General features: G+C 69.9%; 87 protein-coding genes and 2 pseudogenes (2 of these 89 cut by a window edge). 49 read left to right on the forward strand and 40 right to left on the reverse strand.

All coding sequences use genetic code 11. From position 1 onward, the window contains the following. The 3 genes in view from ABZ855_RS23835 to ABZ855_RS23845 are tightly spaced (each overlapping or abutting the next) and all read left to right on the forward strand, a layout consistent with a single transcriptional unit that may run on beyond the window. On the forward strand, positions 1 to 1,885 hold the final stretch of the coding sequence (locus tag ABZ855_RS23835) for a type I polyketide synthase (RefSeq protein ID WP_360809890.1). It extends 3,734 nt beyond the left edge of the window; 1,885 of the gene's 5,619 nt are visible here — the last part of the coding sequence; the start codon falls outside the window, past its left edge; its stop codon occupies positions 1,883 to 1,885. Beyond that, complete coding sequence (locus tag ABZ855_RS23840) at positions 1,882 to 3,414, forward strand: FAD-dependent monooxygenase (protein WP_360809892.1); 1,533 nt, start codon at positions 1,882 to 1,884, stop codon at positions 3,412 to 3,414. Before ABZ855_RS23835 ends, ABZ855_RS23840 begins: the two co-directional genes overlap by 4 nt. Beyond that, positions 3,408 to 4,958, forward strand: a complete 1,551-nt coding sequence (locus tag ABZ855_RS23845) for an acyl-CoA carboxylase subunit beta (protein WP_360809894.1) — start codon at positions 3,408 to 3,410, stop codon at positions 4,956 to 4,958. The genes ABZ855_RS23840 and ABZ855_RS23845 overlap by 7 nt, the downstream gene beginning before the upstream one ends. A 37-nt stretch (positions 4,959 to 4,995) precedes the next feature. Here the strand turns inward: ABZ855_RS23845 and ABZ855_RS23850 are convergent, their stop codons facing one another. Together ABZ855_RS23850 and ABZ855_RS23855 are read right to left on the reverse strand one after the other, a co-directional pair. Beyond that, positions 4,996 to 5,397 (reverse strand): DUF427 domain-containing protein, encoded by a 402-nt coding sequence (locus ABZ855_RS23850; protein WP_360809896.1) that lies wholly within the window; start codon positions 5,395 to 5,397, stop codon positions 4,996 to 4,998. A gap of 16 nt (positions 5,398 to 5,413) precedes the next feature. After that, positions 5,414 to 6,286 (reverse strand): aldo/keto reductase, encoded by an 873-nt coding sequence (locus ABZ855_RS23855; RefSeq protein WP_360809898.1) that lies wholly within the window; start codon positions 6,284 to 6,286, stop codon positions 5,414 to 5,416. 155 nt (positions 6,287 to 6,441) lie between these two features. Here ABZ855_RS23855 and ABZ855_RS23860 point away from each other — a divergent pair, with 155 nt between their 5' ends. Continuing rightward, the gene (locus ABZ855_RS23860) at positions 6,442 to 7,179 is read left to right on the forward strand and encodes a TetR/AcrR family transcriptional regulator (RefSeq protein ID WP_360809900.1); all 738 of its coding nucleotides are present in this window, start codon (positions 6,442 to 6,444) and stop codon (positions 7,177 to 7,179) included. Between the two features lie 61 nt (positions 7,180 to 7,240). Here the strand turns inward: ABZ855_RS23860 and ABZ855_RS23865 are convergent, their stop codons facing one another. Both ABZ855_RS23865 and ABZ855_RS23870 read right to left on the reverse strand, forming a co-directional pair. Then, complete coding sequence (locus tag ABZ855_RS23865; RefSeq protein WP_360809902.1) at positions 7,241 to 8,944, reverse strand: acyl-CoA dehydrogenase family protein; 1,704 nt, start codon at positions 8,942 to 8,944, stop codon at positions 7,241 to 7,243. Next, positions 8,941 to 10,227 (reverse strand): cytochrome P450, encoded by a 1,287-nt coding sequence (locus tag ABZ855_RS23870; protein WP_360809904.1) that lies wholly within the window; start codon positions 10,225 to 10,227, stop codon positions 8,941 to 8,943. The genes ABZ855_RS23865 and ABZ855_RS23870 overlap by 4 nt, the downstream gene beginning before the upstream one ends. A 242-nt stretch (positions 10,228 to 10,469) precedes the next feature. Here ABZ855_RS23870 and ABZ855_RS23875 point away from each other — a divergent pair, with 242 nt between their 5' ends. From ABZ855_RS23875 to ABZ855_RS23885, 3 genes are all read left to right on the forward strand, one after another. Then, positions 10,470 to 11,744 carry a cytochrome P450 gene (locus ABZ855_RS23875; protein WP_360809906.1) on the forward strand — a complete coding sequence of 425 codons (1,275 nt, stop codon included), beginning with the start codon at positions 10,470 to 10,472 and terminating at the stop codon, positions 11,742 to 11,744. Positions 11,745 to 12,017: 273 nt separating this feature from the next. After that, complete coding sequence (locus tag ABZ855_RS23880) at positions 12,018 to 13,445, forward strand: MFS transporter (protein ID WP_360809908.1); 1,428 nt, start codon at positions 12,018 to 12,020, stop codon at positions 13,443 to 13,445. A gap of 283 nt (positions 13,446 to 13,728) precedes the next feature. After that, positions 13,729 to 14,505 (forward strand): alpha/beta fold hydrolase, encoded by a 777-nt coding sequence (locus ABZ855_RS23885; protein ID WP_360810122.1) that lies wholly within the window; start codon positions 13,729 to 13,731, stop codon positions 14,503 to 14,505. 108 nt (positions 14,506 to 14,613) lie between these two features. Here the strand turns inward: ABZ855_RS23885 and ABZ855_RS23890 are convergent, their stop codons facing one another. After that, positions 14,614 to 17,460 (reverse strand): AAA family ATPase, encoded by a 2,847-nt coding sequence (locus tag ABZ855_RS23890; protein ID WP_360809910.1) that lies wholly within the window; start codon positions 17,458 to 17,460, stop codon positions 14,614 to 14,616. Positions 17,461 to 17,866: 406 nt separating this feature from the next. On the opposite strand from ABZ855_RS23890, the gene ABZ855_RS23895 reads away from it, so the two are divergent. Beyond that, positions 17,867 to 17,989, forward strand: coding sequence for a hypothetical protein (locus ABZ855_RS23895; protein ID WP_360809912.1), 123 nt, complete (start codon positions 17,867 to 17,869; stop codon positions 17,987 to 17,989). A gap of 89 nt (positions 17,990 to 18,078) precedes the next feature. On the opposite strand, the gene ABZ855_RS23900 is transcribed toward ABZ855_RS23895, so the two are convergent. Next, positions 18,079 to 19,683 carry a tannase/feruloyl esterase family alpha/beta hydrolase gene (locus ABZ855_RS23900; RefSeq protein WP_360809914.1) on the reverse strand — a complete coding sequence of 535 codons (1,605 nt, stop codon included), beginning with the start codon at positions 19,681 to 19,683 and terminating at the stop codon, positions 18,079 to 18,081. A 196-nt stretch (positions 19,684 to 19,879) separates the two neighbouring features. Here ABZ855_RS23900 and ABZ855_RS23905 point away from each other — a divergent pair, with 196 nt between their 5' ends. Further along, on the forward strand, positions 19,880 to 20,527 hold the full coding sequence (locus ABZ855_RS23905) for a hypothetical protein (RefSeq protein WP_360809916.1): 648 nt from the start codon (positions 19,880 to 19,882) through the stop codon (positions 20,525 to 20,527). A gap of 88 nt (positions 20,528 to 20,615) precedes the next feature. Here ABZ855_RS23905 and ABZ855_RS23910 read toward each other — a convergent pair whose 3' ends face one another. After that, positions 20,616 to 28,601, reverse strand: a complete 7,986-nt coding sequence (locus ABZ855_RS23910) for a ricin-type beta-trefoil lectin domain protein (protein WP_360809918.1) — start codon at positions 28,599 to 28,601, stop codon at positions 20,616 to 20,618. Between the two features lie 562 nt (positions 28,602 to 29,163). Here ABZ855_RS23910 and ABZ855_RS23915 point away from each other — a divergent pair. The 3 genes from ABZ855_RS23915 to ABZ855_RS23925 all read left to right on the forward strand — a co-directional run bounded on the left by ABZ855_RS23915 (position 29,164) and on the right by ABZ855_RS23925 (position 34,207). Continuing rightward, positions 29,164 to 32,349 carry a DNRLRE domain-containing protein gene (locus tag ABZ855_RS23915; RefSeq protein ID WP_360809920.1) on the forward strand — a complete coding sequence of 1,062 codons (3,186 nt, stop codon included), beginning with the start codon at positions 29,164 to 29,166 and terminating at the stop codon, positions 32,347 to 32,349. Positions 32,350 to 32,483: 134 nt separating this feature from the next. After that, the gene (locus ABZ855_RS23920) at positions 32,484 to 33,665 is read left to right on the forward strand and encodes an XRE family transcriptional regulator (RefSeq protein ID WP_360809922.1); all 1,182 of its coding nucleotides are present in this window, start codon (positions 32,484 to 32,486) and stop codon (positions 33,663 to 33,665) included. Further along, positions 33,662 to 34,207 (forward strand): hypothetical protein, encoded by a 546-nt coding sequence (locus tag ABZ855_RS23925; RefSeq protein ID WP_360809924.1) that lies wholly within the window; start codon positions 33,662 to 33,664, stop codon positions 34,205 to 34,207. The genes ABZ855_RS23920 and ABZ855_RS23925 overlap by 4 nt, the downstream gene beginning before the upstream one ends. Before the next feature lie 45 nt (positions 34,208 to 34,252). Here ABZ855_RS23925 and ABZ855_RS23930 read toward each other — a convergent pair. Continuing rightward, a pseudogene (locus ABZ855_RS23930) lies at positions 34,253 to 34,782 on the reverse strand (CYTH domain-containing protein); the annotation flags it as partial. Positions 34,783 to 34,974: 192 nt separating this feature from the next. Here ABZ855_RS23930 and ABZ855_RS23935 point away from each other — a divergent pair. From ABZ855_RS23935 to ABZ855_RS23945, 3 genes are all read left to right on the forward strand, one after another. After that, positions 34,975 to 37,545 carry a DUF262 domain-containing protein gene (locus ABZ855_RS23935; RefSeq protein ID WP_360809926.1) on the forward strand — a complete coding sequence of 857 codons (2,571 nt, stop codon included), beginning with the start codon at positions 34,975 to 34,977 and terminating at the stop codon, positions 37,543 to 37,545. Between the two features lie 468 nt (positions 37,546 to 38,013). Beyond that, a complete protein-coding gene (locus ABZ855_RS23940; protein WP_360809928.1) occupies positions 38,014 to 38,748 on the forward strand; it encodes a dienelactone hydrolase family protein in 735 nt (244 codons plus the stop codon). An 81-nt stretch (positions 38,749 to 38,829) separates the two neighbouring features. Further along, positions 38,830 to 39,651, forward strand: coding sequence for a hypothetical protein (locus ABZ855_RS23945; protein WP_360809930.1), 822 nt, complete (start codon positions 38,830 to 38,832; stop codon positions 39,649 to 39,651). Positions 39,652 to 39,746: 95 nt separating this feature from the next. Here the strand turns inward: ABZ855_RS23945 and ABZ855_RS23950 are convergent, their stop codons facing one another. Beyond that, entirely contained in the window at positions 39,747 to 41,639 is a 1,893-nt protein-coding gene (locus ABZ855_RS23950) for a DUF2075 domain-containing protein (protein ID WP_360809932.1), read from the reverse strand. Between the two features lie 189 nt (positions 41,640 to 41,828). Here ABZ855_RS23950 and ABZ855_RS23955 point away from each other — a divergent pair, with 189 nt between their 5' ends. Beyond that, positions 41,829 to 42,755 carry a DUF6183 family protein gene (locus ABZ855_RS23955; protein ID WP_360809934.1) on the forward strand — a complete coding sequence of 309 codons (927 nt, stop codon included), beginning with the start codon at positions 41,829 to 41,831 and terminating at the stop codon, positions 42,753 to 42,755. Positions 42,756 to 42,790: 35 nt separating this feature from the next. Continuing rightward, positions 42,791 to 43,009: pseudogene (locus tag ABZ855_RS23960) on the forward strand (DUF5713 family protein); the annotation flags it as partial. A gap of 27 nt (positions 43,010 to 43,036) precedes the next feature. Here ABZ855_RS23960 and ABZ855_RS23965 read toward each other — a convergent pair. Together ABZ855_RS23965 and ABZ855_RS23970 are read right to left on the reverse strand one after the other, a co-directional pair. Next, positions 43,037 to 44,002: a threonine/serine dehydratase gene (locus ABZ855_RS23965; protein WP_360809936.1), complete on the reverse strand. Its 966-nt coding sequence runs from the start codon at positions 44,000 to 44,002 to the stop codon at positions 43,037 to 43,039. 49 nt (positions 44,003 to 44,051) lie between these two features. Beyond that, the gene (locus tag ABZ855_RS23970) at positions 44,052 to 47,012 is read right to left on the reverse strand and encodes an AAA family ATPase (protein ID WP_360809938.1); all 2,961 of its coding nucleotides are present in this window, start codon (positions 47,010 to 47,012) and stop codon (positions 44,052 to 44,054) included. A 339-nt stretch (positions 47,013 to 47,351) separates the two neighbouring features. Between ABZ855_RS23970 and ABZ855_RS23975 the strand changes: the two genes are divergently transcribed. Continuing rightward, positions 47,352 to 47,966: a response regulator transcription factor gene (locus tag ABZ855_RS23975; RefSeq protein WP_319205579.1), complete on the forward strand. Its 615-nt coding sequence runs from the start codon at positions 47,352 to 47,354 to the stop codon at positions 47,964 to 47,966. Here ABZ855_RS23975 and ABZ855_RS23980 read toward each other — a convergent pair. Then, positions 47,957 to 48,295: a MazG-like family protein gene (locus ABZ855_RS23980; protein WP_360809940.1), complete on the reverse strand. Its 339-nt coding sequence runs from the start codon at positions 48,293 to 48,295 to the stop codon at positions 47,957 to 47,959. The two genes, ABZ855_RS23975 and ABZ855_RS23980, sit on opposite strands and share 10 nt — an antisense overlap. A gap of 58 nt (positions 48,296 to 48,353) precedes the next feature. Further along, positions 48,354 to 48,905, reverse strand: coding sequence for a DoxX family protein (locus ABZ855_RS23985; protein ID WP_360809942.1), 552 nt, complete (start codon positions 48,903 to 48,905; stop codon positions 48,354 to 48,356). A gap of 100 nt (positions 48,906 to 49,005) precedes the next feature. On the opposite strand from ABZ855_RS23985, the gene ABZ855_RS23990 reads away from it, so the two are divergent. Next, entirely contained in the window at positions 49,006 to 49,329 is a 324-nt protein-coding gene (locus ABZ855_RS23990; RefSeq protein WP_360809944.1) for a nuclear transport factor 2 family protein, read from the forward strand. Positions 49,330 to 49,388: 59 nt separating this feature from the next. Beyond that, the gene (locus ABZ855_RS23995; RefSeq protein ID WP_360809946.1) at positions 49,389 to 50,408 is read left to right on the forward strand and encodes an aldo/keto reductase; all 1,020 of its coding nucleotides are present in this window, start codon (positions 49,389 to 49,391) and stop codon (positions 50,406 to 50,408) included. Between the two features lie 324 nt (positions 50,409 to 50,732). Here ABZ855_RS23995 and ABZ855_RS24000 read toward each other — a convergent pair whose 3' ends face one another. Next, positions 50,733 to 51,563 carry an SDR family oxidoreductase gene (locus ABZ855_RS24000; protein WP_360809948.1) on the reverse strand — a complete coding sequence of 277 codons (831 nt, stop codon included), beginning with the start codon at positions 51,561 to 51,563 and terminating at the stop codon, positions 50,733 to 50,735. Next, positions 51,560 to 52,564, reverse strand: a complete 1,005-nt coding sequence (locus tag ABZ855_RS24005) for a Gfo/Idh/MocA family oxidoreductase (RefSeq protein ID WP_360809950.1) — start codon at positions 52,562 to 52,564, stop codon at positions 51,560 to 51,562. The genes ABZ855_RS24000 and ABZ855_RS24005 overlap by 4 nt, the downstream gene beginning before the upstream one ends. Positions 52,565 to 52,684: 120 nt before the next feature. Here ABZ855_RS24005 and ABZ855_RS24010 point away from each other — a divergent pair, with 120 nt between their 5' ends. Together ABZ855_RS24010 and ABZ855_RS24015 are read left to right on the forward strand one after the other, a co-directional pair. Continuing rightward, positions 52,685 to 54,019, forward strand: a complete 1,335-nt coding sequence (locus ABZ855_RS24010; RefSeq protein WP_360809952.1) for a multidrug effflux MFS transporter — start codon at positions 52,685 to 52,687, stop codon at positions 54,017 to 54,019. Continuing rightward, on the forward strand, positions 53,971 to 55,155 hold the full coding sequence (locus tag ABZ855_RS24015) for a serine hydrolase domain-containing protein (RefSeq protein WP_360809954.1): 1,185 nt from the start codon (positions 53,971 to 53,973) through the stop codon (positions 55,153 to 55,155). The genes ABZ855_RS24010 and ABZ855_RS24015 overlap by 49 nt, the downstream gene beginning before the upstream one ends. A 6-nt stretch (positions 55,156 to 55,161) precedes the next feature. On the opposite strand, the gene ABZ855_RS24020 is transcribed toward ABZ855_RS24015, so the two are convergent. Next, positions 55,162 to 55,911: a class I SAM-dependent methyltransferase gene (locus tag ABZ855_RS24020; RefSeq protein ID WP_360809956.1), complete on the reverse strand. Its 750-nt coding sequence runs from the start codon at positions 55,909 to 55,911 to the stop codon at positions 55,162 to 55,164. Positions 55,912 to 55,987: 76 nt separating this feature from the next. Beyond that, positions 55,988 to 56,752 carry a helix-turn-helix domain-containing protein gene (locus ABZ855_RS24025; protein WP_360809958.1) on the reverse strand — a complete coding sequence of 255 codons (765 nt, stop codon included), beginning with the start codon at positions 56,750 to 56,752 and terminating at the stop codon, positions 55,988 to 55,990. An 86-nt stretch (positions 56,753 to 56,838) separates the two neighbouring features. On the opposite strand from ABZ855_RS24025, the gene ABZ855_RS24030 reads away from it, so the two are divergent. The 4 genes from ABZ855_RS24030 (at position 56,839) to ABZ855_RS24045 (ending at position 59,942) form a co-directional block, all read left to right on the forward strand. After that, on the forward strand, positions 56,839 to 57,816 hold the full coding sequence (locus ABZ855_RS24030) for an LLM class flavin-dependent oxidoreductase (RefSeq protein WP_360809960.1): 978 nt from the start codon (positions 56,839 to 56,841) through the stop codon (positions 57,814 to 57,816). Positions 57,817 to 57,862: 46 nt separating this feature from the next. After that, positions 57,863 to 58,429: a Uma2 family endonuclease gene (locus ABZ855_RS24035; protein WP_360809961.1), complete on the forward strand. Its 567-nt coding sequence runs from the start codon at positions 57,863 to 57,865 to the stop codon at positions 58,427 to 58,429. Positions 58,430 to 58,462: 33 nt separating this feature from the next. Next, a complete protein-coding gene (locus ABZ855_RS24040) occupies positions 58,463 to 59,470 on the forward strand; it encodes a small ribosomal subunit Rsm22 family protein (protein WP_360809963.1) in 1,008 nt (335 codons plus the stop codon). Between the two features lie 64 nt (positions 59,471 to 59,534). Next, a complete protein-coding gene (locus tag ABZ855_RS24045) occupies positions 59,535 to 59,942 on the forward strand; it encodes an NUDIX domain-containing protein (protein WP_360809966.1) in 408 nt (135 codons plus the stop codon). A gap of 80 nt (positions 59,943 to 60,022) precedes the next feature. On the opposite strand, the gene ABZ855_RS24050 is transcribed toward ABZ855_RS24045, so the two are convergent. Further along, positions 60,023 to 60,448, reverse strand: a complete 426-nt coding sequence (locus ABZ855_RS24050; protein WP_360809968.1) for a cytidine deaminase — start codon at positions 60,446 to 60,448, stop codon at positions 60,023 to 60,025. Positions 60,449 to 60,491: 43 nt separating this feature from the next. Next, positions 60,492 to 60,698, reverse strand: coding sequence for a DUF6243 family protein (locus ABZ855_RS24055; RefSeq protein ID WP_360809970.1), 207 nt, complete (start codon positions 60,696 to 60,698; stop codon positions 60,492 to 60,494). 104 nt (positions 60,699 to 60,802) lie between these two features. Between ABZ855_RS24055 and ABZ855_RS24060 the strand changes: the two genes are divergently transcribed. Continuing rightward, complete coding sequence (locus ABZ855_RS24060; RefSeq protein ID WP_360809972.1) at positions 60,803 to 61,459, forward strand: TetR/AcrR family transcriptional regulator; 657 nt, start codon at positions 60,803 to 60,805, stop codon at positions 61,457 to 61,459. A gap of 180 nt (positions 61,460 to 61,639) precedes the next feature. Beyond that, the gene (locus ABZ855_RS24065; RefSeq protein WP_360809974.1) at positions 61,640 to 62,389 is read left to right on the forward strand and encodes a bifunctional DNA primase/polymerase; all 750 of its coding nucleotides are present in this window, start codon (positions 61,640 to 61,642) and stop codon (positions 62,387 to 62,389) included. 22 nt (positions 62,390 to 62,411) lie between these two features. Here the strand turns inward: ABZ855_RS24065 and ABZ855_RS24070 are convergent, their stop codons facing one another. From ABZ855_RS24070 to efeO, 4 genes are all read right to left on the reverse strand, one after another. Beyond that, positions 62,412 to 63,350, reverse strand: a complete 939-nt coding sequence (locus ABZ855_RS24070; protein ID WP_360809976.1) for a hypothetical protein — start codon at positions 63,348 to 63,350, stop codon at positions 62,412 to 62,414. A gap of 70 nt (positions 63,351 to 63,420) precedes the next feature. Further along, on the reverse strand, positions 63,421 to 64,305 hold the full coding sequence (efeU, locus tag ABZ855_RS24075; RefSeq protein WP_360809978.1) for an iron uptake transporter permease EfeU: 885 nt from the start codon (positions 64,303 to 64,305) through the stop codon (positions 63,421 to 63,423). Between the two features lie 2 nt (positions 64,306 to 64,307). Then, positions 64,308 to 65,603, reverse strand: a complete 1,296-nt coding sequence (gene efeB / locus ABZ855_RS24080) for an iron uptake transporter deferrochelatase/peroxidase subunit (protein ID WP_360809980.1) — start codon at positions 65,601 to 65,603, stop codon at positions 64,308 to 64,310. 16 nt (positions 65,604 to 65,619) lie between these two features. Then, a complete protein-coding gene (gene efeO / locus ABZ855_RS24085; RefSeq protein ID WP_360809982.1) occupies positions 65,620 to 66,759 on the reverse strand; it encodes an iron uptake system protein EfeO in 1,140 nt (379 codons plus the stop codon). 366 nt (positions 66,760 to 67,125) lie between these two features. Between efeO and ABZ855_RS24090 the strand changes: the two genes are divergently transcribed. Further along, positions 67,126 to 67,770, forward strand: a complete 645-nt coding sequence (locus tag ABZ855_RS24090; RefSeq protein ID WP_319205414.1) for a PhzF family phenazine biosynthesis protein — start codon at positions 67,126 to 67,128, stop codon at positions 67,768 to 67,770. 49 nt (positions 67,771 to 67,819) lie between these two features. Here ABZ855_RS24090 and map read toward each other — a convergent pair whose 3' ends face one another. Next, a complete protein-coding gene (map, locus tag ABZ855_RS24095; protein WP_360809984.1) occupies positions 67,820 to 68,677 on the reverse strand; it encodes a type I methionyl aminopeptidase in 858 nt (285 codons plus the stop codon). A gap of 60 nt (positions 68,678 to 68,737) precedes the next feature. Between map and ABZ855_RS24100 the strand changes: the two genes are divergently transcribed. Next, positions 68,738 to 68,974, forward strand: coding sequence for a hypothetical protein (locus tag ABZ855_RS24100; RefSeq protein ID WP_360809986.1), 237 nt, complete (start codon positions 68,738 to 68,740; stop codon positions 68,972 to 68,974). A 163-nt stretch (positions 68,975 to 69,137) separates the two neighbouring features. Here the strand turns inward: ABZ855_RS24100 and ABZ855_RS24105 are convergent, their stop codons facing one another. Further along, positions 69,138 to 70,430, reverse strand: a complete 1,293-nt coding sequence (locus tag ABZ855_RS24105) for an MFS transporter (RefSeq protein ID WP_360809988.1) — start codon at positions 70,428 to 70,430, stop codon at positions 69,138 to 69,140. Between the two features lie 131 nt (positions 70,431 to 70,561). Further along, positions 70,562 to 71,164, reverse strand: coding sequence for a hypothetical protein (locus ABZ855_RS24110; protein WP_360809990.1), 603 nt, complete (start codon positions 71,162 to 71,164; stop codon positions 70,562 to 70,564). Between the two features lie 162 nt (positions 71,165 to 71,326). Here ABZ855_RS24110 and ABZ855_RS24115 point away from each other — a divergent pair, with 162 nt between their 5' ends. Genes ABZ855_RS24115 through ABZ855_RS24125 form a run of 3 tightly spaced genes read left to right on the forward strand, consistent with a single transcriptional unit; the run spans position 71,327 to position 73,425 of the window. Further along, the gene (locus tag ABZ855_RS24115; RefSeq protein WP_360809992.1) at positions 71,327 to 72,400 is read left to right on the forward strand and encodes a sialidase family protein; all 1,074 of its coding nucleotides are present in this window, start codon (positions 71,327 to 71,329) and stop codon (positions 72,398 to 72,400) included. Positions 72,401 to 72,437: 37 nt separating this feature from the next. Then, a complete protein-coding gene (gene npdG / locus ABZ855_RS24120) occupies positions 72,438 to 73,163 on the forward strand; it encodes an NADPH-dependent F420 reductase (RefSeq protein WP_360809994.1) in 726 nt (241 codons plus the stop codon). Positions 73,164 to 73,167: 4 nt separating this feature from the next. Next, positions 73,168 to 73,425 (forward strand): hypothetical protein, encoded by a 258-nt coding sequence (locus ABZ855_RS24125; protein WP_360809996.1) that lies wholly within the window; start codon positions 73,168 to 73,170, stop codon positions 73,423 to 73,425. Here the strand turns inward: ABZ855_RS24125 and ABZ855_RS24130 are convergent. After that, a complete protein-coding gene (locus tag ABZ855_RS24130) occupies positions 73,415 to 74,215 on the reverse strand; it encodes a site-2 protease family protein (RefSeq protein ID WP_360809998.1) in 801 nt (266 codons plus the stop codon). The two genes, ABZ855_RS24125 and ABZ855_RS24130, sit on opposite strands and share 11 nt — an antisense overlap. 206 nt (positions 74,216 to 74,421) lie before the next feature. Between ABZ855_RS24130 and ABZ855_RS24135 the strand changes: the two genes are divergently transcribed. Further along, positions 74,422 to 77,898 (forward strand): BTAD domain-containing putative transcriptional regulator, encoded by a 3,477-nt coding sequence (locus ABZ855_RS24135; protein WP_360810000.1) that lies wholly within the window; start codon positions 74,422 to 74,424, stop codon positions 77,896 to 77,898. 43 nt (positions 77,899 to 77,941) lie between these two features. On the opposite strand, the gene ABZ855_RS24140 is transcribed toward ABZ855_RS24135, so the two are convergent. From ABZ855_RS24140 to ABZ855_RS24150, 3 genes are read right to left on the reverse strand one after another with little or no spacing between them, the layout of a single operon-like run. Further along, positions 77,942 to 78,769, reverse strand: coding sequence for an ABC transporter permease (locus tag ABZ855_RS24140; RefSeq protein WP_360810002.1), 828 nt, complete (start codon positions 78,767 to 78,769; stop codon positions 77,942 to 77,944). After that, the gene (locus tag ABZ855_RS24145) at positions 78,766 to 79,815 is read right to left on the reverse strand and encodes an ATP-binding cassette domain-containing protein (protein WP_360810004.1); all 1,050 of its coding nucleotides are present in this window, start codon (positions 79,813 to 79,815) and stop codon (positions 78,766 to 78,768) included. The genes ABZ855_RS24140 and ABZ855_RS24145 overlap by 4 nt, the downstream gene beginning before the upstream one ends. A gap of 45 nt (positions 79,816 to 79,860) precedes the next feature. After that, positions 79,861 to 80,316 (reverse strand): Lrp/AsnC family transcriptional regulator, encoded by a 456-nt coding sequence (locus tag ABZ855_RS24150; protein ID WP_360810006.1) that lies wholly within the window; start codon positions 80,314 to 80,316, stop codon positions 79,861 to 79,863. A 115-nt stretch (positions 80,317 to 80,431) separates the two neighbouring features. Between ABZ855_RS24150 and ABZ855_RS24155 the strand changes: the two genes are divergently transcribed. Beyond that, positions 80,432 to 81,514, forward strand: a complete 1,083-nt coding sequence (locus ABZ855_RS24155; protein ID WP_360810008.1) for a DMT family transporter — start codon at positions 80,432 to 80,434, stop codon at positions 81,512 to 81,514. A gap of 95 nt (positions 81,515 to 81,609) precedes the next feature. On the opposite strand, the gene panB is transcribed toward ABZ855_RS24155, so the two are convergent. Continuing rightward, the gene (gene panB, locus ABZ855_RS24160; RefSeq protein WP_319205444.1) at positions 81,610 to 82,485 is read right to left on the reverse strand and encodes a 3-methyl-2-oxobutanoate hydroxymethyltransferase; all 876 of its coding nucleotides are present in this window, start codon (positions 82,483 to 82,485) and stop codon (positions 81,610 to 81,612) included. A gap of 250 nt (positions 82,486 to 82,735) precedes the next feature. Between panB and ABZ855_RS24165 the strand changes: the two genes are divergently transcribed. The 4 genes from ABZ855_RS24165 (at position 82,736) to ABZ855_RS24180 (ending at position 87,764) form a co-directional block, all read left to right on the forward strand. Beyond that, positions 82,736 to 84,334, forward strand: coding sequence for an MFS transporter (locus tag ABZ855_RS24165; protein WP_360810011.1), 1,599 nt, complete (start codon positions 82,736 to 82,738; stop codon positions 84,332 to 84,334). Positions 84,335 to 84,483: 149 nt separating this feature from the next. Continuing rightward, positions 84,484 to 85,113 (forward strand): TetR/AcrR family transcriptional regulator, encoded by a 630-nt coding sequence (locus ABZ855_RS24170; protein ID WP_360810124.1) that lies wholly within the window; start codon positions 84,484 to 84,486, stop codon positions 85,111 to 85,113. Positions 85,114 to 85,331: 218 nt separating this feature from the next. Then, complete coding sequence (locus ABZ855_RS24175; RefSeq protein ID WP_360810013.1) at positions 85,332 to 86,381, forward strand: endonuclease/exonuclease/phosphatase family protein; 1,050 nt, start codon at positions 85,332 to 85,334, stop codon at positions 86,379 to 86,381. Positions 86,382 to 86,501: 120 nt separating this feature from the next. Further along, complete coding sequence (locus ABZ855_RS24180) at positions 86,502 to 87,764, forward strand: MFS transporter (RefSeq protein ID WP_360810015.1); 1,263 nt, start codon at positions 86,502 to 86,504, stop codon at positions 87,762 to 87,764. 57 nt (positions 87,765 to 87,821) lie between these two features. Here the strand turns inward: ABZ855_RS24180 and ABZ855_RS24185 are convergent, their stop codons facing one another. From ABZ855_RS24185 to ABZ855_RS24195, 3 genes are all read right to left on the reverse strand, one after another. Next, positions 87,822 to 89,321, reverse strand: a complete 1,500-nt coding sequence (locus ABZ855_RS24185) for an arabinofuranosidase catalytic domain-containing protein (protein ID WP_360810017.1) — start codon at positions 89,319 to 89,321, stop codon at positions 87,822 to 87,824. A 225-nt stretch (positions 89,322 to 89,546) separates the two neighbouring features. Then, positions 89,547 to 89,942 carry a hypothetical protein gene (locus ABZ855_RS24190; protein ID WP_360810019.1) on the reverse strand — a complete coding sequence of 132 codons (396 nt, stop codon included), beginning with the start codon at positions 89,940 to 89,942 and terminating at the stop codon, positions 89,547 to 89,549. A gap of 237 nt (positions 89,943 to 90,179) precedes the next feature. Continuing rightward, entirely contained in the window at positions 90,180 to 91,934 is a 1,755-nt protein-coding gene (locus ABZ855_RS24195; protein WP_360810021.1) for an NAD+ synthase, read from the reverse strand. A 144-nt stretch (positions 91,935 to 92,078) separates the two neighbouring features. Between ABZ855_RS24195 and ABZ855_RS24200 the strand changes: the two genes are divergently transcribed. After that, positions 92,079 to 92,513 (forward strand): hypothetical protein, encoded by a 435-nt coding sequence (locus tag ABZ855_RS24200; protein WP_360810022.1) that lies wholly within the window; start codon positions 92,079 to 92,081, stop codon positions 92,511 to 92,513. A gap of 49 nt (positions 92,514 to 92,562) precedes the next feature. Here the strand turns inward: ABZ855_RS24200 and ABZ855_RS24205 are convergent, their stop codons facing one another. The 3 genes from ABZ855_RS24205 to ABZ855_RS24215 all read right to left on the reverse strand — a co-directional run bounded on the left by ABZ855_RS24205 (position 92,563) and on the right by ABZ855_RS24215 (position 95,983). Further along, entirely contained in the window at positions 92,563 to 94,506 is a 1,944-nt protein-coding gene (locus ABZ855_RS24205; protein ID WP_360810024.1) for a S53 family peptidase, read from the reverse strand. Between the two features lie 182 nt (positions 94,507 to 94,688). Beyond that, positions 94,689 to 95,309 (reverse strand): DUF305 domain-containing protein, encoded by a 621-nt coding sequence (locus ABZ855_RS24210; RefSeq protein ID WP_360810026.1) that lies wholly within the window; start codon positions 95,307 to 95,309, stop codon positions 94,689 to 94,691. Next, entirely contained in the window at positions 95,306 to 95,983 is a 678-nt protein-coding gene (locus tag ABZ855_RS24215) for a DUF3105 domain-containing protein (RefSeq protein WP_360810028.1), read from the reverse strand. Before ABZ855_RS24215 ends, ABZ855_RS24210 begins: the two co-directional genes overlap by 4 nt. Positions 95,984 to 96,312: 329 nt before the next feature. Between ABZ855_RS24215 and ABZ855_RS24220 the strand changes: the two genes are divergently transcribed. Then, positions 96,313 to 97,674 carry a glutamine synthetase family protein gene (locus ABZ855_RS24220; RefSeq protein ID WP_319205467.1) on the forward strand — a complete coding sequence of 454 codons (1,362 nt, stop codon included), beginning with the start codon at positions 96,313 to 96,315 and terminating at the stop codon, positions 97,672 to 97,674. A 96-nt stretch (positions 97,675 to 97,770) separates the two neighbouring features. Here the strand turns inward: ABZ855_RS24220 and ABZ855_RS24225 are convergent, their stop codons facing one another. Next, complete coding sequence (locus ABZ855_RS24225) at positions 97,771 to 98,211, reverse strand: VOC family protein (RefSeq protein WP_360810030.1); 441 nt, start codon at positions 98,209 to 98,211, stop codon at positions 97,771 to 97,773. A gap of 213 nt (positions 98,212 to 98,424) precedes the next feature. On the opposite strand from ABZ855_RS24225, the gene ABZ855_RS24230 reads away from it, so the two are divergent. Then, entirely contained in the window at positions 98,425 to 101,430 is a 3,006-nt protein-coding gene (locus tag ABZ855_RS24230; RefSeq protein ID WP_360810032.1) for a bifunctional [glutamine synthetase] adenylyltransferase/[glutamine synthetase]-adenylyl-L-tyrosine phosphorylase, read from the forward strand. Positions 101,431 to 101,461: 31 nt separating this feature from the next. On the opposite strand, the gene ABZ855_RS24235 is transcribed toward ABZ855_RS24230, so the two are convergent. Continuing rightward, a complete protein-coding gene (locus ABZ855_RS24235) occupies positions 101,462 to 102,343 on the reverse strand; it encodes a phosphatase PAP2 family protein (protein ID WP_360810034.1) in 882 nt (293 codons plus the stop codon). A gap of 98 nt (positions 102,344 to 102,441) precedes the next feature. Continuing rightward, a complete protein-coding gene (locus ABZ855_RS24240; protein ID WP_319205477.1) occupies positions 102,442 to 103,476 on the reverse strand; it encodes a LacI family DNA-binding transcriptional regulator in 1,035 nt (344 codons plus the stop codon). A 427-nt stretch (positions 103,477 to 103,903) separates the two neighbouring features. On the opposite strand from ABZ855_RS24240, the gene ABZ855_RS24245 reads away from it, so the two are divergent. From ABZ855_RS24245 to pulA, 7 genes are all read left to right on the forward strand, one after another. Continuing rightward, the gene (locus tag ABZ855_RS24245) at positions 103,904 to 105,175 is read left to right on the forward strand and encodes an extracellular solute-binding protein (RefSeq protein ID WP_360810036.1); all 1,272 of its coding nucleotides are present in this window, start codon (positions 103,904 to 103,906) and stop codon (positions 105,173 to 105,175) included. 112 nt (positions 105,176 to 105,287) lie between these two features. Then, complete coding sequence (locus tag ABZ855_RS24250; protein WP_360810038.1) at positions 105,288 to 106,292, forward strand: sugar ABC transporter permease; 1,005 nt, start codon at positions 105,288 to 105,290, stop codon at positions 106,290 to 106,292. Between the two features lie 28 nt (positions 106,293 to 106,320). Then, the gene (locus ABZ855_RS24255) at positions 106,321 to 107,175 is read left to right on the forward strand and encodes an ABC transporter permease subunit (protein ID WP_360810040.1); all 855 of its coding nucleotides are present in this window, start codon (positions 106,321 to 106,323) and stop codon (positions 107,173 to 107,175) included. 245 nt (positions 107,176 to 107,420) lie between these two features. Beyond that, positions 107,421 to 109,100, forward strand: coding sequence for a glycoside hydrolase family 13 protein (locus ABZ855_RS24260; RefSeq protein ID WP_360810042.1), 1,680 nt, complete (start codon positions 107,421 to 107,423; stop codon positions 109,098 to 109,100). A gap of 251 nt (positions 109,101 to 109,351) precedes the next feature. After that, positions 109,352 to 111,043, forward strand: coding sequence for a protein kinase (locus tag ABZ855_RS24265; RefSeq protein WP_360810044.1), 1,692 nt, complete (start codon positions 109,352 to 109,354; stop codon positions 111,041 to 111,043). A 153-nt stretch (positions 111,044 to 111,196) separates the two neighbouring features. Continuing rightward, complete coding sequence (locus ABZ855_RS24270) at positions 111,197 to 112,579, forward strand: alpha-amylase family protein (RefSeq protein ID WP_360810046.1); 1,383 nt, start codon at positions 111,197 to 111,199, stop codon at positions 112,577 to 112,579. A gap of 211 nt (positions 112,580 to 112,790) precedes the next feature. Then, positions 112,791 to 115,343, forward strand: the beginning of a protein-coding gene (pulA, locus tag ABZ855_RS24275; RefSeq protein ID WP_360810126.1) for a pullulanase-type alpha-1,6-glucosidase. The gene runs 2,829 nt beyond the window's last position; only the first 2,553 of its 5,382 coding nucleotides appear in the window; its start codon is at positions 112,791 to 112,793; its stop codon lies off the right edge, out of view.

The following is a 115,343-nucleotide window of genomic DNA, read 5'->3' on the forward strand; positions in this document are numbered from 1 at the left end:
GCCGGAGGCATCCGCCGTCGCCACCGAGCAACTCGTCGCCGGGCTCCATGCCTCGGGCGCCCGAGTGACCGTGTCGACCGCCGACCCGGCCGACCGCGACGCCCTGGCCGGCCTGCTGGCGGACCTGCCGGACGAGGCCCCGCTCACCGCCGTCTTCCACACCGCCGGCCTGCTGGAGGAAGAGGCGCTCGGCACGCTCACCTCCGCCCGGCTGGAGGCCGTACTGCGCACCAAGGCGCTCGGCGCGCGTCATCTCCACGAGGTGACGCGCACTCTGGACCTGTCGGCGTTCGTCCTGTTCTCCTCGGTCACCACAGCCCTCGGCGGCGGTCTCGGACTCGCCGCGTACGCGGCGGCCAACGCCTACCTGGATGCGCTGGCCGAGCACCGCAGGGCACACGGCCTGACCGCGACCTCGCTGGCCTGGGGGGTGTGGGACGAGGAACCCGCCGAGGCCGAGGCGGCAGCCGCCGCGCGGACCCGGCGCGAACGGCTGACCCGGCGGGGACTGCCGCCGATCGACCCGCAGCGGGCGCTGGCCGCGCTGCGCCAGGCACTCGACGAGGACGCCTCGGCCCTGGTCCTCGCCGAGGTCGACTGGAACACCTATCTGCGGGTGCTGTCCGCGGGCGGCCCCGGGCCCCTGCTCGGCTCCATCCCCGAGGTCGGGCGGGCCGTGCGGGGCGCGGGTTCCGCGGACGCGGACCGGGCCAGGGCGACAGTCCTGGCGAAGCTGCGGGAGGCGGACCCGGCCGAGCGTCTCACCCTGCTGCTCGACACGGTGCGGGCCGAGATCGCCGAGCTCCTCGGGCACGACGACCCGCAGGCCGTCGACGCCCATCGTGACTTCCTCGAACTCGGTATGGACTCCGTGGGTGCCGTCGCCCTGCGCAACCGCCTGGACGCCGTACTGCGGCGCAAGCTGCCCGCCCGGGTCGTCCTGGACCGGCGCACCCCGGACGCCCTGGCCCGTTTCCTGCGGGACGAACTCGTCCGCGAAGACGACCCGAGGGATACGGCGGACGATCTGGCGGAGCAGTACGTGCGCGCCGCCGCCGAAGGCCACGCCGACACGCTGCACGACCGGATCGCCGGGGCGGCGAGCGGCCGTCCGTCCTTCGAGGTCCCCGGGCCCGCCGATGTCCCCGACTCGGTGGTTGTCGCCACCGGCAGCCGCCGGCCCTCGCTGATCTGCTTCCCCACCGTCCTCGCCACCTCCGGTCCGCACCAGTTCGCGCGGTTCGGCGCCCCCTTCAGTGGTGACCGGGACGTCTCGGCGCTCTCGCTGCCCGGCTTCGCCGAAGGCGCCCGCCTGCCGGCGACCCTCGACGCGATCACCGGCGCGGCGGCCGAAGCGGTGATTCGCCGCGCGGACGGCGCCCCGTTCGCCCTCGTCGGCTACTCGTCCGGCGGTCTCCTCGCCCACGCCGTCACGGCACGACTGGAGGCCGAGGGCGTCTTCCCCAAGGCGCTGGTCCTCCTCGACACCTTCCTGCCCGACAGCGAAGCGCTCGCGGAGATCGGACCGGCACTGATGGCGCGCATGGCGGAGCGACTCGGGGAGTTCGCGCCCCTGAGCAGCGACCGCATCACCGCCATGGGCCGCTACCTGGAGCTCCTCTCCGGACGGCAGCCGGCCGACGTCAAGGCGCCCGTCCTGCTCGTGCGGCCCGCCGAGCCCGTGCCCGGTGCCCCCCGACCGCCTGACGGCGGCGGACAGTCCACCTGGCAATGGCGCCACGACGCGATCGAGGTGCCGGGCGACCACTTCTCGATGATCGAGGAGAACGCCGCGACCACCGCGCGGACCGTCCGCACCTGGCTCGACAGCACGTTCCCCGCGGTGTCCGCGAACACCGACCAGGCAAAGGAGAAGTCGGCATGAGGCGGAGCCCCGTCCTGATCGTGGGCGCCGGACCGGTCGGGCTGGCCCTCGCGTGCGCGCTGTGGCAGCGCGGCATCGAGGCGCGCGTCGTGGAGGCCCAGACCGAGCCGCACACCGGATCCCGGGCCGTCCAGCTCCACCCGCCCACCCTGGGTGTCCTCCGGGAGATCGGCATCCTCGACGAGGCCGAGCGGGAGGGGCTGCGCATCCGCTCGACGAGCTACCACCTGGCCGGCGGCCGCACCCTGCGCGTGGCGCTCGGCACGGAGAACGAGCCCCTGATGCTGCCCCAGGAGAACACCAGCCGCTTGCTGGAGGGCGCTCTGGAGCGGGCGGGTGGCCGGGTGGAGCGATCCTTCCGCGTGACCGACGTGGCCACCACCGGGGGCGTCGTCACCGTGAAGGCCGAGACACCGCACGGCCCGGAGGTGATCGAGGCGGACTGGCTCGTCGCTGCCGACGGAGTGCGGAGCACTGTCCGGGAGCAGCTGGGCATCGACTTCGCCGGCTCCCCCGTGGCCACGGGTTTCCTGCTCGCGGAGGGCAGGATCGACGGCGCGTTCGAACGGGACGCCGTCCACTACTTCCTGGGCCGTAACGGCTCGGTCGTCTTCGCCGCCATGCCCGGTGACCGCATCCGGGTCTCCGGCGCGGTCCCGGACAGCCATCCGGTCACACCCGAGGGCGTGCAGCGGCTCCTGGACGAACGCGGCCCGGGCGACATCACGATCGACGACCTCGACATGGTGAACCGGTTCACCAGCCAGGAGCGGATCGCATCGGTCCTGCACACCGGGCGGTGCTTCCTGGTGGGAGACGCGGCCCACACGCACTCACCCCTCGGCGGCCAGGGGCTCAACCTCGGGCTCCAGGACGCCCACAACCTGGCGTGGAAGCTGGCAGGTGTCATCAACAGGGAGCTGGATCCGCGGATTCTCGACACCTATGAACCCGAGCGGCGCCGAGCCGCCGAGCAGATCGTCCGTGCCACCCACCAGTTCCTGAAGGTCTTCACCCTCGGCCCCGCCGCGGCCCGGGTACGCAACACGGTGTGGAGCGCCCTCGAGGCGACGGGCCTGCTCCGCCGCTGGTTCGTGCCACTGCTGGCCGGGTGGCGCGTCCACTACCCGGACACGCTGTCCGAGCGGCCGCCGCACGCGGAACGGAAGGCGAACCGGCTCGTGGCCGCCCGGCCGGGCCGACTGCCCGAGGCCGGTCGGCGGGCTCCGCACTGGGTGCCGCCCGCCGCGGTGGACGGTCCCCCCGGATTCCGGCTGCTGACGTTCGGTCCGGCCGACGACGGGGCGGACCGGCGCGGCCGGGCGTTCGCGGGAGCGTCGGCCGTGCCGCTCCGCCACGACCACATGCTTCGGCGATCCCCGGGCTTCCTGCTCCTACGGCCCGACGGCTACGTGGCCGCCTCGGGCACCAGCCCCGCCGAAATCGCCGATGCCGGGCGCCTGTTGGCCCGCATCGCGCTGTCGGACCCGTCCACGGCCGCAGGCCGCGAAGGAGATTGGCCATGCTGACCCATGAGCGCCTGGCAGAACTGATCGAACTGAAGTCGCTGACCCGCCGGGGTCCCGACCCGCAAGCGACCGAGCGTCAGCATGCCAAGGGCAAGCTGACCGCCCACGAACGTATCGAACTGCTTCTGGACGACGGCACGTTCCAGGAGATCGAGACCCTGCGGCGGCACCGGTCGACCGCGTTCGGTATGGAGCGGCGCCGACCGCACTCGGACGGAGTGGTCACCGGATGGGGGGAGGTGCACGGACGCACGGTGTTCGTGTACGCGCACGACTTCCGCGTCTTCGGCGGCGCGCTGGGCGAGGCCCACGCCGCCAAGATCCACAAGCTCATGGATCTCGCCGAGGCCGCGGGGGCACCACTGGTGTCCCTCAACGACGGTGCCGGCGCGCGCATCCAGGAAGGCGTCACCGCACTGGCCGGGTACGGCGGTATCTTCCGGCGCAACACCCGCAACTCGGGAGTGATCCCGCAGATCAGCGTGATGCTCGGACCCTGCGCGGGCGGTGCGGCTTATTCGCCCGCACTCACCGACTTCGTCTTCATGGTCCGCGAGACCTCGCAGATGTTCATCACCGGACCCGATGTCGTGCAGGCGGTGACCGGTGAACAGGTTTCCATGAACGGTCTGGGTGGCGCCGACGTCCACGGCGGTACCTCCGGCGTCGCCGGTTTCGTCCACGACGACGAGGAGAGCTGCCTGGAGGAGGTCCGGTACCTGCTCTCGCTGCTGCCGCAGAACAACCGGGAGCTGCCGCCGGTCGAGTCCAGCGCCGACCCGGCCGACCGCTCCAACGACTCCTTGCTGCACATGGTCCCCAGCGACCCGAACCAGGCGTACGACATGCGCGAGGTGATCCAGGAGGTCGTCGACAACGGCGAGTTCTTCGAGGTTCACGAGCTGTGGGCGACGAACATCGTCTGCGCGCTGGCACGGCTGGACGGACATGTGGTCGGTATCGTCGCCAACCAGCCGGCTTCCGTGGCCGGGGTCCTGGACATTTACGCGTCGGAGAAGGCGGCACGCTTCGTCTCCATGTGCGACGCCTTCAACATCCCGCTGGTCACTCTGGTCGACGTGCCCGGGTTCCTGCCCGGCGTCGACCAGGAGCACAAGGGCATCATCCGGCACGGAGCGAAACTGCTGTACGCGTACTGCAACGCCACCGTGCCCCGGGTGCAGCTGATCGTGCGCAAGGCCTACGGCGGCGCCTACATCGTCATGGACTCCCGTTCGATCGGTGCGGACATCTCTCTCGCGTGGCCCGGCAACGAGATCGCGGTGATGGGCGCCGAGGGTGCCGCCAACGTGATCTACCGGCGGGAGATCGCGTCCGCGGACGACCCCGAGAGCCTGCGCAGGCAGAAGATCAAGGAGTACCGGACGGAGCTGATGCATCCGTACTACGCGGCCGAGCGTGGCCTGGTCGACGACGTGATCGACCCGCGCGACACCCGGCACGTACTGATCCGCTCGCTGGACATGCTCCGCTCCAAGCATGCCGACCTCCCGTCCCGCAAGCACGGCAACCCCCCGACGTAAGGGCGAGGGGGGACGAGAAGTCCCCCCCTCGCCCCGTTCACACGGCGGGGGCCTGCGGAGGGGCGCCGGTCACCTCGATCTCGGCGACATCGTCGTAGAACGATATGTACCCCTTGATCTCGGGGGCCGCGTCGATCGGATCGAGGTAGGACCACGCCACGTCCGGGTGGCCCTGCGCCGTTTCGCCGTTCCCCTCGTCCCCGCGGAACGACCAGTACGAGGCCTCGCCCTTGTAGGGGCAGGTGGTGCGGGTGGCCGAGGGCTCGAAGAGCTTCAGGTCCACGTCCTCCGGCGGAAGGTAGTAGCGCACCGGTAATCCGGTCTCGTAGACCAGTACGGGCCGGTTCGACGAGGAGACCTGGCGGCCGTCGATGCGCACTTTCACCGCCTGCGTACCGCGGGCGACCACCACGCGGTGGTCGGGCTGTGCTGTGGGCATGGGATTCTCCCGGGTCTCAGCAGGCGTCGGTGATGGCCTTGTAGTCGGCGTCGGACAGCTGGATGAAGGTGCTCCGGATGTTCTCCTCCAGGTGCCCGACCGACGAGGTGCCGGGGATCGGGAGAAGGGCCGGCGAGTGGCGCAGCAGCCAGGCGAGGGCGAGCTGTCCCGGGGTGGCGTCGTGGTCCTTGAGCACCGCCTCCAGTGGGCTGCCGGGCCCCGCCAGCTGCCCCATGGCGAGGGGGAACCAGGGGATGAAGGCGAGGCCGTGCTGCTCGGCGTAGCGCAGCACGTCCTCCGACTTGCGCTCGGCGACGTTGTAGAGGTTCTGCACCGAGACGATCGGGGCGATCGTCCTGGCCTTCTCCACCTCCTCCACCGTCACCTCGGACAGCCCGATGTGCCGGACCTTGCCCTCGGTGCGCAGTTCGGCCAGCTCGCCGACCTGGTCCTCGAGCGGCACCGCGGGGTCGATGCGGTGCAACTGGAGCAGGTCGATGGTTTCCAGGCCGAGGTGACGCAGGTTCAGCTCGGTCTGCTGACGCAGGTACTCGGGGCGTCCCACCGGGCGCCAGTCGTCGGGGCCGGGGCGGGTGAGACCGACCTTGGTGGCGATGACCAGGCCGTCGGCATAGGGGTGCAGCGCATCCCTGATGATCCGGTCGCTGGTGAACGGGCCGTACGCGTCGGCCGTGTCGATGAAGTTCACGCCCAGCTCCACGGCGCGGCGGACCACGCGGACCGCCTCGGCGGGGTCGGCCGGCTCGCCCCAGAAGCCGGGACCGGTGAGTCGCATGGCCCCGTATCCCAGCCGGTTGACGGTCAGATCATCCCCGAGCTGGAGGGTGCCGCCCGCGGCGGCGGGGGTGGCGGTGGGATCTGTGCTCATCGGCGTAAGCCTTTCGGCAGGACTGTCGCGGACAGTCATGGGTGCGAGCGATCGCTCTCTGAGCAGCGTTCACTAAGTACACCCAGTGTGTCAATTGACTGCCGTGGAAACCCAGAGAGGCGTCATTTTGTTTCAACACTGCTAAGATGCAGAGCATGGGACAGGTGACTCAGAGCCGGAGGACGCGTCTTCGCGAGGCCACGACGGCGGAAATCAAAGCCACAGCTCTCAAGCACATGGCCACCAGTGGGACAGCCGCGATCTCACTGCGTGCCATCGCCCGTGAGATGGGGATGACCGCCGGTGCGATCTACAGCTACTTCGACACTCGGGACAACCTCGTCAGCGTGCTGATCGCGGACGTCTACAGCGGCCTCGCCTCCCTCCTGGAGGAGGCCATCGAGGAGTGCCCCAAGGACGACGCGACCGCGCAGGTGATGGCGTTCGGCCGGGTCTACCGCAACTGGGCCGTCACCAACCCGGAGGAGTTCCGGCTGGTGTACGGCGACGCGGTGCCCGACTACCAGCCGCCGGAGGGCGGTGCGGCGGCGGAGGCGGAGCACCGCTCCTGCGCGGTGCTCACCGGGATCGTCGCAGCCGCCTGGCCCACGGCCCAGCACCTGTACATCGGCAGTGACCACAGCTGGTCGGACTTCGCCCCCGAGTTCGCCGAGCTGATCCGCGAGTCGTTCCCCGAACTCCCACCGACGGCGGTGGCCCTCTCCCTGCGGGTCTGGGGCCGCATGCACGGCCTTGTCTCCCTCGAGGTCTACGGCCACCTGAACCCTCAGGTGCGCGACCCGGAGAAGCTGTACCGTGCCGAACTGGTCGACCTGTCCAGGTCGTTGGGACACGTCGCGGTCGGCGACCCGCAGAGCGTCGGCGCGAGCTGACCCGGCGGGCGGCCCGGGCCGCGCCGCCCGCGCGACGCGACGTGGGCCGTCTCGCGCCGGGTCAGGCCTCGCTGTGGAGCCGGGGCAACCCTTCGGCCAGCCAGCGGGTGCTGATCCCGGCGTAATCGGGTTCGGTGACCATGCCGAGCCGTCGCCAGTGGTCGGCGAGACGATGCCGGGCCGAGGCGCAGTACACGTCCGCCAGCCGCTGACCGTCCTGCTCGCCACTGTCGCCGGACTGCTCGGTGCCGGCCCTGGCGAGGACCGCGTACATCGCGAACAGTTCCGCCGCGACACGGCCGAGCATGATCACTGTGTGCTCCTGGTCGAAGAGATCCTCCAGCCGGGGATGACTCCGGGTCAGTTCACGGCAGACCGTGTGGAACCGCAGCACCTGCTCCCGTACCGCCGCCAGATGAGTCCCGTTCGGCCCGGACAGGCGCTCCCCGTCCGGGTGTTCCGCGCCGAGGCCGTGGGTGCGGGCCCCGAACTCGTCCCCGGCCCTCGTGGCGAACCAGGTCAGCAGGCGCCGAGCGGCCTGGCTGTCCAACTGGAAGTCCACGTTGCCGGCGATGCGCAGTCCGCGGGCGTCCCTGAGCCCGCGTTCCAGCGGCACCGGGACCGCGCCGCGCCGCAGCTTGCTCGGCAGCGTCTCGATGCCCTCCGCGCCGTAGAGGGAGACCGTCCGGTCCACGATCCGCCAGCAGGTCCGCACCGCCAGGTTCTTGGCCGTCAGCCTCTCGAACCAGCGGTCCTGCGGCCCCGAGCCGAGCAGACTCCACTGGACGACGCTCTCCATGGCGTACACCTCGGCCAGGGTCTCGCCGAGCATCCGCTGGATCTCGTCGTACTCGCTCAGCGCCCGGCCGTTGATCCTGCGCCGGGTGACGAACTCGCCGGACCAGCGACGGCACAGCTTGGCGATGGCCACAGCCGGAGCCGCCGTGAAGTACAGCTGGCCGATGAGGACGGCCGAGGCCATCCGGTCGGGGAAACGCGCGTCCTCCGGATCGCCGCGCACCACGTACTCGGCCGGCACCTCCACGCCGTCGAAGCGCAGTGCTCCGTTGGGCAGGCCCCGGCTGCCCGTGAACTCGATGTGCGAGGTCACCTCGAAGCCCGCGGCGGACGTGTCCACGAAGCAGACGCACAACCTCCGCCCGTCCTCGGTGTGTTCGGTCGCCGCGACCGGCAGCAGGTTCGCCACCGGACCATGGCCCGTGAACACCTTCTCGCCCCTGAGGACGTAGACCGAGCCGTCGGCGGAAAGGGCGGCGGTCGTGCCGGGCCAGGCGTTGTTCTGGCCGGCGGGCTCGGTCAGCGCGAAGCCCGAGACCGCTCCGTCGGAGAGCCGCTTGGCGACGAACTCCCGCAGCGGACCCGGCGGCAGCGCGGGAAACAGCGCGGGCGCGCCGACGCCCGACTGGATCGCGAGCATCTGGCCCGCGGGCACGCAGTATCCGGCGGCGTGCTCGATGGCACGGAAGGCGTCGTACGCCGACAGCTCCAGGCCGCCTGTCTCCACGCCCAGGCGCAGCTTCAGGTACCCGCTCGCGCGCAGGTCGTCGAGGAACCCCTCCGGCAGCGTGCCGGTGAGGTCCACCTGGTCGGGGTCGAGCCGGTCGCGCAGGAACGCCGTCAGCCCGGCCACGACGGCGTCGCTCTCCGCCCGTTCCGCGGCGCCGCGCACCGGGTACCGGAACAGGTCCGGGCCGAGCCGTCCCGAGTAGAGGGCGTCGACGAAGCTCGGGGCGGTGGTGATCACGCGTCCTCCGCGAGGACCAGCTCCACGGGTACGTCCAGCAGCACGGTGTGCTTGTTGTTGGGTGCCCACGTCTCCGGCGCCGTCAGCCTGATCTCCTCGACCCTGTCGAGCAGGGCCTCCAGTGCCAGCTGGATCTCGAGCCGGCCGAAGGCGTCGCCGAGACAGTAGTGCACGCCGTGACCGAAGGAGAGGTGCGGATTGGGATCGCGCCGGATGTCGAAACGGTCAGGGTCCGGGAACACCGTCTCGTCGCGATTGGCGGCCGGCCACCAGAGTGTCACCTTCTCGCCGGCCCGCATGCGCCGACCGTGCAGTTCCACATCCCGGGTGAGGGTGCGCCGGTTGTAGGGATTCGCCGGAAGCCAGCGCAGGACCTCCTCGACCGCGGTGGGCAGTAGTGACCGGTCCTTCCGCAGCTCCCGCCACTGGTCGGGATTCCGGGCGAAAGCCAGCAGGCCTCCCGCGATGGTGTTGCGGGGCTGCTCGAAACCGCTGACCAGCATCACGCTCGCATTGGCCTCCCGCTCGGTTTCGGTGAGGGGCGGCTGGCCGGAGTCCAGGGGAAGTTCTCCGCTCGCGAGCACCGTGCCCAGATCGTCGGCCGGGTGCGCGCGTTTCGTTTCGAGCAGTGCGGTGAAATAACCACGCAGGTTCGCGTAGACGGCCCGCGACTCGTCGTCCACCGTTCCGCTCCTGCGGTGGGTGAATCCGAGTACCGTGTGCACCCATTCCGTGAGCTTCTGCCAGTCCTCGCGCGGCACACCGAGCAGCAGTGCCACGGAGCGCAGCGAGAAGGGCTCCGAGAAGTCGTCGACGAGGTTGCCGGTACCGCGCCCGGCCAGGTCGTCGGCGAGGGCGGCGGCGACGGCCCGCAGTTCGGGCTCCAGCGCGGACACCGCCCGGCCGACGGCCGGGCCGAGCAGATGCTTGAAGACCTCGTGCCGGGGGTTGTCCATCATGGCGAGCACGGTGCCCGTGAGGCCGCCGCCGAGAGGCAGGTCCTCCAGGTGTGACCCGCCTCCGGCCCGGCCGCCCCCGCCCTGCGAGGAGTAGACCGGGTCCACCGACGCGGCCGCGATGTCGGCGTGCCGGGTCAGCACCCAGAAACCCTCGCCGTCCGGCAGTGTGCCGGCGGGGTGGAACAGCGCGGGTGCTTCACGCCGGAGCCTGGCGAACAGATCGTACGGAATTCCCTCGGCGAATCTCGATTGATCTGTCAGGTCGAATCCCCCCAGGACCTCCGGGTATTCCGTGGCCGCTCCCGTGCGGCTTCCCTTTTCCATTCGGAGCCTCCTGTCGGCGAGTGTCAAAATGCAGTATCAATAAAATATCGGTACGGAATTCTGTGCGGTATTCTGTGAATTTCTCGGCGAAGCTATCGAAAGCTCACCCCTATTGCCAACCCCAGATTTATCCTGGTCACCCCCTACCCTCCCGGCCTCGTGAGAGGGGTTGGCTGTAGGGGGTGACAGTCATTAATTTCCAGATCCCAGGAACACGACTCTCAGTGAAGTGGGATGTGGATATGAGCGAGGCGGCGACGGCCAAAATCCCCGACGTCATCACGTACGACCCGGAAGTCGCTCGGCAGACGCTTCCCTTCGATCCGTTCGACCCTGATTTCCATGCCGATCCGTTTCCGTACTACCAAAAGATCCGAGAGCGGTCCGGCGCGGCCTTTCGCACCGCGGGCGGGGTCGTGGCCGTGTTCGGCTACGAGGAGGCCGCGGCGGTCATGAAGGACCAGCGGTTCGGCTGGGGAGTCAACCCGATGGTGGCCGACCAGTTCGTGGAGAACCCCGCGAGCGGCGAGTCCGGTCGCATCCTCATGTTCATGGACCCGCCGGACCACACGCGAATCCGCGGCCTGGTGTCCAAGGCGTTCACGCCGAAGATGATGAACCTGCTGCGCCCGAAGGCCGCTCGGTACGCGCGGGAGCTGCTGGCCAAGGCGGTCGAGGAGAGCCCCGACGGGCGTGTGGATCTGCAGGAGGTGCTGTCCCGTCCGCTGCCGGCCAAGGTCCTCGGCGACATGATGGACATCCCTGAGCACTACCACCCACTCTTCTTCGCCAACACGATGGAGAGCGGCCGGGGCCTTGACCCGGGCTTCACGCTCACCGACGACCAGAAGGCGGGCCGCAACGCCGCGCGTGACGTCTTCATCAACGCGGGCATCGAGTTGGTCGCCGCCCGGCGCGCGGAGCCGGGCGACGACCTGATCAGCGAGCTGACCAGGGCCGAGCAGGAGGGCGACCGGCTGTCCGAGTGGGAGCTGGCCATGCTCCTGATGAACCTGCTGGCAGCGGGATTCGGCGCGACGGCCGCCATGATCGGCAACCAGGTGTACCACCTGCTCAGTCACCCGGAGCAGGTCGAGTGGCTGCGCTCGCATCCGGACCATGTGCCCTCGGCGGTCGAGGAACTGCTGCGCTACGACAGCACCCTGGCCATGGTGACGCGCACGGCTCTGGAGGACGCCGAGGTGGCAGGCATCCCGGTGCGGGCCGGCGAGTACGTCGTCGTGATGACGGCCGCCGCCAACCGTGACCCGGCCGCCTTCGACGACCCCGAGCGGCTGGACGTCAGCCGCACCCAGAGCCGCAACCTCGGGTTCGGGCACGGCATTCACTTCTGTGTCGCCGCTCCGGTCGCACGCATGATCGCGCAGGAGGCGCTGGCCGCCCTGCTCGAGTACGACGTGAGCCTCGGCGACGAGCCGGTCGAGCGGTGGCCCGGCGTCTCCCTCAGGGTGATCGGCAAGCTGCCGATCGTCATCGCCCCCTCCGTCTCCGCCTGAACCCTCGCAGGTCCTCGGCCCCGGCTCGCGCCTGCGACCGGGGCCGATCGCCGTTCCCTTGACAGTCAATGGCGTGTCAGTAATATCTAGAGTGCTAACTTTGAACACCGCTCAGCAATCGAACGACATGCAGAGATCGGTCTGCCGTTCTCGTTCTTGCATGCGCTCACTCACCCCTCACCCCCGTTTCGCCGGCCGACCCGCGGCCGGGGCGATCCTTAGAAGGGCTCACATCCAGTGGAACGTTCCGTAAGTTCGCATCAGCGGTCGGGCTTGAGGCTCGCGCTCCTGGCGTTAGCCCAGTTCATCATCGCCGTCGACTACAACATCGTCTTCGTGGCGCTGCCGGACATCGGGGAGGCCCTCGACTTCTCGCCGCAGACCCTGCAGTGGGTCGTCAGCTCCTACGCGGTCGCCTTCGGCGGGTTCCTGCTCTTCGGCGGTCGCGCCGCCGACCGTCTGGGCGCCCGGCGCGTCTTCGTCACCGCGCTCGTCCTCTTCGGCGTCTCCGCCCTGGTCGGCGGTCTCGCCAACTCGGCGGAGCTGCTGGTCGCGGCCCGCGCCGTGCAGGGTCTGGGCGGTGCGCTGCTCTTCCCGTCGACGCTCACCCTGATCGTCACCAGCTTCGACGAGGGACCGGCTCGTAACCGGGCCCTCGCGGTCTGGGGTGCCACCGGCAGCGGCGGTCTCGCCGCGGGCGCGCTGCTCGGCGGTGTGCTCACCCAGAGCCTCGGCTGGGAATGGGTCTTCTTCTTCATGGTGCCGCTGGCCGCCGTCGCGCTGCTCGGCGTGCCCAGCCTGCTCGCTCCCGACGCCCCGCGGACCGGACCTCGCCAGGGCTTCGACGTCCCGGGCGCCCTGGTGGTCACCGTCGGTGCCACGCTCGTGGTCTTCGGTCTGGTCAGCGGCCCCGAGTCCGGCTGGACCACCCCCCGCGTGCTCGGCTCGCTGATCGTGGGTCTGCTGCTGATCGCCTCCTTCTTCGCCATCGAGGCCAGGACCAGCGCCCCGCTGGCGCCACTGCGGATGTTCGGCAACCGCAGCCTCATCACCTCGATGATGGTGGCGTTCCTGCACATGAGCGCCCTGAGCGGCGGCTACTACCTGTTCACCACCTACATCCAGAACATCCTGGACTACAACGCGCTGCAGGCCGGCCTGGCCTTCCTGCCGCTGGGTGTGCTGGCGATGCTGGCCGGCGGCAAGATCGCCGCCTCCATGCTGAACAAGACGGGTCTGCGCGGGACGCTCTCGCTCGGCATGCTCATCTACGGCATCGGCATGGCCGCCATGGCGTTCGGCATGGTCACCGGCGGCAGCTACTGGGCGGTGCTCCCCGGAGTCGCCATCTACGGCTTCGGCGGCGGACTCGCCTTCACCTCGATCTTCGCCACCGCCGGTGCCGGGGTCGACGCGGCCGAGCAGGGCGTGGCCTCGGCGCTCGCCTCCACCGCCCAGCAGATCGGTGCCGCCGTCGGTCTGGCCGTCATCCTGGTGATCGCCAACTCCGGCCTCGACCTGTCCGCCGGTGCGCCGGCCCCGAGTGACGCCGACGTCGTCGACGGTCTCCGCATGGCGGGCTGGGTCACCGCGGCGGCCGCGCTGCTCGGTGCCCTGGCCGCCCTGAACCTGAAGAAGCCTCCCGCCCAGCAGGCGGCCGTACCGGCCGTGCAGGAGTCCGACGCGCCCGTCGCCCGCTGACGCGGCGACGACACCACGAGGTGCCGCCCAGGACACCTCGTCACCGACCCGGGATCCGTGGCCGTGAATCCCCCACACCGGCCACGGGTCCCGGCGCCCTTGTGCTCACGTGCCGCTGAAAGGCCGTTCCCGCCTGCGCCGCAGACGGGAACGGCCCAGAGCCGTAACAGGGGTGGAACAGGGGTTGCGTCACAAGCCCGACGGGTCGGATCGACAGGGGGGACCCGCCCGCGGACAGGGGTTCCGGGCTGCTTCAGGAACGCCCTACGCTGCGGCCGTGAACATGACGACTGGGAACACGAGCGACTGGCTGCGCCGATTCACCCCACTTCCAGGCAGCTCGGCGACACTGGTCTGCTTTCCGCACGCAGGAGGTGCGGCGAGCTCTTTCGCCCCGCTTTCCCGGGGGCTCGCTCCCGAGGTGGAAGTGGTCGCGGTCCAGTACCCGGGCCGCCAGGACAGGCGTCAGGATCCCCCCGCCCGGAGCGTTGAGGAGCTGGCGGACGCGGTGTTCGAGGCACTCGGCCCCGAACTGCCGCCTGACTGCGCGTTCTTCGGCCACAGCATGGGCGCGGTCGTCGCCTTCGAGGTGGCCCGCCGCTACGAGCGGCAGCCGGACACGGCCGGCCCGGTACGGCTCTTCGCGTCGGCCCGCCGGGCACCCTCCCGGCGCCGGGACGACCAGGTCCATCTGCGCGGTGACGCCGGGATCATCGCGGAGCTGCGGCGCCTGAGCGGCACCGACCAGGAAATCCTCGCGGACGAGGAGCTGATGGCCATGCTCCTCCCCGCGCTGCGGGCCGACTACAGGGCGATCGAGACGTACCGCCTCGCACCGCGGGACGCCCGGATCGGCTGCCCGATCACCGTGCTGGTCGGCGACGTGGATCCGGTGACCACGATCGAGGACGCGACGGCGTGGCGGGCCCATTCCACGAGCGACGTCGACGTTCGCGTCCTTCCGGGCGGCCACTTCTACCTCGACGGACAGTCCGACGCGGTGACCCGCGTGATCCGCGGGGCTCTCACGCCCTTCCGCGCCGGCCCCGGCCGAGCCTGAACGCCGCTTCGGTGCGGGCCTGGAGCGGCAGTCTCCAGGCCGGCACCGCCACCGCCGTACGGGAACGCATGGTCCCGCTGTGGTCGGCGCGCCCTTGCCAAGCCCGTGTCAGGAGGCGCGGCGGGCGGTGTCGCCTCCGTGCAGGGCGAGCGTGAGATCGCTCCGCCGCTTGATCCCCAGCTTCCGGTACACCCGGGTGAGGTGCTGTTCGACGGTGCTCACCGTGACGTAGAGCTTGGCCGCTATCTGCCGGTTGCTGTGACCGCGTACCGCCAGCGCCACCACCCGCATCTCCGCGTCGCTCAGTATGCCGACCAGCTCGTCGCTCCCGCCCACCACGGTGGGCGGCCGCTGTCCGGACGGTGCCTCCGCGACCGTGCGGGCCGGCAACTGGACACCGCATTCCTCGGCGAGCTGGCGAGCCCGCAACAGGGCCATCCGACCCTTGCTGTACTGGCCCGCCTCCTGGCGGCACCGGCCGATCTCGTGGAGCGTGTGCGCGAGAACCACCGGGTTGCCGCACTGTTGCGCCGCCTCCAGCGCATGACCGAGCAGCTTGCCGCGCTCCTCCGTGGACACGGTCGAGGCGAGGACCCGCAGGGTCACCGCGCGTACCTGGTGCTGGCCCTGGCGCACCAACCCCAGTTGCTCCGTGGCCAGTTCACGCGCCCGCGCGGTGTCGCCGCGCAGCACATGCACCAGGGCGGCGTCGGTCCTCCACGGCAGCACCGCCGGAACGTCCATGTGCCAGCGTCCGGCCAGCTCGCCGGCCGCGAGGAAGTCGTCCAGGGCCGCCTGCGACTGCCCGTTGCCCAGGAGGGCACGGCCACGGGCGAGCAGGTAGCGCAGGCCCAGCGGAGTCTGGAACATCGCCTCCGGGATCGCCGTCTGAAGCTGGGTGAGGGCGGCGCCGTACGTGCCCAGGAGGGTGTGGGCCTCGATCGCGACACTCAGCGGCAGGCCGATCATGACCCCCCAGCTCGCGGTGGGGATCTCGGCCAGGGCGGCCTCGGCGCGGCGCGCGGCCTCGGCGGGGTTGCCGCGATTCAGAGCGAGCCTGGCCCCCAGACTTGCGAAGAGCGCATGCCAAGCGGGGGCGCGCTGCTTCTCGGTGGCCGAGACGAGCGTGTCGATCCACCGCTCGGCCGACGCGTGGCGCCCGTTGATGAGCAGGATGTCGATCGCGGCGGCGAGGATCGGCACGTTCTCGTCGGTCAACTGGTGGCTGACCAGGGTCTGTTCCGCGGTCAGGGTCGACTGCGGGTTGGGGCCGTCACGCAGCACGCCGACCAGCTCGCACAGGACCTGACTGCGCGAGGACGCCCACCGCGGACCGCCCTCCCCGGGGACCGGGGCACCGGCGCCGTCGCCGTACGCCGTCGCCGGGTACAGCAGGCCGAGCGTGGCGCGACGGGTCTGCAGGTGCGCGGACGCCTCCATGTCCTGCCTCTGCCAGGCGTGCCGCTCCATCCGCTCCAGCGCGTCGAGTGCCGCCTCGGGACGGCCGAACCAGACCAGGGCGTCGACCGGGGCCGAGACGTGCCGTCCCGACAGGTGACCCTCCCGCGCCGCTTCCACGAGCGAGGGGATACGGCGGGCCGCGGTGCGCGGATCGGCTCGCCACTCGGTACGGAAGAGCATCGCGGTCGTGGTGGCGCGGTGCTGTTCGCTCCGGCCGTACTGGTGGGCGGTGGCCAGGCAGTTCAGCGCGAGAGTCGTGTCACCGGTGGCGAGACCCTCCTCGGCCGCCTCCAGCAGCACGCCCGCCGCGCAGTCGTTGTCGATCCGGCTGGCGGCGACCAGGTGGCGGGCGACCGCGGTCACCGGACCGCCGTTCTTGAAGAGAAGGGTTCCGGTCCTCGTGTGCAGGGCGGCGCGCTCCTCGGCGGTCATCTCGTACATGACGGCCGCGCGCGCACGCGGATGGCGCCAGGCGCCGTCCGCGAGGAAACCGGTCTCTTCCAGGACGCCGAGTGTCAGGGAGAGATACTGCGGGTCCACATCCGACAGCCGGGACAACAGCGGGGTGTACAGCGGGTCGTCCAGGACGGCCAACTGCCGCGCGACGGTGCGCACATACGGATCGCAACGGTAGAGGCAGTCGAGGACGGCCTGCTCGAAACGGGGGCCGGCGTGCAGCGCGAACGGTTCTCCCCGCGCGGCGGTGTCCTCGATCAGCCTGCGCACCAGCAGGGGGTTGCCTCCGGTGATGGCGAGGCAGTCGTCGGCGAGGTGCGAGGCCGCCGCTTCGCCGAACTGCGTGGCCAGCAGGGCGCGCACCCCGCCCCGGGACAGGGGAGGCAGCAGCACCCGGTGGGACAGTGGCTCCGGCGGGAGCTCCGCGTTCAGCAGGACGCTGGCGGACTGCGGGGACGGATGCTCGCTGAGGACGAGCAGCAGCGGGGTCGTACGCCGCCGGCGTACCAGGGTGGACAGGCACAGCAGGGACGGGGCATCCGCGTACTGCACGTCGTCGACGCTGATCAGCAGGGGCTGCGAGAGTTCCACGAGATCGTGGAGGACCGTGCCCATCTGGTGGAACAGTCGCGGGGGTATGGTCCCCGGCTGGTGGGGCGTCGCCGTGCCACCCGAGCCGATGGCCATGGCCTGGCCCAGCAGGCCGGACACACGGGTGGCGAAGTGCTGGGGCAGCTCGATCGCCTGGAACAGCTGGGACAGAACGCCGAACGGGACGGGCTGCTCGGCACGGGAGGCCGTCGCGGCGACATGGGTCACCCCCAGGCGCTGGGCATGTGCGGCGAACACGTCCAGAAGTTCGGTCTTTCCGTGGCCGGCGGCCCCGCTCACGACGACCAGGCGGGTGTTGCCCCGGCGAGAGTCCTGCAGGAGCCGGTGGAGGAGGGACAACTGCCCCTCACGCTCGTGCAGTTCCGTGTCTCTCGGGGGCAGGTTGTCGATACCCTCCAAGTCGGCTAACGCTGCGATTGCAGGCATTTCCTTCGACTCCCCTTCGTATTGATTTGTTCACGTGTATGGGGCCGGGGGTGCCGAGCGGTGTTCGCGTTCTCTGGAGCGGAACCAGTAAATACTGGCCGCCCGCCTTCAGGCAATGACGTGTTTAGCGGAGTGGCCGACTCCAATTCCGATTGGGGGTTTTGTGGGTGAGTGCGGCTGACTGGAGGTCCGGTTAACCGCTAAACGTGACCTAAGTCATACCCCCGGCGGAGTCGGCCGACGTTAGGCTCATGCCCCGCGATCTGCGCTCGGGGGTGTGCAGCTGTCGTGGCGGAATGTGTCATTCTCTGAGGTGATCGACCCAGGTTCGGAGATGTTTTTCGATAATGTTACGTGAATTTGAAAAACGCGTGAAATTTCCTGCCCGGCTGCCGAATATTCTCGAATGTCGGTAATTCGCTCACCGCCCCGGCCCGGACAGCCGGGCGGCAACGACAGCGACGCTCTTGAGCGAGGCGACGGTGGCGCGGAGCTGCTCGGCCGGGCCGACCCGCTGGAGAACCGCTGATCCCGGCAGGGTCGGCTCAGTTCATCTGCCAAGCGCCGCCGCAATAGTCCAGCTCCGCGACACACGAACCACGGGCACCTCGGTCGGTATCAGCGCTCACGACCACCTCCCGTCTCGGATCTTCTTGTCGACGTGCTTCCGTGCCGCATCCTCTCCCGGTGGCCGTACGTCGCGGCGCAGCGGAAATTGGCGGCGTCGTCCGTGTTGCCGTGGCCCGTATAGCGAGGGACGGAGGGCCAGCGGCACAGCGGACGGGTGAGATCCCCGTTGCGGCCCAGCAGGGTCTCCGGGGCCTCGCCCTTCTCGACCCATGCCACCAGGGCGGCGAGCGGATCGACCGGAGCGGCGCCGGGGCCGAGATCGCAGTGAGCGACACCGGGTGCCATGAACAGCCGAGCGAACCGCTCGGTACGCCGCGGTCCGCCCGACTCGGCTGCCACGCGCCGGAAGTAGTCGATCGTGCCCTGCGGGAAGATCAGCTCGTCGGCCCAGCCGTGCCAGAGGATCAGCTTTCCGCCCCCGTCCCGGAAGGCGCCGAGGTCGGGATCGTCGGTGCCGAGGATGTCGTGGTACTCGGCCCGGGACTGCTCGAACCAGTCCGCGAAGTCCGCTGTGCCGACCGTGCGCCAGTCGAAGTCCGGGTCCTTGGCCAGCCAGTACCTGAACCAGTCGGCCGCGATCGGGAACGGCGTGGCAGCCCCGGTGGAGTTGCTGCCGGCGAGCCCGATGAAGGAAGCGCCCGGTGTCAGGCCGTACCAGAGGAACGAGCCGTCCTGGCCACGCGGTCCCTGCCAGATCTTCTCGACGACGGCCGCGTCCTCGGCGGTGACGGTGCCGCAGGCCGTCTTCATGCCGATCAGCCGCGACGGGTCGAAGCGGCAGGCCAGGGGATCGACGATTCCGTCCCGCACCCCGTCGTCGCCGTCGCAGGCCGCGACGACCGCCCTGCCCAGCGCCTCGAAGACGCAGGGGCTGATGACATGGCCGCGCTCCCGCATCACGATCTGCGGCCACAACGCCGCGGGGACGAACCGGTCCCAGTTGACGGCGGGCGCCGCGGAGAGGATGCCGTCGTAGTCCTCGGGGTGGCGCTGGGCCTCCATCAGGCCCTGCCGGCCGCCGGTGGAGCAGCCGTTCCAGTACGAGTAGGCGGGGGCCTGGCCGTAGTACGCCTCGGTCACCGCCTTGCCCTTGACGGTCATCTCGTGGAGCGAGCGGCGGGCGAAGTCGGTGACGAGGTTCTGTCGCATCCCGGCCGGCGACCACGCCCACGCGCCGGACAGGGCGGACGCGGTGTGGCCCGTGTCGGTGGACGCCGCGGCGTAGCCCGCCTCGGCCGCGCTGTCGGGCGGGGTGAGCACGCCGACGTAGCCGGCGCCTCCGACCCCCTGGAACCGTCCGTTCCAGTCGTACACCGGCAGGGAGACCGCGACGGTGACGCTCTCGGGAACCGTCAGGCGCACCCGGCAGATGCCGTCTTCTTCCTCGGCCCCGGTGACGCGAGTGCCGTCGGTGAAGGTCAGCTCGGTCAGGCTCACGCAGGGTCTCGCCGGTGCGAAGGAGGCCGTGGAGGTTGTCCGGCTTGCCGGGGACACGGCCGTCAGGCCGATCGACAGGACCAGGCCGCAGAGGAAGGCCCACCGGAATCGGCGGGCGGAGCGGAGGGAACCGGCCTGGGACGTCGGGGAGTTCATCGCCTCTGCTTCCTCTTGTCGTTGTGTCCTTGCGGAAGTCCGCGGTGGAACTCCGGTCCATGATGCGGCCCTTCCGCATCACCGTCGCCACGCAGGCCAGGTGCAGACCAGGGCCTGGCCGTACGATGCCGGTGTGGAAGAGCTCCTGCACCCCCGAAGCGACAGCGTCCGGCGATTTCTCCGCCGCTGGTACGGCATGTCCGATGAATCAGCGGAACCCGCCTTCCCGCAATTCGCGGACGTCCCCCGCGAACTGGCCGAATGGCACAAAGCGGCTTCTTCGACCGGAATGCGGGTCACGTTCCAGGATCATGCGGTGAAACCGGCCGACCTGAAAAGGGAAGCCGACGGAATGCTGGTTTTCTGGATCGAGAACCAGCACGGCTACTACTGGGCCGTGGATCCGGAATCGACGGACCGGCAGGTTTTCGACCGCACGAACACCTCCGACACATGGAGGCCCACCGGCGAGAACCTCGAGCGGTTCCTGCTGCACCGCACCGTGCACGAGGCTCTGCTGGGAACGGAGGTGAAGTTCTCCGCCGTGGTGCCGACCGAGGTGCTCGAATCCGGAGCGTTGAACGGGTTCTCGGCCCTTCCCTTCGCCCCCTTGGTCAACGAGTCTTCGTCGACCCGTTGGCTGTGCGGTGGCGACGCCCTGGCCAGGATCGCCCCGCCGCCGGCCGGCTACGCCCCGCCGGGCCAGGAAAGCTGGATGCTCACCATCGCCGCCGCGCCCGGCGCTGACCTCCGGAGGTACCGCTCCGGCCTGGAACCCCACGTTCTTGAAAGGCCACGCCGCGAGGAACGGCCCGACGAGTCGATCCCGGCGCCCCCCTTCTGAAACCCTCGATCCGCGCCGAGAAACACGTCTGCCGGTGGAGCGTCCACACGCCCCACCGGCAGACCGGTCCCGCTAGCTCACTGAGGGATCACCTGCGGTTCCCGCGGAAGTGGGTCGTCCCCCCTCCGACGACGGTGACCCAGAGATCCGAGCCATGGGGCAGGGCGTCCTCGATGTTGATTCCTCCGTAGTCGAAGCGTCCGTCGCAGTAGCCGCAGACGCCGCCAGGGTGATTGATGTACACGTGGCCCTGCCGGATGTTGTTCAGCCGCATGTAGGCCGCGGCCTGCATCTCGACGTGGTGGCGGTTCTCCTCTGTCATGCCCGGAATGGTCCGCCAGTCGACGACGCCGTTGGTGTCACGAGCCGCGTTGCTGTCCTGGCTGAGGAACCCGCCGGAGTCCGGTCCACTGCCCAGCGGAATCTGCTCGACCTGGGTGTCCAGCACTCCCGAGGTCTGGCGCGTCTGCTCGGAGGTCCAGACTTCGCACGCCTGTCCGCTGGTGTTGTGGTTGAGGACCGAGGTCCCCGCCGCCACCACGTAGAACGTGTGGAGATCGCCGACCGTGAGGTTGTGGACGGTCGCTCGCTGTGCCGTCCAGCGCTGGATCGCAGCGATCTGGACGTACGTGCCGGCGCTCGTCTGCAGCCACTGGCCCGACTTCAGGTCGGTGGCGGCGATCCACTCGCCGAGCTCGGGGACCCAGAACGGGTGGCCGTCGGTCGCGGTGACCTGGGCCGTCTTCGTGCCCTTCGCGCCGTCGGTGTCGATGGTGACCCTGACGAGGTGCTTGAGGCCCTGGCCCCTGATCTCGGCCGTGACCGTCTCGATCCGGGTCTCGCCCGTCCTCGGGTCGGTCGCGACGATCTTGTCGCCCGTTCTGACCTGCTCGATCGGCTTGGTGGAGCCGTCGGCCATCAGGACCTTCGTGCCGGGCACGAAGCTGTTGCAGCCGCCGCCTCCGTCGGTCCTGCCCGAGCCACCGCTGCCGCTGGATCCACCGTTGTTGCGCGAGGAACCGCCGGAGCTGCCACCGGGCTTGGAACCGCCGCCCTTGCCGCCCCCTCCGGAGCCCTTGCTGGTGGACACCTTCGGGGCCGCCTTGGCCTGGGCCTGCTTCTGGACGGCGTTGCCGGTCTTCTTCGTCTGGGCGACCGCCTTGTCGGCCGTTCTCCTGGCCTGTTCGGCGGCTTTCTTCTTCGCTCTCTGCGCGGCCTCCTTCTTGGCCTTCTCGATCGCCAGCTTCTTGGCTCTCAAGGCCGCCGCCTCGGCCGCCTTGGCGGCCTTGAGCACGGCCTCGGCCGCCTTCTTGGCGGTCTTGAACGCCTGGATGGCGTCGATGGTGCGGTTGATCGCCTTCAGGACCGACGGGATCTTGCCCAGCTTCGTCCAGGGAATGGCGTCCAGGATGATGCTGCCGCACGACCACATGTCACCGCCGAAGCAGGCCATGGCGTCGTTGATGCCGATGAAGTCCTTCAGCGTCTCCCAGGCCACGGCCAGGATCACCGAGGTCAGGGACTTGCCCATGGTGGATTGTGCCTGCGCGACCTGGGCGGCCGACAGACCCGCACCCACGAGGGCCGCGGCCCGCTCGGAGGCGGTCAGGTTGATCGCCAGACCGGTCGGGTCGGAATGCGTGACCGGGTTGTTGTGCGCGTAGGCGTAACCGTTGGACTGCAGCGGGTCGTTCAGGTCCACGATCGGGTCCGCGGACAGGAAGCGTCCCACCACCGGGTCGTAGAGCCGGGCGCCCAGCGGCTGGAAGCCGGAGGCGTCGTCCCGGGTCTGGCCCGTGAAGCCCCTGTGGCTCTGGAGGTTCACGCCGGCGACGTCGGCGCCCCGCTGATTGCCGAACGGGTCCTGCTTGCGGATCCGGACGGGCATACCGGTGCCGAGGACGACCTCCGTGTACACGCTGGCCTGGTGGTCCATGGTCTGTGCGACCAGGGACTCCGACCCGGTTCCGTTGGCGTAGCGCATGACCGCGCCACCGGGCGAGGAGTAGGTGCGCTCGGTACGGACCAGGACGCCGCCCGACTGGACGGTGACCTGGGCGTCGCCCAGATTCAGCGTGGCCTGCTTGCCCTGGATGGTGAGGAGCCGTTGGCCCGTGGGCCCGTAGATGTGCCGGGTGTCGGACTGCGGCAGCCACTGCTGGGCGGCCTGGGCCGCGTCACAGGTGGCCAGGACGATCGGCGTGGAGTTCACGTTCGCCGCGCCCTGCACCGCGAGGCACAGGTTGGAGTCGGCGTGCGTCAGCTGACCGGCCGCGTTCCGCTTCAGGTGCTGTGCGGCGGTGCCGTTGCACTTCTGCAGCTGGACCGCGGAGCCCGCGGCGTTCGCGGCCGGCTGGAGGCACCAGTTGTCGTAGACCTCCAGGGTGCCCAGGTTGGAGCTGGGCTGCGGAGCCGACGTCGTGCCGGGGACCGGGTCGAAGTGCCAGCTCTGCGCCACCGTGGAGTTGCACTGGTACAGCTGGATCGGCTGGCCCGCGGTGGCGAGCCCGGACTTGAGGTCGAGGCACTTCTGGCCGAGACCCACATACGGGGTCTTGCCACCGGTGCCCTGACCGGTGACGCGCTCCACCTGGCCGTCGTAGGTCCAGGTCAGGTCCTGCTTGTCACCGTTCTCGACCGAGGTGATCGTCCTGGTCTCGCCGGTCAGCTCGTACAGACGCGTGGCCTCGGCCGTCACCTGAGCGCCGGTGGGCGTCTTGTAGGCCTTCGACACCTTGGTCAGCGTGTGCGGCTGGTCCTTGGCGGCGTTCTTGCCGTACGCATACGTGGAGACGGCGTTCTTGGTGGTGTCACCGCCGAGGTCGTTCTCGGTCAGTCTGGTGCGGTTGCCGAGCAGGTCGTAGTCGTACTCCTGCCAGTAGCCGGCGCCGTCCTTGCCCGCGGCGACACGGAGGGTGCCGTCGGCGTTCTTGTTCAGCGAGCCGTCCGGGTTCCGCGGGTTGACACAGGAGGTCTGGTCCTTGGAGGTCCAGGCGGCCTTCAGCTGACCCAGCGGGTCATAGTTGAAGCACTGCCGCTCCTCGATCCCGACGGACTTCTCCTGGATCGAGGTGACGTTGCCGGCCGGGTCGTAGGTGTAGGCCCGGTTCGACACCAGGTTGCCGCCGACCAGACTCGCGGTGTTCTGCTCGCGGTAGACCTGCTGGTCCTTGAGCTCACCGCTGCTCTCGTCGAACGCGTTCTGCGTCCAGACCCGGTAGGGCTGGGCGCCCAGGGTCGAGCGGAGCAGCTGGCCCTGCGGGTCGTACACGGTCTCCGAGCCGTACCAGTCCTTGCCGGAGACGGAGAGCGGCTTGCCGTCCTTGTTGTAGCGGACGACCAGCTTCTCCTCCGCGAACTTTCCGATCTTCGGAAGGGTGCTCTCCTCCAGCACTCCGGTGTCCGAGTAGGAGTAGTTGTAGGTGTAGTCCTTCTCCAGACCCCACGCGGCGGCGATGGAGTCCGGCAGGGACAGCGTGGTCGAGGTCGGCTGGTAGTCCTTCGTGTAGCCGTTGACCTTCTGCGTGTACGCCAGGCCGTCCGTGTAGCGGGTGGCGTGGGCGGGCATGCCCTTGCCGCCGGCGACGAGGTCGTACGCGTAGTCCGCGAGGACCGTGCCGTTGGCGTCGCCGAGACGCTGCTGCTTCGGCCGGGACAGTTCGTCGTAGCCGTTCCAGACCGTCACACCGCGGGCATTGGCCGAGGTCAGCATCCGGTCCCGGTTGTCGTACGTGATACGGGTGGTGCCCGAGTCCGGGTCGGTGGAGGTGTCCATCCGGCCGCGGTGGTCGAACGTCCAGGACCACGGGTGTGCCGTGTCCGCGGAGTTGACCGCCTTCACCAGCCTGCCGTGGTTGTTGTACTCGTAGGCCATCGAGACCCGGCCGCCCGGGGCCGCCGGGTTGAAGGTGTCCACCCGGGCCGTGCGGCCCAGCGCGTCGGTGTAGACGCGGTAGGACGAGGCGCCCTGCGGGTTGACGACCTTCGACCAGTCCTCGCCGTACTCGTACTTGGTGGCCCGGTCCTCGTACGCCTTTGAGGACGACTCCTGGGAGATCGGGTCGATCCACTTGAGGTACGGCGTCTCCTGCGTCACGCGGCCGAGACCGTCGTAGGTGTAGCGCGTGATGTTGGGGACGGTGACGTCCGAGACCGGGATGAACAGCTCGCCCGGCTTGGCCTCGTCGGTCAGATAGGCGTTGTTCGTCTGGTAGACCTCGCCGGACGTGTTGTACAGCGTGTCCGTGATCAGCCAGCCGGCGTCATTGCCGGCTTCCTCCTGCGTCTGCCGCTCACGGCCGAGGCCGTCGTAGAGCGTGACAGAGGTCTCGACCCGGTTGTCGTAGCCCCGCGCGTAGCTGGTGACGTACGGAGGCTTGCGGATCTTGATGTTCGGGTCGGTCGGGTCGGTCTCCTCCACGGGGATCGTGTAGACCGCGCGGAAGTCCGGCACCGAGGAGGCCGAGGGGGTGCGACCCGGGGCCCACGCCTCGGAGAGCCGGCCCAGCGGGTCGTACTTCGCCTCGCTGACCAGGTCGTTGGCGTCGGTCGTCTTCAGCGAGACCGAGCGGCCCGGCTCCAGTTCCTGGATCTGTCTGTGCCCGAGCACATTGGTCGTGGTGACCTTGAAGACCTGGCCCGTGGCCGGACCTTCGGACTCGTAGGCGATCGTCGAGGACTTCGGGATCGGCTTGGCCAGCTGGTCCGGGTCGGTCTGCCGGACGACCCGGCCGATCTCGTCGAAGCCGGTGGTTCCGTCGGTCTGGAACCCGGTGCCGGTGCCGTTCAGCGACCACGACTCGGTGGCCAGACCGCGGGTCGAGGCCGACAGCGGCGTGCCGTACTCGGTGCCGTCGTACGCGGTCCGGGTGGCCCCGCTCAGCGTCGTGAGGTCGCTCCAGTTCGCGGCCGCGCAGGTCGTCGGCGAGACGAGGACCTGCTTGCTCAGACCGATCAGGTTCTTGTCGGTCCGGTGCACGTACTCGGACTTGGTGCAGGACTCGTCACCGGTCTTGTTCGCCGCGGTGTCGCCCAGGGACTCCACCAGCGTCGGCAGACCGTACGTCGGGTCGTACGTCGTCGTCGTCCGCACCGAGCGCACCGTGCGCGTGTCGTCGGAGTTGGTGCCCGACGACTTGGTGTACGCGGTCTCCTCGGGCTCCGTGACCCGCCAGGCCCGCAGCGGGGTCAGGCCGTCGTCGCGGTTGCGTCTGGCGAGTTCGGTGGCCTCGGGCTTGGTGACGGAGCGGGTCAGCCAGTCGGAGTCGGCCTTGGTGGAGTCGACGTAGCTGAGCTCCTCGGCTATCCGGCCGGCGAACGGCTCCTCGTCCTTGGCGATCTCGGCGCCCGTGATGTCCTTCACGGACACGGTGTCGCCGAGGCCCCGGAAGAAGCGGGTGACGGCCTTGGAGCGCTGGTTGGCGGTGTCCGGGGTGCCGTCCTGGTTGACCGGGCCGGTCAGGACCGTGGTCTGCTCGACGCCCGCGAACTGCGAGTAGGTGCGCTGGGACTTCTTGGTGAACTCGGCCTCGGCGAGCTTCCAGGCCGGGTTCTTGTACTGGTACTCGGTCCTGGTGGTGAAGTTGCCGTCGATGTTCGGCAGTTCCTCGACGGTGTCCACGACGTACTTGTGGAACCAGTCGATGTCCTCGACCTCGGGGTCGGGGTTCCAGAACGACGGGTAGCAGAGCCGGTTGTTCGTCTTGAGCTGCGCCTGCAGCCGGGCCATGGCCGCGGCCCGGGTCTCGCCGGGCTGCTGGTCGAGCAGGGGCAGGTCACCGGTGAGGCAGTCGCCGTCGATCTTCTTGTAGTTGACGACGGTCTCACCGCCGTACTCGTTGACGACGCGGCCGATACGCAGCCGGGAGAAGCCGGGGCGCGAGGTGTGGACCGCCTTGACGCGGTTCGGCATGTCCTCGGCGTTGGGCTCGAACCGCACCGTGTTGAGCGTGACGCTCGCGTCGGTGGAGCCGTTGCGGGCGTAGCCGGTGCGCTGGACGGACTCCAGCCACAGGGCGGTGTTCGGGCCGGTCAGCAGCTTGGCGAAGCTCTGCTTCAGCTGGTACTCGTCGACGACCTGACGGGCGGCGGTGTCGGTGCGCCGCTGGGCCGAGGTCGTGATCTTGTCGAGGCGCTTACGGGTCCAGAAGGACGGCCCGGCGTTCCAGCACTTCTTGCCGGACTCGCAGCGCAGGTCGGCCGGGGTGTCGAACCAGGGCCGGTAGTTACGCGGGTCCTTGGACTTGAAGTTGTCCTCGGAGCAGGTGACCTCGGCGACGGTGTAGCAGCGCTCCTTGACGGTGAAGCCGACCCGCGCCGGGGCGGCCACCGTGTAGATGCTCTCGCTCCGCTGGCCGTAGTCGATGTGGTCGAGCCAGCCGTCGCGGTCGTAGACGACCGGGTCCTTGAAGTTGAAGTTGCGGGCGTAGTAGTTCTGGTCCTTGTTCCACCACAGCGACATGGCGTTGCCGTGGACGTCCTCGACGTAGTCGAGACCCCAGCGCCAGCCCTGCGTGCAGTGGGAGTTGGTCCAGTCGGTGGTCGTCGGACCCTGGTAGCAGTCCTCGCCCGAGTGGTTGCCGTAGACCGGGACGGTGAGCACCGAGCCGGTGGTCGGGTCGTCGGCGGCGGCGCCGTGGTCGGACCACTTCGGCAGCCTGTTCTTGCCGAAGTGGTACTTGGTGCCGTCCTTGGTGGTGACGACCCAGTACTCACCGTCCCTGGCGCCGTTGCCGGTGGCCTCGCCCTTGACCAGCTGGACGGTGGAGCCGTCGCCGTTGGCCGTGAACCACTTGCCGGTGGGCTTGCCTTCGGCGTCCAGCGGGCCCTTGGTCGCGTCGAAGACCAGCTCGGTGGTCGTACCGCCGAGCGAGAGGGTGGCGTTCTCCGAGCCCCAGCAGAGGTCCGCGGTGCGGTGGGTGGAGTTGTTGGAGCCCGCCTTCTTGGAGTCCTGGCGGCAGTTGGCGTACGTACGCGTGACAGCGCCCGCGTTGTAGTCCCAGCCGTCGCCGATCCAGGAGGCCTGGTTGTTCGTGGACGACGTGCGGCCGTCGACGGACTGCGAGGAGTACGACAGGCCGACCTTCGGCATCAGTCCGCCGGCGGTCTCCGGGGTCTGCACCTGGTACGAGTAGGTGAAGGCGCCCGAGGACGAGCCCGACGACCAGGAACCGGAGGACAGCAGCGGTGAGGCCGTGAAGTCACCGGACGCCGACGAGCCGGTGTCGAGGGCACCGATGGCGGCTCCGTCGTTCGCCGCGACCACGGGCTGGACGCCGTCCCGGAAAGCGGCCTGCGTCGCCTTGGAGGAGGACACGAAGCCCTCGCCGACGAGGCTGGAGACCGGGATGGTGCCGCCGAGGATCTTGCGTGTCGGGGCGTTCCTGGCCGCGGTGGACCTGGTGGGCGCGTCCTTGGCGGCCACGGTCCGTACCGTGCTGCGCAGCCGCTGGAAGTTCGCCTTGCCGTTCTTGACGTCCTTGTCCCCCTGGGAGACGGACATCGTGGTGATACCGCCGCCGTCGGCGCAGTCGCCCTCGGTCGGGGCGGAGTAGACGCACTCGGGCAGCACCATCAGACCGAAGCGGTCTGCGGCCTGCGGTCCGTAGAGGTCGGCGAAGCCGGTGGTGTCGATGCTGATCGCCACTTCGGCGGCCGGGTCGACGGTGGCCGGCGGGGTGAGCTTCATGACGATGCCGGAGACGCCCGCGTCCTGCGAGGTCGTCTGCGGGGCCACGCCCACGGTCCAGTTGCCGGCGAGACCGGCCGGGTCACCGCCCGCCGGTACACCGATGGCGACCGGCAGGTTGTTGCTGACCGGCTTGGTGGTGCCGGGTGCGTCACCGGTGGAGAGGGTGGCGCTGCCGGTACCGGAGGTCCAGGGCGCGACGGCGGCGGGGGTGTACGGGTCGACCGGGTTCTCCGGTGCCAGCGTCAGGGTCTTGTCGGCGGCCTCGTCGCCCTCGACCTCGGTGGCCTTCGGCAGGTCCGGAAGGTCGACCTCGGCGATCGACTTCTCGCGGCTCATGCCGGGGTCGGGGACGGCCATGGCCTCCCCGCCGAGGCTGGTGACCATCAGCGTCGAGGACAGCAGAAGAACGGTCGCCGTGCGGCTCAGCCGCCGGCGCCTTCGTTGTGAATGTGTCAGGGCTGGGCGTCCATGCCTCAGCCATGACAGCGGACCTGAAGCACGCATACGCGTGGCCCCCCACCTGGCAATTCGTTCAACGGACGAGGTGCGCGAACACCACAAAACACACGTCTGACTCAGACGCGTGCGTGCGCACTCTCCGCCATGCCCCCCACACAATTCAAGATCGACCGCGGGCCCGAACTTCTGTGAAAGTGATCTGAGTCACAGCGTGAAACCGGCCAGATCGTCCTGACGGTGATCTAGCGGGCGGGTCGGACAAGTCGCTTGATCATGATGAATATGGCCTGCTAAAAGCCCTAAACCGGCCCTACTTGACACTCCGTCACGCCTACCTCATATGTTCATAACAAACGCTTAACTAATTCATACATAGACGTGATACGGCGAATGTGTGATCGTATCCGCGCCTTCTGCCCCACGGCCTGCCGAACGGGGCTGTCTGTGCTGCCCTCAATCCGCTTGGTTCCCACGGGAGTAGACCGCCGTGACCGCGCCGCCCCGATATCTCAGCCCCTTCGTGCGCACGCGCACCCGGCTGTCCCTGACCCTCGGCCTCGTCCTGGCCGCCCTGACCGCAGCCCTGCTGCCCTGGTGGCACCCCGCCGACTCCACCCCGGCGAAGGCCGACGGCACCACCGGCACCACCGACGCCGCCCCCGCCTCCACGGGGCCGCGCGACGAGGCCGCCGCGGTGGCCCAGGCCCGGCGCACCGGCAAGCAGGTGCTCGTCGACACGGCCACCACGGCCACGACGCTGACCTGGGCACTGCCGGGCGGCAACCTGAAGAGCCGGATCACGGCCACCCCGGCCCGGGCGAGGAACGCCAAGGGCGAGTGGGCACCGATCGACAACACCCTCAAGCGAACGGCCAACACGCCCAAGGGCCTTGGTATCGCCCCCGGGAACCCGGCCGTCCCGGTGCGCTTCGCGAGCGGCACCGCTCGAAAGGCACGCGCCGACCGGTCGTTCGCCCGCGCCGGCACCCCCGGTGACACCGTGCTGGCCGAGGTCGAACTCGGCGGCCACACCGTCGCGTACACCTGGCCGGGCCCCCTGCCCGAGCCGGTGCTCGACGGACCGCGCGCCCTCTACTCGGAGGTGCTGCCCGACGTAGACCTGCTGCTCGTGGCCCGCGAAGAGGGCGGCATGGCGCAGGTACTGATCGTCAAAACCCCCGAGGCCGCGCGGAACAAGGCGCTCGCCACCGTCTCGTACGGGCTGCGCTCCGACACCGCCGTCTTCCGGCAGGACACCCGCGCCAGCCGGGTCCGGGTCCTGGACAAGGGCGGCAAGGAGATCGGCTCCATCCCGACCCCGTTCGCCTGGGACTCCAGCGGCCGTGACCCCGAACTGCCCCCGGGCACCCCGAACCGTACGGCGGTCGCCACCCCGGCCGAGGTGCTGAGACTGTCGGGCCTCACCGGTGTCGAACCCGGCGCCGAGTCCGCCGCCCTGTCCATCGGTCTGGACGGCGCGAACACCGGCACCGCCCGCCTGAAGCTCGGCTTCGCCGCCACCGGGCTCGCCACCCGCGAGGACGTCACCTACCCGCTGTTCGTCGACCCGCCGCTGAACCCCGGCTGGGACGCCTGGACGGTCGCCTACAAGCCGTATCCGAGCACAAGCTTCTTCAACGGCACCAACTTCTCCTCCGGCACCTCGGACGCCCGCGTCGGCCACGAGAGCGACACCGGCGGCACCGCCCGCTCGTTCTGGCGCATGGACTGGTCGAGCAGCATCAAGGGCGCGGAGATCAAGTCCGCGACCTTCAAGATCCTCAACAACCACTCCTGGTCCTGCACGACCCGCGAGTTCCAGCTCTGGCGTACGGGCCCGATCTCGTCCGGCACGACGTGGAACGCCCAGCCGAGCTGGTCCGACGAACTCCAGCGCAAGTCCTTCGCGCACGGCTGGTCGACCTCCTGCCCCGACGACGACGAGGCCTTCAACGTCAAGGACGCCGCCCAGTACGCCACGAACAACGGCCACTCGACGCTCACCCTCGGCATGCGGGCCACCAGCGAGTCGGACACCCAGACCTGGCGCAAGTTCAAGGCGACCTCGGCGGTCGTCGAGGCCGTCTACAACCGCAAGCCGAACGAGCCCACCGACGGTGAGACCGTCCCCGGCGGAGACTGCGTCGTCGGCGCCCCGGGCCGTACGGTCGGCAAGGGCAACCTGATCCTGAAAGCGAAGGCCACCGACCTCGACGGCAACCTGAAGGGCCTGCGCTTCCGCTTCTGGAAGAAGGACACGACCGCCCCGGCCGGCGTCCTGGCCACCAACCTCAGCAGCGGCTGGGCCTCGACGACCATCCTGGCGGCGTCCCTCGAGGACAAGGCCACCTACTTCTGGGACGTACGCGCGGAGGACTCCGACACACCCACCTCGGCGGTCTCCACCTACTTCCCGCCGGGCACCACGGCATGCGCCGTGACCATCGACGGCTCCGGCCCGCCCGCGCCGGCCGTGGCCACCGACGTATGGCTGCGGTCCACCCCGAACGGCGCCACCTGGGCGACGGTGAAGTTCGGCGAGACCGGCCCGATCACCTTCTCCTCCCCGGGCGCGAAGAGGTTCACCTGGGCCTGGGGCGGCGTCGCCCCGACCTCCATCGACGCCGACGCGAACGGCAACGCCACCGTCCCCGACCTGCGTCCGCCGAACGCCGGCCCCAACACCCTCCAGATCTACGCCTACGACAGCCTCGGCAACCCGAGCGCGCGCACGGACCACACGACGTACGTCCCCCCGAAGGAGAACGCCGACACCCCCGGCGACACGGGCGGCGACGGCACCCCCGACCTGCTCGTCATCGACGCGGCGGGTGCCCTCAAGACCTACCCGGGCCAGCCGGACGGGGAGCTCTACGCCTCACTGACCTCCTCGTACACCAGGGCCACCGACGGCACGGCGACCCTCAACCCGCCCGGCCACTGGTACGACGCGGCCTCGACGCTCGGCAACAAGGCCGCGCTGATCGCCCACTACCAGGACACCTACCCGGGCGACGGCACCACGGACCTCTTCGCCCGCACCCCCGACGGCGGCTTCTGGCTCTACCCCGGCGACGGCTACGGCTCCTTCGACGTCGCCCAGCGCATGAAGATCCGCCTTCCGTCCAACGCCCCCGCACCCTCCACCTGGATCCAGCTGAAGGCCCTCGGCGACATCACCGGCGACAAACTGCCCGACCTGGTCCTGCGCAACGCCGCGGGCCTGTGGGTCCTCTCCGGCTACACCGGCGGCAGCGTCCAGACGGCCACCCAGATGAACGCCGACGCCTGGGCCCGCCGCGACGTCGTCAACCTGGCCGACATGAACAAGGACGGCGTGGCCGACCTGCTCTGGCGCAACCTCGACAACGGCAACATGTACCTCCGGCGCGGCAAGCCGGGCACGGCCGCGGGCAGCGTGGACCTCAACTCCCTGATGCTGGCGACAAACGCGGTCAACGGGGACGAGCCCTTCGGCACGAGCTGGACGGAGGCGAACGTCAACTCGGCGATCGGAATCCCGGACCTCAGCGGGGACGGAATCCCGGACATCTGGGCTCGGTTCGCGTCGGACGGCCACATGTCGATCTATCACCCGTCCACCACGAACACGAACGGTCCGGTGAAGACGGTGATCGGGTCGGGGTGGAACGAGAAGTTGGCGTTTGGGTGAGGTGATTCCGCTCGGGCTTGGTGGGTGGGTCCCTGGTGCCGGTGTTCGGTGCGGGGACTCACCCGTTTCCGTACTCGTACTACACGTCTTCCGGTCGTGTTGCGATTTTCGCATCTGGCTCATATGGTGAACCCATGGGTGAATCTGTGACCGATCGTGTACGCAAAGTCATGGAGTCGGCTTCGGTCAACCAGGCGACGTTCGCCGAGACGATCGGCCTGACCCCCGACAAGCTGTCGAAGTCCCTCGGCGGCGTCCGCAGGTTCACGTCCCTCGATCTCGCCCGCATCGCCGAGTTCGGCAACACGACGGTCGACTGGCTTCTGACCGGCAAGGAACCACTGCGCCCCGCCGTGGCGGCCCGCGCCGGCGCACGGGCGATCGATGAGGTCGGCCGAGGAAGACTCCAGGATCTGGTCGAGAGGTTCACCACGGCACACGAGGTGATCGACCTCCTGGGCCTTTCGCCCGACCTGCCGAAACTGCCCGCGGTCCGCTCGGACCTCAAACGCTACGTCGACCAGGGCGTGGCCCTCGCGGAGGACGCGCTCGCCGGACTGGCGGCCATGGGCTCGCCCACGGTCAGCGGCTTGGACACCGCCGACCTTCTCCAGGCCATGGAGCACACCTTCGGTGTCGACGTGGCGAAGATCGGTCTGCCGGAGGGAATCGACGGGGCCGCCTGGCAGGCGGACGGGTTCCGGCTGATCATGATCGCCCGCACGGACGTACCGACGCGTCAGCGCTTCACGCTGGCCCACGAACTGGGACACATCCTGGCCAAGGACGCCCAGGACCTGCTGACGGAGACTCATCTGTCCCCGGGACACCAGAAGGACCTGACGGAAGTACGCGCCAACGTGTTCGCCGCCAACCTCCTGATGCCCCGGAGCGAGATCAGCTCGGTCGTACGGAAGGACGACCTCACGGACGAGCAACTCACCGCACTGGTCGTGCGCTTCCAGGTGTCACCCAGCGCGCTGGCGGCACGACTGGTTCAGTTGGGTGTCATTTCGGCGGAGACAGGGAACAGACTGCGCGGCCTCACAACCCAGACCTGCCACTGGCTCACCGGACAGAGCGACCTCTTCGAGGCCCGCAAGACGTGGTCGCTGGCCAGACGACTGCCCTTCCGCCCGGCGCAGTTGCTGTACGAGGCGTATCTGTCCGGCGACACCACCCTGCGCCCGCTGGCCGCGTACACAGGCGTGGACGTGGACGAGATCCGCGAGTTGCTCGAACCCGAACCGATTCCGGCGGAGGGCACGACGACCACCCCCGACGTGGGCGAAGGGGACTTGGTCTTCCAGCCATGACGCGCCACTGCTGGTTCCCCGACAACACCGTGCTGTGCAACTTTTCCGCCGTAGACCGTCTGAGCCTCCTGGAGAAGGTCCTTGACGGCCGAGGCCGTTGGACACAGGCGGTAGCGGCTGAGGCCGAACAGTCGAAACGGTACTGGCCCACACTGAGCCAAGTACTCACCGACGGATGGCTCGGCGACCCCATCGAGATCGACGACCCGGCCGAAACCGCCCTGGTGGACCGTATCCGCCGCGTCGTCTTCGCGGGGTCCCCGTCCCGGCCCCTGCAACACCTGGGCGAAGCGGAGACGATGGTGGTCATCGAGCATCGCAGCGGGTTCGAGCGCTCGGTGTGGATCACTGACGACGGCGAAGCGGGCCACTATGCGCGCCGCAAGGGCATCTGCGTCAAGAACACCGTCGACATCATGCGCGAGGCCGTCACGGACGGCCTCGTCATGGCCGACGACGGTTACCGCCTCCTCCTGGGGATGGAGCAGGCGGGACGGCATCTGCGGGGTGTTCCGCACAGGGCTGATGACTTGCTGCGCTGAGAGTGGTGGCGGGATGCGTGTAGCGGCCCCGCCGCCAGTTGCTGGTCAGTCGGTACGGCCCGTTGCCGCAGGCGCTTCGGGCTTGTCGGTGTCGGTGTCGGTGAAGAGAAGAGTGGGCTCCGCGAGGATGTCGCGCCCGACTTCACTCCTGTAGACCTCATCGCCGCTGCCGAAGCGCGCAGCGGTGTAGTCGAGGTCGAGCAGAGAGGCCGCCTGCCGGACCGAGGCCTCGTCGGGGCCTTCGACCTCGACGAAGGTGGGCAGACCCGGCCAGGTGTCGAAGTCGAAGGCGACCTCGCCGAGGTGCCATTCCTCGCGGTAGTTCTCCTGAAAGCGGACCTCCCGCAGACCGAGGCCGCGCAGAATCCGGGCCATGGCGTCCAGATCGCCGACCTCGGTTTCGATCTCCGTCGTGCCGTCGTCCCGTCGATGCGCGTGGCGTCGGTGACGTGCTTGAGCGTCAGCGTGGAACGGGCGCCCTCGTCACGCAGCCGGATCCACTGACCGGCGAGGGCGTCGCTGTCGAAGATCTTCCGGGTGAGGAGGGTACGGGGGAGGGTCTGGGTGGCGCCGAGGCCGGCGAGCTATTTCCGTTCTCCCTTGGTGTGCCGCCGCGAGGCAACCGGGCAACAGAACCCGGTGTACAGCCTGACGCGCCTGCCCTTTCCATTTTTGTAGCTGGTGCTACTCCTGTGCCGTAGTGCGGCAATATAGGTCTCCTGCCTCAAGTGCCTACCGGGTGAAGCAATGGAGGGGCGCAAGACGTCATGCAAGCCAAAGAGACCCTCTTTGCTGACCTTGTGCAGGGACGAGCCCAGCAGTTCCAGGTTCCGCTCTACCAGCGGACGTACTCCTGGACGGAGAAGCAACTGGCCCAGCTGTGGGGCGACATCCTTGAACAGGCCGAACTGCTGGAGTCCGGTGGGACGGCGAGTACACACTTCCTGGGTTCGGTCGTGCTCGCGCCCTCCCCGCAGAACGAAGCGACCTTTCCCCGCTGGCTCGTTGTCGACGGCCAGCAGCGGTTGACCACGCTATCCCTGGCGTTGGCCGCGATCCGTGATCACATCGCCGACACACAGCCGGAGGAGGCGGAGCGCATTGATGAGGAGTACCTCATCAATAAGCGCAAGTGCGGCAGCGATTACTTCCGTCTGCTGCCGACGCAGGCGGACCGTGCACAGTACGCCGCGCACATTCGCGTGGCCCAGGAGGAACAGAGCGCGGGGGACAGGGTCGCCGCCGCCTACCGCTTCTTCCGCCGCAAGCTGGTCGAAGCGCACGATCCGACAGCGTTCCAGAATGTGCTCCGCATCGAGCAGGCGATCACGTCCCGCCTCACGCTGGTGTCCGTGACCGCCGAACGCGGCGACAATGTCCACCGCATCTTCGAGTCCCTCAACAACACCGGGTTGAAGCTCAGTCAGGCCGACCTGCTGCGGAACTACCTGTTCATGCGGCTGCCGACGCTCGGCGAGCAGGTGTACGAAACGTACTGGCTGCCCATGCAGGACAGCCTGAGCAACGGCGAGCTGGAACAGCTCATGTGGCTGCAGTTGGTGCTCGACGGCGACGACCGGGTCCGCCGCCAGGATCTCTATGCCGCACAGCAGCAGCGCTTCGAGCGCCCGGAGGTGAGCGAGGCCGACATCGAGGCGTACGTCAAGGAACTCCACCGCCGCAGCGCCCACTTCCGCCGCATCGTCCGCCCCGAGAACGAACCCGATCCGCTGGTACGAGGGCATCTGACCCGGCTGCACGACTGGCAGGCGGTGGTGGCCTACCCTGCGCTGATGCTGCTGTTCGACCGCCGGGCACGCGGGGAGTCGGACGCCGCGGAGACTGCACGGGCCATGGAGTACATCGAGAGCTTCCTCGTACGCCGGACGATCTGCCGGGTGCCGCCGAACAATCTGAACAGGATCTTCCAGGCGGTCCCCGCGCAGTTCCCGCAGGGTGTTCCGGTCGCGGACGGCCTGCACCAGCTGCTCTCCGCGGAGAACCGCTTCTGGCCCGATGACGAGGAGCTGCGTACGAAGGTCCGGGAGGCGCCCTTCTACCGGTACGGCCTCCCGCATCAGCGCAGGCGGGTGTTGCAACGCCTTGAGGAGAGTTACGGGCACCCCGAGCCGGTGGACTTCGCCTCGGCGCAGCTCACCATCGAGCACGTGATGCCCCAGTCGCCGGGGCAGGACTGGATGAGAGTGCTGGAGGAGGAGGCCGCCGACGGCGAAAGTGCGGAGGACCTGCACTCCCGGCTGATCCACTCCCTCGGGAACCTCACACTGACCGCAGTGAACTCGGAGTTGTCCAACCACCCCTTCGAGAGGAAACAGGGACTGCTGCAGGGCAGCCACCTGGAGATGAACCGCCGTATCGCCGCCACTGACCGCTGGGGTGCGAAGGAGATCCTGGCCCGGGCCGACGATCTCGCCGACCGGGCGATCAGGTTGTGGCCGGCTCCGCTGCGCGGTGTCGGACGTGCCGAACGCAGCCGCGACTGGCATCTGGCCCACCAGGTTCTCGCCGCGCTTCCGCACGGCACCTGGACGTCGTACGGCGATCTTGCGGGGTTCATCGGTTCCGGGGCCCAGGCCGTGGGCAACCACCTTGCCGGTACCGCCGGTGTGGCCAACGTGTACCGGGTGCTCAACGCGGAGGGCAAGGTCGCCGACGGTTTCCGCTGGGGCTCCGAGGACCAGGGCGACGTCCGCGCGCTGCTGACGGCCGACGGCATCCACTTCACGATCAGCGGGGCCGCCGATCCCGCTCAGCGGCTCACCAGTGATGACCTCGCCCTGCTCGTCGCCGACGCGGAGGGCGAACCGGAGGAGGCCGGGGAGGCGGGACGGCCCGTCGCCGGGGGCGTGGCCGCGCAGACCCGTGCCGCGCGGTTCCTCCGACAACTCGCGGCAGACGACAACGCGGAGACCGTGAGCGCCGTGAGTGAGGTGCTGGCGCGCTGGGAGGAACTCGGCGGCTGGGTCGGCTACGGCACCGGGAAGGTCACGACCAGCGCCTTCCTGATGCTGGGCGAGGCGGGCCTCCCGGGGCGTGGCATCTGGCCGCTGACCCTCTACCCGGGCGGCGGTCGGGGCGGTACGGCCGAAGTGGTGTTCCAGCACATGGCGTCCCGGGAACCGTTCACTGATCGTGCGTTGCGCGCCGAACTCCTCGTAAGGCTCAACGAGTTGGAAGGCGTGGATCTCCCCGAGGGCAAGCTCGAGCTGCGGCCCAACTTCCGCTTGGCGTACCTGACGGAGAGCGGCAACCGCGAGTTGCTGGTCGGAACGCTTGCCTGGTTCCGTGACCGCTGGCAGGACCGGGATTGCGTCTGAGGCGCCGGGAAAGCGATGGCACCGACGACGACCCCTGAGCATCGGCGGCCCCTGTAGCCCCGACGTGCTGTGGCCAGGTCCGCATGACCACCGGGAGGTATCAGGCGGTCAGCAGCGCGTGCATGGGCTCCGCGATTGTCTTTGGCCAGCGCTGCGGCGCGCTAGGTCCTTCGACTCCGGGTGGTGTCGCGGACCAGGCAGGCGAAAGGCTGGATGTCCCTGCCCCCGGACTGCACCCAACGGCCGGCAGGCGTCTGGTAGGCCACCTTGCTCGATCATGCCGTCCGAGCCGACCATCACTCCGAGCGGAGCGGCCGACTGCGACGACGACTTGACCTCGCCGAACAGTAGTTGAGCCGAGACGTCCGCGACGCGCAGGCCGACAGGTCGGAGCCCGGCAGGCCCGCCCTGTGGGTGCGCCGGTCCCGGGCGCCGTTCCATATCCGATTGAACACGACAGGAGAATTAATGCCCACCAAGACGCTGCAGATTCCCACCACGGACGGCCAGGCCGACGCGTTCGCCGCCTTCCCCGACGATGGTGGGCGGCACCCAGGAGTGCTGATGTACGCGGACGGCTTCGGCATCCGGCCCGTGCTGCGGGAGACGGCCCGCGAACTGGCCGAACACGGGTACTACGTGCTCGTCCCCAACATCTTCTACCGGCACGGCACTGCACCGGTGATCGAACTTCCCGAGCACATCGGAGAAGAGGTCCGGCCCGCGCTCATGGCCCAACTGATGCCGTTGATCGAGGCGCACACCACCGAACGCGGGCTGCGTGACGCAGAGGCCTACCTCAGGTTCCTCACCACCCGGCCCGAGGTCGCCGCCGGACCGGTCGCGGTGACCGGCTACTGCATAGGCGGCCTGCTGGCGACGCGCACCGCCGCGGCCCATCCCGGCCAGGTGGCCGCCGTCGCCGCATTCCACGGTCCCGTGGGCGCCGACGGGCCAAACGCACTTGCCGAGATCACCGCCCAAGTCCACTTCGGCCATGCCGAAAGCGACCTGACGCCCGAGGCCCTCAGCGAGCTCAACCGGGCCCTGGACGCCGCGAAGCTTGACTACACCTCCGAGATCTACCCCGGCACCGTCCACGGGTTCACCATGTCCGACACCGGCGCCTTCGACCCTGCGGGACTCCAGCGCCACTGGGACCGCCTGCTCCCCCTCCTCAACCGCACCCTGGCCAACAGTTGAGGCGCCGACTCGACTCATCAAGGTTCAACTGAGCTGACACAGTAAGGACCTTGGAGCGCGGAATTACTGTAAGTTCTTGCTATGAAACAGGGCAAAGATGTCGAGAACCCTGCGTCGCGCTTCTCTGCGGTGCTGCTGGCGGCAGCAAAACTGCCGGGTGTGCGTATCGACAGGGAGACGTACCTCCGTAGCGCGTTGGCTCGCCACTGCTCCGAGGACGACATCCGAAAAGCCGTGGAAGAGACCCCCGCTGCGGCGGGCATCCCTGTCGAGGTTCTCGACAAGGTGGCCAACGACTCCATCCGCTTCGAAACAGCCAAGGTCAGCGCTCTTTCCGCCGCTGCCGGAATCCCCGGCGTCCTCGCCCTTCCCGCCACTGTGCCCGCAGACGTGGCCCAGTACTTCGGTCACATGGTGCGTATCGCGCAGAAACTCGCGTACCTCTACAGCTGGCCCGATCTGTTCTCCGACGACGGCGATGACGTCGACGACGCGACCATGGGGGTGCTGACGCTGTTCTTCGGCGTGATGTTCGGTACCCAGTCGGCGAACGCCGCCGTCGGCAAGGTCGCAGGGATGATGGCGGAGCAGGTCGCCAAGAAACTTCCCCAGAAGGCACTCACCCAGGGCGTCATCTACCCGATCGTGAAAAAGGTCGCGGCCTATCTCGGCGTCCAGATGACAAAGCAGTCCTTCGCGAAGTCCGTCTCGAAGGCCATCCCCCTGGTCGGGGCGGTTGTCTCTGGCGGGCTCACTCTTGCGACCTACCTTCCGATGGCCAAGAGGCTCAAGAGGCACCTCTCAAGCCTGCCACTGGCGGAACCGTCGCACCGAGTGATGGATGGGGAAGTCGTGGAGGGTGAAGTCGTGGAAGATCACGGGCCTTTCACCACCACCTTGTGAATGGAGGGTCCCCGACGCGATCGTCCTGCGCCGGGGCCCCTTCGGTGCCCGCCGCACACCGCTCGCGTACCAGCAACCGCACGCCACACACAGCACTACGCGAGCACAGGCGTCCCGAACCCAGAGGCCGACTGAGTGAGCGACCGCAGCTTCTCGCGGGTCTCCGGGTCCGTCGAGTAGACGATCGTGCCGATCATGCCCCGCGTCAGCAGCACCTTGTACGTGTTGCGGATGAGCTGACTGATGTCCGCGTCCGAGGTCGCCTTCGTGAAGGACGGGTCCTTCGATGCCGACCGGTCCACGACCCAGTGGTCCGTACGCCACACCAGATCGGGGCCGATGATCACGCCCGACCAGTCGTACTCGAAGCCCTGGGCCGTGTAGACGCAGCCGACCTGGCCGAAGCCGGCCGGGTCGGTGGCCCAGAGGGGCGCGGGTGGCGCCCCGAGCAGGGACCGGTCGCCGTACACGTTCCAGGGGCGGGCCCACTCGCCGATGACGACGTCGGCGGGCAGCGTCGACATGTCCGGAGTGACCTTGGTGGTCCACTTCCAGCAGTAACCGGCGGACATCCGGGCGCTGTAGTCCTCCGCGCGGCGCGCGATGAGGAAGTCCTCCAGTTCCTGGGGGCTTTCGGCGGTCAGTAGCTCGAACTTGCCGTCCGGTTCCCACTGGCCGGGCGTGCCGCCCTCCAGGCCCAGCAGATCGACGACCCACTTCTCGTACGCCTCACTGCCGCCGCACCGGAACTGGCTGTCCAACTCCACCACCGTGCAGTCGAGGCCCTGTTCGGCGGCGGCCCGCTTGATCTCCTCCTTGGTGCCCATCTCACCGGGCCGCACCACCTGGTGCTGGTCGAGGAGGAAGACGGGCACTCGGGCCGCGTCGATCAGTTCCGCCACCTGGGGGCGGCCGGTACGGAACTCCGCCTTGGTGTAGCGGTTGGCGGAGGTCTTCCGGAGCCGGTGGGCCTCGTCGCAGATCAGTACGTCGAGGTCGTTGGGCTCGGCGTCCATGAAGCTGTTGAAGTACTTGAACAGCTGCTGGACTTCGCGTTTTTTGGCCCCCGCGACCCTGCGCATCGTCTTGGTGAACGATGCCGAGCCGGTCGCGTGCAGAGTGGGCACCCCGCGTCGGTACAACTCGCCCAGCAGGGACATCGCGATCACGCTCTTGCCCGAACCGGGACCGCCGGTCACCACGATCACCTGCTTGTGGTTCGACCGCTTGGCCTTGCGTACGGCGGACATCACCTGCTCGTAGGCGACCCGCTGCTCGGCGATGAGGACGAACTGCTCGCGGTCGCGGATCTCGGCCGCCGCGACCGCCATCAACTGCCTCGAGGGCCGGATCTTGGCGTCACGCAGGACGTCCGCCGCCTCCGCGCCGGGCTTCGCGGCGAGCCGCGAGCGCAGGAAGTTCAGGAAGGCGCCGCGCTGTTCGCCCGTGTACATCCGGCCGTGCATGTCCTCGGTGACGGCCCGCAGACCGGCGACCCCGAACTCGGTGGCGTTGTGCAGGAACGCCACACCGGCCAGTGACCTGGGCATCCGTTCCAGCGCCCCGTTGAACGACAGCAGGTACTCGCAGTAGCCCCGGACCTGCTCGATCGGGTTGAGCACGGGCTGCGCGTACGCGTCGATCCGGCACAGCAGCGGCTCGTCCTCCTCCGGGTAGGCCGCGCTCCACTGCTTGAGTTCCACGACCACGTACGACGGCTCGCCCGTGGTCGGGTGGACGCCGGCGAGCACGGCGTCCGCACGCTTGCTGGTGAGGGGGAGGCTGTACTCGATGAGTACCTCGACCTCGTCGAGTCCGGCCTCGAGGAGCGCGTTGACGAGTGCCGGAAGGCTGCGTTCCCAGGATCGTATCTCCGCCGCTGCGGGCCTCCGGCCGTGCTGGTGACGGAAGTTCTCGGTCAGATGCAGCGCCAGCGACCCTTCGAGGATGCGGGCGGCCACGGACGCCGCGGACTCACGGAACAGCAAGAAAATGCCCCCAGGCAGCACGAAGAAGACTCGTGCGGGTGGGGGCATGTCCTCCGATGTCCGCCGTGCGCCGCGCTGGCGGGGCGGATCAGGAAGCCCGTCGGGCCGCTGAGATGGTTCTTGTCATCCTAGGTCAGTGCGCGGATCACCAGGAGGGGATGAAGACTGTTCAGGGAAGGAGCAGCGGCGTTGGCGGCAAGGGCAGGCAAGATCCCAGGCGACCGGCTCCAGCGTTCGGTTGCCGAGAAGTTGGTCGAGGCGCAGCAACCGCGTGATCTGGAAGCCCTGTTCGGGGAGCTTCCCCAGCGGCTCGATGACCCTGCCGTGGAGGTACGGGCCTGCATTCTCGGGGAGCTTGCCTTGATGGGGGCGGGGCGTGGTCGGCCCGTACTGGATGCCTACGCGGCGAGACTGCGGGAGTTGCGGCACCCGTTGGCCCGGTTGCCGAGGACGCGGCTCGATGTCGAGCACCGGTTCGGGGTTCGTGTGCGGGGGCTCGGGTCGGTGAAGACCTCGGAGCAGCTTCGTGCGCGGTTTCCGGAGGTTTCCGCCACCGACGGGGGTGCGGAGGGCGGGCGTAGGGCCGTCGAGAGTGTTGAGGCCGGGCGGGCGGGGGCGGTTGCCGAGCCCTTTGTCGTCAGTGGCTGGTCCCGGGTGCCCGAGGTGCGATTCTTCGCTCTGCCTAGCCCGCTCGAGCCGGACGACTTCAACATCGCCTTTATCAAGCAACTGCCCCTGGATTGCCTGGCGGGCGAGGGTACGCGCCGGGGCGTGGCCGTCAGTTGCCGTACTACGCCCGACGATGTGATCAACGAACTGTTCGCGGCAGCGCACCACGGCGGCGTGAACGGGCAGGGGAAGGGGCAGGGTGGTGCGTACGCTCGGCTGTACGCCTGGAACAGTCTGTACGCGTTGATGGGGCTGCCCGGTGACCTCCCGTTCCTGGACGCGGCGCGGCTCGCCGCCGAGTATCGGTGGCTGCGGTTCATGGCCTTCTCGGACTGGTTCCACCACGACACTGCGGACATTGCCTTCGCCGTGCTCGATCCCGGTGGTACGCGGGTCGCGGTGCTTGCGGCGACGGACACCGACGCCGACTCCCGCCCCTACTTCTAGTTCGTTGTCAGTGGTGCCGTGCATGATCACGTTGGATTGAGGCCGACCAGCCGGCGGATCTGGAGGCCCTGTATGCGCTCACCCAGGCCGCAACGGAGGAATTCAACCTTCTGGAGGCGGAGTTCGACGCAGCCGGGAGGGAGATCGAGACGGTAGCGCGCGAGGTGATCGCCGAGGACTTCGGGTTTGTCGCGTCGGCATACGGGTTCACGGACGCGTCTGTGGAGGAGCTGATTGCCACCCGCGACTGGTGAGCCCAGTGCCGGTGCGGATTTCGGAGACTAGGCCAGATCGCCAGGGTCCGTATTCGCCCCGCAGAGCACCACCGCGACCCTCTCGCCCGGGCTCGGGCGATACGCCGCGTCCGGTCCCGTCAGCGCGGCCAGCGCCGTAGCCGCCCCGTGTTCCACCGCCACCCTTCGGTCCGCCCACAAGTACTGGCGGGCCCGGACGATCTGCTCGTCCGGGACCAGGATCGAGTGGACGTCGGCCTGTTGGGCCGTGGTCAGGGCCATCTCTGATGTGCGGCGGGCGCCGAGGGAGTCGGCGGCGATCGAGTCCACGGGGACGTCGACCGGGCGGCCCGCCTCGATGGCGGCGTTCAGGGCGCGGCAGTTCCGCGGTTCCACCGCGACCGTGCGGATGCCGTGGTGCCCGGCGGCGGTGGCCACGCCGGTGAACAGTCCGCCCCCGCCTACGGCGACCACGACCGTGTCGAGGTCGGGGAGGCGGGCGTGGATCTCCTCCAGGAGGGTGCCCGCGCCGGCGGCGATCAGCGGATGGTCGTACGCGTGGGAGGCCAGCGCCCCTGTCGAGGCGGCGAAGTGCTCGCACGCCGCCAGGGCCTCCGCGTACTCCGTGCCGGTCAGGCGGACGTCGGCGCCGTACGAGCGCAGCTTGGCCACCTTCACCTCTGGGGCGGTGGCCGGGAGGAACACGGTCGCGGGAACGCCCTGCTGTCGCGCCGCCCACGCGCACGCCAGGCCCGCGTTGCCGCCGGAGGCGATGGTCACCCCGGCGTCGGGCAGGGCGCCCGCGTCCCGGTGGGACTGGAGGAAGTTCTGCGCGCCGCGCGCCTTGAAGGAGCCGGTGTGCTGCATGAACTCCAGTGCCAGCCACAGTTCGTACGCGCCCGGGGTGCTGCGGGGCGCGGGGTCGGCCGGAGCGAGCGTCACCGGGCGGACGCGACCGGCGATCCGAGCGGCGGCGGACTCGATGTCGCCGTACGTGAGCGTGAGTTGGCGCATCGCGCTGCTCCTGCCGAGAGGGGGGAAGCGCCAGGCTACTGTGCCTCCGTCAGCCAGTTCTGCGGACATCGGGAGCATGGGGTGCATGGGGTACATGGGGAGCCCGGTTCAGTGCCGCCGTCAGTTCTCCTCTCCTCCTGATGCCCAACTTGCGGTAGGTGCTGGTGAGATGGGTCTCCACCGTGCGGCGGGCCACATGCAGCAGTTCCGTGATCTCCGTGTTCGTGCGGCCCCCTGCCGCGAGTTCCGCTATGCGGCGTTCGCTCGCTGTCAGTGTCGTCGTCGTGCGACGGGCGCCGCCCTCGCGGAGGGACTCGTTGGCGGTGGCGTACAGGCGTACCGCGCCCAGCCGTTCGGCGCGTTCGGCCGCCTCGCGGAGCGACTTGCGGGCCCGGGTGCCTTCGCCGGCGGCGGCCAGTTGGCGGCCCCGGGCGATCAGGGCCGGGACCAGCTCCGTTTCGACGGAGGCCTCGCGCAGGACTCGTACCGCCTCGTCGATCAGGTCCAGGCCGTGGCGGCCGCCTGTCGCCGTGCCCAGTACCCGTAGGGAACGGCCCAGCACGCGCGGGGTGTGCCACACCCGGGCCAGTCGCAGGTCCTCCTCCGCCAGGGCGAGCGCCTCCCGGGGGTGGCCCAGGGCCAGTTGGCACTGGGCCGCGGCGGAACGCCAGGGGGTGACCACCGGGCTCAGTACGTCCCGGGCGGACTGGCGGCGCCCGCACTCCAGGAAGTCGCCGAGGGCGCCGGCCGGATCACCGGAGGCGGCGCGCACCACACCTCGGGCGTACAGGAAACGGTTCAACTCCCAGGAGTCGTGCGCCTCTCGGAGGTCGAAGGCGTCGGCGAGCCGACCGGCCTCCTCGATGCGGTCGGTCTCGACGAGCGCGAGCAGGACGTGCGCCGCCGCGTTCGTCGGACCGGAGCCGGAGCCGGAGCCGGTGCTGGTGCTGGTGCCGGCACTGCCCTTGCCAGGGCCTGCCGTCCGCCACTCCGGCCCGGACCGGCCCCCGTCGGGCGCCCCCGTCCCCTCCCTCCGCCACGAATCCGGGTCGTTCAGCAGCCGTCCGTAGTCCCCGCGGGCCGCGGCTATGTCGGCGCGTACGTTCAGCAGGGCCTCGTACATCGGGTGGAGGAGGGTGGGGCGTTGGAGGCTGAGGCCTCGGTCGGTCAGGCGTTCGGCCTCGTCGAGTTCGTCGGCCCATTGGGCCACCGCCGCCGCCGTACCGAGGAGGAAGGGCTCGGCCAGGTGGCCGACCGGCTCCGCCAGCAGTGCGCGTACCTGCTTCATCGCGGCGTCCGCCGAGGTCAGGCCCGCTGTCGCCTCGTACCGTACGAGGAGGGCGCGGCCGGCGGCGCCCAGTGTCCGGGGCGAGTGTTCGGCGGTGTCGCGCAGGTGGCGGTACATCTCGTCGCGGGTCGTCTGGTCGTGATCGGCGAGGAGCGCTGAGGCCGTCTGGACCGTGTGGAGGAGATCGGGGTGTTCCGTCAACTGGCCGTCCAGGTTGCGGAGCAGGGTCACCGCCGCGCGCGCCTCACCGCGCCTGGCCAGCGCCGTGCCCAGTGCCATCGCCGCCCGTACGCGGTACTGCGGCAGGCCCGGCAGGCGCATCGCCTCCGTGAGGTGGGGGATGCCCGCCGAGGAACGTACGGCGGCGAACTCCAGCGAGCCCAGCTCGGTCAGCACCTCGGCCCGGCGGCCCGGTGTCATCGGCTCGGTCAGCGCCCGGCGCAGCAGGACCACCGCGTCGTCGGTACGGTCGTCGCGTACCGCGCCGGTGGCCGCGTCGAGCAGGGCGTCCGTCGCCCACGCCTCGTCCACCGTGCCCGACCGCAGGAGCTGCCCGGCGACCGCCTCGGTCGGGTCGCCGCGGCGCACCATCACCTCGGCCGCCGCCCGGTGCGCGGCCTGTCGGCCGGCGGCGGGCCAGCCCGCGAGGACGGCGTCCCGGAGCAGGGGGTGCGTATAGCGGGGCAGCCCGTCCGCGTCGTGACGCAGCAGGCCCAGCCGGGTCATGGCGGTCAGCCAGCCCCGTACCCGCGACGGATCGGCCCCGGTCGACTCGGCGGTCTCGGTGAAGAGCTCGATGTCGGTGCCCTCCGCCGCCTCCTCCAGCGCGGCGAGCACGCGGGCCGCGTCGGCCGTCGCCGCCCCGGCGCAGTCCAGCCACCAGGACACCGCCGCCGGGTACGCGCCCGGGTACAGCGCGGCGCATGTCTCCGGGAGCGCGTCGGGTGCACCGGTGGCGGCGTTCAGGTCCTCCAGCAGGGCGCGCAGGAGTAACGGGTTGCCCGCGCCCGCACGTACACAGTCCGCCACCCACTGCGGTGAGTACTCCGACTGCGGTGACCCGTCGCCGACCGACGAACGCACCAGCTCCGTCGCCGCGTCGAGGCTCAGCGGGGCGAGGGTGTGAGTGCGTACGAGGGTGGGGGAGAGAGTGTGGACCAGGCCGGTGTACGGCGCGTCCACGTCGTACTGGCTGCGCTCCGTGACCAGCAGGAGTATCGGTAATTGGTCCACCCTGCGCGCCGCCTCGATCAGCCAGCACCGCGAGTTCTCGTCCGCGAGGTGTACGTCGTCCACGGCCACCAGCACCGGCCCCTCGGCCGCGTACGCGCACAGCGACCGCCAGAGCCGGGCGGCCGGTGGGAGGTCCTCCGGGCGGTCGACGGCGTCAGTGGTCGAGCCCATCGCACGCATCGGACCCATCGAGTCCCTCGAGCCGCCGCGCTCGGCCGGGACGGTCAACTTCCGTACCGGTGCCAGTAGTTGCTCTATGGCGGGGAGGCGGGAGCCGGGCGCGCCGGCCTGGGGGGAGCAGCGGACCCGCAGCACGCGCATGCCGCCTGCCTCCGCGTTCTCGGTGGCGGCCTCCAGAAGTGCGGTGCGGCCGGTGCCGGTGGCCCCACGCAGCAGGACCAGGCGGCCGGTGCCCGCGCGGACGCGTTCGGCCTCGGCGGCGACCAGGTCCAGCGCCTCTCCGCGTTCGTACAGCGAATCGGACAGCATGCCTGCCTCCTCTCGTGGGCGTCTGTTGTCGTGTCTGGTGTCGGTGTGCGGTGGCCGTCACTTGGTCTAGAAGGGCCAACTGCCCAATAGGTTGAAGCGATCCGCGAGAATTTCTTGCCGAATCTCGTGGTGAATCTCGTGGTGGTCCACGATTGTGCGCGCCCCGTGGGCCACAGAAGTGTTTGCGGTGCACGTCCGCCCCGACTGCTCGCAGGTGGCGGCATCCGACCCTGGGGGCAGTTCTTGCGCAGCACAACAGTTCGCACCACGGGCACCGGCCCCGGCACTGCTACCGGGGCCAGGGCCGCCGTTACCGGGCCCGCCGAGACCGGCCGCCGTATACCCGTCGCCGTGCACGCGGCCGACCCGATCTCCCGCGCCGGCGCGATCAGTCAGCTCCGTCAGCATCCGGTGGTCGAACTCCGGGACGAGAAGGACAGCGGCCCCGGCGTCGTGGCCCTGCTGGTCAGCGAGACCCTCGACGACGGGACGCTGTCACGGCTGCGCCGGCTCGTCCGCAGCGAGGGCGCCAAGGCGGTTCTCGTGGTCGGCGTACTGCGCGAGAACGAGCTCCTGGACGTCATCGAGTGCGGCGTCGGAGCCATCGTCTGGCGCCACGAGGCCACCGGACACCGGCTGGCCCAGGCCGTACTCGCCGCCTCCCGCGGTGACGGCGACCTGCCCTCCGACCTGCTCGGACGGCTCATCAGCCAGGTGGGCACCCTGCACCGCACGGCGGTCGGCCAGCCCGGTGCGCCCACCTCGGGGCTCGCGCCGCGCGAGGTCGACGTCCTGCGCCTCGTCGCCGAGGGACTCGACACGGGGGAGATCGCGGGCAAGCTGTCCTACTCCGAGCGCACGGTCAAGAACGTGATGCACGGGCTCACCACCCGGCTGCATCTGCGCAATCGGGCGCATGCCGTGGCCTATGCCCTGCGCGAAGGCTACATCTGACCGAGCCTCGGACGGGTGAGCGAGCGTGCCCTGACCCGTTCCAGGTGGGTCGTGAAGACCTCCTGGGCATCCGGGGTCAGTGTGCGCAGGGCCACCATCGCCGTGAGGACGACATCGCACAGCTCCGCCTGGACGTCGTCCCACGTGTGGGTGGTGCCCTTGCGCGGGTTCTGGCCGGTCGCGCCGATCACCGCCTGAGCGACCTCGCCGACCTCCTCGGTCAGCTTCAGCATGCGCAGCAGCAGGCCCTCGCGGCCGGGGTGCGTCTCGCCTGCGTCCAGCCAGGTCCAGAGGTCGTCGATCGCTGCCCAGACGTCGTCATTCGCCATGGGAGAAGCGTCGCACGCGATTCCGACGTCCAGAGTCACTCCGTATCTTCGTACCGAATCAGTCGAACAGGGGATCCTGCGTGCCCTGTTCGCGCTCCCGCACCCGCCGGTAGCGCGCCCCCACGACCACCGCCGTGATCGCGGCCGTGCCGGCGAGGGCCGCCGGGACCATCCAGCCGCGGTCGAGCACGTGGCCCAGCGCGTGGTCGAGGGAGAACCGGCCCGGACCCGTCACCGCGAGGCCCGCCGCGGCGAGGCCCAGGGTCGCCGCGTACTCGTAACCGCCCTCCGCGTTGAAGAAGCCGTTGGGCGTGTGCACGGCGGCGGCGCCCGCCATCCCGCCCGCCGCCGCCGCGCCGGCCGCCGGAGTCGCCAGGCCCAGCGCGAGCAGCACGCCGCCGCCCGTCTCCGCGAGGCCCGACGCCGTGGCGCTGGCCTTTCCGGGCTTGTAGCCGACGGACTCCATGAAGGCGCCGGTGCCTTCGATGCCGTGGCCGCCGAACCAGCCGAAGAGCTTCTGCGCGCCGTGGGCCGCCAGCACCCCTCCCGTCCCCAGACGGAGCAGCAGCAGTCCCAGATCACGCCGGTCGTATCGGTCGTTACAGGTCATGCCTCCACCGTCCCACCGATCGGCCGTACCGCACCCGCCCGGACGGTACGAGCCGCCGTTCGGGTGGCGGGTGCCCGGAGGCGGTGCCAGTGTGACCGGCATGACGATTCAGACCGCCAAGCTCAGCGACCCCGCCGTCCGGGCCTTCGTCAACGCCGTGAACGCACACGACCGCGAGGCATTCCAGGCCGTCCTGGCACCCGACGCGACCATGTCCGACGACGGCGCCGACCGTGACCTCGCCGACTGGACCGAGCGCGAGATCTTCTCCTCCCACGGCCACATGGACGTGGCCAACGAGTCGCGGGGAGGGCGCGTTCTCGTCGCCAACTACAGCAACGACACGTATGGCGAGATGCGCACGAAGTGGAGCTTCACGGTCGACGACGGCCGCATCCTGCGCTTCGAGACGGGCCAGGCCTGACGGCCCCCTGTGCAATCCCCTTGCGCTGAAGTGCGCTCCAACTCCTAGTGTCCTCACCCATGGAGACCACGGACAGCACCGGCACGACCCAGCCCCTCGCGAACCGGACTCTGGGCCGCAGCGGCATCGAGGTGAGCCCCCTCGGCTTCGGCTGCTGGGCCATCGGCGGAGAGTGGGGCGCCCCGGACGGGCAGCCCCTCGGCTGGGGGAAGGTCGACGACGACGAGTCCGTACGGGCGATCCGGCGCGCCCTCGACCTGGGCGTCACCTTCTTCGACACGGCGGACGTGTACGGCACCGGACACAGCGAGCGCGTCCTCGGCCGGGCCCTCGGCAAGCACCGTACGGATGTCGTGGTCGCCACGAAGTGGGGCAACCTCTTCGACGAGCGGACGCGCATCGCGGACGGCCAGGACGACAGCCCCGAGCACGTCCGCCGCGCCCTCACCGCCTCCCTCGCCCGACTCGGCACCGACTACGTCGACCTGTACCAACTGCACCTGTCGGACGGCGACTTGGATGCCGCTGCCCAACTACGGGACGTCTGCGAGGAGTTGGTCGCCGAAGGGCTCATCCGGGCCTACGCCTGGAGCACCGACGATCCTGACCGTGCCGCTCTCTTCGCTCAGGGGGCGCACTGCGCCGCCGTGCAGCACCGGCTCAACGTCATCCAGGACGCGCCCGAAATGCTCGCGCTCTGCGAGGAGTTGGAGCTCGCCAGCATCAACCGCAGTCCGCTCGCCATGGGGCTGCTGACGGGGAAGCGGACCGCCGGACAGGCCCTCGACGCCGGTGACATCCGTAACGCGCCGCCCGCCTGGCTGCCGGGCTTCACGGCGGGCACGGGTGCCGACCCGGACTGGCTGGCGCACGTCGACGCACTCCGTTCCGTCCTCACCAGCGGCGGTCGTACGCTCGCCCAGGGCGCCCTCGGCTGGTTGTGGGCGCGCAGCCCCCGTACCGTCCCCATCCCCGGATTCCGGTCCGTCGCGCAGGCCGAGGAGAACGCCGGCGCGATCGCGAAGGGTCCGCTCAGCGCCGGGCAGTTGGCGGAGATCGACGAGTTGCTCGGGCGGTGAACGGCCCTTCGGGAGCCGCTCTCGTGCATGTCGTCCGTTCGTCCGTTCGTCCGTGTGCCGGAGCACACGACAGCCGCTCCATGACCCGGTGCGCACCTCGCGGTCCCACGCGAGGTCCACCCCCACCCGGATGTGCCATGGAGCGGCTGTCGCCTTCCCCCCCTCGGTGTGGTCCGTTCTGTGTTACCGGAACCTCAGAGCATCAAGTGTGAAGCTCTGGTGGAGAAGGCGTGTTGAGCATATGCCCGCGACCGGCCCGAACGCTACGGAGGAATCAATTCCGTTTGTGCAGGTTGAGGCTTCGCATGCGTGCGCGAGGTCTCGTCAGCCGCGCCCCACGTAGGGCATCGCGGTCGCCAGAACCGTGGCGAACTGCACATTTGCCTCCAACGGCAGCTCCGCCATGTGCCGCACGGTGCGCGCCACGTCCGACACGTCCATGACGGGCTCCGGTGCCGTCTGCCCGTTCGCCTGCAGGGCGCCGGTTTGCATTCGCGCGGTCATGTCCGTCGCCGCGTTGCCGATGTCGATCTGCGAGACCGCGATGCGGTACGGCCGTCCGTCCAGGGCCAGCGCCTTGGTCAGGCCCGTCAGCGCGTGCTTGGTCGCGGTGTACGGCGCCGAGTGCGGCCGGGGCGTGTGCGCGGAGATCGACCCGTTGTTGATGATCCGGCCGCCCTGCGGATCCTGCTCCTTCATCTGCCGGTACGCCGCCTGCGCGCACAGGAACGCCCCGTTGAGGTTGGTGTCCACGACGTGCCGCCACGCCTCGTACGCCAGATCCTCGACCGGCACCCCGCCGGGCCCGAACGTCCCCGCGTTGTTGAACAGCAGATCGAGCCGCCCGAACCGCTCACGCACGGCCGCGAACAGGGCGGCCACGTCGTCGGGTCGGGACACGTCGGCCCGTACGACGAGCGGGGCGTTGGCGGACGGGGATTCGGTCCCGTCCCCGGGGGCGGATTCGGGTGCGATGTCCTCGGGGGCGCCCTCGCGTGTGCCTCCGGACGTCGCGAGTGCCGCCGTCTCCTCCAGTCGCTCGGTACGGCGTCCGGTGAGCGCCACCGACCAGCCCGCGCCGAGCAGTTCGAGGGCGACGGCCCGTCCGATACCGGAACCGGCGCCGGTGACGACCGCGACCCTGCCCTCGCTCATGCGCGGGCCTCGCCGGGGTAGCGGACGCCGATCTGCTCCCGGATGGTGTCCATCGTCCGCATCACGGCGAGGGTGCCGTCGAGCGGGACGAGCGGCGACTCGGTCTCGCCGGCCCGCAGGGCGCGCATCACCTCGGTGGCCTCGTGCCGGAAGCTGTTGCGGGCGCCGTGGTCGGGGGCGGCGACGAACTCCTCGGGGGCGCGGCCGTCGCGGTGCAGCACGAACCGGTCCGCGAAGAAGAACCCGTCGGGTACGTCGATACGGCCCTTGGAGCCGGTGACGGACGCGCCGATGGACGTACCACCGACGATGGAGCAGTGCACTGCGGCGAGAGCGCCGCTCTCCCAGGAGAGCAGTGCTCCCGTCTGGAGATCGATGTTCTCCTCGGAGAGCACTGCTCTCGCCGAGATACCGTCGGGCTCCCCGAGCAGCAGGTGCGCGAACGACACCGGGTACACGCCCAGGTCGAGCAGCGCCCCGCCGCCCTGCGCCGGGTCCCGCAGCCGGTGCGAGGGCGGGAAGGGCCCCTCGAGGCCGAAGTCGGCCTGTATGGTCCGCACCTCACCGATCGCCCCGTCCTCGACCAGCGCCTTCAGCCGCCGCACGACCGGGTTGCAGTACGTCCACATGCCCTCCATCAGGAAGGCGCCGCGCTCCTTCGCCAGCGCGACCAGCTCCTCCGCCTCCCGCACGTTCAGCGTGAAAGCCTTCTCGCACAGCACGTTCCGCCCGGCCTCGAGGCACAGACCGGCGGCGGCCCGGTGCGCCGAGTGCGGAGTGGCGACGTACACCACGTCCACGTCCGCGTCCTCGGCCAGCGACGCCCAGTCGCCGTAGGCGCGGGGGATGCCGAACCGTTCCGCGAACGCCTTCGCGGAGGCCTCGGACCGCGAGGCGACCGCGACGAGCTCCGCGTCCGGCAGATCCACCAGATCCGCGGCCATCGCGGCCGCGATGCCTCCCGTGGCCAGAATTCCCCACCGCACGCGCTCAGCCGACATGCCAGCCCCTAGCTAGTTCCGTGACGTTTGTTACCTCGAACACGCTGTACGAACGGAATGGACGAACCGCCTGTACGAGCTGAGAGCATAGGTGGCGGATTACTGGATAAGGGAGGGCGCATGCCCGAGCGTGGCCGAACCACGTGGGACGAGAAGAGTTCCCAGGCAGAGATACCGAAGGACAGCCCCGACCCCACCTCCACCCCCGGCATCGGCCCCACCCCCGCCCGCTCCCTCCGCCGTACCGGTCTCCTCGTCACCTTCGTCCTCGGCGGGCTGACGGCGACGCCCCCGCTGGCGATGGACATGTACCTCCCGTCGCTCCCCGAGGTCACCACCTCCCTGCACGCGCCCGCCGCGAGCGTCCAGCTGACCCTGACCGCCTGCCTTGCGGGCATGGCCCTCGGGCAGCTCCTGATCGGCCCGATGAGCGACCGCTGGGGCCGCAGGCGCCCCCTCCTGGCGGGCCTGGCGGTGTACGTCGTGGCCACCGTCCTGTGCGGGATCGCGCCCAGCCTGGAGTTCCTGGTCGCCTTCCGCCTGGTCCAGGGACTCGCCGGCTCGGCCGGGATCGTCATCGCCCGGGCTGTCGTACGGGACCTGTACGACGGCGTGGCCATGGCCCGCTTCTTCTCCACCCTCATGCTGATCTCCGGGGTCGCCCCGATCGTCGCGCCGCTCATCGGCGGCCAGATCCTGCGCGTGACGGACTGGCGGGGCGTGTTCGCCGTCCTCACGGTGGTCGGGATCGCGCTCGCGGTGCTGGTCTTCTTCCGCCTCCCCGAGACCCTCGACCCGGCCGACCGGCACGGCGGCGGAGTCGGCGAGGCGCTCCGCTCCATGCGTACCCTCCTCGCGGACCGCGTCTTCACCGGTTACGTCCTCGCGGGCGGCTTCGCCTTCGCGGCCCTGTTCGCGTACATCGCCGCGTCCCCCTTCGTGATCCAGGAGATCTACGGCGCCTCCCCGCAGACGTTCAGCCTGCTGTTCGGCGTCAACTCGGTCGGCCTCGTCATCGTCGGCCAGATCAACGGCAAGGTCCTGGTCGGCCGGGTGTCGATGGACAAGGTGCTGGCGGTCGGCCTCGCGGTCGTCACCGTCTCGGCGACGGCGCTGCTGCTGATGGCGACGGGCGTGTTCGGCGAGGCGGGCCTGTTCCCGGTGGCCGCCGCGCTCTTCGTCCTGATGTCGGCGATGGGCCTGGCGATGCCCAACACCCAGACCCTCGCGCTGATGCGCACGCGCCACTCGGCGGGCGCCGCGTCCGCGCTGCTGGGCACCACCTCCTTCCTGATCGGCGCGGTCGCCTCCCCGCTGGTGGGCATCGCCGGGGAGGAGACGGCCGTCCCGATGGCGGTCGTCCAACTGGCCGCGGCACTGGTGGCGGTCGGCTGCTTCGTGGGACTGTGCCGTCCCTGGAACAGACGTACGGCCCCGGAGGGAGCGGAGAGCTGAGCGCCGCACCGAAACTGCGCGTCGACACCCCGGAACGGGCCGGCCTCGACCCCGAGGAGATGCGCCACCTCGTCACCGAGGTGCGCGCCCTCACGACCGGCGAGCGCCCCTGGGCACCGGCCGCGGTCGTGGCCGTCGGGCGTGGCCCGGTGATCGCGGTGGAGGCGGCGGCGGGCTGGGCGGTGCGGTACGCGTCGTACGACGAACGCACGGACACCGGAGTGGAACTCCCGGCCGCGGCCCGCATCCCGGCAACGACGTCGACCCCCTTCGACCTCGCCTCCCTCACAAAACTGTTCACGGCGATCGCGGCGGTGCAGCAACTGGAACGCGGCAGGCTGCACATGGACGCCCAAGTGGCCGCGTATCTGCCGGACTTCACAGCGGCAGCCCAACACGGCATCACCGTACGGCAGTTGCTGACCCACACCTCGGGCCTGCGCCCCGAACTCCCGCTGTACGACTGCCCGGACGACGCGGCGCGCCGAGCGCTGCTGCGGGCGGAGGCACCCTCGTCCGCGCCCGGCCGGTATCTCTACTCCGACCTGAACATGCTGCTCCTCCAGTACGTCCTGGAGCGCGTCACGGGCCGCACCCTGGACGCGCTGATCGCCGAGGGCATCACCGGCCCCCTGGGTATGACGGCGACCCGCTTCGGCCCCTGCCCCGACGCGGCGGCGACCGAGGACCAGCGCAGACCGTGGGCCAAGGCGGAACGCGGGATGGTACGGGGCGAGGTCCACGACGAGAACGCGTGGGCGCTGGGCGGGGTGGCGGGCCACGCGGGCCTGTTCTCGACGGCCCACGACCTGGCGATCCTCTGCCGCTGCCTGCTCACGGGCGGCGCGTACGGCCCCGCCCGCATCCTGGGCCAGGACCACGTGGAGCTGCTGCTGACCCCGCCGGGGCTGGGCTTCGCCGTCGATCAGCCTTGGTTCATGGGGGAGTTGGCGGGGAGCGGAGCGGCGGGCCACACGGGCTTCACCGGCACGTCCCTGGTCCTGGACCGGGCCACGGACACTTTCGCCGTGCTGCTCGCCAACACGGTTCACCCGAAACGGAGTTGGGGGCGGCTGGGCAACGGGCCCCGGGCGGCGGTGGGGGACCGGGTGGCCAGGGCGCTGCGGGGAAGCTGAGGGACGTCACGGCGTCGCCCGCTCCGGCCGCCGAGCCACGAACACGAACTCCCGGCCAGGACGGTCGGGTGCGTCACGAACCTCCCTCACTTCATACCCCTGGGAGAGCAACTCCGCCTCCACTTCCTCCCGTTCACGGAAACGCAGCGTCGAGTCGGAGGTCAGCACCTCGCCGTCCGAGGCGAATACGAAGGTCCAACGGAAGGTCACCAGCGGGCCGTTGACCTGATCGATCCCGGTCACCTCGACCCAGCTCTCGACCCCTCCGACACCGGGCAGCTCGGTCACCCGGTACGAGGAAGCGCGGTTCCACTGCTCCCAGGCCCGCTTCGACGGATCCCGGGTCTCGAAGACGAAGTGTCCGCCAGGCCGGAGGGCCGCGTGAACGCCCCGCAGGGTGAGCTGCCAGGCGTGCGGGTCGGTGATCTCCTGGGCGGCGTTGGCGGTCATCGTCGCGAGGTCCACCTGAAGGGGCGGCAGGGCGGTCCCGTCCCCGTGGACCCAGCGAACGCGCCCGGCACCGGGCTTGCCCCGGGCGACCTCGAGCGAGGCGAGCGCCGGATCGACCCCGACCACGTCGACCCCTCGATCCGCGAGCAGCAACGCGAACACACCGGTGCCACAGCCGAGGTCGAGGACGCGGCGGGCCTGGAACTCCTCGACGAGATCGAGGTAGGCGTCGAGGTCGGAGCGGTCGGGGTCGAGGGGGTCGTAGATGGCGGCCAGGCGCGGGTGCTGGAAGCATTCGTCGGGCATGGGGGCGAGAGTATCGGGGCTGGGGGCTGGGGGCGGTGGGCCTCGGTTGCGTACTGCGCTGCAGCCGTTTTCCGGGCTACCGGCCGGGGGCGGCGTAAGCCATTGCCCCGGCGGCCGCTGAGAGAGCCTCGGCAGTCGCCGGGTCGGCCGGCAGGAACGCCTCCAGCTTCAGTTCGGCAAGCGTCACGTCGACGGCGGTGGCGAAGGTCGTCACAGTCGTCATCAGGCGCAGCTCACCGTAGGAGGACCGTAGACGGAGGGGCACCGCGAAACCGAGTTGCCCGGCGGACGGCTTCAACTCGGGTAGGTACCCGGTGAGTTCGGCGTGCAACTCCTCCAGGTGGCCAAGGCGCACCAAGATGTGGCGCGCCCATTCGTCGAGGTTGAGGATACGGGGGGCCAAGCCGTCGGGATGCAGCGCAAGGCGGTAGACGTTCGTGCCCGGACCCACCAGCTCGGGGTCCGCCCCCTCGGTGATCAGGTCGAATGCGGCGTTCGCGGCGATCAGTTCACCGCCCCGGTCCACGACCAGCGCCGGATACGGCAGATGCCCACGGAGGATGTGGTCGATCGCCGTGCGCACGGGGGCCAGCACCGGATCGTCCAGTGAGCTTTCCGGGTAGGCGGGCGCGTACCCCGCGGCCAGCAGCAGCTCGTTGCGTTCCCGCAGGGGCAGTTCCAGCGACTCCGCCAGGCGCACGACCATGTTCCGGCCCGGGACAGACCTGCCGGATTCGATGAAGCTGAGGTAGCGCTGGGTGGTGCCCGCTCGCAATGCCAGGTCGAGCTGGCTGACATGACGGCGGGTGCGACGTTCACGAAGCGTACGAGGAAAGTCCACGGGCCTGTTGTAACCGCGGTGGACGATGCCAGGCCATTCCCCGCAGGGAATTGTCGCCACTCGAACCGGTCGTGAACATTGCCGACATGGACATTGGTGTACTGCTTCCGACGGGAACCGCCCAGTGGGGCGCTGCCGACGGCCCCCACGAGCTGATTGCGTTCGGCCGGTGTGCCGAACGCTCGGGCTTCTCCTCGCTCTTCGCCAACGACTCCCTGATCAGCCCACGCGTCGAGGCACTCACGATGCTGGCCGCACTCGCGCCGGTGACCGAGACCGTGACGCTGGGCACTGCCGCGCTGATGCCGTTCCTGCGTCGGCCGATCCAGGCCGCGCAGTCACTCGCGTCGATCGACCTGCTGTCCGGTGGCCGACTCACCGTGGCCGTCGGCGCCGGCTTCCCCGGCCGATTCGGGCGGCCCCTCTACACGCTGTCCGAGCTGCCGTGGGAGAGGCGCTTCGCCCGGCTGGACGAGACTGTCGCGCTGTGGCGGGCCCTGTGGGGCGGCGCCGACACCTTCCACGGCGAGATCCTCCGGTTCGACGACATCCCGCCCACGACCAGGCCGTCCCGCGCCGGTGGCCCACCCATCTGGCTCGGCGGCGCGACACCCGCAGCTCTGGCCCGCGCCGGCCGACTGTACGACGGATGGCTGCCCTACCCGCCTGACCCCGCCGACTACGCGTCCGGCCTCCGCGACATCCACAAAGCGGCGGCCGACGCCGGACGCACGACCGAGGACATCGCCCCCGCACTGTTCGTCTCGGTACGGATCGACGAGGACATCGAGAGCGGCCGCCGGGCACTGGACGACTACGCGCGGGCCACCTACGGAATGCCACTGGAGGAGCTGGAAAAGATCCAGGCAATTGTCACCGGCTCCGCGGACCAGGTGCTCGAGCAGCTAGGACGGTACGTCGCCGCCGGCGCTCGGCACATCGTCGCCCGCCTCGGTGCCCTGGACCTGCACTCCCAGCGCGATCAGCTCGAACGGCTCGCAGACCTGATCCCTGCACGGAACCATTTGGCGGGGCTCCCGGTTCCCGCCGGGACAGTACGCTGATGCCAGCGGGATCAGGCCCGCCCGACGGGTGTCCGGGAGGAGTGTCATGACTGCCGAGACGGTGGCCCCTGCGTGGATGCATGAGCAGATCACGGCGGAGCAGTACGACTCCTGGTCCGAGGAACAGTGTGCGGGGATCGAGATCGTGGACGGGATGGTCGTCGTCAGTCCCAGCGCGTCCAAGCGGCACAACCGCCTTGCTCGGATCCTCGCGAACGCGTTGGATGCCGCGGCCGGACCGGACTGGAACGCCGACACCGACTTCGACGTCCGCCTCCAGGACGTGCCACTCACCAACCGCCGCCCGGATGTCGTGGTCTATCGGGCGGACACCATCGACGTCACACCCACTCGCCCCGAGCATGTGCTGTTGGTGGCCGAGGTCGTCTCGCCGGGATCGGAGACCACCGACCGGATCGTGAAAGTGGACCAGTACGCCAAGGCCGGAATCGCCTTCTACTGGCGGATCGAGCAGGCCGCCACGGGCCTTCCGTTGATCTACACCTACGTCCTCGACCCGGCGACGGACCGTTACCGGACCGGCGACATGTTCACCGGCGTCGTCAAGGCTTCCGCGCCCTTCACGGTGGAGATCGATCTCGGTCGGCTCTGACTCGCGCCAAGACGCCACCTCTAGAATCACCCCGTGAACACCCCCCTTTCCCCCGCCGACGCCCTGCGTGCCTCCCTCGCCGGTCTGCTCGACGGGCTGCCGCCCAAGGTGGCCGCGCAGGCGGTCGAGCGGCTGATCGCCAACTATCGGGGGCGGACGCCGACCGACGTGCCCGTGCTGCGGGACCGGTCGGACGTGGCCGCGTACGCCGCCTATCGGATGCCCGCCACCTTCGAGGCCGTGTGCTCCGCGTTGGACGCGTTCGCCGCGGCCGCGCCCGGCTGGGTGCCCGGCAGTCATGTCGACGTCGGGGGCGGGACGGGTGCCGCGACCTGGGCGGTCAACGCCGTGTGGGCGGGCGCGCGGCCGGTGACCGTGCTGGACTGGGCCGAGCCGGCGCTCGCGCTGGGGCGGGAGATCGCCGCCGCCAACCCGGAGCTGAAGGGTGCGGAGTGGCAGCGCTCTCGGATCGGAGCGGCGCTCAGTATCGAGAGCACTGATCTCGTCACCATCTCGTACGTCCTGGGTGAACTGACGGAGGCCGACCGCACCTCCGTCGTCGACGCGGCGGCCGGCGCCGCCCAGACCGTCGTCGTCATCGAACCCGGCACCCCCGACGGCTACCTCCGCGTCATCGAGGCCCGCGAGCAGTTGGTGCGCGCCGGGTTCCACATCGCGGCCCCCTGCCCCCACAGTTCCGCCTGCCCCATCGTCCGGGGTGAGGACTGGTGCCACTTCTCCGCCCGGGTCAGCCGCTCCTCCCTCCACCGCAAGGTCAAGGGGGGCTCCCTCCCGTACGAGGACGAGAAGTTCAGCTACGTCGCCGCCACCCGCTTCCCGGTCACCCCGGCCGCCGCCCGTGTCGTACGCAGGCCGCAGATCCGCAAGGGACAGGTGCTCCTGGACCTGTGCGAGACGGAGCCCTCGCTCGCCCGGACCACGGTCACGAAGCGGCACGGGGTTCTGTACCGGGCCGCCCGCGACACCGACTGGGGGGACGCCTGGCCGCCACCGGAGGCGGTGGAGGACGACAGGTCCTAGCGAGCCAGTACGGCCAGTCCTCGGCGCGGCTCTGGAACGGGCCGCGGGTGGGTAGGGCACGGGGATGGGAGAGAGCGAAGGCGTTCCGGAGAAGGTGGCCTGGGTTCTGCTGCGTGACGGGCGGGTGCTGGTGACCCGCAACCGAGGGGTGGATCTCTTCTACTTCCCGGGCGGGAAGCGGGAGCCGGGGGAGTCCGATGCCGAGACCTTGGCGCGCGAGATCGACGAAGAACTCCGGTCCCGAGTGGATACGGCCACGATGGAGCACGTCGGCACCTTCGAGACCCGGAGGGGCGAGGACGGTCGCACGGACTTCCGGATGATCTGCTACACCGCCGAGTACACCGGCCCGCTGGTTCCCTCGATGGAGATCGCGGAGTCGGACTGGTTCGGCTACGGCGATCGCGCGCGGGTTTCGGCGGTGGGCCAGCTGGTGTTCGACGCGCTTCACAGCTCCGGCCGACTGCCCTGAGGAGTCGGCGCCGCCTCGTCCCGGCCACACGACCGGGATCAGGGCGAAGCGCCCCGCGTATCGACTGCACCCAGCGCCGCTTACTCGGCGTCGAGCTGGTGGTCGGCCCAGACGTAGCTCTCGGGAAGCAGTTCGGTGATACGGACGGTTCGGAGGTGGCCCCCCGTGCCGCCGACGATGACCTTGAGGGTGGGGAAGTAGTCGAGAAGGGCCTGGCGGCACCGGCCACACGGCGGGACGACTCCCCGGTCGCGGTCGCCCACCGCGACGATCGTGTCCAGGTCGTAGGCGCCCTGCGCGGCCGCCGTGCCGATGAGGACCAGTTCGGCGCAGGGGCCGCCGGTGAAGTGGTAGGCGTTCACCGCCGTGACGATCCGGCCGTCCCGGGTGCGGGCCGCCGCCGCCATCGTGTGGTTGTCGCCCCGGCAACGGGTCCGCGCGATGTGCGCCGCGGCCTCGACGAGTTCGTGGTCGACGGGGTGGGACTTGTCGGTCTGCGTGGTCATCGTCTTCGCCTTCGTTCAGGTGAGGGCAATCGCGCGTGGCGGTCTACGCGCCGCCCTCCGTGCCCCCCGCCTCCGCAGCCTCCCCCTCCGTCCGTTTCTGCTGCAACTTGCGCAGCAGCTCCCGTTTCTGAGCCTGCGGGTCCGTTCCGCCGCCCACCTGCTTGCCCCGGCCGCCGCCGCGCAGCGCGCCCTTGCCCAGGTTGCTGCGGGTGCCGCCGACTCCGAGCATGTTTCCGCCGCCTCGTGCCATCGCGTATCTCTCCTCAAGAGTCTGACGATACGTATCGTCTCGCCTGGTTCGCCTTCCACCCTGTGGCGAGACGCTCCGTCTTGTCAACCTGATAAATTGCCGACATGGTCCAGAAGTCCACCCCGGCCACGCCGGGTCCCGCCAAGCCCGCCCCCGACTCCAGCCGCCGCAGCGAGAAGTCCCGGCGTGCCATCTACGAGGCCGCCCTCGCCCTCATCGGTGAGGTCGGGTACCAGAAGACGACCATCGAGGGCATCGCCGCCCGGGCCGGTGTCGGGAAGCAGACCATCTACCGGTGGTGGTCCTCCAAGGGGGACGTGCTCATGGAGGCATTCCTCGATCTCAGCGAGCAGGCCGCCGAGGCCGCCGCACCCGGGCAGGCGTACGCCATCCCGGATACCGGTGACCTCGCCGCCGACCTCAAAGCCGTCCTGCGCCTCACCGTCGACCAGCTGCTCGACCCCGTGTTCGCGGTCCCCTCCCGCGGTCTCGCCGCCGAAGGCCTGGTCAACGAGGAACTCGGCCGGAGGTACGTCGCCAAGCTGCTCGAACCCTCCCTCCAGCTCTACGTCCAGCGACTCCGCGCCGCCCAGGAGGCGGGGCAGGTGCGAGCCGACATCGACCCCCGGATCGCCCTCGAGCTCTTCGTCTCCCCGCTCGCCCAGCGCTGGCTCCAGTTCACCGGCCCCATCTCGTACGAGTACACGGACACCCTCGTCGACTACGCCCTGGGCGGGATCGCCGCACCCGGCAGCAAGTGAGCTCAATATGGCCGAAAACCGTGGGTGGTAAATCCTGCTAATCGGATGGAAATCGGGTGATCGAACCCGCCGTGTGCCTCGTCCCACCTACCCCGGATGTCGGCTCCGGCCTCCCGCGGCGCAGGATGGTGGGACCATGGAGCAGGCTGTCCGCACAACAGCAGCGAGGCGAGGCGATACATGAGCGCGGAGTTCGACGGTCGTACGACGGGCCGGCAGGGCCGGATCTCCCAGTGGCTGCGTGGACGTCGAACGAATGACCGGGAGGACGCCGCCACCCGGGACGAGAGCAGGCGGCGTGAGGAACTGCTGCTCGCCGCCGCCCGCGCCGGACTGCCCCTCGCGCCCGCCGCACACCCCTCCGCCTACCGGTGTTCCTGCGACCGCGTCGGCTGTCCCACGCCCGCCCGGCACCCCATCTCCTTCGCCTGGCAGACGCAGTCCACCACCGACCGCGCCCAGATCGAGCGTTGGGCCAGGCACCAGCCGCAGGCCAACTTCATCACCGCGACCGGCATAGTCCACGACGTCCTCGACGTGCCCCTCGAAGCGGGCCGCGCGGCGCTGGAGCGACTGCTCGGCGCCGGCATCGAGGTGGGCCCCGTCGCCGAGAGCGACGACGGACGGCTGCTGTTCTTCACCCTCACCCGCGGCACCCCCGACGACGAGGACGAGTGGTGGCCCTGCGAACTGGACTGCCACCCCGAGACCATGGACGAGCATCCGGGGCTGCGCTGGCACTGCCGGGGCTCCTATGTCCTCGTACCGCCCGCCCGGTTGCCCGGTGACCAGGGCGTCTACTGGGTACGCGGGCCGGAGTTCGCGCTGCCCGACCCGCTCAGTCTGCTCGAAGTACTCACCGACGCCTGCGCCCGGTACGCCGGCGAGGAGCCCGACCACGCCGCCGCGGCCTGGCCCCACCGAGGCTGAACCACCTCTCGGCTAGCCGGAGTTACTCGCCCTGCGCCGCCGTCAGACCCTGGATGCGGCTCAGGAACTCCACACCCTTGTCCACGGCGCTCCGGCCCGGGTCGAGCACCGCCTGGTTCGACATGAACTCCAGGGTCAGCGACTGCTTGATCTCGCCCGTCGTCAGCGCCAGCACACTGTCGCTCTGCGCCGGGATCGACGTGCCCTGGGCGGCCGTCTGCTTCTCGTAGTGGTGCGTGGCGAAGAAGACCAGCGCGCCGCCGTCCACCGTACGCAGGGCCAGCGGGGCGAAGTCGCCCTTGCCGAGCGGCTCGTCGATGTACTGGGTGACGAGCCCGGGCTTGATCGCGCTCTTCTTGCGCTGCGCCACCCACGCGCTCGTGTGCACCCCGGGCGCGAAGACGTCGCCGCTGCCGTCCTTCAGGAACGACGCGTAGTCCTGGCTCAAGTCCCCTGGCGCGACGACCAGTTCGGTCGCGTTCGCCGACACCGGCTCGGCGAAACCGTCCTTGTCCGTCTTGAACGCCGGTACGTCGTCCGCGTCGAGAAGCGTCAGATACGCCACCGCCCACGGCTCGGCCACGTTGCTGCGCGTGAACACCAGCAGCCAGCGCGCGTCCTGGCCCTTGTTGGCGTCGGCGTTCGCGACGAACCAGCGCGGCCAGCCCGCCTTCTTCGGGATCGTGAACCGGGTGTCCGTGAACTCCAGGGGGACGTGCGACGGGTTGCCGCTCGGGCTGATCTCGTGACCGGCGTCCAGTCGGGCGGCGTCGATCGCGCCGAGGGCGCCGGTGACGTAGTCGGCGTCCAGGCCGCGGTCGTACGCCTTGTCCGCCTTGTTGTAGGCGGCCGTGAAGTCCCTCAGCGCCTCGGCGGCCTCCGTCGGGGTCGCCGCCGGGAGCACCTCGCGTTCGCCGTGCACCACGACACAGCCGCTCGCCACCAGCGACAGCACGGTCACGGAGGCCGCCGCGAGGGCTCTACGCCGAAGCAGGCCGAGAGACGTACGCGGCGCAAGCGGCGCCGGCGGCCTACGAGGCGTTTGTGGACTTCGTGGGCTGCGACCCCTGCTCACCCTGCTCATCAGCTGGCTTCACCTTCCCCTTCCCGGAGGCGAACCCTACCGGGGCCAGGAAGACGGCGAGCGTCGGGACCAGGTACAGCGCCCACACCGTGACCTGGAGGACGGTCGGGTCGGGCTGGAAGTTCAGGACGCCCTTGAGGAGCGTGCCGTACCAGCTGTCCGGCGGGATCGTCCCGCTGATGTCGAAGGCCTTGTCCGTCAGGCCGGGCACGATGTCGGCCTCCTGGAGGTCGTGGAAGCCGTAGGCGAGGACGCCCGCCGCGACCACGACCAGCATGCCGCCGGTCCAGGTGAAGAATTTGGACAGGTTGATGCGCAGGGCGCCCCGGTAGAACAGGTAGCCGAGCAGGACCGCCGTCGCGAGGCCCAACAGCACGCCGATCAGGGGCCCTTCGGTGCCGTCACTGGACGCCCGCACCGACGCCCACACGAACAGGGCGGTCTCCAGGCCCTCCCGGCCCACCGCCAGGAACGCGGTCGCGACCAGCGCGCCCGTGCCCATCTGGAGGGCCGTGTCCAGCTTGTCGTGCAGCTCCGCCTTCAGATGCCGGGCCGTACGCCGCATCCAGAAGACCATCCACGTCACCAGACCCACGGCGATGATCGACAGGGAGCCGCCGAGCGCCTCCTGCGCCTCGAACGTCAGCTCCTGGGAGCCGAATTCGAGCGCGCAGCCGAAGCCGAGGGCGAGGGCGACGGCGACGCCGATGCCGATCCAGATCGGCTTCAGGGCGTCACGGCGGTCCGTCTTCACCAGGTAGGCGATGAGGATGCAGACGACGAGACTGGCTTCCAGGCCCTCGCGCAGACCGATCAGATAGTTCGCGAACACGGTCAGGCCTCCTGGGAAAACAGTGCTCGGCCCCACCAGTCGTCCTTGTCGCGGACGCCCGGCGGGATCGCGAAGACCGCCGAACCCACGTGCTGGATGTACTCGTTGAGCGCGTCCGTCGCGAGGTTGCGCTGCACGGGGATGAAACCCTTGCGGACGTCACGCATGTAGGCGAGGAAGAACAGGCCCGCCTCCAGGCGGCCGAGGCCGTCCGTGCCGTCCGTGAAGGAGTAGCCGCGGCGCAGCAGCGTCGCTCCGTGGTTGGAGTCGGGGTGCGCAAGACGCACGTGCGCGTCGGGCTTCATCGCCTTCAGGAACGGCTCGTCACGCTCCTTGGCCTTGCCGACGGGGGCACCCTCACCCTTGTCACGGCCGAAGATGTCCTCCTGCTCCTGCAGCGAGGTCCGGTCCCAGGGCTCGATGTGCATCCGGATGCGCCGCGCGACGAGATACGAACCCCCTTCCATCCAGGCCGAGTTGTCGTCGACGTCGGCGCCGTCCACCCACACGAACTTCTTCAGCCGGTCCGTCTCGGTGCCCGCGATGTTGCGGGTGCCGTCCTTGAAGCCCAGCAGGTTGCGCGGGGTCTGCGCCTCGGGGGTCGTCGACGACGTCTTGCCGAAGCCGAGCTGCGACCAGCGCATCGACACCTTGCCGAAGCCGATCCGGGCCAGGTTGCGGATGGCGTGCACCGCGACCTGGGGGTCGTCCGAGCACGCCTGCACGCACACGTCGCCGCCGCTGCGGTTCTTGTCGAGGTTGTCGCCGGGGAACTGCGGTAGATCGACGAGCGCGTCCGGCCGCCGCTCCGTCAGGCCGAACTTCTCGAACAGGCCGGGCCCGAACCCGATCGTCAGCGTCAGCCGCGACGGCTTCAGCCCCAGTGCCTCACCGGTGTCGTCCGGCGGCGCCTCGGCCAGACCGCCGTACGCGCCCTCGCCGACCGTCTGTCCGGCCGTCATCCGCCGGGCCGCCGCCGTCCAGTCCTTCAGCATCTGGACGAACTCGGCGCGGTCGTCCGTCTCCAGGTCGAAGGCGGCGAAGTGCAGCCTGTCCTGCACCGGCGTCGCGATCCCGGCCTGGTTGGCGCCGTGGAAGGCGACGGCCCCGCCCGCGTCGGCGGCGACCGTCTGCACGTCGTCGCCGCCGCGGGTCAGCGCCACGCCGGCCCCGGCCGCGGCGGCCCCGAGCGCGAGCCCGGCCCCGCCCCAGCCGATCAGGGCGCGCCGCGAGGTACCACCGGTCGCGCCGACGGGGGCTTCGGCCGTGGTTTCTGTCGAGTCCGTCGAGTCCGTCATGGCAGTCGGTCCCTCTCTACTTCACGACGGCGGCGGCGAGCTTGGACAGGGGCTCGGCGAGCGAGTTCACCGCGTCCGAGAGCTCCTTGCGGTCGGCGGCGCCGACCTTGTCGTACGAGGTGAAGTCGTACGAGTTCTTGTCCGCGCGGTACTTGTCGAGCAGCGTGTTCAGGGCCGCGAACTGCTTGTCCAGCTCCGTGACCAGCGCCGCGTCGTTCTCCTTCGCGACGGGCTTCAGCAGCTCGTACGCGTCCTGGGCGCCCTCGACGTTGGCCTTGAAGTCGACCAGGTCGGTGTGCGAGTAGCGCTCCTCCTCGCCGGTGACCTTGCCGGTGGCGACCTCGTCGAGGAGCTCCTTGGCGCCGTTGGCCATAGAGGTGGGGGAGATCTCCGCCGTGCCGACCCGCTTCTGCCAGTCGGTCAGATCGGTGATCAGCTGGTCCGCGAGGGTCTTGTCCTCAGCGGTGATCTTCTTGTCCGCCCAGAGGGACTTCTCCAGCCGGTGCCAGCCGGTCCACTTCTGCCCGGCCTCCAGGCCGTCCGCACGGGTGTCGACCTTGGGGTCGATGTCCCCGAAGGACTCGGCGACCGGCTCCGTGCGCTCCCAGCCGATACGAGAGGGCGCGTAGGCCTTCTTCGCGGCCTCCAGGTCCCCGTCCTTGATCGCGGCGGCGAAGGTCCTGGCGAGCGGCACGGTGGCGTCCGCCTGCTCCTGCGAGTACTTGCGGTAGGCGGCGACGGCCGCGTCCAGCCGCGGGTCGCGCTTGGCGACCTTGCCGCCGGTGGCCTTGACTGCCTGCCGGATGCCGTCGCCCTTCATGCCGGGCTTGCAGGCGATCGTGTAGTCGCCGGCCTTCACCTCGGCGGTGACCTTCTGCTTGGTGCCGGGGCCGATGTTCTCGCGCTCGGTGACGATCCGGTCGTCCGGGAAGAGGACGTAGACCTCGGTGACCTTGGAACCCTTGTTCTCGATGGCCAGCTCGACGTGCCCGGCCGGGAACTCCTTCTTGGACACCTCGCACTTGTCGTCCGTCGCCGTGACGCTGATGACGCGGTCGCCGCTTGCGGAACTGCCCTTCTCCGTGCAGCCGGTGACGGCGGCCAGGGCCGCCGCGGTGGCGGCGGCGGTGACGACGGAGAGTCTGACGGCTCGCATGCGGGCTCCTGGATATCGCGAGTGGCGAAAAAAAGACGTGTCGGGGCTCACACAGGTTTGGTGAGGCGGCCCTAACTTACCTAAGGCTTGCCTCAGTGATACCCGGGCAATCGGTGATTCACCTCTCATGGACCGCGAAGAGCACGCCCCGATCACGGCGGATTAACGGCGATCTAAAGCCGACCTAAAGCAGATCCCATCCACAGGTAATGCACAGGTCAAGCGCTCCGGAACGGCGAGATCAAGACACCTCCAGCGCGACGGACCGACGGAACCGGCCTTGGCGGGCCAGCGCGGTGCGCGAGGCGCCGAGTTGCTCGATCGCTCGGTTGGTGACGGCTGCCACCAGGGTGTTTGAATGCGCGCGTGACTGATTACGACGTACTCCGCGTCTTCTGCGCCCCCAACGGGGGATACGGCAACGAGCTGGGCGTGGTCCGTGAGGGCTCCGTCATGCCGGAGCGGAGCGAGCGGCAGGCGTTCGCGGCGAAACTCGGCTTCAGCGAGACGGTGTTCGTCGACGACCCCGAGCGCGGGATCATCGACATCTACACGCCCACCCTGCGGCTGCCCTTCGCCGGTCACCCCTGCGTCGGCTCGGCCTGGCTGCTCGACGTGCCCGAACTGGTCACGCCGGCCGGGCTGGTGGGGGCCCGGCTGGACGGGGAGTTCAGCTGGATCGAGGCCCGCGCGGAGTGGGTGCCGGCGCGGACGCTGCGGCGGTACGGGTCGGCCGCGGAGGTCGACGCGCTGGAGGTGCCGCCGCCGGGGGAGTGGATCTACGCGTGGGCGTGGGAGGACGAGGCGGCGGGCCGGGTACGGGCCCGCGCGTTCCCCGGCCGCGACGACGGAATCGACGAGGACGAGGCCACGGGGGCGGCGGCGCTGCTGCTGACGCACGAGTTGGGGCGGGCGCTCAACATCACCCAGGGCAAGGGCTCGCAGCTGCTCACGGCGCCGCAGCCGATGGGGTGGGTGGAGGTCGGCGGCCGGGTGTTCCTCGAACGCTGAGGGCAGGGCAGGGCAGGGCAGGGCAGGCCAGGGCGGGCCAGGGTGGGGTTCAGGGCAGGGTCAGGATCTCCGCGCCCGTGTCCGTCACCACGAGGGTGTGCTCGAACTGGGCCGTGCGCTTGCGGTCCTTGGTGACGACCGTCCACCCGTCGTCCCACATGTCGTAGTCGTGCGTGCCCAGCGTCAGCATCGGCTCGATCGTGAACGTCATCCCCGGCTGGATGAGCGTCGTGGCGTGCGGGCTGTCGTAGTGCGGGACGATCAGCCCGGAGTGGAACGACGAGTTGATGCCGTGCCCGGTGAAGTCCCGGACCACGCCGTACCCGAAGCGCTTCGCGTACGACTCGATGACCCGGCCGATGATGTTGATCTGCCGGCCCGGCCGGACAGCCTTGATCGCCCGCGCCAGCGACTCCCGGGTCCGCTCGACCAGCAGCCGGCTCTCCTCGTCGACGTCCCCCACGAGATACGTCGCGTTGTTGTCGCCGTGCACCCCGCCGATGTACGCCGTCACGTCGAGGTTGACGATGTCGCCGTCCCGCAACACGGTGGAGTCCGGGATGCCGTGGCAGATGACCTCGTTGACGGACGTGCACAGCGACTTGGGGAAACCGCGGTAGCCGAGGGTGGACGGATAGGCGCCGTGGTCGCACATGTACTCGTGCGCGACCCGGTCCAGCTCGTCGGTGGTCACGCCGGGCGCGATGAGCTTCGCGGCCTCGGCCATCGCCCGCGCGGCGATCCGCCCGGCGATCCGCATCGCCTCGATCGTCTCGGGCGTCTGCACCTCCGCCCCGGTGTACGGGGCCGGCGCGGGCTTGCCGACGTACTCGGGGCGCCGGATGTTTCCGGGCACGGAACGGATGGGAGAGAGCTCCCCTGGTACGAGCAGCGACTGGCCAGACATGCCAGCGAGTTTAACTAGCCCTGGTGGGGGACGATGACCCTGGGGAAAGGAGCCCAGACCATGGCCCTGTTCAAGAAGCGCACGGTCGGCAAACCGGGCGAATGGTACTACTGCCTGGAGCACAAGAAGGTCGAGGAGGGCCCGGACTGCCCGGGCAAGGACCGCTTCGGCCCGTACACCTCCCGAACGGAGGCGGAACACGCGATGGAAACGGCCCGCGAACGCAACGTTCAGTGGGAGAACGATCCCAAGTGGCACGATGCGGGGGCGCGCGGCGAGGACGAGGGCGAGGGCTGAGGCGGCGCCGTCCGGCGGGGCGGGGCGGTGTGGAAGCTGCGGGTGCGTCGTGGCTTGTCGCGCAGTTCCCCGCGCCCCTGGGGTGGCTGGGGCCGGCCTGTTGTCTGCGGGTTCGTTGTGGCTTGTCGCGCGGTTCCTCGCGCCCCTGTGGGGGCTCGGCGGCTCAGCGGGCCGCCCGGTCGGGGGTGGCCTTCTCTCGCTCTTCGCGCAGCCGAAGTGCGTGCTCGTTCGTACGTACGTCGTACCGCATCAGGCCCGGCAGGCACACCGCCAGGAGGCCCACCCCGGCCACGCACGCCAGCCCGCCCGTCCACACGGACGCCCGCACCCCGCGCCAGGCGGCCACGCCACCTGCCCTGACCTGGCCGAGTTGCGGGCCCACCGAGTAGGAGAGCAACTCGATGCCGGCGAGGCGTCCGCGCAGCTCGTCCGGGATCGTCTGGTTCCACATCGCGGCCCGGAAGATTCCGCTGACCATGTCGAAGCAGCCGCCGAGGAGCAGGAACAGCAGCACCAGCCAGACGTTCCCGACGACCCCGGACGCCGCTATCGCCAGCCCCCACCCCGCCGCCGCGAGCACGACCATCCGCCCGTGCCGGTGCACCCGGGACGTCCAGCCGCTGGTGAGGCTCACGAGCAGCGAACCGGCCGGGATCGCCGCGTACATCAACCCCAGCGACCACTCCGCGTCCAGCTCGTCCGCGAGGAACGGCAGGACGGCGAGCGGCATCGCCAGGAACATCGCGGCGAGGTCGATCGCGTAGGTCCCCAGGAGTTCCTTGCGGTTCCACGCGTACCGAGCGCCCTCCGCGATGGACCGCAGCGACGGTTTCGCCGCCTCGTGGGACGCGGGGGAGGAGGCGAGCCCCACGACGAAGAGGAGGGACACGGCGAAGGTGGCGAGATCCACGGCGTACGCCCAGCCGAGCCCCGCGTAGGCCACGACCACCCCGGCCAGAGCCGGCCCCGCGACCCCGCCGACCGTCCACCGCAGGGAGTTGAGCGACGCGGCGGCCGGCAGCTGCTCATGGGCGACGATCCGCGGCAGCAGCGATTCGAGCGCGGGCCGCTGCACCGACCCGAGGGCGGAGGTGAGCGCGGCGACGACGAACAGCGGCCAGACCAGCGGGTCGGGCAGCACCGCGTTCACCAGCAGTACGGCGCACAGCGCTCCCTGTCCCGCCTCCGTCCACAGGATCAGCTTCCGTTTGTCCGCCGCGTCGGCCAGCGCCCCGCCGTACAGCCCGAACACGATCAACGGGATCAGCTCCACGGCCCCGATCGCCCCGACCGCGGCGGCGGACCCGGTCAGCTCCTTCATCTGCACCGGAAGCGCGACGAAGGTCAGAAAACTCCCGAAGTTGGTGATCAACCCGGACATCCAGAGCTTCCGGAAGTCGACGGAGTCCCGCCAGGGGGAGAGGTCGGGGAGGAGGGCACGGAGAGGGGAGGTCACGTGGGGTCATGCTGAGCGGTGGGGAGGAGCGGGGGCAACAGGTTTTCGGGGGGTGAGGGGGGCGGGGGCCTGTACATCGTTCCGCCGGAGGCGGGTGAGGTGGCGAGACGGGGGGTGGGTGGGGAATGCTTTTACCAGCGGGACGGGGGCGGTGCCGTCAGGACGTCCGCCAGCCGGGCCAGACGGTCACGGAAGCGCCGGCGCCCCCGGACGACAGGGGTCCCGTTCTCCCCGGCCGCCGCGCTCACCAGGTGCTGCACGGTGTCGAGGTCCAGCTCCAGACCGTCGGGCACGGCCAGCGACTCGTGCGCCATCGACACCAACTCCCCCTCACCGGACCCCAGCACCAGCACCTTCGCCCCACCCCGCCGAGCGTCATGCACCCGCTCCAGCAGGGCCCCGCCCACCCCCTCCGGCGCCACCACCAGCAATGTCTCACCCCGGCGGGCCGCCTCGATCCGCCCCAGCCCCACCGCCGGCCGCCCGGGACCGGACCCCGGCGGGTCATGCCGTACGAGGGTCGGGGCCAGCTCGGGCGTCCCCGACCACGTCGCCTCGTCGACCAGATGCGCCGCCAGATGCCACGGCTCGTACGCCGGCGTACCGACCAACAGCAGCCCGCCCCCGTACGACACCACGGACCCCCGTAACGCCCCCGCGAACCTCCGGGTGGTCCCCAACCACTCGGTTCCTGCGAGCACTTCGCGCAACAACGCGACCCGTACGGCGTCCATGCCCGCGCATCCTGCCGCAACGACCGACCCGGGACGCGCCCTTCGCCATGATTTCGCCCAACATGGGTAAGGACACGAACCACTACCCGTAGTCACAAAGCACGTTCCGCCGTCACCGTCACCGTCACCGTCACCGTCACCGTTCTCGCCGAGGAGCCGCACATGGCAGAGACAAGCATCCCCTTCCGGTCCGGCCAGGAGGGCTACGCCAGCTACCGCATCCCGGCCGTCGTCGCCGCCGGCTCCGGCACCCTGCTCGCCTTCTGCGAGGGCCGGGTCGACTCCGCCTCGGACCACGGACACATCGACATCGTGCTCAAGCGGTCCACGGACGGCGGTCGCACCTGGGGCCCGCTCATCCGCGCCGCCGACAACGGCGTCCACCTCGCCGGCAACCCCGCCCCCGTCGTCCTGGACACCGGCCGCATCCTCCTCGTGTACATCCGCGCCTCGGGCACCGCCTCCGAGAAGGACATCCTGCTCGGCAAGGTGCCGGCGGCGAGCGGGCGCCGCGTCTGGGTCCGCCACAGCGACGACGAGGGCCTCACCTGGTCCTCCTCCGTGGAGATCACCGGCCAGGTGAAGAAACCGGCCTGGCGCTGGTACGCCACCACCCCCGGCCACGCCCTCCAGCTGAGCACCGGCCGGGTCGTCGTCGCCGCCAACCACACGATCCCGCCCACCGGACAGGACCTCGGCACCGAGCCCCACTACAACAGCGGCCACTGTCTGCTCAGCGACGACCGCGGCAAGACCTGGCGCCTCGGATACCTCGACGAGAACACCAACGGCTACATCAACGTCAACGAGACCACCGCCGCCGAACTCCCCGACGGGCGCGTCTACTTCAACACCCGTAACGACTCCACGTCCCCCGGCAACCGTGCCGACGCCCACTCCACCGACGGCGGCCAGACCCTCGTCAAGCCCTTCCGCCCCCAGGCCGGCCTGGCCGCGCCCATCTGCCAGGGCAGCGTCCTCCAGCTCCGCGACCCCGATCTGCTCCTCTACTCCGGCCCCGCCGACCCCGCCGCCCGCGCCCTGATGACCATCCGCGTCTCCACCGACGCCGGCACCACCTGGCGCCCGGCACACACGGTGAACGGCCTGCCCGCCGCCTACTCCGACCTGGTCCGCGTCGACGCGGACACCGTCGGACTCCTCTACGAGACCGGCGACTTCAGCGCCTACGAGACGATCACCTTCCGGCGGGTGCCCGTGACGGACCTCACCTGAGCCCACGGGCGCCCGGACACGGACGTAAGGTCGGCCCATGACCTCTACCGACAGTGCACAGACCCCTGCCGAGACCCCCGCGAAGGCTCCCGCCAAGGACCCCTGGGACCTTCCCGACGTCTCCGGGCTCGTCGTCGGCGTGCTCGGCGGGACCGGGCCGCAGGGCAAGGGCCTCGCCTACCGGCTCGCCAGGGCCGGACAGAAGGTGATCATCGGGTCGCGCGCCGCCGACCGCGCCCAGGCCGCCGCCGACGAACTCGGCCACGGAGTCGAGGGCGCCGACAACGCCGAGACCGCGCGCCGCAGCGACATCGTGATCGTCGCCGTGCCCTGGGACGGACACGGCAAGACCCTCGAATCCCTGCGCGAGGAACTGGCCGGCAAGCTCGTCGTCGACTGTGTGAACCCGCTCGGCTTCGACAAGAAGGGCGCGTACGCGCTGAAGCCCGAGGAGGGCAGCGCCGCCGAGCAGGCCGCCGCCCTGCTGCCGGACTCCCGGGTCACGGCCGCCTTCCACCACCTGTCGGCCGTACTGCTCCAGGACCCGCAGATCGAGGAGATCGACACCGATGTGATGGTCCTCGGCGAGGAGCGCGCGGACGTGGAGATCACGCAGGCCCTCGCCGGCCGTATCGCCGGGATGCGCGGGGTCTTCGCCGGCCGGCTGCGCAACGCGCACCAGGTCGAGTCGCTGGTCGCCAACCTGATCTCCGTGAACCGCCGCTACAAGGCCCACGCGGGCCTGCGCGTCACCGACATCTGAGCGGATGGGGGACACTGGACGCCGCCGCGAACCGGTGTCCCCCCGACCGGATCCCCCGACAGGAGCCCACCCCATGCCCCGCCTCGCCCTCTACGCCCTGATCGTCTGCGCGCTCGCCGTGACGGCCGCCGTCGTGTCCTTCGTCCAGGGCAACTGGCTGGGGATCGTGTGGGTACTGCTGGCCGGCCTGTCGTCCAACATGGCCTGGTACTACCTCAAGCGGGCCAGGCAGGGCGGGGCCAAGCCCTCCGTCACCCGCTGACCGAGCAGAACTCGTTCGTCCCCTGCCAGAAGCGGAACAGCTCCTGACCGCAGTACGTGTCCAACGCGTTGATCCCCAGACCGCGCAGCACCGTGTCGATCACGTCGAAGAACGCGCTGTTCACCGGGCCGAGCCACAGCAACGCGAACACGAACAGCAGCCCGAACGGCGCGAACGGCTCCACCTGGCGCCTGATGTTGTACGACAGCCAGGGCTCGATGACCCCGTAGCCGTCGAGGCCGGGCACCGGCAGGAAGTTCAGGATCGCCGCCGTGACCTGGAGCAGGGCCAGGAAGGCGAGCGCGAACCGGAACTCGGCGGGCACACCGTCGAGTGAGTGCAGCCAGAACGGCGCGGTGCACACGATCGCGAACAGCACGTTCGTCAGCGGACCGGCCGCCGAGATCAGACTGTGCTTCCAGCGGCCCCGGATGCGACCCCGCTCGATGAACACGGCGCCGCCCGGCAGCCCGATCCCGCCCATGATCACGAAGATCACCGGCAGCACGATGCTGAGCAGGGCGTGCGTGTACTTGAGCGGGTTGAGGGTGAGGTAGCCCTTCGCGCCGACCGTGATGTCACCGCCGTGCAGAGCCGTACGCGCGTGCGCGTACTCGTGCAGGCACAGCGACACGATCCACGCGGCCGTCACGAACAGGAACACGGCGACACCGGGCTGCGCGGCGAACCCGGTCCAGGTGGCCCAGCCCGTGACCGCCGTGACGGCCAGGATCCCGACGAAGACGGGGCTGATCCGCCGGTCGCTGTTGCGGGTGGTGGCGGTGGTCATGGGGAGGGGCTCCTGGAGGACTCGTTGGACCGGACTCGTTGGACCGGTACGGGAGGGACGACGGTACCCGTGCTCCGTGAAGAACGTCCCACCGAGGGCCGGAGGTTCCTGGATGATCCCGGAGATCCTGGACTTCTCCCAGCTCACGGTTCACGCGCATGTAAACCCGCGCGCGCTCGGCGACCCCCGATGGAGAGAATGGACGCGTGCGCTATCGCATCCTCGGCACCACTCAGGCACTTCGTCCCGACGGCACCTCCGTCCCGGTCGGCGGCGCGCGGCTGCGCGCCCTGCTGACCGTGTTCGCCCTGCGACCCGGCCGGACCGTGCCCGCGGGCGTCCTGGTGGAGGAGGTGTGGAACGGCGACGCGCCCGCCGACGCGCCGGCCGCGCTGCAGGCGCTGGTCGGCCGGCTGCGCCGGGCGCTCGGCCCGGCCGCCATCGCCTCGGCCGACGGCGGCTACCGGCTGTGCGCCACGCCCGAGGACGTCGACCTGCACCGTTTTGAGCGGCTGGCCGGCGAGGGCACGCGCGCGCTGGCCGACGGCGACCCCGCCAAGGCCGCCGACGTCCTCGACGACGCCCTCGCCCTCTGGCAGGGCCCGGCCCTCGCCGACCTTCCCGACCGCACCGCCGAGGCCGCCCGCTGGGAGACCCGCCGACTGGACGCGCGCCGCGCCCGCCTCACCGCCGCCCTGGCGCTGGGCGCGGCCCAGCAGTCGCTCCCCGAACTGACCGCCCTGTGCGACAGCCACCCCCTGGACGAGCCGCTCCAGGTCCTCCGGCTGCGCGCCCTGCGCGACGCGGGCCGCCCGGCCCAGGCACTGGCCGCGTACGAGGACGTACGGCAGCTGCTGGCGGACCGGCTCGGCGCGGACCCGGGACCCGAACTGCGGGCGCTGCACGCGGAGTTACTGCGACCGGACGGCATGTCCGACGGCGCGCGGAGCACGGCGGCCGCCGCCGTGGGCGGCACCGCCGTGCGCGCTGCGGGCAGCGGACCCGGCCACGACCCCGGCCTGCGCGCGCACCGGCCCGCCGCGCCCTCCGGTACGTCCCGGACCGCACCCCAGGCACCGCCCCCGCCCGCCGGGAACCTGCGGGCCCGCCTCACCTCCTTCGTCGGCCGGGAGGCGGACATCGAGGCCATCCGGGGCGACCTCGCCGCCGCCCGGCTCGTGACGCTGCTCGGGCCGGGCGGGGCAGGGAAGACACGGTTGTCGCAGGAGGCCGCCGAAGCCCTGCGGGACGCGGAGAGGGGCGTGGCGCCGGACGGGGTGTGGCTGGCCGAACTCGCGCCCGTCGTCGACCCGGACGCCGTACCCGAGGCCGTGCTCACCGCCGTCGGGGCCCGCGAGACGGTGCTGCGCGGGGCCGGCGCCGAGGAGATGCGCGTCGCCTCCGCCGACCGCCACGACGACCCCCTCGTACGCCTCGCCGAGCACTGTGCGAACCGGCGGATGCTGATCCTCCTCGACAACTGCGAGCACGTCGTCGACGCCGCCGCGCATCTCGTCGCGGAGCTGCTGACGCGCTGCCCGGGGGTCACCGTGCTCGCCACCAGCCGTGAACCCCTGGGCGTACCGGGGGAGTTGGTGCGTCCCGTCGAACCGCTGCCCGAGCCCGTCGCGCTCCGGCTGCTCGCCGACCGCGGGGCCGCCGCCCGGCCCGGGTTCCGGGTCGAGGACGATCCGGAGGCCGCCGCCGAGATCTGCCGGCGCCTCGACGGGCTGCCGCTCGGCATCGAACTGGCCGCCGCGCGGCTGCGGATGCTGACGCTGCGGCAGATCGCCGACCGGCTCGACGACCGTTTCCGGCTGCTCACCTCCGGCAGCCGTACCGTCCTGCCCCGCCAGCAGACCCTGCGGGCCGTCGTCGACTGGTCCTGGGACCTGCTCGACGCGGACGAACGGGACGTCCTGCGGCGGCTGTCCGTCTTCGCGGGCGGCTGCGACCTCGCCGCCGCCGAAGCGGTGTGCGGGCCCTTCGCGCTCGAGACGCTCGGCTCGCTCGTCGACAAGTCCCTTGTCGTGGCGGCCCCTTCGCACGAGGACGAGGACGACGACGGGGCCGAGGGTGCGATCGAGGGTGAGGACAGGAACGGGGCGACGCGGGTCACTCCGCCCGTCGGTGTGATGCGCTACCGCCTCCTCGAGACCGTCGCCGAGTACGCCGGTGAGCGCCTCGACGAGGCGGGCATCCGTCCCGAGGCCGAGCGCGCGCATCTCACCTACTTCCGCGAACTCGCTCGTACCACCGACCCGTTGCTGCGCGGCCCCGGGCAGGTCGCCGCGCTCGACGTGTTCCAGCGGGAGAGCGAGAACATCCGCGCCGCCCTCCGTCACGCGGTCGCCGCGCGCGACGAACAGGAGGCGCTCTGCCTCGTCCTGTCGAACTCCTGGTACTGGCAGATGCGCGATCTGCGCATCGTCGGCCGCAACTGGTCCCGCGAGGTCATGAACCTCGGTCCCGACCCCTTCAGCCTCCCGATCCGCCCCGCCCAGCCCGTCTGGGAGCGCTGCACGGACACCCCGCCGCCCTGGAGCGGCGAGCTCCTCGAAGAGGCCAGGCGCGGCGTCCACCTCGTCCATCTCGCCTCCATGGACATGGAGTTGGAGTCCTGGCAGACCCCGGAGGGCCGGCAGAAACTGCACGCCATCACCCAGGTCTACCAACCCGGCGCCCCCCAGACCTGCCGCTACCCCGGCCTCCTCTGGTTCTACGCCGTCATGCTCACCCGCGACATGGAGCGGATCAGCGTCATCGTCAGCGAGTGCGTGCGCACCTGCCGCGAAGCGGGCCCCGACTTCGAGTGGGAGCTCGCCGCCTGTCTCCAGATGCGCGCCAACGTCCTCGCCAACCGCACCGACTGGGCCGGTGACGCGACCCGCGACGCCGACGAGGCGCTGGAGATCTTCCGCCGTCTCGGGGACGCCTGGGGCGCCGCCGAGGCACTCTCCGCACGCGGCGAGGCCCATGAACGCAAGGCCGCGTACGACAGTGCCGCCACGGACTTCCAGGACGCGATGGAACTGGCCGACCGACTCGGCGCCCGCGCCCAGAAGACCGTGCTCGCCGCCCGTCTCGGCAACGTGTTCCTGGAGGCCGGACGCATCGACGAGGGCGAGCGGCTGCTGCGCGACGTGATCGAGAAAGCGGCCGGGATGGTCAACGAGGCCATGCCCGCCGCCCGGCTCTTCCTCTCGGCCTGGCTCGGCATCACCGACCGGGTCCCCGAGGCGCGCGAACAACTCCGGCTGCTGCGTGAAGAGTTCAGGGCCGCCTCGTTCGTCGTCTTCGACGCGTTCCTCCTCAGCGCGGAGTCCTGGCTGGACGTGGTGGAAGGACGGCACGAGGAAGGCCTCGACAACGCGCGACAGGCGCTGGCCCGCGCCGACGACGACCTGTCCCGCGCCATCGCCCCCCACCTCCGCCCCGGCATCCTGACCATCGCCGCCGCCGCCCTCGTCGGCCTCGACCCCGGCCGCGCCCGCGACGCGGCCCACTGTCTGGGCGCCGCCGACGCGCTGCTGCCGCCCGGCCATGTCTCCGGACGCGTGGAGCGCGAGATCCGCACCCGCGCCGGCCACGCGGTCCGTGACGTGCTCGGCGACGAGGCGTACGAGGCCGCGTACGCCGAGGGCGGTCGTCTCTCCCCCGAGGAGACGACCGCCCTCATCTGACGTCCCGTGGCCGGACCGGGACCCGGACCCGGCGCCGTCGACGTCAGCTCTTCGTACGGAACTTGTGGATGGCGACCGGCGCCATCACCGCCGTGATGGCCACCGACCAGGCGATGGTCACCCACAGGTCGTGCGCCACCGGACCGCCCACCATCAGTCCGCGCGCCGCGTCCGCGAGCGTGGACAGCGGGTTGTAGTCGGTGAACGACTGGAGCCAGCCCGGCATCGACTGGGTCGGGGCGAAGATCGACGAACCGAACTGGAGCGGGAACAGCACCAGGAAGCCCATCGCCTGCACGGACTGCGCGCTCTTCATGATCACGCCCAGGGTGAGGAACACCCACATGATCGACGAGGCGAACAGTGTGGACAGGCCCACGGCACCGAACAGTCCGGCCCAGTGGTTGATGTCGAAACCGACCAGTACGGCGACGATCATCAGCACGGTGGTCGCGAACAGCATCCGGATCAGCTCGACCGAGATCTTCGCGAACAGCACCGACCCGCGTCCGATCGGCAGGGACCGGAAGCGGTCCATGACACCGGAGTTGAAGTCCTGGCTGAACCCGGTGCCGACGCCCTGGGACAGCGTCATGCTCATCATCGCGATCATGCCCGGGATCACGTACTGCACATAGCCGTCCTGCCCGCCGCCCAGCGCCTGCCCGATCGAGCCGCCGAAGACGAACACGAACAGCAGGGTGAAGATGATCGGCATCAGCAGCGCGTCGGCCATCGACTCCGGGTCCTGCCGGATCCACAGCAGGTTGCGGCGGACGAGGGCGCCGGTGTGCCGGAGATGCCCGCGCAGCGGGATCCGGCCGTCGTCCTGGACGTCCTTCACGGGTGCGGTCACGGTCGCGGCGCTCATACGGCGACCTCCTCTCGGGTGTCGGTGGGCGTGCTGTCTGCCTGTGAGCCACTGGAACCACCGGGGGCACTGGCGCGGTGGCCGGTGAGGGACAGGAACACCTCGTCCAGGCTGGGCAGTTCGGTGGAGATCGAGGAGATCGTGATACCGCGTGCGACGACCGCGCCGGTCACGGCGGTCAGCTGCTCGTCGCTCAGGACCGGCACCAGGACGCTGCCGGTCTCGGTGTCCACGGTCGTGGTGGCCAGACCCGTGATGCCGAGGTCGTCGAGGTCACGGGCGAGCGGACGCAGCTGCAGCGGATCGGCCGTCCTGATCCGCAGGGTACGGCCGCCGACCTTGGCCTTCAGCTCGTCGATCGCACCGCCGGCGACGACCTTGCCCCGGTCGATGACGGCCAGCTCGGAGGCGAGCTGCTCGGCCTCCTCCATGTACTGGGTGGTGAGCAGCACGGTCACCCCGTCGCCGACCATGCGCTTGACCTCGTCCCAGACCTCGTTGCGGGTGCGGGGGTCGAGTCCGGTGGTGGGCTCGTCGAGGAAGAGGACGACGGGCCGGCCGATCATCGAGGCGGCCAGGTCCAGCCGCCGCCGCATACCGCCGGAGTACGTGCTCGCCGGCCGCTTGGCCGCGTCGGTGAGCGAGAACCGCTCCAGCAGCTCGTCGGCCCGGGTGCGGGCCTCCTTGCGGGGCAGGTCGAGCAGCCGCCCGATCATGTAGAGGTTCTCCCAGCCCGGCAGCTTCTCGTCCACCGAGGCGTACTGCCCGGTGAGACCGATCACCCGCCGCAACTGCCGGGGCTGGCGCAGCACGTCGTACCCGGCGACGGTCGCCTGCCCGGAGTCGGGCCGCAGCAGGGTGGACAGGATGCGTACGAGGGTGGTCTTGCCGGCGCCGTTGGGCCCGAGCACACCGAGCACGGTGCCTTCCCGGACGTCCAGGTCGACGCCGTCCAGCGCCTTGGTCTCGCCGTAGTGCTTGACCAGCCCCCGCACGGAAACCGCACTTGTGACCCCGTGGACGGGGCGGTTGTCGATTCGCGTCATGGGACGAACCTGTCAGCTCCGACCGACAGACCGCCTACAGACGTCCTACAGACTCGGACCGATGACCTTCTTGCGCATGTGCGCGTAGACCACCGACGTCCGTACGTCGGCCAGTTCCGGACGCTTGGTCAGCTTGTCCAGGACCACCGCGTGCAGATGGTCGGTGTCGCGGACGGCGACATGCACCAGGAAGTCGTCGTTCCCGGTGAGGACGAAGAGCGAGATCACCTCGGGCATCCGCTCCAGGAACGCCTGGAAGTCCTCGATCACCGCACGCGTCGGGGGGCGGACCCGCACGGCGATCATGGCCTGCAGTCCGCGGCCGATCGCCGAGAGGTCCGCCTCCGCGTGAAACCCGGTCAGGATGCCGCGCTCGCGCAGCGACCGGATCCGCTCCAGACAGGTGGACGGCGCGATACCGAGAGCCTGCGCCATGTCCCGGTTGGTGCGCCGACCGTCCTCCTGCAGCATCCGTACCAACGCCGAATCTAGTTCGTCCACGCTCGCCTCGCTCTGCCGAATTCCGAATCTAATTCGGAGTCTACGCGCTGCTTTCGTGGATCTTGTTACTGTCGTCGCCGCTGACAGATTTTTATTCGGGGAGAGGTGAGTTCGGATGGCTGAGCGGGGGCCCGGTGTGGCGGCGGTGGGCGCGGTGGTGGCGGCCGCGCTGTTCTGGAGCAGCTCGTACGCGGTGACCAAGCGGGTGCTGGAGGATGTCGGCCCGCTGAGCATCGGCGCCATCCGGTTCACCCTGGCGGCGTTGCTCCTGGGGGTACTGGTACGCCTGAACCGGCATCGCCCGGCCCGCCCGGACGCCCGGCAGCGGTGGCAGCTCTATCTGTGCGGATTCCTCGGCATCACCGTCTACTTCGTCCTGGAGAACGTCGGTGTCGATCTGTCCACGGCGTCCGACGCGTCCCTGATCGTGGCCACCTACCCGATGATGACGATGCTGCTCGAACTGGTCGTCCACCGCACCCGGATGCCCCGGCTGCGGGTCGCGGGCGTGCTGCTGGCCACCGTCGGCGCCTTCCTCGTCGTACGCAACGGAGCCGAGGTCGGCGGCGGTTCGCGCTGGCTGGGCGATCTCCTGCTGCTGCTCGGCGGGCTGGCCTGGGCCGGGTACAACGTGCTCACCAAACGCGCGAGCGCCGGCCAGAACGCGGTGAGCGTCACGTACTACCAGACCCTCGCGGGCGCGGCGGGGTTCCTCGGCGCCTCCCTGCTGGAGGCCGGCGACTGGCGGATGCCGGACGCGACCGCCTCGTCCCTGCTCGTCTACCTGGCGGTGGCGTGCTCGGTCGGCGGCTTCCTGCTCTACAACTACGGCCTGCGCGGGATGGCCTCGAGCGTCGCCGTGAACATCCTCAACCTGGTACCCGTCATCGGCGTCCTCGGCGCCGTCGTGATCAACGGCGAGTCGATCCGGGCGGCCCAGGTCGTGGGTGGCGTCGTCATCGTCGGCGGGGTCGCGCTGGGACTGGTCGAGGTGGGGGAAGCACCCCGGACGCCGGCCACGGCGTCGGACGCGGGCGGTGGCGGTGGCGGGTCCTTCCGAACCGTGGCCGCTTCGGCCGCCTCGGCGGCCCTGACGGTGCCGAGCGAGCCCGAGGCCGTCGTACCGGCCGCCCGTCACGCGCTCGACGGGGCCTGCCGGTCCCCGGACGGCGCACGCCTCGAGATCCCCGGCCCGTGAACGGGGCAGCCCGCCGATGGGGGAAGTCGGCGGGCTGCATTCGTGCCGCAGTGGCTCTGTGGGGTCGGTGCACACAGGGGTCGGTGCACGTCGGGTCAGTGCACGGAGTGCTCCTCCAGGGGGAACGTTCCGCCGGTCACGTCCTCCGCGAACGCCTTCGCCGCGTTCCCCATGACCTCACGCAGATTCGCGTACTGCTTGACGAACTTCGGCACCCGCCCTCCGGTGAGCCCCAGCATGTCCGTCCACACCAGCACCTGGGCGTCCGTCTCGGCGCCCGCCCCGATCCCCACCGTGGGGATGTGGAGCACACGCGTGACCTCCGCGGCCAGCTCCGCCGGAACCAGCTCGAGGACCACCGCGAACGCCCCCGCGTCCTGGACGGCCTTCGCGTCCCGCAGCAGCTGCTGGGCGGCCTCCTCGCCGCGCCCCTGGACGCGGTAGCCCATGGCGTTCACGGACTGCGGGGTCAGCCCGATGTGGGCCATCACGGGGATGCCGGACTCGACCAGCAGCTCGATCTGGCGGTGCGAGCGCTCCCCGCCCTCCAGCTTGACGGCACCGACCCCCGCCTCCTTCACCAGCCGGGTCGCCGAGCGCAGTGCCTGCACCGGCCCCTCCTGGTAGGAACCGAAGGGCAGGTCGCCGACGATCAGCGCCCGGCTCGTACCCCGGACGACGGCCGCCGAGAGCATGGTCATCTCGTCGAGGGTGACGGGTACGGTCGACTCGTAGCCCAGGTGACAGTTGCCGGCCGAGTCGCCGACCAGCATGACCGGGATGCCGGCCTCGTCGAAGACGGACGCGGTCATCGCGTCGTACGCGGTGAGCATGGGCCACTTCTCGCCGCGCTCCTTGGCGGCGGTGATGTCCCGGACCGTGATGCGGCGGGTGCCCTTGCCTCCGTACAGCGCGTTCGTCGCGTGGGTGCTGCCGGCGGAGGTCTGCTGGGCAGGCTGAAGCTGCGTCATCGCAACGGCTCCTTCAAATCATCTCGAGGCACCCTGACGGCGTCCCCGGATCGCTCCCATGGTGGCACCTCGCGTCCGGGGACGGCTAGTGGTCGCCCGCGGAGGGCGCCCGGTGTGCTGAACGTCTCCCGCCCGCGCGGGCCCGTCCGCGCGGGCGGCCCATCACCATGTGTATCGCCATGGGTAAGGTCTCGGTAAAGAGTTTCGATACGAGACGGTCTCGTATCGAAATGGACTTAGGCTTGCCGACATGACTACTCCCGCCGGCCCACCCGCCCTCGGCCCCCGGATCCCCGAGGCCGTGCACCGGCGACGCTGGGCCATCCTCGGTGTGCTCATGCTCAGCCTGCTGATCGTGGTGCTCGACAACTCCATCCTCAACGTCGCCATCAAGACCATCTCCACCCCCGCCCCGACCGGCCTGGGCGCCACCCAGAGCGAGCTGGAGTGGGCGATCAACGCCTACACCCTCGTCTTCGCCGGCCTGCTGTTCACCGCCGGGATCCTCGGCGACCGGCTCGGCCGCAAGAAGGTGCTGCTCGGCGGCCTCGCCGTGTTCGGCCTCGGTTCCGCGCTCGCCGCCTTCGCCGGCTCGCCCACCGAGCTCATCGTCTTCCGGGCCGTGATGGGCTTCGGCTCCGCCTTCGTGATGCCCGCCACCCTCGCCGTCCTGATGAACGTCTTCGAGCGCGAGGAGCAGCCCAAGGCCATCGGCATCTGGGCCGGCGGTGTGGGCCTGGCCATCGCCATCGGACCGATCACCGGAGGTGTCCTCCTCGACCACTTCTGGTGGGGCTCGGTCTTCCTCATCAACGTACCGATCGTGATCATCGCGCTGGTGCTGATGACGATCCTGGTGCCCGACTCCCGCGACCCCAAGCCCGGCCGCATCGACCCCGTAGGGGTGCTGCTGTCGGTCGTCGGGCTCGTGCTGCTCGTCTACGGCATCATCAAGGGCGGCCAGCTCGCCGACTTCACCGACCCGCAGGTGCTGGCCACCATCGGCGCCGGTCTCGCCGTACTCGTCGGGTTCGTGCTGTTCGAGAAGCGCAGCGACCACCCGTCCATCGACGTGACGTACTTCCGCAACAAGACCTTCTCGGCGGCCATGTCCGTCATCGCGCTCGTCTTCTTCGCACTGATGGGCGTGACCTTCTTCTCCGTCTTCTACACCCAGAGCGTGCGCGGCTACTCGCCCCTCCAGACCGGCCTGCTGATGCTGCCGCTGGCCGCCGCCCAGCTGATCTTCGCACCGCGCGCCCGGCTGGCCGTCGACCGCTTCGGCAACCGGGCCACGACCACCGCCGCCATGCTGCTGATCGCCGCGACACTCGCCGCGTTCGCCTCGTTCGAGAGGGACACCCCGATCTGGCTGCTGGAAGTCGTCTTCTTCCTGATGGGCACCGGCATGGCGCACATCATGACGCCGACCAGCGTCGTCATCATGCAGGCCCTGCCCCGCGAGAAGGCCGGCTCCGCCTCCGCGCTCAGCAACACCTTCCGCCAGGTCGGCGGCGCGCTCGGCATCGCCGTACTCGGCTCGGTCCTCTCGGCGTCCTACCGCAGCGGCATCGAGGACAAGCTCGACGTGCTGCCCGCCGGCGTACGGCACACCGCGGGCGAGTCCATCGAGGCCACCCTCGGCGTCGCCGCCAAGCTCGGCCCGAAGGGCGAGGCCCTGGTCGGCCCCGCCAACGACGCGTTCCTGCACGCGATGCACCTCACCGCCCTGTGCGGCGCGGGCGTCGCCGTCCTGGGCGCCCTGGTCGTCGCCCTGTGCCTCCCGGGCCGCCCGGCCGCGCCCCAAGAGGGCGAGGAGAAGCCGCAGTTGGCGTCGGCCGACCACTGAACGGCTGGAACGTCCGCAACGGCTGGGAGAATCAAGGCAGTACGTAGAAGATATTGAGCAACACGTAGTACGTAGGGGGCAGTACGCAATACGTATGACGTGGCACGTGGGAAACGAAAGGAGCAGGTCGCGTGAGCCTCACGGACGACCTGGCCGACGGGACCGCCGCCGATCGGACCGCCACCGATCGGGGCAGTGCCCGTGGCCGCCCCCGGAGCGAGGCCGTGGAGCGCTCCATCATCGAGGGCGTGATGCAGCTCCTGGAGGAGGGCGTGCCGCTCGCGGACATCTCCATCGAGCGGGTGGCCCGGACCGCCGGTGTCGGCAAGGCCACCATCTACCGCCGCTGGCGGGGCAAGGAGGAGCTCTTCGTCGACGTCATGCGGGTCATGGAGCCCGCGGACCCCGAGCTGCCCGGCACATCGGTGCGGGACGACCTGGTCGTCCTGCTGGAGACACTGCGCCGACGCGGACTGGCCCACCGGTCCTCGGCGTTCCTGCACAACGTCCAGGCCCAGATGAAGAGCAGCCCCAAACTCTGGGCCGCCTACCACGCCACCGTCGTCGAACCGCGCCGCGCGCTCGGCACCGAACTCCTGCGCCGCGGCCAGCGAACCGGCGAGGTCCGCCCGGACGTCGACGTCACAGTGATGTACGACCTCTTCCTCGGCCCCATGCTCCTGCGCGCCGTTCTGCGCCCCGACGCCGACCTCCCGGAGGGCCTCGCGGAGCAGATCGTCGACACGCTGCTGCAAGGTCTGCGGCCGGTCGCCCCCTGAGCAGGAATTCGTACGCCTGTCGGGCCGACTGGCGCACGACTGTGCGTGTTTCGTCACAGAGAGCCGTCCGCGCGGAACAACCGGAACTGGTCGTGCCGACTTGTTCGTCATCGTCCCCGTACGGCCGTCATGGGACGGTGAGATCGGAACCGAACATCCCCTAGGGTCTTAGGCGCGGGGGACGGACGGGTGAGCACGGCAGGTTGTGAGGCGACAGTATGGCCCAGCAGGCGTACATGACGGATACGGACAACGGAGGCTCGGGACCCGAGCGCCGGGGACCCCGGCTCCGGCGCCTGATGAACCGTCTGACGGCCGGCTGGCGGGGCGATCCGAGAATCTGGCGGCGCGGACTGATCACGGCGGCGCTGGCGATACTGCTCGCCCTGGTGATGCTGCTGCACGCGCAGATCCCCAACCGCATCGGCAACCTCGGCAGTCTCAGCGAGACGTTCCTGCCGTGGTTCGGCATCGTCTCCGTGCCGCTGCTGCTGATCGTGGCGCTGCTCCGGCGCTCCGCGACCGCGCTGATCGCGGTGGTGCTGCCCACGGTGGTCTGGTTCAACCTCTTCGGCGGGCTGCTCGGCAGCAACGCCGGGACCGGCGGCAACCTGACGGTGGCCACCCACAACGTCAACGCGGAGAACCCGGACCCCTCCGGCACCGCCCGCGAGGTGGCGGGCTCCGGCGCCGACCTCCTGGCCCTCGAGGAACTGACGGCCACGGCGGTCCCGACGTACGAGAAGGCCCTCGCGGCGACGTACAAGTACCACTCGGTGCAGGGCACGGTCGGCCTGTGGAGCAAGTACCCGATCAGCGCCTCCCGCCCGGTCGACATCAAGCTGGGCTGGACCCGCGCCATGCGCGCCACCGTGGCGACACCCGAGGGGCCGGTCGCGGTGTACGTCGCCCATCTCCCGTCGGTGCGCGTGAAGATGGAGGCCGGCTTCACGGCCCGCCAGCGCGACAAGAGCGCGAACGCGCTCGGCGAGGCGCTCTCCGACGAGACGCTGACCCGCAAGATCCTCCTCGGCGACCTCAACGGCACGATGAACGACCGGGCCCTCAACGCCGTCACCGCCCAGATGCGCTCCACGCAGGGCGCCTCGGGCAGCGGCTTCGGGTTCAGCTGGCCGGCGTCGTTCCCGATGGCGCGGATCGACCAGATCATGGTGCAGGGCGTGGAACCGGTCAGCTCCTGGTCGCTGCCGCGCACGGCCAGCGACCATCTGCCGATCGCGGCGAGGGTGAGGATTCCCACCCTGTAGGGGCGGCGTCCACGGGCTCGTAACCCGGGGGAATAGGGGGCCGGGGAGTGTTTGTTCCGTACTTGAACATAAACTGTACGGACCTACGCCCGCCGCACCCTTCGAAAGGCCCCCGCTCTGATGTCCCGGCCCACGCCGACCTCCCTGTCCGCCCGCAGGACCACACCCCTGGCCCTGCTCGCCCTCGCCGTGGGTGCTTTCGGCATCGGCACGACCGAGTTCGTGATGATGGGCCTGCTGCCCGACGTCGCGGACGACCTGGGCGTGTCGATCCCGTCCGCCGGGCACCTGGTCTCGGCGTACGCGCTGGGCGTCGTCATCGGCGCCCCGCTGCTCGCCGCCCTCACGGCCCGGATGTCGCGCCGCAAGGTCCTGATCGGCCTGATGGGCCTGTTCGTGGCGGGCAACGCGCTCTCCGCGTTCGCCCCCGACTACGACTCCCTCCTGGCCGCCCGCTTCCTGAGCGGCCTGCCGCACGGCGCCTTCTTCGGCGTGGGCGCGGTCGTCGCCACGACCATGGCGGCCCCGGAGCGCAAGGCACGCTCGGTGTCGCTGATGTTCCTGGGCCTGACCGTCGCGAACGTGCTCGGCGTCCCGGTGGCGACGGCGATGGGCCAGCAGCTCGGCTGGCGGGCGACCTTCCTCGGCGTGAGCGTGATCGGCGTGGCGGCGATAGCGGCCCTGGCGCTGCTGATCCCGCACGACCGCGCGGCGGCGCCGGTGGCGGGCCTGCGCGGCGAACTGGCCGCCCTGCGCTCGGTGCCGGTCTGGCTGGCCCTCGGTACGACGGTCGCGGGCTTCGGCGCCCTCTTCTCGGCGTACAGCTACATCACGCCGATGCTGACGGACTCCGCAGGGTACGCCGACTCCAGCGTGACCCTGCTGCTGGCGCTGTTCGGCGTCGGCGCGACGATCGGCAACCTGCTGGGCGGGCGGCTCGCGGACCACGCGATGCGGGGCACCCTCTTCGGCGGCCTGGTCTCGCTCATCGTGGTCCTGGGCGCGTTCCCGCTGCTGATGAGTACGCAGTGGAGCGCGGCCCTGGCGGTCGTCCTGGTCGGCGTGGCGGCCTTCGTCACGGGCACGCCCCTCAACCTGATGGTGATGGAGCGGGCGTCGTCGGCCCCGTCCCTGGCGTCCTCGGCGAACCAGGCGGCCTTCAACCTGGCGAACGCCGGGGGAGCGTGGATCGGCGGCCTCGCCCTGGCGGCGGGCCTCGGTACGACGTCCCCGGCACTGGTGGGAGCGGGGCTGGCCCTGCTGGGCCTGGGCGTCGCCGGGGTCGCGTACGTGGTCGACCGGCGCCGGTCGACTCCGTCGGCCGGGCGGGAACGCGTGGTGGCGTCGCACGTGCCCGCGCGGGCGGAGAAGGTGCTCCACTGAGCGGGTGGGTGTTTTCACACCCACCCACCCACCCACTCGATCGAACCGAGCTGACCCCTACGGGGCGATGTCCCACTGCTGGCAGGTGTTGTCGAGCTGCTGCCACTGGCGGACCGCCGTGCCGTTGGCCGTGCCGCAGTTCGTGACGTCCAGTGTCATACCGGTGTTGACGTTGCTGATGGTGTAGTGACTGCCGACGCGGGTGACGTCCCACTGCTGGCAGTTGTTGCCGAGCGACGCCCACAACTGGACGGCCGTGCCGTTGCTCTGCCCGCAGTTCTTGTCGTCCAGGACCGTGCCGCTGTTGACGTTGGTGATGGTGTAGTGGCCGTTGCCCGCGCTCGCGAATTTCCACTGCTGGCAGGTGTTGCCGAGCGAGGACCACAGGTCGACCGAAGTCCCGTTGCCGGTACCGCAGTTCACCGCGTCCAGGACCTTGCCCGAGTTGGTGTTGGTCAGCCGGTAGGCGGTGCCGGCGACCGGGAAGGTGGCGGCCGGGGTGCTGTAGCCGACGGAGGTGATGTTGGCCTGTACGGCGTTGTCGGCGGCGTCGGTCGGATAACCGGCCGTCATGACGCCCTCGAAGAAGGAGCCGTCGGAGCCGTTGCTGTTGTCACCGCCGGTGCCGAGGACGATGGCGCCCTCCTTCTGCATCGGGGTGTAGCCGCCGAGGTTGGGCAGGGCCCCGTTGTACCAGGTGGTCAACGACCCCGATTGGGAGTTGCCGCCTTTTATCGCATAGGTCGTCGTGCCGTTGTTCTTGAGCAGGGCCGTGACGAACTCACTGCTGTTGCCGGTGTTGCTCGGGTAGGACCCGTTCGCTCCGAAGAAGAGCCCGTTCTCGAGGTCGGCCTCGACCCAGGGGCCCGATCCGGCGCCGGAGCACGAGAACCAGCACTCCGTACCGAAGTTGAGCGCGTCCATGTGACCGTTGCCGGTGTCGTTGCCGGAGGTCTCGGCGTTGCCGTAGTCGAAGCAGCAGCGGTTGTTCACATGGTGGCCGCTGGTCACCATGTACATCCCCTCGGGGCTGCTGCCGGTGGCGATGCCCGACGTGCTGTTGTCGCGGTAGCCGACGCCGGCCGACACGAAGATGCCGTAGACCGAGTGTCCGCCGGCCGTCACCGGCAGGGCGTTGGCGATGGCGCCCACGTCCTGGCCGCCGTTGCCGCCGGGGCCCTCGATGGTGAGGTCGTTGTGCTTGGAGCTCTGGTCGTAGATCTTCGTGATGATGCACGTCGTGCCGGAACAGAAGGTGTCCTGCGCCGCGGCGTTGGCGTAGCCGCCCGCGGCGAGGGTGCCGATGTCGGTCGTCGCGGAGTCCGAGGCCCGCTTCACCTGGTAAAGGGCGCCGCTGTACGCGGAGTAGAGGGCGCGTGTGGTGCTGTGCGCGGCGACGCAGGGCGTACCGGCCGAGGCGTAGATGTCACAAGGGAGCGAGGTGGCGGCCTGGGACGGGCCGGCGGCACCGACCAGCAGACCGGCGACCACGGCGATGGTCGCGCCGACCGAGAGGAGAATCCCTCTCAGACGCTGACGGTGTGAAAAAGAAATCATCGTTGATCTCCGAACTTCGCCAGAATGTGAGCGCTAACAATAGTGAGCTCGGGCGAAGTTCAGGTCGTCAAAGGAGGGCCAACAAGTCGTCAAGTTTTCGCGCTGAGAAGGGCCTTGGAGAAATAGGGTCGATATGCCGAACAATTTGTGATCGAAATGCCGAACATATGAATGCGATTGGCCCCCGGCCTCTCGGCGCGGGGGCCAACGCCCAGGTGGAACAGGTCAGTCGTTGATCCACCCGGTGGCCCGTCCGGTCGACTGGAAGCGGAGCTTGTAGTAGGTGCCCCCGGGGACACCCGACTCGAGCTCGGTCCATTTACCCCGTGTGGCGTACGTGTAGCTGTCCTGGCAGGACACGCTGCCGCCATAGCTGCGGCACACCTTCACGTTCCGGTTCGAGTTGGTCATCACCGTGATTCGCCCGCAACCGTACGATGTCTGGAGCCACTGACCGGAAGGGAAGCCTGTCGGGTAGTAGTTGTATCCCGAGTCTTTGTCGTACGAGGTCGTGCCGCACGCCCGCAGCGCACTCGAGTGCGAGTTGCTCTGCGGTGCCGCTTCCGCGGTCGCGGCGCCCGTGGCGAGGCCGCCGACCGTCACGATGATGCTGCTTGCCACTGCTGCGAGTTTTCTGGACGTGTTCGGCATCATGTCCCGTCTCCGTCTTCGGGTTGGGAAAAACCGAATTCCGCAGGACGGCCCGTCCAACGTTCCGCCTGCTGTGCCGTCTGTTCTCCGCCTCACCCGGTGCTGGTGCCTGCCGGGTGATAAAGGGCACTTATCCAGGATTGCGCAGAGTGTCGATGTTCGCATGCGGGCCGGGCGAGGGGCGTGCCCCCGCACCGGCCCCCGCCCTTACAGCGACTCCCGCCACCCATTGGTGATGGGCAGCCGCCGGTCCTTCCCGAACCCCTTCGCCGAGATCTTCGTCCCCGGCGGGTACTGCCGCCGCTTGTACTCCGCCGTGTCGACCATTCGCAGCACCCGGGTCACCAACTCGGCGTCGTAGCCTGCCGCCACGATCGCGTCGGCGCCCGAGTCCCGGTCCACGTACAGCTCGAGGATCGCGTCCAGTACCGGATAGTCCGGCAGGGAGTCCGTGTCGATCTGCCCCGGGCGCAACTCCGCACTCGGCGGCTTCGTGATGGAGTTCTCCGGGATCGGCGGAGTCTGGTTCCTTTCCGCTGCCGCCCTGTTGCGCCACTTCGCGAGGCGGAAGATCGACGTCTTGTACACGTCCTTGATGGGGCCGTACGCGCCCACCGAGTCGCCGTACAGGGTCGAGTAACCCACCGCCAGTTCCGACTTGTTGCCCGGCGCCAGCACGATGTGACCCTCCTGGTTGGAGATGGCCATCAGCATCGTGCCCCGCAGCCGGGACTGCAGGTTCTCCTCCGCGAGGCCCGTCAGACCCAGCGAGTCCATGTACGCGTCGAACATCGGCGCGATCGGCACCGTACGGAAGTTGAGGCCGGTCCGCCGGGCCAGTTCCGCCGCGTCGCCGATCGAGTGGTCGGAGGAGTACTTCGACGGCATCGCCACGCCGTACACGTTCTCCGCGCCCACCGCGTCGCACGCGAGCGCCGCGACCAGCGCCGAGTCGATACCGCCCGAGAGGCCGATCAGGACCGACCTGAAGCCGTTCTTCGCCGCGTACGCCCGCAGGCCCACCACCAGCGCCGAGTACATCTCCTCGTCGTCGTCCAGGCGCTCCGCGTAGCCGCCGGTCAGCTCGGGCTCGTACGCGGGCAGCGGGTCCGCGGACAGGATCACGCGGTCGATGCGCAGGCCGTCGTCCACCACGCCGGTCGGGGCGTCGGGCATGGCGGCGGGCAGGTCCAGGTCGAGGACGACGCAGCCCTCCGTGAACTGCGGGGCCCGGGAGATCACCTCGCCGTTCCGGTCGACGACGATCGAGTCCCCGTCGAAGACCAGTTCGTCCTGGCCGCCGACCATCGCCAGGTAGGCGGTCGTGCAGCCCGCCTCCTGGGCGCGCTTGCGGACCAGTTCCAGCCGGGTGTCGTCCTTGTCGCGCTCGAACGGGGAGGCGTTGATCGAGAGCAGCAGGCCCGCCCGCGCGGAGCGCGCCGCCGGGACCCGGCCGCCGTCCTGCCAGAGGTCCTCGCAGATCGCGAGCGCCACGTCGATGCCGTGCACGCGCAGCACGGGCATGGTGTCGCCCGGCACGAAGTAGCGGAACTCGTCGAAGACGCCGTAGTTCGGGAGGTGGTGCTTGGCGTACGTCAGGAGCACCTCGCCGCCGTACAGGACCGCGCCCGCGTTGCGCGGGGAGCCGGCCGGGCGGCCGAACTTCGGCAGGTCGCTCTCGGACCGGTCGAGGTAACCGACGACCACCGGCAGCTCGCCGAACCCCTCCTCGGCGAGACGCGCGGCGAGCGAGCGCAGGGCCGCGCGGGACGCCTCCACGAAGGAGGAGCGCAGGGCGAGGTCCTCGACGGGATACCCGGTCAGCACCATCTCCGGGAACGCCACGAGATGCGCTCCCTGCTCGGCGGAGTGCCGGGTCCAGCGGAGGATCGATTCCGTGTTTCCGGCGATGTCGCCGACGCGCGAGTCGATCTGGTTCAGGGCGAGGCGTAGTTGAGGCACGCCGCCCAGTGTAATCGTCAATGCGACGCGATGGGGTGGTGGGGCGTGTGGGTCGCCCCACGCGGGTCAACTCTCCCTGACGCCGGGGCAATGGGACCCTGAAGTGCCTTGCCTGATGTCATGACCGCGTTTTCAGTAGGAGACATGACATACAACGGGGTGCATGCGGACAGCCCGGACAGCGCGGGCAGTGCGGGCCGCGGTACGGGCTGGGCCTGGTTCCTGGCGTGGTTCGCGGTGGGGGCGTGCGTGGCCGCCGGGTTCGCCGCCATCCTGACGGTGGGGCTGGTGTTTCTGGTGGTGGCCGCCGCGGGCGCGGGGCTGCTGCTGCGGAAGGGGCCGATGAACGCCGCTGCCGGGGCCCTCTCCGGTCTGGCGCTGCCGCTCTTCTACCTCGCCTACCTGAACCGGGGCGGCCCGGGCACGGTCTGCAGTTCGTCGCCGGGCGAGCAGACCTGCACCGACGAGTACACCCCCGTACCGTTCCTGGTCGGCGGCGTCCTCCTGTTCGTCGCGGGTTTCGTGATCTTCCTCGTGATCGAGCGAGCCACCAGAAAAGCGCCCGCCCCCGGACGGTGAACGCTCCGGGGACGGGCTTGGGGCTGGTCGGGCTGGTCGCGTCGGCGCCTCAGCGGCGGTACGACTCCACGTAACCCTTCGCGGGCGTACCCACGCCGGTCACGTCGTCGTAGCCGCGTACGGCCTGCAGCGAGCTGTCCTTGCCGAGGCTGCGGACGGAGGTGAGGATCCCGTCCGTGTCGTCGTAGCCGTTGGCGAAGTCCAGGCGGGCCACGGCGAGTCCGTACCCCGTGGGGTTGTCGGTCACATCGTGGTAGACCTTCGCGTGCGAGGCGTACTTCGCGTAGATCGCCGGGTTGGCGAAGCCGATCGGCGCGCCGCCCCGGGCCTCCTGCGCGAGGGCCTGTACGGCCGCGATCACCGGTGCCGCAAGCGACGTACCACCGATGCGGTACTCGCTGTACGCGACGCCGCCCTCCGGCAGGGACTGGGTCTGGCCGACCTTGAAGCCGGTGTTCGGGTCCGCGATCGCCGCGATGTCCGGGACGACCCGGTTGCCCTTCTCGCTGTTGGCCTTGGCCAGCGAGTTGGGTACGACACCCTTCTGGTAGAAGGGCTCCGCGACCGTCTTGCTGGTGCCGCCGCCCGCGCCCGAGGTGTAGGCGCCCGGGAAGTTGGTCCAGCTCTTGCCGTCGGCCGACAGCGAGGCCTTCTCGGTGCCCCAGCCGGTCTCCCACTGGTACGCGTCACCCTTGCCGACCGCCAGCGAGGTACCGCCGACCGCCGTCACCCACGCCGAGTTGGCCGGGGTGTCGACCTGCTTCACACCGGTGTTGACGACCTCGTCGCCGTTGTCACCGGAGGAGAAGTAGAAGCCGATGCCCTGGACCGCGCCGAGCTTGAACACCTGGTCGTAGGCGGCGGCCAGGTCCGGCGTCTGGTTGGCCTCGATGTCGCCCCACGAGTTGGAGACGATGTCGGCGAGGTGCTTGTCGACGATCTTGCCGAGCGAGTCGAGCAGATCGTCGTCCATGCAGGACGCGGAACCGACATACGTGATGTCGGCGCCCGGCGCGACCGCGTGCACGGCCTCGACGTCGAGGGTCTCCTCGCCGTACCAGCCGGCCGCGCCGCAGTCCTCGGTGTTCGTGTAGCCCGCCGGCAGGACCTGCTTGAGCTGGCCGCTGCGGTAGGGGGCGTCGCCGTGCTTGGCCGCGTAGGTGGCGGCGTCGCCGGCGATGTACGGCGAGGCGTAGGCGTCGGTGATGGCGACGCGCACCTTCTTGCCGGTCCAGCTGCCCGCGCCGTACGCGGCCCGCAGCTGCTTGCCCGTGTAGCCCTCGACGGCGTACGGGATCTGCTTGCCGTACGCCGTGGGCAGCGAGGCGGCGGTGTTCGAGCCGTAGTACGTGGAGAACGGACCCGCGTTGCGGAACACGGTCTCCGGCGCCGGCAGCGTGTCGTCGTGGGTCACGTGGTGCGGGGCGTTGTCCAGACCCGTGACGGTCAGGACGGCACCCTTCAGGCTGTCCGGCGCGGAGGCGGCCTTCGCGGGCGCCCGGTACGTCTTCCTGCCCTTGGCGTAGTTGTGCAGCTGCGTGCTGAAGGCCTTCTCGGCGGCGGCCACGTCACCGGAGACGGTGACGTAGTGGGCCGTGACACCGGTGACCTTGAGGCCCGACGCCGTCAGCCACGCCTTGACGGCGGCGACCTGGGCCGGGGAGGCCCCGAAGCGCTGCTGGACCTGCGCGGCCGTGAGGTACTTGCCGTACGAGGCGGACCTCGGGTCGGAGACGGCCTTCGCGTACGCGGTCAGACCGTCCGCGTTCCGGCCGGCGAAGTAGACCCGGGCGGTCACCTTGGAGCTGTCGGGCGTGGCTCCCTTGTCCGCCTTGGCGGTGGCCCACGCGGGCCTGGTGCCGGCGAGCGTGTCCCGGCCCGGGGCGTCCGCGGCATGGGCCGCGGGAATGCCGAGCGCCAGCGCGCCGGCGAGCAGAGGCAGTGTCGCTGCCAGGCTCACACCGGCGCGCTTGATGGCGCGATTGGATCTCATGGAACCCCCTGATGCGGTTCAACGCGAGCAAGGCGAGTGATCTCTCGCCGCTGGCCACTCTCGCGATGAACCGTTCATGCCAGGGGAATCCAGGGGGAATGGCTGTGCCAAGAAGCCCCCAAGGGAACGTATACGTAAGCGATTTGAGGCTTGTGTCCGACGGTGAAACGTCGACAAATCCATCAACTCGCCGTCGCGCCGCGCTCCTTCAGCATCCCCGCCATCAGGGAGATCTCCGACTCCTGCGCGTTGACCATGCCCTGCGCGAGCCGCTTCTCCACGCCCACCTCGCACCGGTCCACGCACCCCTGCGCCATGTGGATACCGCCCTGGTGGTGCTTGGTCATCAGCTGGAGGTAGAAGATCTCCGCCTGCTTGCCGCTGAGCTTGCCGAGCTTGGTCATCTCGGTGTTGGTCGCCATGCCGGGCATCAGCGCGCCGTCCTTGCCGTCGGCCATGCCCGCCATGTCCATCCAGCCCATGGGCGCCTGAGAGGACACCTTCGGCAGCTCCCACAGGTCGAGCCAGCCCAGCAGCATGCCGCGCTGGTTGGCCTGCGTCTGTGAGATGTCGTACGCGAGCCGCCGGATCTCCTCGTTGCCCGTCCGGTCGCGCACGATGTACGACATCTCGACGGCCTGCTGATGATGGACCGCCATGTCACGGGCGAAGCCCGCGTCCGCCGAGTCGGCGGAGGGCGCCTTCATCCCCGAGTCGTCGCCGTCGGCGACCGCGTAGGTGATCGCGCCGGCCGCGACGAGCGCCGTGGCGGCAGCGCCGGCGATCCAGGGCGCCCGCCTCACTGTGACAGCCCGTTCGTGCAGGCGGCACCCGGCTCGGGGGTCTGCTTGCCCTGGACGAACTCCTCGAAGAACTTGTCCACGTTCGGGTCCTTGGCGCTCGTCACCGTGCGCTGCTTGCCCCAGGCGGACAGCATGATCGGGTCGGCCTGCTTGTCGTCCGGGCTCATCAGCGTGTACGGCGTCTTCTTCACCTTGGCCGCGAGCGCGTCGATGTCGGCCTTCGACGCCTTGCTGTTGTACGTCACCCACACGGCTCCGTGCTCCAGCGAGTGCACGGCGTTCATGTTGCTGATCGCCTTGTCGTAGACGTCACCGTTGCAGTTCATCCAGACCGGGTTGTGGTCACCGCCGACCGGGGGCTCCATCGGGTAGTTCACGGTCTTGGTGACGTGGTTCTGGGTGAGCTTCTTGTCCCAGGTCTTCACACCGTCCGCGCCGGTGACGAACTTGCCCGCGCCCTTGGAGTCGGTCGCCGCGGTGTCGCTGTCGTCGGACTGCGAGCGCACGAGGACCGTCGCACCGACGACCAGGCCGGCCACTATGGCGACGCTCACACCGATCGTGAGGATCCGGTTCCGGCGCTCACGCGAGCGCTCGGCGCGCCGCATCTCCTCTATGCGCGCCTTGCGCGCCGCGCTGCCACTGTCTTTGGCGCTCTTCTTGGCGGAACCCATGGGATCGATCCTTCTGGGGAAAGGGGCGGTCGGTTGCCGGTCGGTCGTACCGGTCTCTGATCGTAATCCGTGGCCACTGATCGTAATCCGTGACCGTCCGCAACGGTTCCGGTCAGGGATCACCCATTACGGATGTCGCCGGGAGCAGGCAAGATGAGGGACAGAGCATGACACCCGCCGTACGCGAGGCGTTCACTGTGGCGTCGGTCGGACGATCAAGGTGCGCAACGCGCACGAAATGCTTTTGTGGTGTCATGCTCAGGTGCCCGACCGCCTTCCTGTGGTGCGGGAGACAGGCGGCCTGACCAGCAAGGATGGGGAAGCGGAAGATGGACAAGCAGCAGGAGTTCGTGCTCCGGACACTGGAGGAGCGTGACATCCGGTTCGTCCGGCTGTGGTTCACGGACGTGCTGGGCTTCCTCAAGTCCGTGGCCGTGGCCCCGGCGGAGCTGGAGCAGGCCTTCGACGAGGGCATCGGGTTCGACGGCTCCGCGATCGAGGGATTCGCTCGCGTATACGAATCCGACATGATCGCCAAGCCGGACCCGTCGACGTTCCAGATCCTCCCGTGGCGCGCGGAGGCCCCCGGCACCGCCCGGATGTTCTGCGACATCCTGATGCCGGACGGCTCGCCGTCCTTCGCGGACCCGCGCTACGTCCTCAAGCGCGCCCTCACCCGTGGCTCCGACCTGGGCTTCACCTTCTACACCCACCCGGAGATCGAGTTCTTCCTCCTGAAGGAAAAGCCGCTGGACGGCACCCGTCCGACCCCGGCCGACAACTCCGGCTACTTCGACCACACCCCGACCCACGTCGGCCAGGACTTCCGCCGCCAGGCGATCACCATGCTGGAGTCCATGGGCATCTCGGTCGAGTTCTCCCACCACGAGGGCGCCCCCGGCCAGCAGGAGATCGACCTGCGGTACGCCGACGCGCTCTCCACGGCGGACAACATCATGACGTTCCGCCTGGTCATGAAGCAGGTGGCGCTCGAGCAGGGCGTCCACGCCACGTTCATGCCGAAGCCGTTCAGCGAGCACCCCGGCAGCGGTATGCACACCCACCTCTCCCTCTTCGAGGGCGACCGCAACGCGTTCTACGAGTCCGGCTCGGAGTACCAGCTCTCCAAGGTCGGCCGGTCCTTCATCGCGGGCCTGCTGAAGCACGCCGCCGAGATCGCCGCGGTCACCAACCAGTGGGTGAACTCCTACAAGCGCATCTGGGGCGGCTCGGAGCGCACTGCGGGCGCCGGCGGCGAGGCCCCCTCGTACATCTGCTGGGGTCACAACAACCGCTCGGCCCTGGTCCGCGTCCCGATGTACAAGCCCGGCAAGACGGGCTCGGCGCGCATCGAGGTCCGCTCGCTGGACTCGGGCGTGAACCCCTACCTGGCGTACGCCGTCCTGCTGGCCGCCGGCCTCAAGGGCATCGAGGAGGGCTACGAGCTGCCGCCGGGCGCCGACGACGACGTGTGGGCCCTCTCGGACGCGGAGCGCCGCGCGATGGGCATCGAGCCGCTTCCGCAGAACCTGGGCGAGGCGCTCACGCTCATGGAGCGCAGCGAGCTGGTCGCCGAGACGCTCGGCGAACATGTGTTCGACTTCTTCTTGCGCAACAAGCGGCAGGAGTGGGAGGAGTACCGCTCCGAGGTGACGGCGTTCGAGCTGCGCAAGAGTCTGCCTGTGCTGTAGCGCTCCGCTTGGGGCCGTGATTCCAGCGCGGGTCGGTGGGGGCTTTTCGCGCAGTTCCCCGCGCCCCTTAACGGGGCGCGGGTGTTGGCCTGCGTTTCAGCTTGCGGACATTTCGGTCAGGAGGGCGTGTAGGGGTTTCTCTGCTCGTTGGCGGTATTCCTGGATTGCCCAGCCGTTGCCGTCCGGGTCCTTGAAGTACATGAACGTGGCGCCGTCGTCCGGCGAGTACCGCATCGGGTCCGACACCTCCAGACCGCGTTCGAGCAGCTCGGCGTGGGCCGCCTTGATGTCGGCGACGCACAGCTGGAGGCCCTGGTACGAGCCCGGCGCCGGCGTCGGGCCGTCCATCGTCTCCCAGATGGTGTCGCCCAGCGCGATCGAACAGCCCGAGCCCGGTGGCGTGAGCTGGACGATCCGCATCCCGGGCATCACCTCCTGGTCGATGTCGACGTGGAAACCGGCCTTGTCGCGGTAGAAGTCACGGGCCCGGTCGATGTCGGTCACGGGCAGCGGGATCACTTCGAGCGTGTACTGCATCGCTTGTCCTCCAGATCGGCTTCACGGAACGACCTCCCTCACCGAAGCCGAAAACCGGGCCCGCCGCCACCGAAACGACCACAGCGGCGGCGGAAGCCCCCGTTCCGACCAGCGCGGACATCACTCCAGCTCCGTCCGGCGCTTCCCGCCGCCACTCCGGTTACGCTCGTGGGGTTACGACCTTGATCCGATGGTCCGACGGGAAGGCCCAGGATGATGGCGCCGGGGCGCAGGAGCAGTACCTTCACGCGGCTGCTGCGGCACGGCTTCACCGACCCCTCCGCCGCCGAGCGGCTCCTCGACAGCGTCGAACTCGCGCCCCTGCGGGACGACCCGGTGCTGCTCGACGCACTGGGCGCGACCGCCGACCCGGACCTCGCCCTGCTCGGCCTGGTCCGGCTCGTCGAGGCGCAGGACGGCCGCACCGCCCGGCACGAGCTGCTCGACACCGTGATAGCGGCCAAACCGCTGCGCGACCGGCTGCTCGGGGTGCTCGGCGCCTCCGCCGCCCTCGGCGACCACCTGATCCGGCATCCCCGCGACTGGCACGCCTTCGTCATGTACGAGCCCCGGGATCTCCACCCCGGGGTGGAGGAGTTCGAGCGGGGGCTCGCCGAGGCCACCGACACCGTGTCGCTGCGCGTCGCCTACCGCCGCTGCCTGCTGTCCATCGCCGCCCGCGACGTGTGCGGCACCACCGACGTCGCCGAGACCGCCGCCGAGCTGGCCGACCTCGCCACCGCGACCCTGCGCGCCGCCCTCGCCATCGCCAGGGCCGCCGCACCCGGCGACGCCGCACAGTGCCGGCTCGCCGTCATCGCCATGGGCAAGTGCGGCGGCCACGAGCTCAACTACGTCTCCGACGTCGACGTCATCTTCGTCGGCGAGGCCGCCGACGGGGCCGACGAGGGAAAGGCACTGCAGGCCGCCACCCGCCTCGCCTCGCACCTCATGCGGATCTGCTCCGAGACCACCGTCGAGGGCAGCATCTGGCCCGTCGACGCCAACCTGCGCCCCGAAGGCCGCAACGGGCCACTGGTCCGCACCCTCAGCAGCCATCTCGCCTACTACCAGCGCTGGGCCAAGACCTGGGAGTTCCAGGCCCTGCTCAAGGCCCGCCCGGTCGCCGGTGACGTCGAACTGGGCGAGGCGTACGTCGCCGCGCTCGCCCCGCTCGTCTGGCACGCCGCCGAGCGCGACAACTTCGTCGTCGACGTGCAGAAGATGCGCCGGCGCGTGGTCGAGAACATTCCCCTCGCCGAGGTGGAGAGGGAGCTGAAGCTCGGGCCGGGCGGCCTGCGCGACGTCGAATTCGCCGTCCAGCTGCTCCAGTTGGTGCACGGGCGCGCCGACACCTCCCTGCGCAGCGGCACCACCCTGGACGCCCTGGGCGCCCTCGCCGCCGGCGGGTACGTCGGTCGCGCCGACGCCGTGCAGCTCGACGACGCCTACCGCTTCCTGCGGTCCATGGAACACCGCATCCAGCTGTTCCGGCTGCGCCGTACCCACCTCGTCCCCGAGGATCAGGCGGACCTGCGGCGCATCGGGCGCTCGCTGGGGCTGCGCACCGATCCGGTGGCCGAACTGAACCGCGAGTGGAAACGGCACGCGTCCGTCGTACGGCGGCTGCACGAGAAGCTCTTCTACCGGCCGCTGCTCGACGCCGTCGCCCAACTCGCGCCCGGCGAAAGCCGGTTGAGCACGGTCGCGGCAAGGGAGCGGCTCGTCGCGCTCGGGTACGCCGATCCGGCCGCGGCCCTCAGGCACCTGGAGGCGCTGGCCAGCGGGGTGAGCCGCAAGGCGGCCATCCAACGGACCCTGCTGCCCGTCCTGTTGGGCTGGTTCGCCGACTCCGCCGACCCGGACGCGGGGCTGCTCAACTTCCGCAAGGTGTCGGACGCGCTGGGCCGAACCCCCTGGTACCTACGGCTGTTGAGGGACGAAGGCGCCGCCGCCGAGAACCTCGCCCGCGTCCTGTCCGCAGGGCGCCTCGCCCCCGACCTGCTGATGCGGGCCCCGGAGGCCGTCGCGCTGCTCGGCGACGGCGACGGAGGCGGGCTCGCGCCACGCGAACGCGCCCACCTGGAGCAGGAGATACTGGCCGCCGTCGGCCGCGCCGACACCGGCGAACAGGGCGTGTACGCCGCCCGCGGTGTCCGCCGGCGCGAGCTGTTCCGTACGGCCGCCGCCGACATCGTCCACTCCTACGGCACCGAGCAGTCGCCCGCCGAACCCGACCAGGGCGCCCTGGTGGACCGCGTCGGCGCCGCGATCTCCGACCTCACGGCGGCCACCCTCGCCGGGACACTGCGAGCGGTCGTACGGGACGGCTGGGGGGACACCCTGCCCACCCGGTTCACGGTGATCGGCATGGGCCGCTTCGGCGGACACGAACTGGGCTACGGCTCCGACGCAGACGTCCTGTTCGTCCACGAACCCCGCGAGGGCGTCGACGAGCACGAGGCCACCAAGGCCGCGAACGCCGTCGTCTCCGAGATGCGGCGGCTGCTCCAAGCCCCCAGCGCCGACCCGCCGTTGCTCATCGACGCGGATCTGCGACCGGAGGGCAAGTCGGGCCCGATGGTCCGCACCCTGACCTCGTACGAGGCGTACTACCGCCGCTGGTCCCTCGGTTGGGAGTCACAGGCGCTGCTGCGGGCCGAAGTCGTCGCCGGGGACGAGGAGTTGGGCAGCCGCTTCATCGAGCTGATCGACCCGCTGCGCTACCCGGAGCAGGGCCTCGGCGACGAGGCGGCGCGCGAGATCCGGCGCCTGAAGGCGCGTATGGAGTCGGAGCGGATGCCCCGGGGCGCCGATCCGACCCTGCACACCAAGCTCGGCCGGGGCGGCCTGTCGGACGTGGAGTGGACCGTCCAGCTGCTGCAACTGCGGCACGGGTGGGCCCAACCCGGGCTGCGGACGACCCGTACCCGCGAGGCCCTCGCCGCCGCCTGCGCCGCCGAACTGATCTCCGCGGAGGACGCGGCCATACTCGACGAGGCGTGGGTCCTGGCCACCCGGGTGCGCAACGCCGTGATGCTGGTGCGCGGCCGGGCCGGGGACACCTTCCCCTCGGACGGGCGCGAGCTGGGCGCCGTGGGCCGTTACCTGGGGTACGGGCCTGGGCATGTCGGCGACATGATCGACGCGTACCGGAGGACCACCCGGCGGGCCCGAGGGGTCGTGGAGACGCTGTTCTACGGGGCGACGTCGGTGTAGGAACCCCTGGCCCGGCGCTCCCCGACCCTGCCTAGGGTTTGACGGGGAGCAACGGCCCGCCCTGCCCCCGGACGGGGACCAGTTTCGGCAGGGCGTACGGGAGCTTGCCGTACCAGAGGCGGGCCACCATGAAGCCGAAGGACAGACACATCAGGCCGCCCACCGCGTCCAGCCAGAAGTGGTTGGCGGTGGCGACGATCACCACCAGGGTGGCCACCGGGTAGAGAAGCCCCAGCACACGCACCCACGGCACACTGGCGAGCGCGAAGATCGTCAGACCGCACCAGGTGGACCAGCCGATGTGCATCGACGGCATCGCCGCGTACTGGTTCGACATGTGCTTGAGGTCGCCGGAGGCCATCGAACCCCACGTGTGGTGGACCATCACCGTGTCGACGAAGTCGCCGCCGTTCATCAGCCGGGGCGGAGCCAGCGGATACAGGTAGTAACCGACCAGAGCCACCGCGGTGGTCGCGAAGAGGGTCAGACGCGTCGCGGCGTAACGGCCCGGGTGACTACGGTAGAGCCACACCAGAACACCAAGAGTGACGACGAAGTGCAGTGTGGCGTAGTAGTAGTTCATGCCCACGATCAGCCAAGTCACCGAGTTGATCGTGTGGTTGACGGACTCCTCGACGGCGATGCCCAGGGTGTGCTCGGTCTTCCACAGCCAGTCCGCGTTGCGCAGCGCCTCGGCCTTCTGCTCCGGCACCGCGTTGCGGATCAGCGAGTACGTCCAGTAACTGATCGCGATCAGAAGGATTTCGAACCACAGCCGCGGCCGACGCGGGGCCCGCGCCCGGCGCAGGAGTCCCTTGACCACGTGGCCGTTCCCCTCCGCCGTCACGTCCGTGACGGAGTGCGGTACGGCCCGGTCGTGGCCTTCCCTTGTCGTCACGGTCGTTTCACCCATGGACACAGAGTCTGCCAGATACGGTCCCCTCCCAGATCATCCCCTGGGACCGTCCGGCCCGCACGTCCTACGTCAGGGGAACCGGGGCAATCTCCACCCTAGGGACGAGTACGTTCCCCAGGGGCCGAGGCCGTCGAACCCCGAACGACCAGTTCCGGCATGAACACGAACTCGCTGTGCGGGGCGGGCGTACCGCCGATCTCCTCGAGGAGCGTGCGTACGGCGGCCTGGCCCATCGCCGGGACCGGCTTGCGGATCGTGGTGAGGGGCGGGTCGGTGAAGGCGATCAGCGGGGAGTCGTCGAAACCCACGACCGAGACGTCCCGGGGGACCTCGAGACCGCGCTGCCGGGCCGCCCGTATCGCGCCCAGCGCCATCATGTCGCTCGCGCACACCACCGCCGTGCAGTCCCGCTCGATGAGCGCCAGGGCCGCCGCCTGGCCGCCCTCCAGGGTGTACAGCGAGTGCTGCACGAACCGCGTCTCGACGTCCTGCGCGGTCAGCCCCAGCAGATCCTGCATCGTCCGCACGAAACCCTCGATCTTGCGCTGCACCGGCACGAAACGCTTCGGGCCGAGCGCGAGACCGATCCGGGTGTGGCCCAGCGAGACGAGATGCGTGACCGCGAGATGCATCGCCGCGCGGTCGTCGGGCGAGATGAACGGCGCCTGCACCTTCGGCGAGAAGCCGTCCACGAGCACGAATGGCACACCCTGGGCGCGCAGTTGCTCGTAGCGCTGCATGTCGGCGGAGGTGTCCGCGTGCAGCCCGGAGACGAAGATGATGCCGGCCACGCCACGGTCGACGAGCATCTCCGTCAGCTCGTCCTCGGTGGAGCCGCCGGGCGTCTGGGTGGCCAGGACCGGGGTGTAGCCCTGCCGGGTCAGGGCCTGGCCTATGACCTGCGCCAAGGCCGGGAAGATGGGGTTCTCCAGCTCCGGGGTGATCAGGCCCACCAGGCCCTCGCTGCGCTGGCGCAGCCTGACCGGGCGCTCGTAGCCCAGGACGTCGAGGGCGGCGAGCACGGTCTGGCGGGTGGTGGCGGCGACACCCGGCTTCCCGTTCAGGACCCGGCTGACCGTCGCTTCGCTCACCCCCGCCTGGGCGGCGATATCGGCAAGCCGTGTGGTCACAGGGCTGGACTGTACCGGCCGGCCCCCGCCTTGCCCACCGGACGGCCGCCCGGTGCGGGCCGTCGAACGGCCCGCCGGACGGCCGGGACGGCCGCTCGCCGCCGCGGGTTGCTGCGTCATGGCGCTCCCTGAGGTCTGCCGTGCCCTGTATGGCAAGAGCTTGCAGAGTCTTGCACAACCGGCCCGGATCCCGCTGGACACCGGCAGAACAGGCGATCAGCAGACCTTCGGGAAGCGGGCCACGGGTCACGGCGGGGTAACTGTCACCGGTTCTTGCACTTTTTTGCTGCAAGGTCTTTCGTTGCGCTTGCATGGCTGTTACGTTCACGTCGCCCGGCGGCGGCAACGGCGCGGCCGGCAAGTCGGCGGAGACGGCGGACGGGCCCGTTTCCGCCAGTACACGGGCTTTCACCCTCAAGGAGAACTCATGCGGCGTGGCATAGCGGCCACCGCGCTGGTGGCGTCCCTCGCCCTCGCGGCGACGGCCTGCGGCGGAGACGACAGCGGCGACAAGGCCGACGGTCCGGTCACCATCACCTGGTGGGACACCTCCAACGCCACCAACGAGGCGCCGACGTACCAGGCCCTGGTCAAGGAGTTCGAGGCCGCCAACAAGGACATCAAGGTCAAGTACGTCAACGTCCCCTTCGACCAGGCGCAGAACAAGTTCGACACCGCCGCCGGTGCCTCCGGCGCCCCGGACGTCCTGCGCTCCGAGGTCGGCTGGACCCCCGCCTTCGCCAAGAAGGGCTTCCTGCTGCCGCTCGACGGCACCGAGGCCCTCACCGACGAGGCCAAGTTCCAGCCCAGCCTGATCGAACAGGCCAAGTTCGACGGCAAGACGTACGGCGTCCCGATCGTCACCGACACCCTCGCGCTGGTCTACAACAAGGCGCTCTTCGCGAAGGCCGGCCTCACCGACGCGCCCAAGACCTGGGCCGACCTGAAGACGGCCGCCGCCACCATCAAGACCAGGACCGGCGTTGACGGCTACTGGGGCTCCACCCAGGCCTACTACGCGCAGAGCTTCCTCTACGGCGAGGGCACCGACACCGTCGACGCCGCCGCCAAGAAGATCACCGTCAACTCGCCCGCCGCCAAGAAGGCCTACGGCACCTGGCTCGGCCTCTTCGACGGCAAGGGCCTGCACAAGGCCGACACCACCGCCGACGCCTACGCCCACATCCAGGACGCGTTCGTCAACGGCAAGGTCGCCGCGATCATCCAGGGCCCGTGGGAGATCACCAACTTCTACAAGGGCTCCGCGTTCAAGGACAAGGCCAACCTCGGCATCGCCACCGTCCCGGCCGGTTCCACCGGCAAGGCGGGCGCCCCGACCGGCGGCCACAACCTCTCCGTGTACGCCGGCGCGGACGCCGCGCACCAGAAGGCGGCCCTGAAGTTCGTCAACTTCATGACCTCCGCGAAGTCCCAGACGCAGATCGCCCTGAAGAACTCGACGCTGCCCACCCGGGACGACGCCTACACGGCCGAGGTCAAGGCCGACCCGGGCCTCGCCGGCTACCAGGGCGTCCTGCCCGCGGCCCAGCCCCGCCCGGCGCTGCCCGAGTACAGCTCCCTGTGGACCCCGCTCGACACCGAGCTCGGCCAGATCGCGGGCGGCAAGGAGTCCCTCGACAAGGGCCTGAGCAACGCGGAGACCGCGATCGCCAAGCTGGTCCCGGACTTCAGCAAGTGACCCCGAATGGCCGCCGGAACTGCCCAGTGGAACCCGGGGGACAGTTTCGGCGGTCATCGGCCTGTCCGCCGTACGCCCGGATGTTCCAGGATCTTCCAGAAGGTGTCGAAACATGACAGTCGCCATCGACCGCGCGACCGGCAAGCGCCGCGGTGAGCCCGGGCAGCGCCCCGGACGGCTTGATCGTCTCAGGCACGCCTACCAGAAGTACTGGTACGCGTACGCGATGATCGCGCCCGTGGTCGTCGTGCTCGGCGGGCTCGTGCTCTACCCGCTCGTGCGCGGCCTCTATCTGACGCTCACGGACGCCAACAGCCTCAACTCGGCCCGCACGATCGGCGTCAACCACATCGACGCCACCTACAAGTTCATCGGCTTCGACAATTACGCCGACATCCTGTGGGGCGACACCGCGTACGACCGTTTCTGGTCGCACTTCATCTGGACGATCGTCTGGACCGTGGCCTGCGTGGCCCTCCACTACACCATCGGCCTCGGACTCGCCCTGCTCCTCAACCAGAAGCTGCGCGGGCGCACCCTCTACCGGCTGATCCTGGTCCTGCCGTGGGCCGTGCCCACCTTCGTCACCGTCTTCGGCTGGCGGTTCATGCTCGCCGACGGCGGCATCATCAACACGATGCTCGACGCCGTGCACCTGCCGTCACCGCTGTGGCTGGAGGACACCTTCTGGCAGCGGTTCGCCGCGATCATGGTCAACACCTGGTGCGGGGTGCCGTTCATGATGGTCTCGCTGCTCGGCGGCCTCCAGTCCATCGACGCCACGCTGTACGAGGCGGCGGACATGGACGGCGCGAACGCCTGGCAGAGGTTCTGGTACGTCACCCTCCCCGGCCTGCGCTCCGTCAGCTCGACCGTCGTACTCCTCGGCGTCATCTGGACGTTCAACCAGTTCGCCGTGATCTTCCTGCTGTTCGGCACCACCGCACCCGACGCGCAGATCCTCGTCACCTGGGCCTACTACCTCGGCTTCGGCCAACAGCCGCGCGACTTCGCGCAGTCGGCGGCCTACGGCATGCTGCTGCTGGCCATCCTGATCGTCTTCACCTCCTTCTACCGCCGCTGGCTGAACCGCAATGAGCAGCAGCTCGCGATCTGAGGCAACAGAGGCAGGAGCCCCCGAACCCATGAGTGCCATGACAGTCCAGAAGTCATCCCGACGCGGCCTCGTCGCCACCCTCGCCTCCCACGGCGTCCTGACCGCCGCGAGCCTGATCGCGTTGTTCCCGATCGCCTGGCTGCTCTACCTCTCCCTCGGCCCCGACAAGGACGACTACCTCCACCCGGGGGGCATCTGGGGCAAGATGACGTTCGACAACTACGCGTTCGTCCTCCAGCACACCAAGTTCTTCGACTGGATGAAGAGTTCGCTGATCGTCTCGCTCGGTACGACGGTCATCGGGGTGCTGGTCGCGGCGACCACCGGCTACGCGGTCTCGCGGATGCGCTTCCCCGGCTACCGCAAGTTCATGTGGGTGCTGCTGGTCACCCAGATGTTCCCGATCGCCGTACTCATCGTGCCGATGTACGAGATCCTCTCGGACCTCCAACTCATCGACCACTACCTCGGCCTGATCCTCGTCTACTGCTCGACGGCCGTGCCCTACTGCGCCTGGCTGCTCAAGGGATACTTCGACACGATCCCCTTCGAGATCGACGAGGCGGGACGAGTCGACGGGCTGACCCCCTTCGGCACCTTCGCGCGGCTGATCCTGCCGCTGGCCAAACCGGGCCTGGCGGTCGCCGCGTTCTACAGCTTCATCACCGCTTTCGGCGAGGTCGCGTTCGCCTCGACGTTCATGCTGTCGGACACGAAGTACACCTTCGCGGTCGGCCTGCAGAGCTTCGTGAGCGAGCACGACGCCCAGCGCAACCTGATGGCCGCCACCGCGGTACTGGTCGCGATACCCGTCTCGGCCTTCTTCTACCTGGTCCAGAAAAACCTGGTGGCAGGCCTGACAGCGGGCGGCACGAAGGGGTGACGCTCCGCTGGCAGGGCCGCGATGTGCCGTCGATCGTCTGCGGCTCCGTCGTGGCCGGCCGCGCAGTTCCCCGCGCCCCTGAGGGGCCGCGGGTGGGCGGACGCGGTGGCCATCCGACCCCGCTGCCACCGCGTCCGCCGTCTTTTAGGGGCGCGGGGAACTGCGCGACCAGCCACAGCGCACCCGCAGCCTCAAACAAGCAGAAGCCCCCCATGACCCGAACTCCGTTACACAGCAAGGACGTTATGAGCCAGCACTCCACCGCTCAGGCCCCGACCTCCACCGGTGCCGCCGTCTCCGCCCACAGTGACTGGTGGCGGGACGCCGTGATCTACCAGGTCTACCCCCGCAGCTTCGCCGACAGCAACGGCGACGGCATGGGCGACCTGGAAGGCATCCGCTCCCGGCTCCCGTACCTGCGCGACCTCGGCGTAGACGCCGTATGGCTCAGCCCCTTCTACGCCTCCCCGCAGGCCGACGCCGGCTACGACGTCGCCGACTACCGCGCAGTGGACCCCATGTTCGGCAACCTCCTGGACGCCGACGCCCTGATCCGCGACGCCCACGACCTGGCCCTGCGCGTCATTGTCGACCTGGTCCCCAACCACTCCTCCGACCAGCACGAGTGGTTCAAGCGGGCGCTGGCGGAAGGCCCCGCCTCATCGCTCCGGGACCGCTACCACTTCCGCCCCGGCAAGGGCGAGAGCGGCGAACTCCCGCCCAACGACTGGGAGTCCGTGTTCGGCGGCCCGGCGTGGACGCGGGTCACGGAGCCCGACGGCACCCCCGGCGACTGGTACCTGCACCTCTTCGCGCCCGAGCAGCCCGACTTCAACTGGGAACACCCGGCCGTCGGGGACGAGTTCCGCTCGGTCCTCCGCTTCTGGCTGGACATGGGCGTCGACGGCTTCCGTATCGACGTCGCACACGGCCTGGTGAAGGCGGAGGGCCTCCCGGACCTTGGAACCCGCGACCAGGTCAAGCTGCTGGGCAACGATGTCATGCCGTTCTTCGACCAGGACGGCGTACACGCCATCTACCGCCAGTGGCGCACGATCCTCGACGAGTACGCGGGCGAGCGCATCTTCGTCGCCGAGGCCTGGACCCCGACCATCGAGCGCACCGCGAACTACGTCCGCCCGGACGAACTCCACCAGGCCTTCAACTTCCAGTATCTGTCCACCTATTGGGACGCGGCCGAACTGAAGGCCGTCATCGACCGCACCCTGGACGCCATGCGCCCGGTGAACGCCCCCGCGACCTGGGTCCTGTCCAACCACGACGTGACCCGCCACGCGACGCGCTTCGCCAACGAGCCCGGCCTCGGCACACAGATCCGCCTCGCCGGAGACCGCGCGCTGGGCCTGCGCAGGGCCCGCGCGGCAACCCTGCTCATGCTGGCGCTGCCGGGCTCGGCGTACGTCTACCAGGGCGAGGAACTGGGCCTGCCGGACGTCGTCGACCTCCCGGACGAGGTACGCCAGGACCCCGCGTACTTCCGGGGCGCAGGCCAGGACGGCTTCCGCGACGGCTGCCGGGTGCCGATCCCGTGGACCCGCGAGGGATCCTCGTACGGCTTCGGCGCGGGCGGCTCCTGGCTCCCGCAGCCGGGGGAGTGGGCGGACCTGAGCGTCGAGGCGCAGACCGGGACACCGGGCTCCACCCTGGAGCTGTACCGCACCGCCCTCACCGCCCGCCGCGAACACCCCGGCCTCGGCGCGGGCGACTCCGTCGAGTGGCTGAGGGCACCACAGGGCGTCCTCGCCTTCCGCCGGGGCGAGTTCGTGTGCGTCGCGAACACGAGCGGCGAGTCGGTCACGATCCCGGCGTACGGCGAGATCCTGGCCGCGAGCGGCGAGGTGACGGTGGCACAGGCGGAGGCGAAGCTGCCGGCGGACACGACGGTGTGGTGGACGACTGCCTGAGGTCGAACTCGCAGGGCCCGCCGTCCGGTTCGGGCGGCGGGCCCTGCTGCGGTGGGTGACGTGACCTGCGGCGCGTGCGGCGCGCCGCTTCAGCACAAGGGTGTAACCGGGCCAAAGTATGATCGCCCCTTCGATTGTCGGCGCGACCTCAACAAGCCGTAGACGAGGGGCTGTTGGGCGTCCGGCCGCACAGAGGAGCCCGGAGGGGCCGGCGGCCGGAGCGGTGCTGAAACAGAGAAGAGGAACCCACGGTGTCCGACGAAGGACGGCTGATAGCCGACCGCTATCGCGTGCTCGACCGTATCGGCCGGGGCGGGATGGCCACCGTGTGGCGCGCCCATGACGATCTCCTCGGTCGCCAGGTCGCCGTCAAGAAGCTGCATCCCCAGCCGCATCTCGACGCCGACGAACTTGCCACCCTTTTCGAGCGTGCCCGTCGTGAGGCCCGCAGCGCCGCCCGGATCAGCCACCCCAATGTCGTTGTCGTCCACGACGTCGTTGACGACGAGGGCGTGCCCGTCGTCGTCATGGAGTACGTGCCTTCCACGACCCTCGGTGACCTGGTCGCGGCGCACGGCCCGGTCCCGACCGAAGAGGTGGCCAGAATCGGCCTCGGCGTGCTCGCCGCGTTACGGGCGGCGCACCGGGTCGGGATCCTGCACCGGGACGTGAAACCGGCCAATGTGCTGCTCGCCGAGGACGGCCGGGTGGTTCTCACCGACTTCGGCATCGCCCAGGCCGCCGAGACCTCCTCCCTCACCCGCACCGGCCAGCTGGTGGGGTCGGTCGACTTCATGGCCCCCGAGCGCCTGATCGGCGCCAAGCCGGGCCCGGAGGCCGACCTGTGGGCGCTGGGCGCGACGCTCTTCCAGGCGGTCGAGGGCCGTTCGCCGTTCTTCCGGGGCACGGTGACGGAGACGATGTACGCCATCGCCATGGAGCCGCCTCCCGAGGTCCAGGGCGCCGGACCGCTGGCCCCGCTGATCCAGGGCCTGCTCATCGCCAAACCGACCGAGCGAATGTCGGCCGAGGACGCCGAGCGACTCCTCCGGACAGTCGAGGACGACCTGCGACGAAGACCCCAGGAGCGGAGTGCGGAGCCAAAGCCGGAACCGGAGTCCGGGCCCAGGACGGGCGTGGCATCCGCGACAGGCCTGGCGGCGGAACCACCGCGCTCTGCCGGTCGCAGGGGCCGTTCGAAGAAACTGGCCGCGGTGGCCGCGGTGGCCGTCACGGCGGTACTGGTCACGGTCGCGTTGTCGCTCGACACGGACACGGAGAAGAAGGCCACCGGCGGCGCCTCGAATTCGGCAGCCTCACTCCCGGCCGGCCCACTCTCCGGCGGCGGCGCCACGCCGTCGAAGTCCGCGGCCACACCGAAGACCTCTGCGGAGTCCTCACCGTCGGGTTCTCCGACTCCCGACGTGCCGAGCCCTACGAGCTCCGGCGGCACGTCGCCCACGGCGCAGCCGTCCCAGGAGGCGACCCCCAAGACCGGGCAGGAGGATCCCGACACTGACTCGGGGGACGAGAACCCCGCCGCGAACAGCGGATCCGGCTCCTCGGTCGCCCCGGCCGGCCACGCCTTCGTGGTCGCCGCCTCGGGCAAGTGCCTGAGCCGCGGTGCCGGATCCGAGGGAACCCAGCTGTTCCAGGCCACGTGCGACAACTCCGCGGCGCAGCAATGGCAGAGCGGAGCCGATGGGACCCTCCGGTCGGCGGGGAAATGCATGACCGTGGAGGGAGGAGCGACCGACGACCGCACCGAGATCCAGCTGACCGGATGCAGCGGCGACGCCAGCCAGCGGTTCCACCTCTCCGGTACGCGACTGCTCGCCGACCAGTCGCAGAAGTGCGTCGACATCTTCGGGGGCGCGAGCGGAACAGGCGCGGTCCTCTGGGAGTGCAACGGCAGGGACAACCAGACCTGGACGACCGGCTGATCGGCTGACCGGATGACTGGCGAACGGGAGCGTCCAGGGTTGACCGTCCGGTAGTTGGCTCGTACTTTCTGCTCTGTTGAAAGTTTTCAGCCGTCTTGCAGCAAGAACCGGCAACAGATCTTGCCTGGACCTTCAACGGAGAAGGACCCCCACATGGCCAGAAGAACCCTTTCCGGCGCGCTCGCCCTCGCGGCGGGCGCGTCGATCGCGCTCGCCGTCCCCACGGGCGCCGCCCAAGCCTCCCCGCCCGGCGTCAAAGACGTCACCGCCGTCCTGTTCGAGTGGAAGTTCGCCTCGGTCGCCAAGGAGTGCACCAACACCCTCGGCCCCGCCGGCTACGGATACGTGCAGGTCTCGCCGCCCGCCGAGCACATACAGGGCTCGCAGTGGTGGACGTCGTACCAGCCCGTCAGCTACCGGATCGCGGGTCGGCTCGGTGACGCCGCCGCCTTCCAGAGCATGGTGAACACGTGTCACGCGGCCGGTGTGAAGGTCGTCGTCGACACCGTCGTCAACCACATGTCCGCCGGTAGCGGCACCGGCACCGGCGGTTCGTCGTACACGAAGTACAACTACCCGGGCCTGTACTCCTCCTTCGACTTCGACGACTGCACGGCCACCGTCAGCGACTACACCAACCGGGCCAACGTCCAGAACTGCGAGCTCGTGCACCTCGCGGACCTGGACACCGGTGAGGAGTACGTCCGCTCGGCCATCGCCGGGTACATGAACTCCCTGCTCGGCTACGGCGTCGACGGCTTCCGGATCGACGCTGCCAAGCACATCCCGGCGGCCGACCTCGCCAACATCAAGACGCGGCTGAACAACCCCTCGGCGTACTGGAAGCAGGAGGTCATCTACGGCAGCGGCGAGGCCGTCCAGCCCACCGAGTACACGGGCAACGGTGACGTCCAGGAGTTCCGTTACGCCTACGACCTCAAGCGGGTCTTCAACAACGAGAACCTCGCCTACCTGAAGAACTACGGCGAGGGCTGGGGCTACATGAGCAGCTCGGTCGCCGGTGTCTTCGTCGACAACCACGACACCGAGCGCAACGGCAGCACGCTCAGCTACAAGGACAACGCCAACTACACGCTCGCCAACGTCTTCATGCTGGCGTACCCGTACGGTGCCCCGGACATCAACTCCGGGTACGAGTTCTCCGACACGGACGCCGGTCCGCCCAACAGCGGTACTGTCAACGCCTGTTGGCAGGACGGCTGGAAGTGCCAGCACGCCTGGCCGGAGATCCTTCGCATGGTCGCCTTCCGCAATGCCACCCGTGGTGAGCCCGTCACCAACTGGTGGGACAACGGGAACGACGCCGTCGCCTTCGGCCGGGGCTCCAAGGGCTTCGTCGCCATCAACCACGAGTCGGGCAGCCTGAGCCGGACCTACCAGACCTCGCTGGCCGCCGGGACCTACTGCAACGTACAGAACAACACGACGGTCTCCGTGAACGGTTCGGGTCAGTTCACCGCGACCCTCGGCTCCAACACCGCCCTCGCGATCTACGCGGGCAAGTCCAGCTGCTGAAAGTTCTTTCCATTACTTTCAGGACCCTTGCTGTAAGCCTTTCGGCGGCGATACGGTCGCGCGGGGTCGGACCCGCAAGAGCCGCGATCGCAAGGAGTCCACGTCCGTGATACCGAGATGGCCGGCGCAGCCGAGACGTCGTTCCACCCGTACTACTGGTTCCACCCGTACCGCCCGTACCACCCGTACAGGCCGGATCGCTGCGGTCACCGTGACCGCGTTGGCCGCAGCGCTCGTCCAGCCCCTGGCCGCCGGGGCGGACACCCCGCCCCCGCCTCCGCCCCCACCGCCGTCCGACAGGAAGCTCGCCGCCGAACCGGCCCGGCACGACGCCACCCGCGAGCAGTTCTACTTCGTCCTCCCGGACCGTTTCGCCAACGGGGACAAGGGCAACGACACAGGCGGACTCACCGGCTCCCGTCTCGCCACCGGCTACGACCCCACCGACAAGGGCTTCTACCAGGGCGGCGACCTCAAGGGCCTCACCGGCAAGCTCGACTACATCAAGGGCCTCGGCACCACCGCCATCTGGATGGCCCCGATCTTCAAGAACGCACCCGTGCAGGGGACCGGACCGGACGCCTCGGCCGGCTACCACGGTTACTGGATCACCGACTTCACGCAGGTCGACCCGCACTTCGGCACCAACCAGGACCTCGAGACCCTCATCTCCAAGGCGCACGCCAAGGGCATGAAGGTCTTCTTCGACGTCATCACCAACCACACCGCCGACGTCGTCGACTACGAGCAGAAGTCCTACGACTACCTTTCCAAGGGCGCCTTCCCGTACCTGACCAAGGACGGCGAGCCCTTCGACGACGCGGACTACGCCGACGGAAGGACCGCCTTCCCGGCCGTCGACGCCGACTCCTTCCCGCGCACACCCGTCGTGCCCGCCGCGAAGCAGAACGCCAAGGTCCCCTCCTGGCTCAACGACCCGACGATGTACCACAACCGGGGCGACTCCACCTGGGCCGGCGAGTCCGCCACGTACGGCGACTTCGTCGGGCTCGACGACCTGTGGACCGAGCGTCCCGAGGTCGTCTCCGGGATGGAGAAGATCTACGAGAAGTGGGTACGGGACTTCGACATCGACGGCTTCCGCATCGACACCGTGAAGCACGTCAACATGGAGTTCTGGACCCAGTGGGCCACCGCCCTGGACAGGTACGCCGCTCGGCACGGCCGCGACGACTTCTTCATGTTCGGTGAGGTGTACTCCGCCGACACCTCCGTTACCTCCCCGTACGTCACCCAGGGCCGCCTGGACTCCACGCTCGACTTCCCCTTCCAGGACGCGGCCCGCGCGTACGCCTCCCAGGGCGGCAGCGCGCGCAAGCTCGCCTCGGTCTTCGGCGACGACTACAAGTACACGACCGACAAGGCCAACGCCTACGAGCAGGTCACCTTCCTCGGCAACCACGACATGGGCCGGATCGGGACCTTCCTCAGGCAGGACAACCCTGACGCCAGCGACGCCGAACTCCTCGCCAAGGACAGGCTCGCCAACGAGCTGATGTTCCTCAGCCGTGGCAACCCGGTCGTCTACTACGGCGACGAGCAGGGCTTCACCGGCGCGGGCGGCGACAAGGACGCCCGCCAGACGATGTTCGCCTCGCGTGTCGCCGACTACCTGGACGACGACGAACTCGGCACGGACCGCACCCACGCGAGCGACTCGTACGACACGAGAGCACCGCTCTACCGGCAGATCAGTGCTCTCGCCAAGCTGCGCAAGGCCAACCCGGCCCTCACCGACGGCATCCAGACCGAGCGCTACGCCACCGATGGAGAAGGACCCGGCGTCTACGCCTTCTCCCGCACCGACGCCAAGTCCGGCACCGAGTACGTCGTCGCCCTCAACAACGCGCCCGAGGCGCGGACGGCGACCTTCGCCACCGGCTCGGCGGGCATGCCCTTCAAGGGCATCTACGGCACCCACGCCAAGGTGACCAGCGGCACCACCGACGCGAAAGTCACCGTCACCGTCCCGCCCGGCTCCGCCATCGTCCTCAAGGCCACCGGCAAGCTCCCCGCCCCCGCCACCAAGCCCTCCCTCACCCTCACCGCCCCGCCCGTCGGCGCCACCGGCACCGTCGACATCACCGCCGATGTCGACGGCGGCGGGCTCAACCGCGTCGTCTTCGCCGCCCAGACCGGCAACGGCAAGTGGGTGACCCTCGGCTCCGCCGACCACGCGCCCTACCGGGTCACCCAGACCATCGACACGGCAACCGCCCCCGGAACGCCCTTGCGCTACAAGGCGGTTGTAGTCGACCGCGCCGGACGCACGGCAAGCGCCATGGCCGCCTCCACCACGGGCACCCCGCCCGCCCCCGAGGTCCCCACGGCCTCCTCGCGCGACTACGCGATCGTCCACTACAAGCGCGCGGACGGCGACTACACCGACTGGCGCCTGTACGCGTGGGGCGACCTCGCCGACGGCGAGGGCACGACCTGGCCGGCCGGCCACGACTTCGTCGGGCGCGACGCGTACGGCGCCTTCGCCTACGTCAGGCTCAAGCCCGGTGCCTCCGACGTCGGTTACCTCGTCATCGACAAGGACGGCACCAAGGACGTCCCCGTCGACCGCTCGATCGACGTCACGAAGACGGGCGAGATCTGGGTCGAGCAGGGCAAGGAGGCCGTCCTGACCGAGAAGCCCACCGCCGACTATCCCGACCAGGACCCGGCCAAGGCGGTCCTCCACTACCACCGCGCCGACGGCGACTACGACGGCTGGGGACTGCACGTCTGGTCGGGC

Origin of the sequence: Streptomyces sp. NPDC047042, assembly GCF_040644035.1 — a bacterium.
GTDB lineage: Bacteria > Actinomycetota > Actinomycetes > Streptomycetales > Streptomycetaceae > Streptomyces.

Excerpts from the sequence above, each read along its gene's own strand:
- ABZ855_RS23840 (WP_360809892.1), top strand. The coding sequence starts at position 1,882 with ATGAGGCGGAGCCCCGTCCTGATCGTGGGCGCCGGACCGGTCGGGCTG.
- ABZ855_RS23845 (WP_360809894.1), top strand. The coding sequence starts at position 3,408 with ATGCTGACCCATGAGCGCCTGGCAGAACTGATCGAACTGAAGTCGCTG.
- ABZ855_RS23850 (WP_360809896.1), bottom strand. The coding sequence starts at position 5,397 with ATGCCCACAGCACAGCCCGACCACCGCGTGGTGGTCGCCCGCGGTACG.
- ABZ855_RS23855 (WP_360809898.1), bottom strand. The coding sequence starts at position 6,286 with ATGAGCACAGATCCCACCGCCACCCCCGCCGCCGCGGGCGGCACCCTC.
- ABZ855_RS23860 (WP_360809900.1), top strand. The coding sequence starts at position 6,442 with ATGGGACAGGTGACTCAGAGCCGGAGGACGCGTCTTCGCGAGGCCACG.
- ABZ855_RS23870 (WP_360809904.1), bottom strand. The coding sequence starts at position 10,227 with ATGGAAAAGGGAAGCCGCACGGGAGCGGCCACGGAATACCCGGAGGTC.
- ABZ855_RS23875 (WP_360809906.1), top strand. The coding sequence starts at position 10,470 with ATGAGCGAGGCGGCGACGGCCAAAATCCCCGACGTCATCACGTACGAC.
- ABZ855_RS23885 (WP_360810122.1), top strand. The coding sequence starts at position 13,729 with ATGACGACTGGGAACACGAGCGACTGGCTGCGCCGATTCACCCCACTT.
- ABZ855_RS23890 (WP_360809910.1), bottom strand. The coding sequence starts at position 17,460 with ATGCCTGCAATCGCAGCGTTAGCCGACTTGGAGGGTATCGACAACCTG.
- ABZ855_RS23895 (WP_360809912.1), top strand. The coding sequence starts at position 17,867 with ATGTCGGTAATTCGCTCACCGCCCCGGCCCGGACAGCCGGGCGGCAAC.
- ABZ855_RS23900 (WP_360809914.1), bottom strand. The coding sequence starts at position 19,683 with ATGAACTCCCCGACGTCCCAGGCCGGTTCCCTCCGCTCCGCCCGCCGA.
- ABZ855_RS23905 (WP_360809916.1), top strand. The coding sequence starts at position 19,880 with ATGTCCGATGAATCAGCGGAACCCGCCTTCCCGCAATTCGCGGACGTC.
- ABZ855_RS23910 (WP_360809918.1), bottom strand. The coding sequence starts at position 28,601 with ATGGTCACCAGCCTCGGCGGGGAGGCCATGGCCGTCCCCGACCCCGGC.
- ABZ855_RS23920 (WP_360809922.1), top strand. The coding sequence starts at position 32,484 with ATGGGTGAATCTGTGACCGATCGTGTACGCAAAGTCATGGAGTCGGCT.
- ABZ855_RS23925 (WP_360809924.1), top strand. The coding sequence starts at position 33,662 with ATGACGCGCCACTGCTGGTTCCCCGACAACACCGTGCTGTGCAACTTT.
- ABZ855_RS23935 (WP_360809926.1), top strand. The coding sequence starts at position 34,975 with ATGCAAGCCAAAGAGACCCTCTTTGCTGACCTTGTGCAGGGACGAGCC.
- ABZ855_RS23940 (WP_360809928.1), top strand. The coding sequence starts at position 38,014 with ATGCCCACCAAGACGCTGCAGATTCCCACCACGGACGGCCAGGCCGAC.
- ABZ855_RS23945 (WP_360809930.1), top strand. The coding sequence starts at position 38,830 with ATGAAACAGGGCAAAGATGTCGAGAACCCTGCGTCGCGCTTCTCTGCG.
- ABZ855_RS23965 (WP_360809936.1), bottom strand. The coding sequence starts at position 44,002 with ATGCGCCAACTCACGCTCACGTACGGCGACATCGAGTCCGCCGCCGCT.
- ABZ855_RS23970 (WP_360809938.1), bottom strand. The coding sequence starts at position 47,012 with ATGCTGTCCGATTCGCTGTACGAACGCGGAGAGGCGCTGGACCTGGTC.
- ABZ855_RS23980 (WP_360809940.1), bottom strand. The coding sequence starts at position 48,295 with ATGGCGAATGACGACGTCTGGGCAGCGATCGACGACCTCTGGACCTGG.
- ABZ855_RS23985 (WP_360809942.1), bottom strand. The coding sequence starts at position 48,905 with ATGACCTGTAACGACCGATACGACCGGCGTGATCTGGGACTGCTGCTG.
- ABZ855_RS23990 (WP_360809944.1), top strand. The coding sequence starts at position 49,006 with ATGACGATTCAGACCGCCAAGCTCAGCGACCCCGCCGTCCGGGCCTTC.
- ABZ855_RS23995 (WP_360809946.1), top strand. The coding sequence starts at position 49,389 with ATGGAGACCACGGACAGCACCGGCACGACCCAGCCCCTCGCGAACCGG.
- ABZ855_RS24000 (WP_360809948.1), bottom strand. The coding sequence starts at position 51,563 with ATGAGCGAGGGCAGGGTCGCGGTCGTCACCGGCGCCGGTTCCGGTATC.
- ABZ855_RS24005 (WP_360809950.1), bottom strand. The coding sequence starts at position 52,564 with ATGTCGGCTGAGCGCGTGCGGTGGGGAATTCTGGCCACGGGAGGCATC.
- ABZ855_RS24010 (WP_360809952.1), top strand. The coding sequence starts at position 52,685 with ATGCCCGAGCGTGGCCGAACCACGTGGGACGAGAAGAGTTCCCAGGCA.
- ABZ855_RS24020 (WP_360809956.1), bottom strand. The coding sequence starts at position 55,911 with ATGCCCGACGAATGCTTCCAGCACCCGCGCCTGGCCGCCATCTACGAC.
- ABZ855_RS24030 (WP_360809960.1), top strand. The coding sequence starts at position 56,839 with ATGGACATTGGTGTACTGCTTCCGACGGGAACCGCCCAGTGGGGCGCT.
- ABZ855_RS24035 (WP_360809961.1), top strand. The coding sequence starts at position 57,863 with ATGACTGCCGAGACGGTGGCCCCTGCGTGGATGCATGAGCAGATCACG.
- ABZ855_RS24045 (WP_360809966.1), top strand. The coding sequence starts at position 59,535 with ATGGGAGAGAGCGAAGGCGTTCCGGAGAAGGTGGCCTGGGTTCTGCTG.
- ABZ855_RS24050 (WP_360809968.1), bottom strand. The coding sequence starts at position 60,448 with ATGACCACGCAGACCGACAAGTCCCACCCCGTCGACCACGAACTCGTC.
- ABZ855_RS24055 (WP_360809970.1), bottom strand. The coding sequence starts at position 60,698 with ATGGCACGAGGCGGCGGAAACATGCTCGGAGTCGGCGGCACCCGCAGC.
- ABZ855_RS24060 (WP_360809972.1), top strand. The coding sequence starts at position 60,803 with ATGGTCCAGAAGTCCACCCCGGCCACGCCGGGTCCCGCCAAGCCCGCC.
- ABZ855_RS24065 (WP_360809974.1), top strand. The coding sequence starts at position 61,640 with ATGAGCGCGGAGTTCGACGGTCGTACGACGGGCCGGCAGGGCCGGATC.
- efeB (WP_360809980.1), bottom strand. The coding sequence starts at position 65,603 with ATGACGGACTCGACGGACTCGACAGAAACCACGGCCGAAGCCCCCGTC.
- efeO (WP_360809982.1), bottom strand. The coding sequence starts at position 66,759 with ATGCGAGCCGTCAGACTCTCCGTCGTCACCGCCGCCGCCACCGCGGCG.
- map (WP_360809984.1), bottom strand. The coding sequence starts at position 68,677 with ATGTCTGGCCAGTCGCTGCTCGTACCAGGGGAGCTCTCTCCCATCCGT.
- ABZ855_RS24100 (WP_360809986.1), top strand. The coding sequence starts at position 68,738 with ATGGCCCTGTTCAAGAAGCGCACGGTCGGCAAACCGGGCGAATGGTAC.
- ABZ855_RS24110 (WP_360809990.1), bottom strand. The coding sequence starts at position 71,164 with ATGGACGCCGTACGGGTCGCGTTGTTGCGCGAAGTGCTCGCAGGAACC.
- ABZ855_RS24115 (WP_360809992.1), top strand. The coding sequence starts at position 71,327 with ATGGCAGAGACAAGCATCCCCTTCCGGTCCGGCCAGGAGGGCTACGCC.
- npdG (WP_360809994.1), top strand. The coding sequence starts at position 72,438 with ATGACCTCTACCGACAGTGCACAGACCCCTGCCGAGACCCCCGCGAAG.
- ABZ855_RS24125 (WP_360809996.1), top strand. The coding sequence starts at position 73,168 with ATGGGGGACACTGGACGCCGCCGCGAACCGGTGTCCCCCCGACCGGAT.
- ABZ855_RS24130 (WP_360809998.1), bottom strand. The coding sequence starts at position 74,215 with ATGACCACCGCCACCACCCGCAACAGCGACCGGCGGATCAGCCCCGTC.
- ABZ855_RS24140 (WP_360810002.1), bottom strand. The coding sequence starts at position 78,769 with ATGAGCGCCGCGACCGTGACCGCACCCGTGAAGGACGTCCAGGACGAC.
- ABZ855_RS24145 (WP_360810004.1), bottom strand. The coding sequence starts at position 79,815 with ATGACGCGAATCGACAACCGCCCCGTCCACGGGGTCACAAGTGCGGTT.
- ABZ855_RS24155 (WP_360810008.1), top strand. The coding sequence starts at position 80,432 with ATGGCTGAGCGGGGGCCCGGTGTGGCGGCGGTGGGCGCGGTGGTGGCG.
- panB (WP_319205444.1), bottom strand. The coding sequence starts at position 82,485 with ATGACGCAGCTTCAGCCTGCCCAGCAGACCTCCGCCGGCAGCACCCAC.
- ABZ855_RS24165 (WP_360810011.1), top strand. The coding sequence starts at position 82,736 with ATGACTACTCCCGCCGGCCCACCCGCCCTCGGCCCCCGGATCCCCGAG.
- ABZ855_RS24175 (WP_360810013.1), top strand. The coding sequence starts at position 85,332 with ATGGCCCAGCAGGCGTACATGACGGATACGGACAACGGAGGCTCGGGA.
- ABZ855_RS24180 (WP_360810015.1), top strand. The coding sequence starts at position 86,502 with ATGTCCCGGCCCACGCCGACCTCCCTGTCCGCCCGCAGGACCACACCC.
- ABZ855_RS24185 (WP_360810017.1), bottom strand. The coding sequence starts at position 89,321 with ATGATTTCTTTTTCACACCGTCAGCGTCTGAGAGGGATTCTCCTCTCG.
- ABZ855_RS24200 (WP_360810022.1), top strand. The coding sequence starts at position 92,079 with ATGACATACAACGGGGTGCATGCGGACAGCCCGGACAGCGCGGGCAGT.
- ABZ855_RS24205 (WP_360810024.1), bottom strand. The coding sequence starts at position 94,506 with ATGAGATCCAATCGCGCCATCAAGCGCGCCGGTGTGAGCCTGGCAGCG.
- ABZ855_RS24215 (WP_360810028.1), bottom strand. The coding sequence starts at position 95,983 with ATGGGTTCCGCCAAGAAGAGCGCCAAAGACAGTGGCAGCGCGGCGCGC.
- ABZ855_RS24220 (WP_319205467.1), top strand. The coding sequence starts at position 96,313 with ATGGACAAGCAGCAGGAGTTCGTGCTCCGGACACTGGAGGAGCGTGAC.
- ABZ855_RS24225 (WP_360810030.1), bottom strand. The coding sequence starts at position 98,211 with ATGCAGTACACGCTCGAAGTGATCCCGCTGCCCGTGACCGACATCGAC.
- ABZ855_RS24230 (WP_360810032.1), top strand. The coding sequence starts at position 98,425 with ATGATGGCGCCGGGGCGCAGGAGCAGTACCTTCACGCGGCTGCTGCGG.
- ABZ855_RS24235 (WP_360810034.1), bottom strand. The coding sequence starts at position 102,343 with ATGGGTGAAACGACCGTGACGACAAGGGAAGGCCACGACCGGGCCGTA.
- ABZ855_RS24245 (WP_360810036.1), top strand. The coding sequence starts at position 103,904 with ATGCGGCGTGGCATAGCGGCCACCGCGCTGGTGGCGTCCCTCGCCCTC.
- ABZ855_RS24250 (WP_360810038.1), top strand. The coding sequence starts at position 105,288 with ATGACAGTCGCCATCGACCGCGCGACCGGCAAGCGCCGCGGTGAGCCC.
- ABZ855_RS24255 (WP_360810040.1), top strand. The coding sequence starts at position 106,321 with ATGAGTGCCATGACAGTCCAGAAGTCATCCCGACGCGGCCTCGTCGCC.
- ABZ855_RS24260 (WP_360810042.1), top strand. The coding sequence starts at position 107,421 with ATGAGCCAGCACTCCACCGCTCAGGCCCCGACCTCCACCGGTGCCGCC.
- ABZ855_RS24270 (WP_360810046.1), top strand. The coding sequence starts at position 111,197 with ATGGCCAGAAGAACCCTTTCCGGCGCGCTCGCCCTCGCGGCGGGCGCG.